The sequence below is a fragment of the Luteibacter anthropi genome (assembly GCF_023699965.1).
Lineage (GTDB): Bacteria > Pseudomonadota > Gammaproteobacteria > Xanthomonadales > Rhodanobacteraceae > Luteibacter > Luteibacter anthropi.
Map to the genome: position 1 here is coordinate 3453437 of NZ_CP077072.1, position 115343 is coordinate 3568779.

At 64.6% G+C, this 115343-nt stretch carries 82 protein-coding genes (1 of these 82 cut by a window edge); 43 read left to right on the forward strand and 39 right to left on the reverse strand.

Translation table 11 applies throughout. The features are described 5' to 3' along the window. The 11 genes from treZ to KR767_RS15005 form a co-directional block, all read left to right on the forward strand. A protein-coding gene (treZ, locus tag KR767_RS14955) for a malto-oligosyltrehalose trehalohydrolase (RefSeq protein ID WP_250876827.1) crosses the window boundary here: on the forward strand, positions 1-1471 show its 3' portion. It extends 281 nt beyond the left edge of the window; the window shows 1471 of its 1752 coding nt (coding positions 282-1752); the start codon falls outside the window, past its left edge; it ends in the stop codon at positions 1469-1471. Between the two features lie 4 nt (positions 1472-1475). After that, a complete protein-coding gene (gene malQ, locus KR767_RS14960; RefSeq protein WP_208392537.1) occupies positions 1476-3554 on the forward strand; it encodes a 4-alpha-glucanotransferase in 2079 nt (692 codons plus the stop codon). After that, positions 3551-6157 carry a malto-oligosyltrehalose synthase gene (gene treY, locus KR767_RS14965; protein ID WP_250876828.1) on the forward strand — a complete coding sequence of 869 codons (2607 nt, stop codon included), beginning with the start codon at positions 3551-3553 and terminating at the stop codon, positions 6155-6157. The genes malQ and treY overlap by 4 nt, the downstream gene beginning before the upstream one ends. A 291-nt stretch (positions 6158-6448) precedes the next feature. After that, a complete protein-coding gene (cmk, locus tag KR767_RS14970) occupies positions 6449-7129 on the forward strand; it encodes a (d)CMP kinase (RefSeq protein ID WP_166948556.1) in 681 nt (226 codons plus the stop codon). Positions 7130-7295: 166 nt separating this feature from the next. Further along, the gene (rpsA, locus tag KR767_RS14975; protein ID WP_166948554.1) at positions 7296-8969 is read left to right on the forward strand and encodes a 30S ribosomal protein S1; all 1674 of its coding nucleotides are present in this window, start codon (positions 7296-7298) and stop codon (positions 8967-8969) included. A gap of 95 nt (positions 8970-9064) precedes the next feature. Beyond that, positions 9065-9367: an integration host factor subunit beta gene (locus tag KR767_RS14980; protein ID WP_166948552.1), complete on the forward strand. Its 303-nt coding sequence runs from the start codon at positions 9065-9067 to the stop codon at positions 9365-9367. A gap of 125 nt (positions 9368-9492) precedes the next feature. Continuing rightward, the gene (locus KR767_RS14985) at positions 9493-9753 is read left to right on the forward strand and encodes a LapA family protein (protein WP_250876829.1); all 261 of its coding nucleotides are present in this window, start codon (positions 9493-9495) and stop codon (positions 9751-9753) included. Further along, entirely contained in the window at positions 9750-10922 is a 1173-nt protein-coding gene (gene lapB, locus KR767_RS14990; RefSeq protein ID WP_166948548.1) for a lipopolysaccharide assembly protein LapB, read from the forward strand. The genes KR767_RS14985 and lapB overlap by 4 nt, the downstream gene beginning before the upstream one ends. Beyond that, positions 10919-11956, forward strand: a complete 1038-nt coding sequence (locus tag KR767_RS14995; RefSeq protein ID WP_243853184.1) for an MraY family glycosyltransferase — start codon at positions 10919-10921, stop codon at positions 11954-11956. Before lapB ends, KR767_RS14995 begins: the two co-directional genes overlap by 4 nt. Next, positions 11943-13841, forward strand: a complete 1899-nt coding sequence (locus KR767_RS15000) for a polysaccharide biosynthesis protein (protein ID WP_166948546.1) — start codon at positions 11943-11945, stop codon at positions 13839-13841. Before KR767_RS14995 ends, KR767_RS15000 begins: the two co-directional genes overlap by 14 nt. Beyond that, entirely contained in the window at positions 13838-14713 is an 876-nt protein-coding gene (locus KR767_RS15005) for a UTP--glucose-1-phosphate uridylyltransferase (RefSeq protein ID WP_250876830.1), read from the forward strand. Before KR767_RS15000 ends, KR767_RS15005 begins: the two co-directional genes overlap by 4 nt. Positions 14714-15169: 456 nt before the next feature. Here the strand turns inward: KR767_RS15005 and KR767_RS15010 are convergent, their stop codons facing one another. Continuing rightward, entirely contained in the window at positions 15170-16741 is a 1572-nt protein-coding gene (locus KR767_RS15010) for an amidase (protein WP_250876831.1), read from the reverse strand. Between the two features lie 120 nt (positions 16742-16861). On the opposite strand from KR767_RS15010, the gene KR767_RS15015 reads away from it, so the two are divergent. Then, positions 16862-17563 (forward strand): c-type cytochrome, encoded by a 702-nt coding sequence (locus KR767_RS15015; RefSeq protein WP_345779877.1) that lies wholly within the window; start codon positions 16862-16864, stop codon positions 17561-17563. 2 nt (positions 17564-17565) lie between these two features. Continuing rightward, complete coding sequence (locus KR767_RS15020) at positions 17566-18783, forward strand: cytochrome c (protein WP_166948538.1); 1218 nt, start codon at positions 17566-17568, stop codon at positions 18781-18783. Here the strand turns inward: KR767_RS15020 and KR767_RS15025 are convergent. Then, positions 18759-19295 carry a mismatch-specific DNA-glycosylase gene (locus tag KR767_RS15025; protein ID WP_166948536.1) on the reverse strand — a complete coding sequence of 179 codons (537 nt, stop codon included), beginning with the start codon at positions 19293-19295 and terminating at the stop codon, positions 18759-18761. The two genes, KR767_RS15020 and KR767_RS15025, sit on opposite strands and share 25 nt — an antisense overlap. After that, positions 19267-20226, reverse strand: a complete 960-nt coding sequence (locus tag KR767_RS15030; protein WP_166948534.1) for a glycosyltransferase family 2 protein — start codon at positions 20224-20226, stop codon at positions 19267-19269. The genes KR767_RS15025 and KR767_RS15030 overlap by 29 nt, the downstream gene beginning before the upstream one ends. A 93-nt stretch (positions 20227-20319) precedes the next feature. Between KR767_RS15030 and KR767_RS15035 the strand changes: the two genes are divergently transcribed. Both KR767_RS15035 and KR767_RS15040 read left to right on the forward strand, forming a co-directional pair. After that, complete coding sequence (locus tag KR767_RS15035; RefSeq protein ID WP_250876832.1) at positions 20320-22554, forward strand: YfhO family protein; 2235 nt, start codon at positions 20320-20322, stop codon at positions 22552-22554. A gap of 53 nt (positions 22555-22607) precedes the next feature. Further along, positions 22608-23714 carry a mechanosensitive ion channel family protein gene (locus KR767_RS15040; RefSeq protein WP_166948530.1) on the forward strand — a complete coding sequence of 369 codons (1107 nt, stop codon included), beginning with the start codon at positions 22608-22610 and terminating at the stop codon, positions 23712-23714. Here KR767_RS15040 and KR767_RS15045 read toward each other — a convergent pair. Next, positions 23699-24334: a response regulator gene (locus KR767_RS15045; RefSeq protein WP_166948528.1), complete on the reverse strand. Its 636-nt coding sequence runs from the start codon at positions 24332-24334 to the stop codon at positions 23699-23701. The two genes, KR767_RS15040 and KR767_RS15045, sit on opposite strands and share 16 nt — an antisense overlap. A gap of 88 nt (positions 24335-24422) precedes the next feature. Between KR767_RS15045 and KR767_RS15050 the strand changes: the two genes are divergently transcribed. Then, positions 24423-27986 (forward strand): ATP-binding protein, encoded by a 3564-nt coding sequence (locus KR767_RS15050; RefSeq protein ID WP_250876833.1) that lies wholly within the window; start codon positions 24423-24425, stop codon positions 27984-27986. Here the strand turns inward: KR767_RS15050 and greB are convergent. From greB to KR767_RS15065, 3 genes are read right to left on the reverse strand one after another with little or no spacing between them, the layout of a single operon-like run. Beyond that, positions 27977-28477, reverse strand: a complete 501-nt coding sequence (gene greB / locus KR767_RS15055; protein ID WP_250876834.1) for a transcription elongation factor GreB — start codon at positions 28475-28477, stop codon at positions 27977-27979. The genes KR767_RS15050 and greB overlap by 10 nt on opposite strands. Further along, the gene (locus KR767_RS15060; protein WP_250876835.1) at positions 28474-29721 is read right to left on the reverse strand and encodes a tetratricopeptide repeat protein; all 1248 of its coding nucleotides are present in this window, start codon (positions 29719-29721) and stop codon (positions 28474-28476) included. Before KR767_RS15060 ends, greB begins: the two co-directional genes overlap by 4 nt. 1 nt (position 29722) lies before the next feature. Further along, positions 29723-31225, reverse strand: a complete 1503-nt coding sequence (locus tag KR767_RS15065; protein WP_250876836.1) for a helicase HerA-like domain-containing protein — start codon at positions 31223-31225, stop codon at positions 29723-29725. Positions 31226-31359: 134 nt separating this feature from the next. Between KR767_RS15065 and KR767_RS15070 the strand changes: the two genes are divergently transcribed. Beyond that, the gene (locus KR767_RS15070; RefSeq protein WP_250876837.1) at positions 31360-32895 is read left to right on the forward strand and encodes a transglycosylase SLT domain-containing protein; all 1536 of its coding nucleotides are present in this window, start codon (positions 31360-31362) and stop codon (positions 32893-32895) included. Between the two features lie 6 nt (positions 32896-32901). On the opposite strand, the gene KR767_RS15075 is transcribed toward KR767_RS15070, so the two are convergent. After that, a complete protein-coding gene (locus KR767_RS15075; protein WP_166948516.1) occupies positions 32902-33345 on the reverse strand; it encodes a hypothetical protein in 444 nt (147 codons plus the stop codon). A 129-nt stretch (positions 33346-33474) separates the two neighbouring features. Next, the gene (gene asd / locus KR767_RS15080) at positions 33475-34323 is read right to left on the reverse strand and encodes an archaetidylserine decarboxylase (RefSeq protein WP_166948514.1); all 849 of its coding nucleotides are present in this window, start codon (positions 34321-34323) and stop codon (positions 33475-33477) included. 211 nt (positions 34324-34534) lie between these two features. On the opposite strand from asd, the gene KR767_RS15085 reads away from it, so the two are divergent. Further along, positions 34535-39940, forward strand: coding sequence for an autotransporter outer membrane beta-barrel domain-containing protein (locus KR767_RS15085; RefSeq protein WP_250876838.1), 5406 nt, complete (start codon positions 34535-34537; stop codon positions 39938-39940). 134 nt (positions 39941-40074) lie between these two features. Beyond that, positions 40075-40971 carry a hypothetical protein gene (locus tag KR767_RS15090; RefSeq protein ID WP_250876839.1) on the forward strand — a complete coding sequence of 299 codons (897 nt, stop codon included), beginning with the start codon at positions 40075-40077 and terminating at the stop codon, positions 40969-40971. Positions 40972-41063: 92 nt separating this feature from the next. Here KR767_RS15090 and KR767_RS15095 read toward each other — a convergent pair whose 3' ends face one another. The 6 genes from KR767_RS15095 to KR767_RS15120 form a co-directional block, all read right to left on the reverse strand. After that, positions 41064-43013 carry a CocE/NonD family hydrolase gene (locus KR767_RS15095; RefSeq protein WP_250876840.1) on the reverse strand — a complete coding sequence of 650 codons (1950 nt, stop codon included), beginning with the start codon at positions 43011-43013 and terminating at the stop codon, positions 41064-41066. A gap of 10 nt (positions 43014-43023) precedes the next feature. Further along, positions 43024-46029, reverse strand: coding sequence for a TonB-dependent receptor (locus KR767_RS15100; RefSeq protein ID WP_250876841.1), 3006 nt, complete (start codon positions 46027-46029; stop codon positions 43024-43026). A 92-nt stretch (positions 46030-46121) separates the two neighbouring features. Further along, on the reverse strand, positions 46122-46877 hold the full coding sequence (locus KR767_RS15105; protein WP_166948504.1) for a DeoR/GlpR family DNA-binding transcription regulator: 756 nt from the start codon (positions 46875-46877) through the stop codon (positions 46122-46124). Beyond that, on the reverse strand, positions 46867-48522 hold the full coding sequence (locus KR767_RS15110; protein WP_250876842.1) for an ABC transporter permease subunit: 1656 nt from the start codon (positions 48520-48522) through the stop codon (positions 46867-46869). The genes KR767_RS15105 and KR767_RS15110 overlap by 11 nt, the downstream gene beginning before the upstream one ends. Beyond that, positions 48519-49520: an ABC transporter ATP-binding protein gene (locus KR767_RS15115; RefSeq protein ID WP_250876843.1), complete on the reverse strand. Its 1002-nt coding sequence runs from the start codon at positions 49518-49520 to the stop codon at positions 48519-48521. Before KR767_RS15115 ends, KR767_RS15110 begins: the two co-directional genes overlap by 4 nt. A gap of 27 nt (positions 49521-49547) precedes the next feature. Next, positions 49548-50552, reverse strand: a complete 1005-nt coding sequence (locus KR767_RS15120) for an ABC transporter substrate-binding protein (RefSeq protein ID WP_250876844.1) — start codon at positions 50550-50552, stop codon at positions 49548-49550. A 180-nt stretch (positions 50553-50732) separates the two neighbouring features. Here KR767_RS15120 and hisN point away from each other — a divergent pair, with 180 nt between their 5' ends. From hisN to KR767_RS15170, 10 genes are all read left to right on the forward strand, one after another. Further along, complete coding sequence (gene hisN, locus KR767_RS15125) at positions 50733-51527, forward strand: histidinol-phosphatase (RefSeq protein WP_250876845.1); 795 nt, start codon at positions 50733-50735, stop codon at positions 51525-51527. Between the two features lie 4 nt (positions 51528-51531). Continuing rightward, complete coding sequence (locus KR767_RS15130) at positions 51532-53652, forward strand: phosphocholine-specific phospholipase C (RefSeq protein WP_250876846.1); 2121 nt, start codon at positions 51532-51534, stop codon at positions 53650-53652. Between the two features lie 72 nt (positions 53653-53724). Continuing rightward, positions 53725-54645, forward strand: a complete 921-nt coding sequence (prmB, locus tag KR767_RS15135; RefSeq protein WP_166948494.1) for a 50S ribosomal protein L3 N(5)-glutamine methyltransferase — start codon at positions 53725-53727, stop codon at positions 54643-54645. Between the two features lie 19 nt (positions 54646-54664). Further along, positions 54665-55777 (forward strand): chorismate synthase, encoded by a 1113-nt coding sequence (gene aroC, locus KR767_RS15140; RefSeq protein WP_250876847.1) that lies wholly within the window; start codon positions 54665-54667, stop codon positions 55775-55777. After that, the gene (locus tag KR767_RS15145; RefSeq protein WP_166948490.1) at positions 55774-56772 is read left to right on the forward strand and encodes a 2-hydroxyacid dehydrogenase; all 999 of its coding nucleotides are present in this window, start codon (positions 55774-55776) and stop codon (positions 56770-56772) included. Before aroC ends, KR767_RS15145 begins: the two co-directional genes overlap by 4 nt. Positions 56773-56800: 28 nt before the next feature. After that, positions 56801-57829, forward strand: coding sequence for an aspartate-semialdehyde dehydrogenase (locus KR767_RS15150; protein WP_166948488.1), 1029 nt, complete (start codon positions 56801-56803; stop codon positions 57827-57829). Then, a complete protein-coding gene (locus KR767_RS15155; protein WP_166948482.1) occupies positions 57829-58137 on the forward strand; it encodes a hypothetical protein in 309 nt (102 codons plus the stop codon). Before KR767_RS15150 ends, KR767_RS15155 begins: the two co-directional genes overlap by 1 nt. Before the next feature lie 193 nt (positions 58138-58330). Beyond that, positions 58331-60910, forward strand: coding sequence for a motility hub landmark protein FimV (locus KR767_RS15160; RefSeq protein WP_250876848.1), 2580 nt, complete (start codon positions 58331-58333; stop codon positions 60908-60910). Between the two features lie 158 nt (positions 60911-61068). After that, a complete protein-coding gene (locus KR767_RS15165) occupies positions 61069-63171 on the forward strand; it encodes a TonB-dependent receptor family protein (protein WP_250876849.1) in 2103 nt (700 codons plus the stop codon). A gap of 547 nt (positions 63172-63718) precedes the next feature. Continuing rightward, complete coding sequence (locus KR767_RS15170) at positions 63719-64906, forward strand: M35 family metallo-endopeptidase (RefSeq protein ID WP_250876850.1); 1188 nt, start codon at positions 63719-63721, stop codon at positions 64904-64906. A gap of 72 nt (positions 64907-64978) precedes the next feature. Here KR767_RS15170 and KR767_RS15175 read toward each other — a convergent pair whose 3' ends face one another. The 6 genes from KR767_RS15175 to KR767_RS15200 form a co-directional block, all read right to left on the reverse strand. After that, positions 64979-65929 carry an ABC-2 transporter permease gene (locus tag KR767_RS15175; protein WP_166948477.1) on the reverse strand — a complete coding sequence of 317 codons (951 nt, stop codon included), beginning with the start codon at positions 65927-65929 and terminating at the stop codon, positions 64979-64981. Continuing rightward, a complete protein-coding gene (locus KR767_RS15180) occupies positions 65926-66783 on the reverse strand; it encodes an ABC transporter ATP-binding protein (RefSeq protein ID WP_166948475.1) in 858 nt (285 codons plus the stop codon). The genes KR767_RS15175 and KR767_RS15180 overlap by 4 nt, the downstream gene beginning before the upstream one ends. Continuing rightward, on the reverse strand, positions 66780-67154 hold the full coding sequence (locus KR767_RS15185) for a GntR family transcriptional regulator (protein ID WP_166948473.1): 375 nt from the start codon (positions 67152-67154) through the stop codon (positions 66780-66782). The genes KR767_RS15180 and KR767_RS15185 overlap by 4 nt, the downstream gene beginning before the upstream one ends. Positions 67155-67159: 5 nt before the next feature. Then, complete coding sequence (locus KR767_RS15190; RefSeq protein ID WP_250876851.1) at positions 67160-67495, reverse strand: hypothetical protein; 336 nt, start codon at positions 67493-67495, stop codon at positions 67160-67162. Positions 67496-67535: 40 nt separating this feature from the next. Next, positions 67536-67727 (reverse strand): hypothetical protein, encoded by a 192-nt coding sequence (locus KR767_RS15195; RefSeq protein ID WP_250876852.1) that lies wholly within the window; start codon positions 67725-67727, stop codon positions 67536-67538. 348 nt (positions 67728-68075) lie between these two features. Continuing rightward, the gene (locus tag KR767_RS15200) at positions 68076-70346 is read right to left on the reverse strand and encodes a TonB-dependent receptor (RefSeq protein WP_250876853.1); all 2271 of its coding nucleotides are present in this window, start codon (positions 70344-70346) and stop codon (positions 68076-68078) included. Between the two features lie 295 nt (positions 70347-70641). On the opposite strand from KR767_RS15200, the gene KR767_RS15205 reads away from it, so the two are divergent. Then, positions 70642-72030 (forward strand): porin, encoded by a 1389-nt coding sequence (locus KR767_RS15205; protein WP_166948465.1) that lies wholly within the window; start codon positions 70642-70644, stop codon positions 72028-72030. 431 nt (positions 72031-72461) lie between these two features. On the opposite strand, the gene KR767_RS15210 is transcribed toward KR767_RS15205, so the two are convergent. Next, positions 72462-74210, reverse strand: a complete 1749-nt coding sequence (locus tag KR767_RS15210; protein WP_250876854.1) for a M28 family metallopeptidase — start codon at positions 74208-74210, stop codon at positions 72462-72464. Positions 74211-74325: 115 nt separating this feature from the next. On the opposite strand from KR767_RS15210, the gene KR767_RS15215 reads away from it, so the two are divergent. The 6 genes from KR767_RS15215 (at position 74326) to KR767_RS15240 (ending at position 88691) form a co-directional block, all read left to right on the forward strand. Continuing rightward, on the forward strand, positions 74326-75708 hold the full coding sequence (locus KR767_RS15215; RefSeq protein WP_166948461.1) for an Hsp70 family protein: 1383 nt from the start codon (positions 74326-74328) through the stop codon (positions 75706-75708). Between the two features lie 293 nt (positions 75709-76001). Next, positions 76002-76988: a helix-turn-helix domain-containing protein gene (locus tag KR767_RS15220; RefSeq protein ID WP_166948459.1), complete on the forward strand. Its 987-nt coding sequence runs from the start codon at positions 76002-76004 to the stop codon at positions 76986-76988. Positions 76989-77121: 133 nt separating this feature from the next. After that, positions 77122-84348 carry a YadA-like family protein gene (locus tag KR767_RS15225; RefSeq protein WP_250876855.1) on the forward strand — a complete coding sequence of 2409 codons (7227 nt, stop codon included), beginning with the start codon at positions 77122-77124 and terminating at the stop codon, positions 84346-84348. A gap of 98 nt (positions 84349-84446) precedes the next feature. Beyond that, on the forward strand, positions 84447-85409 hold the full coding sequence (locus tag KR767_RS15230) for an LD-carboxypeptidase (RefSeq protein WP_250876856.1): 963 nt from the start codon (positions 84447-84449) through the stop codon (positions 85407-85409). A gap of 163 nt (positions 85410-85572) precedes the next feature. Further along, on the forward strand, positions 85573-87183 hold the full coding sequence (locus tag KR767_RS15235; protein ID WP_250876857.1) for a methyl-accepting chemotaxis protein: 1611 nt from the start codon (positions 85573-85575) through the stop codon (positions 87181-87183). A 17-nt stretch (positions 87184-87200) separates the two neighbouring features. Further along, entirely contained in the window at positions 87201-88691 is a 1491-nt protein-coding gene (locus tag KR767_RS15240; protein WP_345779878.1) for a chloride channel protein, read from the forward strand. Positions 88692-88916: 225 nt separating this feature from the next. Here the strand turns inward: KR767_RS15240 and KR767_RS15245 are convergent, their stop codons facing one another. The 4 genes from KR767_RS15245 to sbcB all read right to left on the reverse strand — a co-directional run bounded on the left by KR767_RS15245 (position 88917) and on the right by sbcB (position 91889). Then, positions 88917-89216: a hypothetical protein gene (locus tag KR767_RS15245; protein ID WP_250876858.1), complete on the reverse strand. Its 300-nt coding sequence runs from the start codon at positions 89214-89216 to the stop codon at positions 88917-88919. A 100-nt stretch (positions 89217-89316) separates the two neighbouring features. After that, a complete protein-coding gene (locus KR767_RS15250) occupies positions 89317-89511 on the reverse strand; it encodes a hypothetical protein (protein ID WP_166948449.1) in 195 nt (64 codons plus the stop codon). 252 nt (positions 89512-89763) lie between these two features. Next, positions 89764-90453, reverse strand: coding sequence for a DUF2461 domain-containing protein (locus KR767_RS15255; RefSeq protein WP_166948447.1), 690 nt, complete (start codon positions 90451-90453; stop codon positions 89764-89766). Positions 90454-90464: 11 nt separating this feature from the next. Further along, complete coding sequence (gene sbcB, locus KR767_RS15260) at positions 90465-91889, reverse strand: exodeoxyribonuclease I (protein WP_166948445.1); 1425 nt, start codon at positions 91887-91889, stop codon at positions 90465-90467. Between the two features lie 77 nt (positions 91890-91966). Here sbcB and orn point away from each other — a divergent pair, with 77 nt between their 5' ends. From orn to KR767_RS15280, 4 genes are read left to right on the forward strand one after another with little or no spacing between them, the layout of a single operon-like run. Continuing rightward, positions 91967-92533 (forward strand): oligoribonuclease, encoded by a 567-nt coding sequence (gene orn, locus KR767_RS15265; RefSeq protein WP_250876859.1) that lies wholly within the window; start codon positions 91967-91969, stop codon positions 92531-92533. Positions 92534-92537: 4 nt separating this feature from the next. Further along, positions 92538-93443, forward strand: coding sequence for a dihydropteroate synthase (gene folP / locus KR767_RS15270; protein WP_250876860.1), 906 nt, complete (start codon positions 92538-92540; stop codon positions 93441-93443). 48 nt (positions 93444-93491) lie between these two features. Continuing rightward, a complete protein-coding gene (gene glmM / locus KR767_RS15275; RefSeq protein WP_166948439.1) occupies positions 93492-94898 on the forward strand; it encodes a phosphoglucosamine mutase in 1407 nt (468 codons plus the stop codon). Positions 94899-94915: 17 nt separating this feature from the next. After that, complete coding sequence (locus KR767_RS15280) at positions 94916-95851, forward strand: isopenicillin N synthase family dioxygenase (RefSeq protein ID WP_166948437.1); 936 nt, start codon at positions 94916-94918, stop codon at positions 95849-95851. Positions 95852-96134: 283 nt separating this feature from the next. Here the strand turns inward: KR767_RS15280 and KR767_RS15285 are convergent, their stop codons facing one another. From KR767_RS15285 to KR767_RS15305, 5 genes are all read right to left on the reverse strand, one after another. Next, positions 96135-97031 carry a DMT family transporter gene (locus tag KR767_RS15285; RefSeq protein ID WP_250876861.1) on the reverse strand — a complete coding sequence of 299 codons (897 nt, stop codon included), beginning with the start codon at positions 97029-97031 and terminating at the stop codon, positions 96135-96137. Between the two features lie 201 nt (positions 97032-97232). Continuing rightward, positions 97233-99380, reverse strand: a complete 2148-nt coding sequence (locus KR767_RS15290) for an AsmA family protein (RefSeq protein ID WP_250876862.1) — start codon at positions 99378-99380, stop codon at positions 97233-97235. A gap of 195 nt (positions 99381-99575) precedes the next feature. After that, the gene (locus KR767_RS15295; RefSeq protein WP_250876863.1) at positions 99576-100325 is read right to left on the reverse strand and encodes a siderophore-interacting protein; all 750 of its coding nucleotides are present in this window, start codon (positions 100323-100325) and stop codon (positions 99576-99578) included. Next, entirely contained in the window at positions 100322-100954 is a 633-nt protein-coding gene (locus KR767_RS15300) for a PadR family transcriptional regulator (protein ID WP_250876864.1), read from the reverse strand. Before KR767_RS15300 ends, KR767_RS15295 begins: the two co-directional genes overlap by 4 nt. A 160-nt stretch (positions 100955-101114) precedes the next feature. Further along, positions 101115-102086 carry a thioredoxin family protein gene (locus KR767_RS15305; RefSeq protein WP_250876865.1) on the reverse strand — a complete coding sequence of 324 codons (972 nt, stop codon included), beginning with the start codon at positions 102084-102086 and terminating at the stop codon, positions 101115-101117. Positions 102087-102204: 118 nt separating this feature from the next. On the opposite strand from KR767_RS15305, the gene KR767_RS15310 reads away from it, so the two are divergent. Beyond that, the gene (locus KR767_RS15310; protein ID WP_166948608.1) at positions 102205-103722 is read left to right on the forward strand and encodes a fumarate hydratase; all 1518 of its coding nucleotides are present in this window, start codon (positions 102205-102207) and stop codon (positions 103720-103722) included. Positions 103723-103878: 156 nt separating this feature from the next. Here KR767_RS15310 and KR767_RS15315 read toward each other — a convergent pair whose 3' ends face one another. The 5 genes from KR767_RS15315 to KR767_RS15335 all read right to left on the reverse strand — a co-directional run bounded on the left by KR767_RS15315 (position 103879) and on the right by KR767_RS15335 (position 109796). After that, the gene (locus KR767_RS15315) at positions 103879-104865 is read right to left on the reverse strand and encodes an acetate/propionate family kinase (RefSeq protein ID WP_250876866.1); all 987 of its coding nucleotides are present in this window, start codon (positions 104863-104865) and stop codon (positions 103879-103881) included. Between the two features lie 236 nt (positions 104866-105101). Further along, the gene (locus KR767_RS15320; RefSeq protein ID WP_250876867.1) at positions 105102-107462 is read right to left on the reverse strand and encodes a phosphoketolase family protein; all 2361 of its coding nucleotides are present in this window, start codon (positions 107460-107462) and stop codon (positions 105102-105104) included. A gap of 77 nt (positions 107463-107539) precedes the next feature. Continuing rightward, positions 107540-108406 (reverse strand): restriction endonuclease, encoded by an 867-nt coding sequence (locus tag KR767_RS15325; RefSeq protein WP_250876868.1) that lies wholly within the window; start codon positions 108404-108406, stop codon positions 107540-107542. A gap of 68 nt (positions 108407-108474) precedes the next feature. Continuing rightward, positions 108475-108711 carry a hypothetical protein gene (locus KR767_RS15330; protein WP_166948421.1) on the reverse strand — a complete coding sequence of 79 codons (237 nt, stop codon included), beginning with the start codon at positions 108709-108711 and terminating at the stop codon, positions 108475-108477. A 47-nt stretch (positions 108712-108758) separates the two neighbouring features. After that, the gene (locus KR767_RS15335) at positions 108759-109796 is read right to left on the reverse strand and encodes an HDOD domain-containing protein (RefSeq protein WP_250876869.1); all 1038 of its coding nucleotides are present in this window, start codon (positions 109794-109796) and stop codon (positions 108759-108761) included. A 62-nt stretch (positions 109797-109858) separates the two neighbouring features. Here KR767_RS15335 and KR767_RS15340 point away from each other — a divergent pair, with 62 nt between their 5' ends. Both KR767_RS15340 and KR767_RS15345 read left to right on the forward strand, forming a co-directional pair. Next, complete coding sequence (locus tag KR767_RS15340; protein ID WP_250876870.1) at positions 109859-110743, forward strand: pseudouridine synthase; 885 nt, start codon at positions 109859-109861, stop codon at positions 110741-110743. Between the two features lie 48 nt (positions 110744-110791). Next, a complete protein-coding gene (locus KR767_RS15345) occupies positions 110792-112189 on the forward strand; it encodes an MFS transporter (RefSeq protein ID WP_250876871.1) in 1398 nt (465 codons plus the stop codon). An 88-nt stretch (positions 112190-112277) separates the two neighbouring features. Here the strand turns inward: KR767_RS15345 and aat are convergent, their stop codons facing one another. The 3 genes from aat to trxB are packed head-to-tail and all read right to left on the reverse strand — an operon-like array spanning position 112278 to position 115126. Next, positions 112278-112991 carry a leucyl/phenylalanyl-tRNA--protein transferase gene (gene aat, locus KR767_RS15350; RefSeq protein ID WP_250876872.1) on the reverse strand — a complete coding sequence of 238 codons (714 nt, stop codon included), beginning with the start codon at positions 112989-112991 and terminating at the stop codon, positions 112278-112280. Further along, positions 112988-114121 carry a GNAT family N-acetyltransferase gene (locus KR767_RS15355; protein WP_250876873.1) on the reverse strand — a complete coding sequence of 378 codons (1134 nt, stop codon included), beginning with the start codon at positions 114119-114121 and terminating at the stop codon, positions 112988-112990. The genes aat and KR767_RS15355 overlap by 4 nt, the downstream gene beginning before the upstream one ends. Positions 114122-114160: 39 nt before the next feature. Beyond that, positions 114161-115126 (reverse strand): thioredoxin-disulfide reductase, encoded by a 966-nt coding sequence (gene trxB / locus KR767_RS15360; protein ID WP_166948410.1) that lies wholly within the window; start codon positions 115124-115126, stop codon positions 114161-114163. Positions 115127-115343 lie beyond the last annotated feature (217 nt).

Consider the following 115343-nt stretch of genomic DNA (forward strand, 5'->3'; position numbering starts at 1 on the left):
CGTAGACCCGTCTTCCTATGCATGGAAGCACGATACGTGGCAGGGCCGGCCATGGCATGAGGCGGTGATCTACGAACTGCACGTGGGTCTTCTGGGTGGTTATCGTGGCGTGGAGATGGTGCTTCCGCACCTGGCGTCGCTGGGCATTACCGCTGTGGAACTGATGCCGATTGCCGAATTCCCTGGCGATCGCAACTGGGGCTACGACGGTGTACTGCCCTATGCGCCATCCGCGTCCTACGGCACGCCCGACGACCTGAAGTCCTTGATCGACACGGCGCACGGCCTGGGGCTGATGGTGTTCCTCGACGTCGTCTACAACCACTTCGGGCCGGAAGGTAATTATCTGGGCGCCTATGCCTCGCGTTTCTTCGATGAGGCCACGCATACGCCCTGGGGCGCGGCCATTGGCGTATCCACGCCACAGGTGGGCGATTACTTCGTGCACAACGCGCTCTACTGGCTTGAGGAATACCGGTTCGATGGGCTTCGCTTCGATGCGGTGCATGCCATCGGCAATCCGGGCTGGCTGGGCTCGCTGGCAGCACGCGTCCACGCGGCGATGGGGCCGGAGCGCCATGTACATCTGGTGCTGGAGAACGAAGCAAACCAGGCGAATCTCCTGGGCAGGGGGCGTTTCGATGCACAGTGGAACGACGACTTCCACAATGCGATCCACGTGCTGCTGACCGGCGAGGACGAGGGTTACTACGCCCATTACGAACCGGCAATGGACAAGCTCCTGCGCAGCCTTCGCGAAGGCTTTGCGTATCAGGGCGAGGTGATGGGCGACAGACGGCGCGGCGAGCCCAGCGCGCATCTCGCGGCCTCCCGGTTCGTCAATTTCCTGCAGAACCACGACCAGATCGGCAACCGCGCCTTCGGTGACCGGCTTAGCGCGATGATCCATCCGGAAACGATGGAGGCGGCACTGGTGCTTCTGCTGCTGGCCCCGTTCGTGCCGATGCTGTTCATGGGCGAGGAGTGGGGTAGTCGCACACCCTTCCTGTTCTTTACCGATTTCATCGACGAGCGGATGCGCCGCGCGGTGAGAGAAGGGCGTCGCAAGGAGTTTGCCGCCTTCGCAAGTTTTGCCGGGGAAGAAATCCCCGACCCCAATGACTACGACACGTTCACCGCCTCGATTCCCGAGCGCGATATCGCGCTGGGTGAAGCGCGGCGTACGTTCGTGCGCTCGTTGATCGCCGTCCGGCGCGAGTATATCGGGCCGCATATAGCCGACGCCCATGGGCAGGATGCACAGGCGCTGGGTGCACAGGCTTTTGTGGCGTCCTGGTCGTTGTCGGGGCGCACGTTAACGATCTTCGTCAATCTCGGCGACACCGACGTCACGATCGAACGGACACCATCCTCGTCCGCGGCGTGGCTGCATGGTGACGCCGCCACCGTTGCCGCCGTTTCGCGTGGCCTGCTCCCCGCCCGCCGCGCCGTTGCCCGCCTGGAGTCGTAACGCCGTGAATGCCCCCCTGGACGATCGTCTGGTCCTGCTTGCCGAACAGGCGGGCGTGGACGTGAACTGGCGCGATGCGCTGGACAGGCCCCGAACGACACCCCCTGACACCTTGCGCGCCGTGCTCCGGGCACTGGGCCTGCCGGCCGACACGAAGGACGACATCGATGCGAGCCTGCATCGCATCGAGGGCGAGCGTAGCGGGCGTACGCTGCCCCGGCTGGTCACGGCCGACGTGGCCGGCGAAATCCACCTGCCGCCGCTGCCCCGCGGACGTCGCTGGAAACTTATCGGTGCCGACGATGTTGCCGTGGGAGAAGGGGAGGTGGCTTCGGGCGGCGCATCCATTCCGGCACCTGCGGTGCCGGGCTACTACACCTTGCTGCTGGACGAGCAGGACGTGACGGTTGCCGTTGCGCCGGCGCGGGCGCTGGGTGTCGGCGAAATCCCGCGCATGCGTCGTGCCTGGGGCATGGCTGCCCAGGTTTCGGCACTGCGTCGTCCCGGCGATGGCGGACTTGGCGATTTCACCGCGTTGGAGCTATGCGTACGGGCTGCTGCCGAGAAGGGTGCCGATGCGCTGGCGATCAGTCCTGTGCATGCCTTGTTCGCTGCCGCGCCGGAGCGTTACAGCCCGTATGCACCGTCGAGCCGCCTGTTCCTCAATAGTCTTTATATCGATCCGGTCCGGACCAGTGGCGAGCAGACCGTGCGCGCCGTGATCGATACGCACAACCTGCGGCAGGAACTGGCCGAACTGGAATGGCTGGAGCTGATCGACTGGCCACGCGCGGCGCGCGCCAGGATGACGATCCTGCGATCGGTCTACGAATGGGCGTCGGTGGACTTCAATCATTCCGAACGGTTCGCCGCCTTCCGCCGCGAACAGGGCGAGCCCCTGGAGCGGCATGCCCGCTTCGAGGCCCTGCATGCGGACTTCACCGCGCATGGCCGGCCGGGTGGCTGGCAGGGGTGGCCGGAGGCGTTTCGTGACCCGGCGGGTGCCGAGGTCGCTGCGTTTGCCCGCGAGCATTCGCGCGAGGTGGCCTTCCATGCATGGCTGCAATGGCTGGCCGCGCAGGGGCTGTCCGATGCACAGAAGGCCGCGCGGGATGCGGGGATGGGTATCGGTCTCGTGGCCGATCTTGCGGTCGGTGCCGACGCGGGCGGAAGCCACGCCTGGGCGCATCAGGCAGAGGTCTTCCATGGCCTTTCGGTGGGAGCACCACCGGATGCGTTGAACCGGTTGGGACAGGACTGGGGACTGACAACCTTCTCTCCGCGCGGCCTGCGCGAATCAGGATTCCGCGGATTCATCGGCATGCTGCGTGCGGCCCTGGCTTACGCGGGTGGCGTGCGCATCGATCATGTGCTGGGGCTGAAGCGATTGTGGATGGTGCCGCAAGGGGCAGGGGCGACCGAAGGTGCTTATGTGCGCTACCCGCTGGACGACCTGCTGCGACTGATTGCGCTGGAATCCCACCTGCATCGGGCCATCATCATCGGCGAAGACCTGGGCACCGTACCGTCGGATTTCCGCAAGAGCATTGGCGACAAGAACGTGCTCGGTATCCGCGTGCTGTGGTTCGAGCGCGCAGCCGATGGCGGTTTCATCGCGCCGGAGGAATGGTCGGACAACGCAATGGCTACCACGAGCACGCACGATATCGCGACGGTGGCCGGCTGGTGGAGCGGGCGCGACGTGGAATGGCGCAAGCGCACCGGACTCGATGATCCCGACGTGGACGAGGCCGCACAGCGCGAGACCGAGAGACACCGCCTGTGGAGTGCCTTGTGTGCATCGGGTTCTGCCTGGAACGCCGATGCCCCCCCGGCCCCGGACGATATCTCACCGGTGGTGGTGGCTGCCGCGAAACATGTGGCGCAGACGCCGGCCCCGCTGGCGATCTTTCCGGTGGAGGATGTGCTGGGCCTGCATGAACAGCCCAACCTGCCGGGCCCCACGGATGCCATTCATCCGAACTGGCGTCGACGCATGCCCGATTCGTCGGCGCGGCTGTTCGACGGACCCATCGCCCATGCCGTGTGCGCGACGATCGACCAGACACGGAATCGTACGTGAGCCCGCCCAGGTCCCTTGCGCGTCTGCAACTGCATGCGGGGTTTACCTTCGACGATGCGGCGCAGGTGGTGCCGTATTATGCGCGACTGGGTGTGAGCCATCTTTATGCATCGCCGATCCTGCGGGCAAGGCTGGGTTCCACGCATGGCTATGATGTCGTCGATTGCAACGAAGTCAGTTCTGAAATAGGTTGCGAAGAGGGTTTGCGTCGCCTCGTTGGGGCGCTACGCGAGCATGGCATGGGCCTCGTGGTGGACATCGTGCCCAACCATATGGGCACCGGTCCTGAGAATGCGTGGTGGATGGACGTGCTGCAGCATGGCCGCGACAGCCGTTACGCCGGACACTTCGACATCGACTGGCAGTCGCCCGATCCACTGCTGCGTGGACGACTGCTGCTGCCCGTGCTGGGTGCGGGATACGAGCAGACGCTTCGCGAAAGTCACCTGCATCTGGTGCGCCGGCATGGCGAGTGGATGCTGCGCCTGTATGACGATTACCTTCCGCTGTCGCCCGCCTCGGTGCGCGACCTGACGGACGATGCGCCGGCGCAGCACGATCCCGGTAACGACGAAGGTCGCGCCCGGCTGCATGCACTGATCGAGAAACAGCACTATCGCCTGGCATTCTGGAAGCTTGCCAGCGACATGGTGAACTACCGGCGCTTCTTCGATATCAACGATCTCGTTGGCCTGCGCATCGAGCGCACGGCGGTGTTCGAGGACACGCACCGCACTATTTTCCGGCTGTATGCGGAAGGGTTGATCGACGGCGTTCGCTGCGATCACGTGGATGGCCTGGCTGATCCACGTCGCTATTGCCGGCAGTTGCGGCATCGTTTCGAGCGGTTGCGGTCACAGCGCCCGAAGGACGCGCCGCATGATGCGGCCTATATCGTCGTGGAGAAGATTCTCGCCGAGGAAGAGAGCCTGCGTAGCGACTGGCGCGTGGATGGCACCACGGGTTACGAATTCATGGACCAGGTCTCCGCCGTGCTCCACGACGAGGAAGGCGAGGCGCCACTCAGTGGACTGTGGCGCAGCCTGACCGGTGACGGTGCCGACTTCGCCACGCAGGCGGTCCGCGCGCGGCGACAGATCCTGGTCGACAGCTTCGAGTCGGAGCTGGAGCGTACCGCCCGTGCCTTGTTCGCTTCGGCGAGGGCTTCCGTGGTGACCCGGGATGTATCCCTCGCGGCGATCCGTCGTGTGCTGGTGGAACTGCTGGTGCATTTTCCCGTGTATCGCACCTATGTCGGTGGTGCGGGGCGTGATGCCGTCGACGAGGCGGTCTTCGCCCGGGCGGTGGAGGGCGCCCAGCGCACGGTGCGCGGAGAGGATGCGGACCTGCTGTACCTGGTCGCGACGTGGCTCGGTGGTGAAGCGCCGCGCAGCCTGCCGCCCGGCCCGGTACGCCGGGCGCGGGAGCGGGCCATCGCCGTGTTCCAGCAGGCGACCTCGCCGGTGGCCGCCAAGGCCGTCGAAGACACGGCGGGCTACCGCTATGGGCGCCTGTTGTCGCGCAACGAGGTGGGCGTGGATGCGGCGCATCTCGCGCTAGCGGTCGAGGCCTTTCATCGTTTCGCTATCGAGCGGGTAGAGACCTTCCCCCATACCTTGCTCACCACGGCGACCCACGATCACAAGCGAGGCGAAGATCTCCGGGCCCGGCTGGCCGTGCTTTCGGAAGTGGCTGCACGCTGGGTGCCGACCGTGGAGCGCTGGCGCATGCGCCACGAAGCGTTCCGGCGTCGGGCGGAGGGGCGCATGGCGCCTTCGGCTGCCGATGAGCTGATGCTCTACCAGATGCTGGTGGGAGCGTGGCCGTTCGACCTGGAAGTGAGCGACGAAGACGGGTTGGAGGCGTTTGCCACGCGCATCGCCGCCTGGCAGCGCAAGGCCTTGCGCGAGGCGAAGCGCTGGACGCGCTGGACGTCGCCGAACGAACCCTATGAAGACGCCTGCGAGGACTTCCTCCGGGCGATGCTCTCGGGGGAGGCTGCGGCCGAGTTGCGGGCTTTTGCCAGTTACATCGCGGTGCCGGGTGTGGCGAACGCGCTGGCCCAGGTCGTGCTGCGGCTGACGATGCCTGGCGTGCCTGATCTTTACCAGGGCACCGACTACTGGGACTTCAGTCTCGTGGACCCCGACAACCGGCGGCCGGTGGATTTCGAGGCGCGTTCACGTTCCATGGCGCGGGATGGGGCGCCGCTCGATGCGCTGGCCGGGTGGCATGACGGGGTGGTCAAGCAGGCCGTGATTCATCGGCTGCTCTGCCTGCGCAAGACGCATCCGGCGCTGTTCGCTCAAGGCGGGTATCGCCCGGTGGAGGCGCAGGGTCCTGGGGCGGGGCATGTGCTGGCCTTTCTTCGCGAGCATCGGGGAAGGATGTTGTTCGTGGCGGTGGGGCGGCATCTGGCGCCGTGGCTGGCGGGGGCCGATACGCCGGAGGTTCCGGTTGAATGCTGGGAGGGCACGACCCTCGCGCTGCCTGAGCGGGCATGGCGTGGGGTATTGGTCGAGGGCCAGCTGGAAGGCGGGGTGGTCCCGGCGGCCGCGGTGTTTGGTGGGTTGCCTGTGGCGGTCTGGGAGGCTGGGCGTTAGGGGCGGCCGGATTGGGTGGGGTTTTTCGGCTTCGCCGGTCGCGCGCAGGCGCGCTCCTACACAAGCCGGGCCGCCGAGCGCGCCTGCGCGCAACCGGCCGTGGCGACACCCCCAGAGCCACCGCCCCCCCACCCTGTAGGAGCGCGCCTGCGCGCGACCGGCGAAGCTGGAACATCCACGCACGCCGCAAGCCCCCGTAACAAGGCCGCGCCTGCCCCCAGGGCCGCTACCACGCCCTCCCAACCCTGTCCACGACGATATGATGCGGGTTTCCCGAGCGAGGTATTCCCCATGGCCCACCCGACGGTCGTTCCCGTCCTTACCATCGACGGGCCTTCCGGGTCCGGCAAGGGCACCATCAGTCGCCTGGTGGCCGAGAAGCTCGGCTGGCGCCTGCTCGATTCCGGGGCTCTGTACCGCGCAGTGGGCTACGCCGCAGGCGAGCAGGGTATCGACCTCTCCGACGTGGACGCCGTCACCCGCTGCGCCCAGACCGTGAAGATCCGCTTCCAGGCCAGTCCCGACGGCGGTGAGACGCATGTGCTGGTGAACGGCCACGATGCCACGGACGAACTGCGCACCGAGACCGCCGGGGCGGCCGCTTCGGCCATTGCCGTCATCCCCTCCGTCCGCCAGGCCCTGGTCGACCTCCAGCTGGGTTTTCGCAAGGCCCCCGGCCTGGTCGCCGATGGCCGGGACATGGGCACGGTGATCTTCCCGGACGCCGCCCACAAGGTATTCCTGACCGCCAGCGCGGCCGAACGGGCTAAAAGGCGCTATAAGCAGTTGAAGGATAAGGGTCTGAGCGTTACACTTGCAGGCCTTCAGCGAGAGATCGAGGCGCGCGACGAGCGTGACGCGTCGCGGGCGGTCGCCCCGCTGAAGCCCGCCGAGGGCGCCGTGGTGGTCGATACCACGGGCATGCCCATCGAGGTGGTGGTGGCAAAGGTTTTCGCCGTGGTGCGTCCCTGACGCGTCCGGCACAACGCCCATGCAGTGCGCATGGGTTCTTGGCAACGGTGCCGGGGGGCACACTTGATATCTCCCCTGAGCACCCACAACCGGTGGGTCCCCTGACCGCTAGCGTTCAAGAAGCACGCCTGCGCCGGGTACGACCTTTCATAACCCTGGAATCAACATGACTGAAAGTTTTGCCGAACTGTTTGAACAGAGCCAGCAGGCCATTTCGAAGCTGAAGCCCGGCTCCATCGTCACCGGTATCGTTGTGGAAATCCGCAACGACGTGGTGGTGATCAACGCCGGCCTGAAGAGCGAAGGCATCGTTCCGATCGAGCAGTTCAAGGACGAAAACGGCGCTCTCGAAGTGGAAGTGGGCGACGAAGTCAAGGTCGCGCTCGACGCGCTCGAAGACGGCTTCGGCGAGACCAAGCTCTCCCGTGAGAAGGCCAAGCGTTCGATGGTGTGGGACGACCTCGAGCAGGCGTTCGACAAGGAAGAGACCATCACCGGCAAGATCTCCGGCAAGGTCAAGGGCGGCTTCACGGTCGACATCAAGGATGTCCGCGCATTCCTGCCGGGTTCCCTGGTCGACGTGCGTCCGGTCCGTGACCCGGTCTACCTCGAGGGCAAGGACCTCGAGTTCAAGATCATCAAGCTCGACCGCAAGCGCAACAACGTGGTCGTCAGCCGCCGCGCCGTCGTCGAGACCGAGTTCTCCGAAGAGCGCGAGAAGCTGCTTGAGCGCCTCACCGAAGGTGCGGTCGTCAAGGGCGTGGTCAAGAACCTCACCGATTACGGCGCATTCGTGGACCTCGGCGGCATCGACGGCCTGCTCCACATCACCGATATGGCGTGGAAGCGCGTGCGTCACCCGTCGGAAGTGGTCAACGTCGGCGACGAGCTGGACGTCCGCGTCCTCAAGTACGACCGCGAGCGCAACCGCGTCTCGCTCGGCCTGAAGCAGCTCGGCGACGACCCGTGGGTCGCCATCGCCCGCCGCTACCCGGTCGGCAGCCGTCTGTTCGGCAAGGTCTCCAACGTCACCGATTACGGCTGCTTCGTCGAGATCGAGCCGGGCGTCGAAGGCCTGGTGCACGTCTCCGAGATGGACTGGACCAACAAGAACGTCAACCCGGCCAAGGTCGTCCAGGTCGGTGACGAAACCGAAGTCATGGTCCTCGACGTCGATGAAGAGCGTCGTCGTATCTCCCTGGGCATCAAGCAGACCCGCTCGAACCCGTGGGAAGCCTTCGCCGCCATGCACAAGAAGGGCGACAAGGTCTCCGGCCAGATCAAGTCGATCACCGATTTCGGCATCTTCATCGGTCTCGAAGGCGGCATCGACGGTCTCGTCCACCTGTCCGACATCTCGTGGCAGGCCTCGGGTGAAGACCTCGTCCGCAACTTCAAGAAGGGCGACGAAGTCGAAGCCGTGGTCCTGGCCGTTGATCCGGAGCGCGAGCGCATCTCGCTCGGCATCAAGCAGATGGAGCAGGATCCGTTTGGTCAGTTCATGGCGACCAATCCGCGCGGTACCGTTCTGAACGGCACCGTGAAGGAAGTCGACGCCAAGGGCGCGATCATCGACCTGGGCGAAGGCGTCGAGGGCTACATCCGTGCCAACGACATCGCCAAGGAGCGTGTGGAAGACGCCACGCAGCACCTGAAGGTCGGCGACCAGGTTGAAGCCAAGTTCACCGGCATGGATCGCAAGGGCCGTCAGCTCCAGCTGTCGATCCGCGCGAAGGACGAGGAAGATCTGGCCGACACCATGGCCGACTACCAGTCCGCCGCCGGTGGCACGACCAAGCTCGGCGCGCTCCTCAAGGAGCAGATGAACAAGGCCGACTAACTGGCCTGATCGTCGGAAGAGGGGCGGTTCGCCGCCCCTCTTCATGCAAGATCCAAGTCTCGAGCCTCAGCTTTAAAGAAGAAAACAGGGGACCCATGACAAAGTCGGAACTCATCGAGGCGCTGGCGCGGCGCCAGACCCACCTTGCCTTCAGCGACGTGGAACTTGCCGTCAAGAGCGTGCTTGAGCAGATGAGCCAAGCTCTCTCCACGGGCGAGCGCATCGAGATCCGCGGCTTCGGCAGCTTCGCTCTGCACTTCCGTCCGCCGCGCATGGGGCGCAACCCCAAGACGGGCGATGCCGTGGCTCTGCCCGGCAAGCACGTCCCGCACTTCAAGCCAGGCAAGGAATTGCGCGAACGCGTGAATCTCGCCCTGGAAAACGACGCCGCGTTCTGACGCGGCGTTTTTTTTATGTCCCTGTGGGCCATGGCCCATCCATTGCCGTAAACAGGCCTTGTCAACCTGTACGAAATCGTAATCGCGGCACACCACGCCATTCATGATTCGGGTACAGTCCCCGGATGCGTCTGATCGCCATCATCCTTCTGCTGCTGTTCGTCGCCGCCGGCATCGTTTTCGGCGCGCTCAATGCCGACCTCGTTCCCTTCGATTTCGGTTTCGCACGTGCCTCCCTTCCGAAGGGTGCCGCCATGCTGGTGGCCCTGTTGATCGGCTGGATACTGGGGGGCATCACCGCATGGGTGGGCACTTCCTTCGCCCATCAGCGCAGGCGCCGTCGTGCACTGGGTGACCGCAAGGCAGGCAGCGCGAAGTCCGCATGAATCCTATCTGGCTGCTGGCGCTGATACCCCCGCTGGCCTTCGTTTCCGGCTGGTGGTTTGCCCGTCGCACGCATACGCGGCGTTCCGGTGAGCGGGTCAACGAGCTTTCCTCCGATTACTTTCGTGGCCTGAACTACCTGCTCAACGAGGAGCAGGACAAGGCGCTCGAGGTATTCCTGCGCCTGGCCGAATACAACCGCGATACGGTGGAAACCCATCTCGCGCTGGGCAACCTGTTCCGCAAGCGTGGTGAGGTAGACCGCGCCATCCGCGTTCACCAGCACCTGGTCTCGCGACAGGGGCTGTCCGACGAAATGAAGACCATCGCCCTGCTTGAACTGGGCGAAGACTATATGCGCGCAGGTTTGCTCGATCGCGCAGAGACGCTGTTCTCCGATCTCGTCGCGATGGACGCCCTGGCACCGTCGGCCTTGCGCCATCTGATTGCGATCTACCAGCACGAGCGCGAATGGCACAAGGCCATCGACCATGCGCGCCGCATGGAGGCCATGACCGGCGAAGACGAGTCGGCCATGATCGCCCAGTTCTATTGCGAGCTGGCCGAGCAATCGCGTCTGCACGGTGCGCGTACGGAAGCCCGTGACTACGTGCGCGAGGCTTTTTCCTGCCAGGCGGATTGCGTGCGTGCCCACATGATCGCCGGCCGGCTTTCGGCCGAAGACGACGACATGCCGGCGGCCATTGCCTCCTACGAGGCGGCCATTGCCGCCGACATCGCTTTCGTGCCCGAAATCCTGCCACCACTGCTCATTTGCTATTCGCGCTCACAGCAGATGGATCGCGCGGAGGACTTCCTGCGCGAGATCATGCAACGCTATCACGGCATTTCGCCGGTACTGGCGCTGACGCGACTCTACGAGGGCAGGGACGGTGAGCGCACGGCTATCGACTTCCTCACTGGCCAGCTGCGCAAGCGCCCCTCCGTCCGTGGACTCATGGCGCTCATCGACGCCACCATGGACAAGGTGTCCGGCGAAGCCCGCGAAAATTACCTGATCCTCCGCGACCTGACCCGCAAGCTGCTGGAAGGGCAGGCCATGTACCGGTGCAGCCGCTGCGGTTTCGGTGCAAAGGCCCATCACTGGCAGTGCCCGAGCTGCAAGAACTGGGGCACGGTTCGTCCCATCCACGGTGTGGCCAACGAATGACGCTGCCGGTCATGGATGGGGTACAGACCCTGGCCGGCTGTACGGCCATTGCCTTCATCGTTTCCTTCCTGTGCGTCCGTGCCGCCATTGCCTATGCGCAGCGGCGGGGCATGCTCGATACCCCGGGGCGTCGTCGCTCGCACTCCATCCCCACGCCGCGTGGTGGTGGTATCGGTATCGTCCTGGGTGCGCTGGTGGGCATGCCGGCAGCACTTCTGCTGCTTCCCATGTCGCCGGGTGGCCCGGTGGTAGCCGCATTCACGGTGGCCACGGTGGCTGTCGCCGCCATCGGCTGGCTCGACGACCACGGTTCGCTGCCGATCCGGCCCCGCCTGTTCATCCAGCTGGCCGCCACCCTGCTTCTATGTGTGGCCGTGGCCGCGACGACGACCAGCCTCTGGTGGGCGCTGCCCCTGCTGCTGGCGGGTGTCTGGTGCATCAACCTGCATAACTTCATGGATGGCATCAACGAGCTGGCGGCCCAGCAGGCGATGTTTTTTGGTGCCGCCAGCGCGGCCCTGGCCTGGAGTGCCGGATCCCAGGCGCTTGCGGGGGCCGGCCTGGCCATGACGGCGGCATCCGCAGGATTCTGGTGGTTCAACCGGTCGCCAGCCCGTATTTTCATGGGGGATGTGGGCAGCGGCACCCTGGGCCTCTTTGTTTTCGCGATGTCCGCGATGCTCTGGGCATGTCGTACGAACTTGCTGTGGCCCGCCCTGGTGTTCTCGTCGGCCTTCGTCATCGACGCCACCTTGACGCTGCTCGTGCGAATGCTTCGTGGTGCGCGCTGGTACACTCCGCACCGCGAGCACCTCTATCAGTGGCTCGTGAGACGGGGTTCGTCCCACCGGCGGGTGGCCGCAGGCTACCTGGCATGGAACGTTCTCGTCTGCGTTCCCGTCGCATGGATCGCGTTCCGCCTGCCCGAGGCGGGGCCCTTGTGTTTCGTGGCAACGTATGTGGTAGGGGCAGCGGTCTGGCGTACTGGCAAGCGTTATTGCTTGCGTCGAAGGGAGCGACATGTTTCTGCGTAAGTTCATCGGCATCATCCACCCGCGTACCGCCGTGGTCGCCCACGACCTGGCCATGGCCGCGCTCGCCTGGTGGATCGCCAAATCGTTGCGCTATGCCCTGATGCCGTCGCTGGAGCCGGTCACCTACCTGCCGATGGAATTTCCCATCGTGCTTCTGGTGCAGGGCGCGGTGTTCAACTGGACGGGGCTCTATAAGGGCGTATGGCGGTTTGCGAGCCTGCCCGACCTGTGGAACATCATCCGTGCCACGGTGATCGGCTCGCTGATCATCGGCCTGGCCATGGTCATGTATTCGCGGCTGGACGGTGTGCCGCGCTCGGTGCTGCTGGTGTATCCGGTGGTGCTGGTCGTACTGCTGGGCCTTCCTCGCCTGAGCTACCGCTTCTGGAAGGACAGCCGCATCGACCTGTTCCAGTCCACCCCGACCAAGCGGGTGCTTATCGTGGGCGCGGATCGCGCGGGCGATGCACTGGCGCGCGATCTTCGTCGCGACAGCCGTTACAGCGTGATCGGTTTCGTGGACGACAACACGGCCCTTCGTGGCGCGCAGATCGGTGGTGTTCCGGTACTGGGTACGGTCGACCAGCTCGCCGAACTGTCGCGGGCCGTGGCAGTGCAGATGCTGCTCATCGCTGTACCCGGTGCCAGCACGGCGCAGATGCGCCGGATCGTCTCGTATTGCGAAAGCACGGGCCTGCCGTTCCGCACGGTTCCGCGTCTCGAAGACGTCGTGGCCGGTCGCGCCCAGTTCAACGAGATCAAGGAAGTGGCCATCGAGGATCTGCTGGGTCGCGATGCGGTCGAGCTGGACTGGACGGCTATCCGCGAGAACGTCAGCGGCCGCCGCGTCCTGGTGACCGGCGGTGGTGGTTCGATCGGTTCCGAGCTCTGTCGCCAGGTTGCCCGGCTCGGCGCCCAGTCGCTGACCGTGGTGGAGATGTCCGAGTACAACCTCTACCGGATCGGCCAGGAACTGACCTCGGCCTATCCAGAGCTCATCTTCAACGGCGTGCTGGCGGATGCCCGCGAGGCGGTGGCGATCAACCGCCTGTTCGAGGAAACCCAGCCGCAGATTGTGTTCCATGCGTCGGCCTACAAGCATGTGCCGATGCTCCAGGGGCAGCTGCGTGAGGCCTTCCGCAACAACGTGCTCGGTACCCGCGTGGTGGCCAATGCGGCCGTGCGCTGCGGTGTCGAATCCTTCGTGCTGATTTCCACCGACAAGGCGGTCAACCCGACCTCGGTCATGGGTGCCTGCAAGCGCATGGCGGAGATCTGGTGCCAGAACCTCGCCGCGCATACGTCTACACGTTTCATTACGGTCCGCTTCGGTAACGTACTCGACTCGGCCGGCTCGGTGGTGCCGCTGTTCCGCAGGCAGATCCGCCAGGGCGGTCCGGTGACGATCACCCATCCGGAGATATCGCGCTACTTCATGACGATTCCCGAAGCCTGTCAGCTGATCCTGCAGGCGGCGAGCCTCGGCAAGGGTGGCGAGATCTTCGCGCTCGACATGGGCGATCCGGTGAAGATCCGCGACCTGGCCGAGCAGATGATCCGTCTGGCGGGCAAGCGTCCGGGTTCGGACATCCAGATCGTGTACACCGGTTTGCGCTCGGGTGAGAAGCTCTTCGAGGAACTGTTCCACCCCCTCGAAAACTACACCAGCACGACGCACGCCAAGATTTTCCAGGCCCAGCACCGGCAGGTGTCGTGGGACCTGTTGCAGACCCAGCTGGCCCGTGCCGAAGAGGCGGTGGCGCAGTTCGATGAAGATACCCTGCGCCGCTGCGTGTCGCAGCTGCTGCCGTCCTTCCGCTGGACCGAGCCGCAGAGCGACAACGTTGTGCCGCTACGACGCAATGAGAACGGAGACAACGCATGACCCAACCCCTGCGCACGGTCGTATTTCCAGTAGCCGGCCTCGGGACGCGCTTCCTTCCCGCGACCAAGGTGGTTGCCAAGGAGATGCTCCCGGTGCTCGACCGGCCCCTGATCCAGTACGCCGTGGACGAGGCCGTCGACGCCGGTGCCGACACGCTGGTGTTCGTCACCAATCGCTACAAGCATGCCATTGCGGATTACTTCGACAAGGCCTACGAGCTGGAAGCGAAGCTCGCGGAGAAGCACAAGGAAGAGCTGCTCAAGATCCTTCGTGACATCCTGCCGAGCCATGTCCGCTGCATCTTCGTCACCCAGCCCGAAGCTCTTGGCCTGGGTGATGCGGTACGTCGCGCCTCGTCGGTGGTGCAGGGCGAGCGCTTTGGCGTGATGCTCCCGGACGACCTGATCTGGAACAAGGGCAAGGGTGCGCTGCGCCAGATGGCGGAGGCTGCCGCCGCTCACGGGGCAGGCGTGATCGCCGTCGAGGAGGTGCCGGAGAAGGACACCGACAAGTACGGTATCGTCGACGCCACGCAGAAGCTGGATGAGCGTTCCTCCGTCATCAAGCACATGGTCGAGAAGCCGAAGCCCGCCGATGCGCCGTCGAACCTCGCCGTGGTCGGTCGCTATGTATTGCCGACGGCTATCTTCGACTATCTGGAGAAGACCACCCCGGGTGCCGGCGGTGAAATCCAGCTGACCGATGCCATCGAAAACCTGTTGAAGGACAATGGCAAGGTGCTGGCTTATCGCTTCGAAGGCACGCGCTTCGATTGCGGCAACAAGGCCGGTCTCGTGCGCGCCACCATGGCGATGGCGCTCGAAGACCCGAAGCTTGCGCCGATCGTTCGCGAGTTTGCCAACAAGGCCTGAGCTTCGTCCGGTGGTCATCGCAAAGGGCCCGCCACTGGCGGGCCTTTTTTTGTTGAGGGGCAGGAGGCAGCCCCGTCGTTCCTGCGAAAGCAGGAACCCAGCGCCCCGGTTCACCAGCAAACACCGCCACGTTTCATCGGCTTGTGTGTAGGTAGCCCTCTCGCAAAAACCCACCGCACTGCACTGGGTCCCTGTTTTCACAGGGACGACGTGAGGGTTAGGTGGGGAGCTGCAATCTCGCAACCCGTCGTTCCTGCGAACGCAGGAACCCAGCGCCCCAGTCCACCAGCCAACACCGCCACGTTGCATCGGCTCGTGTGCAGGTAACCCTCTCGCAAAAACCCACCGCACCGCACTGGGTCCCTGTTTTCACAGGGACGACGTGAGGGGTAGGTAGGGAGTCGCAATCTCGCAACCCGTCGTTCCTGCGAACGCAGGGCGAATGATCAGGTTGTTTTACAACGGCAGCGTAGGCAGGAAAGTAGGTTGCCTGAATGCCTGGGCTTTCTGCTCAACACCGTAAGCGATAGCGATCAAGGTCGGTTCGCTCCATTTCGTGCCGAAAAAAACGACACCCACGGGCAAATGGTGCACAACGTCCACGGGCAGGGTGATCGACGGGTAGCCCGCAATGGCCGCGGGTGCGGAAACGCCGCCGATCGTGGGATCGCCACTGACTACGTGGTCACCGAGCAGCAGGTCGGTCGTGAATGCAGGCCCCCACGACGGCGCAAGCAGGGCATCGAGATGATCTTTCTTCAGCGCTGCATCGATGCCTTCCGGGCCGGCAAGACGGCGGTTGGTTTCGCGTTTTTCGATGTAGGAAGGATCATCAATTCCGCCTTTTGCCTGTGCGGCAACGAAAAGCTCCTGGCCGAACCATGGCATTTCCTTCTGCGCCATGCGTTCGTTGAAGGCGATCAGGTCGACCAGCGTTTTCATGGGCTGATCCGGTCGCGTTGCCAGATAGGCAGCGATGTCGTGCTTGAAGTCCGTCAGCATGACGTCCAGTTCGCGATCGCTCAGTTCGCCCAGGTGAGGGATCTCGACGGGATCGACTACCGTGGCGCCCTGGGCCTTAAGTATGGCAATGGTTTTTTCCAGTGCGCGATCGGCATTGGGTTCGATACCTGCCAGGCGGCGTACGACTCCGATACGTTTTCCACGAAGCGCATCCGGGTCGAGATAGCGCGTGTAGTCGGTCGCGTGACGATCCGCTTCCGCCGTGGCCGGGTCGCGTGGATCGCTGCCCGCTATGACGCCAAGCACCGCCGCCGCATCGGCTACGCTGCGCGCCATGGGGCCGGCAGTATCCTGCGTGGAGGAAATAGGGATGATGCCGGCACGACTTACCAGGCCCACCGTAGGCTTGATGCCCACCAGGCCATTCATCGAAGCAGGACACAGGATCGAGCCATCGGTTTCGCTACCAAGCGATACCGTGGCAAACCCGGCCGCAACAGCAGCCGCAGAACCGGCGCTTGATCCGCAGGCGTTCCGATCGAGAATATAAGGGTTGCGGGTGAGGCCGCCGCGTGCAGTCCAGCCACTGGTGGCATGAGGCGAGCGGATGTTTGCCCATTCGCTCAGGTTGGCCTTGCCCAGGATGATGGCACCCGCCTTGCGCAGTTTTTCGGTCACCGTGGCGTCACGTGGCGCAGGCTTTCCCAGCAGTGCGAGCGAGCCTGCAGTGGTCTGCATGCGATCACCCGTATCGATATTGTCCTTCAGCAGCACAGGAATGCCGGCCAGTGGTGTATTCGCAGGCACGTTCGCGGCAAGGGCGAGCGCATCCGGATTGGTTTCAATCACCGAATGAATCGAAGGGCCTGCCTGGTCCAGGCGCGTAATGCGATCCAGGAACAAGCGCGTAAGTCCTTCAGCGGTGAGTTCACCGGATGCATAGGCTTTGTGGATGTCGGCAATGGACGCGAACGCATCATGGTCCACGGGTGTACGTGCACTCGCGTGCCCTGCGAAACAGGCCAGCGCGAAACCGGTGATCGTTGCCTTCAACGTTATGTGCATGGCGCCTCCCCCTGAATGACAAGAACGTGCGACCACGGATGTCGCCCATGGCTATACTGCCTGCATGCCACGTCCGTAGCGAGTGTGCGGACGCCCAAGGTATTGCCCAGGGAGAGCCACATGCGATCGTTCGTTCCATGGCTGGTTTTTGTATGGATCATGTCTTGCTTCGATTCCGTTGTCGCTGCCGATACACCGGTTCCCGACACGCTGGTGCAGCGCATCGCAGCATGCACCAGTTGCCATGGTGAGCGGGGTGAGGGCGGGGACAACGGCTTCAATCCCCGGCTGGCCGGCAAGCCGGCGAGCTATCTGTTTCGCCAGATGGAGGATTTCCAGAAAGGCCTGCGCCACTACCCGCTGATGGAGCATCAGGTGGCCTACCTGAGTCATGACTACATGCGGGAGATCGCGAAGTATTTCGCAGCACAGGATGTCCCGTATGTCACGCATCCGGCGCCGGGCGTCACCCCCGAGGCCATGGTCAGGGGAGAGCGGCTTGCCACGCAGGGCGATCCCACTCGCCGGATACCGGCATGCATGGCCTGCCACGGTACACAGCTCACGGGCGTGCAGCCTGATATCCCTGGCCTGGTCGGCCTGCCTTACGACTACATCAGTGCGCAGCTCGGCTCATGGCGCACCAATACGCGAAATACGACGGAGCCCGACTGCATGGCGACTATCGTCAGGCGATTGAGCGATGCGGATATCAGTGCCATTTCGGCGTGGCTGGCGACACGCCCCGTGCCGGAGAATGCGCATGCCGCCCCCGAGGGCAGCGTGACGCCTCCGCTGCATTGCGGCGTACTGGGGAGCTGACGATGCATGCCAAGCGATGGACACTCCTCTTCCTGGGGCTGCTTTTTTCCTGTGCGTCGCAGGCCGACGACATCGTGGAACGAGGTCGCTACCTCGCCACCATCGGCGACTGTGCGTCATGCCATACGGCACGCAATGGCAAGCCACTGGCCGGTGGTCGCGTCATCGGTACGCCGTTCGGCACCATACCTGCGCCCAACCTCACGCCGGATCCCGATACGGGTATCGGCCGCTGGACTGCCGATGATTTCTACCGCGCGCTTCACGAGGGCAAGGGGCACGATGGAACATCGCTGTATCCGGCGTTTCCGTTTCCCTCCTATACCAAGGTCACGCGTGCGGACAGCGATGCCATGTTCGCGTGGCTGAAAAGCCTGCCACCGGTGCATCAGCCCGCCTTGCAGGACACGCTGCGTTTTCCCTATCGCATGCGCTGGCTCATGGGTTCCTGGCGCACGATGTTTTTCGACAAGGGCGAGTACGAAGCCGATGCATCGCAGACGAAGGCGTGGAACCGCGGAGCCTACCTGGTGCAAGGCCTGGGGCACTGCAACGAGTGCCATGCGCGTCGCAACAGCTTTGGTGCCGCAGTGACCGACCCCTATCTGGCTGGCGGCATTGTTCCAGTACAGAACTGGTATGCCCCCGACCTGTCCACGGGACCGCACGGAGGGCTGGCCGGCTGGACCGAGGCGGACATCGTCTCGCTGCTGAAGACAGGGCGCTCGCCACGTGGCACGGCGCTCGGCCCCATGGCCGAGGTTGTGATGAAAAGCACCCGCCACCTGACCGACGACGATCTGGCTGCCATCGCCACGTATCTGGTCGCATTGCCCCAACGCCCGGCGCGTCCGCTGGGCGAGTCGGCGGCCGGCTGGAAGGACCTGGTAGCCAACGGCAAGACGACCTACGACAAACACTGCGCCAGCTGCCATGCGGGAGATGGTCGCGGAAAGGGCGATGCCTATCCGCCGCTGGATGCAAACCCCACGGTGACCGAGCCTACGGGCATCAACGCCATTCGCGTGGTGTTGTCAGGTGGGTTTGCGCCTGCCACGGAAGGCAACCCCAGGCCCTATTCGATGCCGCCGTTCTCCCAGCGTCTCAGCGATGACGAGGTGGCGGGCGTGGTGTCGTACATCCGCCAGGCGTGGTCGAACAGGGCCATTGCCGTGTCCCCGGAAGACGTCAGGGCCTATCGGTCGGTGCCCGGCGAGTGAATCGAAACGATCCGGGCGAGATCCTGCCAGATGGCGGGGTTCCAGGAGCGGCGCGCCTGACCTGACGGGGAGGGCAGCACGAACAGGCGCGTCGCGCCCCACGAGATTTGCTGGAGGCCATAGCCGGCCTTCGGTCCCAGGGCTGCGCGTCCTGCGTGCTTGCTGGTGAAGGCCAGCATGCGTGGCTGGAAATGGGCCATCTTGGCGCGAAGGGAGCCTGCGTCGAAGGCATCGCCGGGGAGTTCGTCGTCGTTGCCGAAGTGGTGTTTCGACAGGTCGGTGAGTCCGATGCCGAAGCCATGGACGAGTGGAAATTCCGCTGGCGCGAGCAGGCGCGGCGTGAGCCCCACGGCAAACAGGGTTCGCCAGAACATGTTGCCGGGATGGGCGTAATAAGCGCCGTCCCGCGCCGACCGGGTGCCGGCCGCGGTGCCACAGAAGACGACGGCGAGCCCCGTGTCCAGGACGTCGGGCAGGATGGCCTCAGTCACGGGCGGGCGGATCGCCGACATCGCCGCGTTTGTCCTCGATGTAATAAAGCGGCCGCCGTTTCGTCTCGGCATACGTACGGCCCACGTATTCGCCGATGAGACCGATGGCCAGCAACTGGGCACCCCCGAGAAACAGGATCACCACCATCAGCGTGGGATAGCCGCGTACCGGATCACCCCAGAACATGGCTTTCAGGAACACCCAGGCGGCGTAGAGAAAGGCCAGGAACGCAGCGGAGAAGCCCAGCCACGAGGCGACGCGCAGGGGCGCCGTGGAGAACGAGGTGACGCCCTCGATGGCGAGGTTGGCCAGCCGCCAGTAGTTCCACTTCGTCGTGCCGGCGTTGCGCGCATCGCGGTCGTACACCAGGGAGCTCTGCCGGTAGCCGATCCATGCGAACAGGCCCTTCATGAAACGCTGGCGCTCCCGCAGGGCATTCACCGCGGCCACGGCACGTCGGTTCATCAACCGGAAATCGCCGGTATCCCGGGGTACCGGCGTATGCGAGAGCCGTTCCATGGTGCGGTAGAAGGCGGCCGAGGTGAACCGCTTGAACCAGGTTTCGCCGTCGCGGCGGGCGCGGGTGGCGTAGACCACGTCATAGCCCTGGGCGGCCCGCTCGAGCAGGGCGGGGATGAGTTCCGGCGGATCCTGAAGGTCGGCGTCGATGACCACCACGGCATCGGCATCCATGTGATCCAGGCCGGCCGTCATGGCTGTCTCTTTGCCGAAGTTGCGCGACAGGCGCAGGGCCTGCACGCGTTCATCGCTTCGCGACAGGGCGTCGATCAGGTCCCATGTAGCATCCCGGCTGCCGTCGTCCACATAGAGAACACGGCTGCGCAAGGGCAGGGCATCGAGCACGGCAGCCAGGCGCCGGTGGAATTCACCGATAACCTCAGCCTCGTTGTAGGCGGGCACCAGCACGGCCAGGGTGGACGGGGTGGTCAAGCGACACCCTGGAGCAGGCGACGGCCCCCACGGGCTGCGGATAGAATGCCCGCCACGTCGCAGGCCTTGCGGTACTTCATTCAACGGATCCTCATGTCCAGGTTTTCGCTATCGCGCGGGCTCGCGGTGCTGGTGCTGCTGTGGGCCGCGCTGCATCTGCCGTTGCTGCTCGGCTTCCGCGTGCTTCCCGGCGACGCGATGAGCGAGTTCTATCCCGTGGCGTACTTTAATGCGCACAGTCTAAGGGAGGGACTGGCTCCATGGTGGAACCCTTTCATCTTCTCCGGGTATCCACAGATCGCCGACCCCCAGGGCATGCTGTTCTCGCCCCTGCTGACGGGCTGGATGCTGCTGCGCAAGGTGCCTGGCCCGACCTGGTTCATATGGGGTGCCCTGCTGCATCTGTTGCTGGGGGCGGTGAGCATGTTTGCGCTGTTGCGCCGGCTTCGCTCGGCCTGGCTCGGTGCGCTGGTCGGCGCGACGGTCTTCATGGCCGGAGGCGTTGCCGCATCGCGCATCCAGTACACGCCCATCCTTATCGTCTACTGCCTGCTGCCGCTGGTATTGCTTGCGCTGCTGCGCCTGTTCGAGCAGCCCGGCGTGCTGCGTGCGGGCATGCTGGGCCTCGTGATCGGGTGGATCCTGGTCCAGCCTGTGCAGTTGACCTATTTCGTCGGATTGTTGCTCTGCGGGTTCACTGCGGTGTCGCTGGTCCGCCGGTGGCGTCGACAGCCTGGCGAGCCACACTGGAAGCTCATCGCCCTGCTGGTGTTCGCGGGTTTCCTCGGCGTAGTGCTCGCGCTGCCACAGCTGCTTTTCAGTTATGCCTTCGTGCAGGTATCCAACCGACCGGCACTTCCCCTGGCCGATGCGCTGGAGCGTGCCCTGGACTGGCGGAGCCTGCTGACCCTGGTCGATCCCAATGCCTTGCACAGCCTGCGTGGTCACTACGATGGCCCGGCCGATCCCATCGAAACATTCTTCTACGTCGGCGCGCTTCCGTTGTTATGCATAGGGTTCGGCGCCCGGCGCATGTGGGCCGAGCCGTCATGGCGGCGCTACCTCGTGTTCTTCGGTGTGGCGGCGTTGCTGGCCGTCATCTACATGGTGGGCGATCACACGCCGGTATATGCCCTGCTTTACGAGTGGTTTCCCGGCGTGAAACAGTTCCGGCGTCCGTCGGACAGTGCTTATCTCATCAATTTGCTGCTTGCTTTCGCATCGGCATTCGCCATCTCGCGCATGGATCTCGGCTGCCGGCGCCAGCTGTCATGGCTGTTCGGCCTGTCTTTCGCATGGCTGTTGCTGGCCAGCATCCACATGCGCGGCAATGGTGCCTCGTGGCAGGCGCCCAGCATCATGGCAGCGGTGGTCGCTGCTATGGCGTGGGGGCACGTCCGGTACAACCAGCGTATCGGCGTCGTTGCGTTCTGGATGCTGGCGCTGATCGTGGTGGACTACCGCTGCTTCAATCTCAATGGTGCGTTCAACCAGCGCGGTGACCCGGTGAAGCGGTTCCAGCGTGAAGGTGCCACGCATTTCCTTGCCGCGCGTTCGCGGGCTGAAGGCCACAACGGATTCGGGCCGCGTACGGAGACGCAGGAACTCGGCGCGGGATGGCGCAATAACTTCATCCTGGACGACATCCCTGCAACGCACGGTTACGGACCACTGCGCTGGTCGGTGTACGACCGTTGGTACGGCGCATCGGTGTACACCATCGGTGACGGGCCGCGTCCGCTGACGGACTACAACCCCGACCCCGGTGGCGCGCTGAACCGGCTGCTGGGGGTGCGTTACGTCGTCCAGCGTGCGGGCATGGGAAGTACGGACTGGCAGTCACCGTTGCCGGATGACGCACGTGTGTATGCAGATGCCAAAGTGGAGGTGCTGGAAAATTCGGCGGCCTATCCCAGGGTGATGACCCCGGTGCACGTTCGTACGCTTGCGCCGGGGCAGGCGCCTGCACCCGAGGCCTTTGCGGCTACCGATTTCGCCACGACGCTCTGGCTTACGCCGCGCGATGCCGCGGACGCGAGCGGTATCCCATCCCACTGTAACGGCCTGCGCCAACTGGACGGCACGGATGCGACACATATCCAGACCACGGTTCGTAGCTCTGGCGAAGAGGCCGGCTGGATCCTCGTGACAGACCAGGATTTTCCTGGCTGGGTGGCGCGCGTCGACGGCGTCGAAGTACCGTCGCACCGCGCGGATGGCCTGTTGAGGGCGGTCTGCGTACCGGCCGGGCCACACACCCTGACCTTCACGTTCCAGCCCTGGCGCATGGTTGCAGAGGCCTTCCGGCGCCCCGACAGCTGGCGCTGAATTTCCTGCGCCACGACATGTCGTGGACATCCGGGTGGTTAGGCTGGGAAACCATGAGCCTTTCCGATTGGGTGCCCGACATCTCGCATCCGTGGACGCGCTTCGCGCTGACCGTCGTGGTTGCGCTGGTCGCCGCGGGAATCCTCCGCCGGATGGCGCACGCCTTGCTTCGCCGCCTGGCGGTGCGTCACCCCATGAGTGCCGCTATCCTTGCCCGGGCGAGCGCCCCGCTGGATGTGATCGTGCCGCTGACGATGCTGCTGGTGTCGTTTCGCGGCGCCCCCGACCAGCCTGCACGGCTGATCGCCGGTGCCGAGCATCTGGTGGGGCTGGCACTGGTGGCGGCCGTCACATGGTTTCTCGTGCGTTGTGTCGGTGCGCTCGAAGCCACCGTGTCGCGCTTCAACCCGATCGACCTTGAAGACAATCTGCGCGCACGGCGCGTACAGACGCAGGCGCGCGTGCTCAGCCGCACGGCTATGGTGGTTATCGTGGTGCTCGGCACCGGCGTGGCGCTGATGACGTTTCCCGCCGTGCGTCAGTTTGGCGCGAGCCTGCTTGCATCGGCGGGCCTGGCAGGGCTTGCCGTGGGCCTGGCTGCCAAACCCGTGCTGGGCAACCTCATCGCAGGCATACAGATCGCACTGACCCAGCCCATCCGCATCGATGACGTGGTGATCGTGGAAGGCGAGTGGGGGCGCGTGGAAGAAATCACCAGCACTTATGTCGTGGTGAAGATCTGGGATGAACGCCGCATGGTCGTTCCGCTTCAGTATTTCATCGAGCATCCATTCCAGAACTGGACGCGCCGAAGCTCGCAGATCCTGGGCTCCGCCATGCTCTGGTTCGATTACGGGCTGCCGCTTGACCCCCTGCGCGACGAGCTGCAACGCATATGTCGCGAGGCACCCGAATGGGATGGCCGCGTCTGCGTGCTTCAGGTGGTGGATACCAACGACAAGGCCATGCAGCTGCGCGCGTTGATGAGCTCAGCCAACTCCGGCAAGTCGTGGGACTTGCGCTGCAAGGTGAGGGAGGGGCTCATTGCCTTCGTGCGTCGCGAGTATCCCGGGTTTCTTCCTCGCCTGAGGGGCGAGATCGGGAGCGCCGGGGAATCGTCGGCGCTCCCTGAGGCTGCCCGGACTCAGACCAGCCCGTGATCGCGTACGTAGTCACCGAGCAGGCTGTCGTGGTCTACGCCGAGCTTGCGCATGGCGTCACGCTTCTGTCGGCTGATGGTCTTTACCGATTTGCCTTCGCGGTCGGCTATCTGTTGTAGCGACATGCCGTTGACGAAGGATTTGATGACCTCTTTTTCCCTCGGCGAGAGGGGGGCACCCGGCATGGATGCAGAAGACTCGTCGGCTTCGTTGAGGATGTCGAGCAGGGTTTCACTCAGGTAGGTTTCACCTTCGTGGATCGCCTTGGCGGCGGTGGCCAGTTCATCCATGGGGGCCCGCTTGTCGATGACGCCGCGGGCGCCGCGGGTCAGCATCGAATTGAGGGCGGCCGGACGGTTGATCATCGTCAGGACGATGACGGCCAGTTGTGGATATTTCTCGCGCAAACGGTCGAGCAGGACAAAACCATCGTCCTGTTTGTCGGTTGGCATGAGAAAATCCGTAATAACCACATCGCAGGGTGTGGTCTCAAGCAGGGCGAGAAGCTCTTCCGGGCTTTTCGCTTCTCCTACGACGTCGATGTGCGCATTCCTTAGCGCCAGGGCACCTCCGACAAGGACGAGCGGGTGGTCGTCCGCCAGAATGACTTTGAGTGGCATGCCTCGATTTCTCCTTAAACTTGCATTGCGGTACAGCTGATATCAGACCGATTATGCCTACTAAGGTTCCACTTACGAAGACGAGGCAGTGACCCGAGCCCTATTTCTGTTAATCCTGCTCGTGCTGGCACCCCTGGCCCGGGCCGTGCCGGAGGGTGCGCTGTCGGCGCAGGACGCCGACTGGCTGCGCAAGCACCCGGTCTGGACGGTCGGCGCCTATCGCGAAGGCTATCCGCCCTTTGAGGAACTTCGTGACGGCGAGCTGGAGGGCCTGGGCCCGGACTACCTGAAGGAAATCGCACGCCAGCTGGGGGTGACCCTGCAGACGCGTGTCTATCCCAGCTGGCCAGCCCTGCTTGCGGCGCTTGCACGGGGGGAGATCGATGTCGCCACGTCGGTTACTCCGCTGGAGCAGGGCATGCCGGGCATCCGGGTGGGGGCCACGTATTTCGAGTCCCTGCCGGCGCTGGTGGAGCGCCTGGATGCAGCGCCCATCCATCGTCCGGGCGACCTCAGTGGCAAGCGGCTGGCCGTGCATGCGGGCTATTTCGATATCGCCGCACTGCGTCGCGAGTTGCCGGAAACCACCCTTGTGGAGACCGAATCCACGGCTGATGCATTCGCTCGCGTGCAATCGGGCGAGGCCGCGGCCTATATCGACAATCCCTATTCCGCGCGCGAGTTCATCGGGCGCCTGGGCATGGATCACGAGCTGGGGGTTGGCCTGCCGCTGGCGCTGCCGATCAGCTCACTGGCCTTCGCCGTGCCGGAAAAGCGTGCTCCGATCGGGCGGGCGATCGATCATGCGCTGGGCGAGCTGACGGCGGCCGACCATGGGCGCCTGCGTGCCCGTTGGGTGGGCCGGGATATCGCGCCGCGGCCTCGACTGGGCGGTATTCCCCTCAGCGAGAACGAAAAGGCCTGGCTGCACGATCTGCCGCCCCTGCGACTCGGCGTGGACCCGAGCTACGTGCCTTTCAGCCTCATCACGGGGCAGGGTGAGGCCGAGGGCCTGGCACTGGATTACGTGAGGGAAATCGCCGCGGAACTGGGTGTGCGCGTCACACAGGTGCCCAGTGACGACTGGGCCGGCACGGTGGAGAAGGTGCGGCACGGGCAGGTGGACCTGGTCGCGGCGATCAATCCGCAGAGCGCGACATCGCCCGATCTCGAGGCCAGCGTGCCCTACCTCGACTTTCCTATCATGATCGTCACCCGCGAAGGGTCTCCGACGATCGCCGGGCTGGACGACCTCGCGGGCAAGCGGATCATCGGCAACGTGACGCGCGAGCCCATTCGCCGGTTGCTTGCGCAGGTGCCCAACGCGCAGATCATTGCCGCACCGACCGAGGCGGAGGGGCTGCGTCGTCTGGCCGCAGGCGCGGGCGATGCGTTCGTGGGCAACCTGGCGTCCATCGATTACCTCATTCGTGAGAATTTTCTCGGGCAATTGAAGGTCGCGGCACCTACGGGCGAAAACGAAGCCATCGCGATCGGCGTGCGCCACGAACTGGCACGGCAGCTGCTGCCGTTGGTCAACCGTGTCCTGGTCAACCTGCCGACCCATCGCCAGCAGGAAATCCGTAACACCTGGTTCGCCTCGCACTACGTGGTGGGGCCCACCTGGAAAGAAATCGCAGGGCGGGTGCTGCCTTTCGTTGCCGTGCTGTTCGCATCGCTGATCGCGATCAGCTACGCATACCTGAACCTGCGTCGTGAAACACGCCGGCGCGAGCGTACCGAGCGCCGCCTGGCGGAAGTGACGGCGCATGTGCCCGCCGTGGTCTACGAAGCCGTTCGCGGTACGGACGGCTCGTACAGCATGACCTACGTGGGTGGCGACCCGCAGTCCATCCTGGGCATGGAGCCTGGCCAGATGCTCGCCGGCGGAGAGAGCATGCTCGTGCCCGTGGCGGCGGAAGAGCGCGCAGCGATGCGTGAAGCCTTCGAGCGTTCGGCACGCGACCTGCGCCCGCTGCACCTGACCGTGCGCGCCCAGGTCGGTGGTCGTGTCCGTTACCTGAGTTCCGACGCCGTGCCTCTGGCTGCGGCGGATGGCACGGTGCGCTGGAACGGCTACTGGGTGGATGTCACGGCGCAGGAGCTGGCCTCGCGTCACCTTGCCCATGCGCGCGATGAAGCGGAGGCGGCAACGCGCGCAAAGAGTGATTTCCTTGCCACCATCAGCCATGAAATACGCACGCCGATGAACGGCGTGATCGGCCTGCTCGACGTGCTCGAACGCACGCAGCTGGACGGATCGCAACGGCGCATGGTGGCCACGATCGAGCACTCGGCCGAAGCCTTGCTGCACATCCTCGACGACGTGCTGGATTTCTCCAAGATCGAGGCCGGTCATCTCACCCTGGATGCGCGCCCTGCCGATCCGCGGGCCATCGTGGAAGGTGCCGTGGCCATCATGGCAGGGCAGGCGGAGCGCAAGGGATTGAAACTGATCGCGCACCTCGACGAGGCCTTGGCTTCATCGGTGCTTGTCGACGATGGTCGCCTGCGCCAGGTGCTGCTCAACCTGCTGGGCAATGCCATCAAGTTCACTTCCGACGGCGAGGTGTCGATCGAGGTGAGCGTGGCGGAGCAGGTGGGTGCCCGCCAGCGGCTGGTCATCGTGGTGACCGACACGGGTATCGGCATCCATGCGGCCAAGTTGCGTCATGTTTTCGCACCCTTCAGTCAGGCTGAATCGTCTACGACGCGACGTTTCGGCGGCACCGGCCTGGGCCTGAGTATTTCCCGACGCCTGATCGAGCGCATGGGCGGTCATATCGGCATCGAGAGCGAACCGGGGCAGGGCACACGTGTGACGGTGACGCTGGAGCTTCCCGTGATCGAGTTGTCGCGCAAGTCGGAATCCGCCGAAGCAGCTCATGGCGCCGTGCAGGCAATGCATCCCGGAGCCCGCATCCTGCTGGCGGAAGACCATCCCGTGAACCAGGAGCTGGTGCGTGTGCAGCTAGGCATGCATGGTTACGCCTGTGATGTCGTCGACGATGGCGTTGCCGCCATGGAAGCGCTCGATCGTTCGTCGTACGACCTGCTGCTGGTGGACTGCCACATGCCCCGGATGGACGGCTATGCCGTGGCTCGCGAGATCCGCAGGCGCGAAGCCGGCGGCACCACGCGCCTGCCGATCGTGGCCATGACGGCCGATGCGCGTGCGGACCAGCGCGATCTGTGTCTTGCCGCGGGCATGGACGATCTCCTGCGCAAGCCCATTCGCCTGGAAGCCTTCCACGAGGCCGTGGAACGCTGGCTTGGCCGACATGACGCACCGCTGCCGTCCCTCGACATGCCGCGTATGCGCCGGGCTTTTGGTTCCGACGAGAATGTCGCCCAGGTGATCCGTGCGGGTGTGACCACGACACGCGATGCGCTGGGCCGTCTTGCGCCGGTACTCGAGCGGGCGGAGCGGGAGGAAACGGCGGGCTGGATCCATCACATCCTCGGCGGCGTCAACGTCTTCGGCACGTCCGACGTAGGTCAGCAGGGAGAGCGGCTGGAGCTTGCCCTGCGTGGCGGCGCACCGGTAGACGTGGAGGCGGTCAACCGGTTTGCCGAGGCCGTGCGTGAGTTCAATGACGGCCTGGAGCGCTTCGCCGAACGCCTCGTGCCCCTGGCGGGTGCTCAGTCGTAGTCGACGCTGAGCACCGCGAAACGTGTCCTGCCACCCGGCAGTTCGGCGTCGAATTCGTCGTCCACGCGCTTCTTCAATACGGCACGGGCAAGTGGTGAGTCGACGCTGATCCAGCCCAGTCGGGCATCCGTTTCATCGGGGCCCACGATGCGATAACGCACGGTGTCGCCGGTATCCACGTTCTCCAGTTCCATCGTGGCGCCGAAGAATACGGCGTCTCGCTGCGATGGTGCGGTTTCGACGACCTTGAGCACCGGGATGCGCTTGCTGAGATAACGCGCGCGCCGGTCGATCTCGCCGAGTTGCTTCTTGCGATAGATGTACTCGGCATTTTCCGAGCGATCGCCTTCGGCGGCGGCAGCGGCGAGGGCCTTTACCACCTCGGGCCTGACGGTGTGCCAAAGGTGGTCCAGTTCGGACTTGAGGCGCTCGAATCCGTCGCGAGTGATGATCGCGGTGGATGACGGCGAAGGTGGTCGCCAGCGACTCATGAGCGCACGCCTGCGCCAAGGGTATCGAGAAGGGCTTCGAGATCGTGCACGACAGGGTGTTCCGGATAAGCGTGGATAAGGGAGCGCGCCAGGGAGGCAGCGTCGTCGCGCCGGTCGAGGCGGTGAAGCATGCGCACGGCCAGCAGGCCGTAGTGCGGCGCGCCTTCGTCTTGTGGCCATGATTGCAGGTAGCCTTCGGCCAGGTGCAGCGCAAGACGCAGCATGCCACCGTGCGCGGCGACATCGGCCAGCGCGCCACAGTTGGCTGGTGCATCGGGGATAAAGGCGGGATCGATGTCGATGGCATCCTGCACGACACCCAGTGCGCGGCGGGCTTCATGGCCGGTGACGAGTGCCGCAATCCATATCTGCGCATGCACGAGCAGTTCAGGACGCCTTTGCTGCGCGCGAAGCAGCTCCCGGTAACGCAGATGAAGCGGCGCAGGGGCAACGCCTTCGCGAAGGCGCTCGGTTAGGATATCCGTTGCGGCGACCATGTCGGTTCGGGCGATTTCGTTGACGTGCTTCAACAGTGCCGTGTCGTCATCGGGAGTCACGGCCATGGCGAGTGACTCGGCATCGGGGCGATAACCGAGCGCTTCATGGCGATGCAGGATCAGCGCTCCCATGAGGTGAAAGTTGTACACGGTGAGATAATTGGCAATCGCGAAGTAGGCGATCACTCCGAAGAAACCCGGGCCATGATCGCTCATGGCGTACTGTGCCCCGCCCTGCAACAGGCTGGTGACCAGCACGACGCCGAACAAGGCCATGTAGTGGCCACCGAGCCGGCCGATCACCGCTTCCCAGGTCAGCGGGTTCAGTGCCGTGAGCACGCCATCGAACGTGAGCGACATGGTGATCGCGGGCAGGATGAACGCGAATACCAGCGATACCAGAAAGCCCGGAATGCCGAACAGGATCGGAGCCAGCACGGCAAGCGCATTGCCCGTGACCTGGATGATGATCAGGGCGAGGCCGGTGCCGTCCCGGGATTCCAGGGCCACTTCCGGTGGCTCGGCATAGCCATCGGCGGATCGCCTCAGGCATTCGAAGGCATAGGCATAGATGGCGATCCAGCCGAGGCCGGTAATCAGCAGCTGGGTGCCCGGCAGGAATCCCAGTGTCTCGAACAGGGTGACGGCAACGATGACCATCGGGCCGGAGCCGCGCAGGGGATAACGAAAGCCGGTACGTATGCGCTCTCCGAAAGACGTTTCCGGGTCCAATCGTTCCAGGCGCATGTCAGCGCTTGCCACCAAAGATGCTGCCGAGGATGCCGCGCACGATCTGCTGGCCCGCGCGCGTGCCGACGCTGCGCACCACGGACTTCGTCATCGTTTCCAGAATGCCCTGGCGTCGCGAGGTTCCCAGTACGGCATCACGCACCGCGCCACTCCAGCCGCTATCGGTAGCATCCGCCGACTTGCCAGCGCTTTTGACGGCGGGCGCGTCATCCGCGTTCTTCTGGCTGGCTCGTGCAGCGAGCCGTTCCTCGGCGGATTCGCGATTCACCGACGTGTCGTATTTCGCGCCTACGGGAGAGCGCGAACGCACCGTTGCCCGTTCCTCGGCGGTAATCGCCCCGATACGGCATTCAGGCGTGGACACCAGCACTTTCTGCACGGGTGACGGGACGCCGCCTTCGCCAAGGGTGGAGGCGAGCGCTTCACCCGTGCCGAGCGTGCCGATGACCTCGGCCACATCCAGTTTCGGATTGCGTGCGAAGGTTTCAGCAGCCGCCTTGACCGCTTTCTGGTCGCGGGGCGTAAATGCCCGCAAGGCGTGCTGCACGCGATTGCCAAGCTGGCCCAGGATTTCGCCCGGCACGTCGTCGGGATTCTGCGAGCAGAAATAGACGCCCACGCCCTTGCTGCGGATCAGTCGCACCACTTGTTCCACGCGCTGGCGCAGCGCGGCGGGTGCATCGTCGAAGAGCAGGTGCGCCTCGTCGAAGAAGAACACCAGCTTGGGTACATCGAGATCGCCTACTTCAGGCAGTTGCTCGAACAGCTCGGACAGCAGCCAGAGAAGGAAGGTCGAATACAGGCGGGGTTTCAGGATGAGCGTTTCGGCGGCCAGCACATTGATGACGCCGCGCCCGCTCATGTCCTGGCGCATCAGGTCGGCCAGTTCCAGGGCGGGCTCACCGAAGAAGGACTGCGCCCCGTCCTGTTCCAGGCGCAGCAGGGCCCGCTGGATCGCGGCGACGCTGGTGGCGCTGACAAGGCCATAGCGGGCGGAAATGTCTTTCGCATGCTCGGACGCAAACGCCAGCATCGCGCGCAGGTCGCCCAGGTCCAGGAGCAGCAGGCCCTCGTCGTCCGCCACGCGGAAGATGACCTCCAGCACGCCTTCCTGGGTGTCGTTCAGCTCCATCACGCGGGCGAGCAGGGTGGGGCCCATTTCGCTCACGGTCGCTCTTACCGGGTGGCCGAGCTTGCCGTAGATGTCCCAGAACACCACGGGATTGGCCTGGGGCTTCCAGGACGAAAGCCCAAGCCTGGCAAGGCGGGCCTGCAGCTTTTCGGTGGGAGCGCCGGCGGCCTGGGAGAGACCGGCCAGGTCGCCCTTGGCGTCGGCCAGGAAGCAAGGCACGCCCAGGCGGGAGAATCCCTCGGCCAGCAGCATCAGCGACACCGACTTACCGGTGCCGGTGGCGCCGGCGATCATGCCGTGGCGATTGCCGAAACGGGAGTCCAGCTCGACCGTGGTGTCGTCGTTGCGTCCAATGAGGATCCGGGACATGGCTATTCCTTAAGAAAGTCCTGAACAAGTTTACGCAACGGTATGCCGCTGCGGGAAAAATCCGGCCATTCCCCCTTGAGTTGCAGGGTGTCCGGGATTAACGTTGCTGGCATTGTCGTACCCGAGCCATGAGAATGCCTCTTCGTTTCCCTCGTTCTGCCATTGTCCTGTCCCTCGTCGTCCTGGCCGGTTGCGCGTCGGGCGGTGCCCCGCGTCCGGGCAGGGCCGCACCGCAGGTCAATGTGTTGTACGACCGGATGAACCAGGCGAGCAAGGCTTACGAGGCGTCCATCGACCAGGCTCGCCGGGGCGACACCCCTCAGGCCGCGCAGACCCGCAAGCAGGCGCTCGACCAGCTGAAGGATGCCTCGGCACGGTGCAGCCTTACGCCGGGCTGCGACCCGCAGCGTTTTGCCGCCGTGTTCGATCGCCTGTTGCGCCTGAAGGACGGCAGCTTCATCGAGGGCGAGGACACCGACGACACGCCGCAGTCGGCCGAGGTCGGTGCCCAGCCGGGCGACGCCTTGGGCTCGCTGGCAGTAGGTGCACTGCCGCAGGCACAGCGTAGCGTCACCCTGCTCAAGGGCCAGAAGTTCGCCGACATGATGGTGATGAACGGCCCGGTGAAGGCATCGCTGGAAATGTGGCTCACCCAGCTGCGCCCGAACCTCATGGACGCTTACGTCAACTACCAGATGATGCGCTACAAGATGTGGCCGGCCTACAAGAGTGCCGACCTGCCCGAAGCGCTGCTGTTCGGCATCATGGCGAAGGAGTCGGGCGGCAAGGTGCATGCGGTGTCGCGCTCCGGTGCTTCGGGCCCGCTCCAGTTCATGTACGCCACGGGCCTGCGTTTCGGCCTGTCCAACGACAGCGGGTTCGACCAGCGCTTCGATCCGACGATGGCCGCGCAGGCCAATGCGCAGTACATCAACGAGCAGCTGGCCAACTTCAACAACAACCTCGAACTCACGCTGGCGGCCTATAACGGCGGCGAAGGGCGCATGCGTCGCATCGCCGCGGCCAATCCAGGTGCCGGCTTCTACGATCCGCAGATCTACGGCCAGATGTCGGCCGAAACCCGCGATTACGTACCCATGGTGCTCGCCGCCGCGTGGCTGTACCTGCATCCGGACAGCTACCACCTGCGCTGGCCGAAGATCGACGGTGAAGCAGGGCAGATCGTGCTGAAGCGCCCGGCCTCGATTTCCGAACTCACCATCTGCCTGGGCTCGGCCGAGGGCATGCAGGGCGGCTGGTTCCGCACGTTGCGTAACCTCAATCCACGCCTTGATCCGCAGGTGAGCCAGCCGGTGGGTACGCGGCTTGATGTGCCCAAGCAGCTGGAAAAGGCCTATGCGTCTGCCTGTGCGGATGGCCCGTGGCCCATCCTCGCCAGCGACCTGCACAACGCCGTGAAGATCGTCGCACCGCCGCCGCCTGCGGCCACGTCGGCAGCGCTGGCCAATGGCCCGGCATCTTCGTCGTCTTCTTCGTCGAAGCCGTCCTCTACGGCATCGAAGAGCTACACGGTGCGTCGCGGCGATACCCTTGTGAGCATTGCACGCAAGAGCGACTGCGCCGACGTGGAAGCCATTGCGCGCATGAATGGTCTCAAGGGGCACCAGTTACAGGTGGGGCAGTCCCTGCGCGTGCCGGTGTGTCGCTGAGCGGAATCAGCCTGCGGCGCGGGGTGCCATCCAGTCGGACGGTGCTTCGCGGCGCTCAAGGGCCGATAGCTCCTTGACCTGGCGCATCAGGCGGAGGATCTGCCGATGCAGTTCTTCCATGCCCGGGCGGTGCGAATCCAGCGTCTCGTGATAGACGGCGGCGATCCACAGGGCGACGCCACGCGTGGCGATCAACGGGTTTTCCGAGCGGGCCTTGGTGAGGCCGATGTCAGGCCCGTGGCCGTAGGTGCTGTAGCGTTCTTCCGGCGGGGTGCCGTACAGGTGCGGGAAGTCACATGCCGCTGCCTGCTCCATCTCGCGCCGAACCAGCTGCTGGAGATCGGCATGCGCGCGCACGGGCAGGTCGAGGACAACGCGCTCGATGTCGGCCAGCTGGCGACGCAGGCGGATCTCGCGGTTCAAGGCGATGAGATGGCTGACCAGACGCATGAACGACTTCCCCCAGTACGGATGCTTCCCGGCTTCGACGCCTCCCTCTAAAGAGGTATCGAAGGCCCGAAGCATACCGCCGGTCAGGTCTGAATGTAAGTTGTTTCGGTCACAATGTGACGCAATATGTCACGTTTTTGCGCCTGCCCAGTGACCCAGGCGCTGGCCCATCTGCACCACCTGCTGGGGCTCAAGGGCGTCGATCTCGTAGCCCTCGGGCAGCAGCAGGATCACGGTGGAGCCCATGTTGAAGCGGGCCATTTCGGCGAAGCGCTCAAGCGCGACGCCACGCCCGCTGCAGTCCACCCGGCGGATGTCGGCCGCGTAGGGCGGGATGGTCAGGCCGTCCCAGACCGTCGCGACGCTGGATACCAGGATGGCGCCTACCATCACCGACACGAAGGGGCCGTGCTCGCCGTCGAAGCGGCAGACCAGGCGCTCGTTGCGGGCAAACAGGCGAGGGATGGCCTCCACGGCGAACGGGGCCACGCTGAAGATGCGGCCCGGCACGTGCGTGGTCCCCTGGAGCCTGCCGTCCAGCGGCATGTGCACGCGGTGATAGTCGCGCGGCGAGAGGTAGATCGTCACGAAGCTGCCGTTGCGGAACGCCTCGGCGCTGGCCTCGTCGCCCAGCAACTCGGCGGCGGTGTACTCCTGGCCCTTGGCCTGGAAGATGCGGCCGTCGCGGATGCGGCCCGACTGGCTGATGCGACCGTCGGCCGGGCACAGGATCGCCTGCGGATCGGGGTCGGCGCGGCGCGCATCCGGCTTCAGCTTGCGGGTGAAGAAGGCATTGAAGTGCTGGTACGCCAGCGGATCGGGCTGGGCGGCCTGGCTCATGTCCACGTCATAGCGCCGCACGATCTGCCCGATCAGGAAGTTCTTCCAGGGAGCCCATTCCCAGCGGGTGGCGTGGTAGACGATCCGCGACAGAAAGCGGTGCGGAAGAATGTATTGCAGCAGGACATTGGGCTTCATCGGCGGGAGTATAGGGGACTGCGCTGTTTGCACCAGCCCGGCGTCGTACTGCATCTACACATTTCCTTCATGTGGCGGCCTTTATAGCGCTGACCCAGGAGGTCCCGTCTCCGGACGGATGGGGCCCGGAGTCGCGGCGCGCCGGCAGAGGAGATCTGCCGTCGTTGCCGCGCAGGCCGCCATGCGGGCGGCATGACTCGGGGTCTCGACAATGAAGCATCGCATCGGCATGAGCGGCCGCTCCAAGGGGGCGCGCCGAACAGACAGCGCAAGGCAGCAACTGCTCGCCATCGCGCTTGTCGGAAGCCTGCCAGTCGCCGCGCAGCAGGTGACCTTGCAGCCATACAGTCCATCCGTGAACGGTCACGAAGTCGGCGCCCAGATCGTGCCGGCCGGCGGGAACATGACGTTGAGCGGCCCCCAGCTGTTCGCGCCAGGCGACAGCGGGGCGCGGACGACGACCATCGGATCACTGAAAGCCCGCAACCTCATCATCAGCGGTGCCCAGTGGCTCACGGCCGCCCGGCTCAATCCCGGCTCCCAGAATTTCGGTGTCAGCGTGCCCGATCCGATCACGGGCGGCAGTCGGGTGGCTTCCGTATACAACACGGCGAATCTGGTGGACCTGTCGACGTATCCCGATGACACGGTGGTGCCCGACATCGTCAACGTCAACGGACAGCAATACATCGATGCGCGCGTGGGCACCGTCATGTCTGCAGGTGGAAACCTCGACGTGAACATCGGCACGCAGGGAGCAGCATCGACGGCGGCAACCAATGGATGGACGATGGCAGCAAAACAGAGTTCGCTGTTCTATGCCGATGGCAGCGCCGGTGCAGCGAGCACGATCCAGTGGACATCCACCAACCGCATCACGTTTACCGGCGAGGTGGCCGATCCCTCGGTGCCGGACACGTTCAATGTGAACTATGTGTCCCACTACGGTGGCGCTGTAAGCGTCACGACCGTGGATGGCGTGCAGCATGCGTTTACCGTGACCAATGCGGCACAACTGCGCGACTACAACAATTTCCTGATTGCGCAGATGCAGTCCGGTAATCTCGACCCCGCCCAATACAGTGTCTATTTCGCGCTGGCCTACACGTACACGATCGAGCCCGTTGGTTATGGCATTTCGGCGGACAGCCCGCCTGACGAGGTGGCCCAGCCGATCGGCGATCGCATCGTGATGCATCTGACCGGTGCAGGCGCCGTGGGAACGATCAACGCGGGGGCGACGCTGGAGGTGGTCAATGCCAATCATGGTGCGGTACGCGCCGAGAACGGCGCCACCGCGCAGATTGCAGCCGGTGGCACGCTGGGCGTGACCCATACGGCGGGTGACGGTTCCGCGCTGGTACTGGCCTCGGCAAGTCATGGCATCAGCGATGGCGTCATCAATGGCAACTTCTTCCGTGATCCGTCGACCGGCACCATCACTGATGGTGCGTATGGCGCCAACGTGGTCGATGTGCAGAGCGGCAGCGATTTCACCAACAACGGCGTCCTCAACCTGGCGACGGGAACGGCCAATGGCGCGGGGAAATCCACGGGCATCCGCCTGGGGAGCGGAGCGACGGGCACGAACAACGGCATCATCAATGTGGGCATCAGTGGCTCGCGTTCCAATGGCTCGATGGACGGTGTTTACCTCAACGATTCCACGGCATCCTTTACCAATACAGGCACGATCTACATCGGACGTGGCCCTCAGGCAGATCTTGCCGCTCCGGCGGCGGATGTGGCTATCAATCAGGGCACCGTCGTCACCGGCATCAACGTGGCCAACGGCGGTACGGTAAGCAATCGCGGCAACATCACCATCGGCGGCCTCACGCAGAATGCGGCCGGTATTTACGTGACCTCGCCGTCGGCCCAGGTCGACAATGCCGGCACCATCGACATCAACGGACGTGCCGCCGCCGTGCCGCGCGAAAACGATGGCATCCTTGTGCAGAATGGCGGTGCGTCCGGTCGTGTGGCGAACAGCGGCACGATCAACGTCAGTGGCGTCAATGGCACCGGCATCAAGGCGCTGTCGACCGCGGGCGTGGCGTCATCGATCAGCTCCACAGGCACCATCAATGTGGCCGGTGGTGCGGATCCGGCCAGTGGCACGCGAAACTTCGGTGTATGGGCCGAAGGCCAGGGCAGTGCTACTGCTCTCGCCGATGTGCAGGGCGCGGTGAATCTGCTGGGGGATGGCGCCATCGGCATTCATTCGCGTGGCCGCGCCACGGTGGATGTCGGCGCGAGTGCTGCCCCGAGCTTCGCCAGCGGAAGCAAGCAGATCGGCTTCTATGCCTACGGTGCCAACGCCCATATCAATGTCGCTGGCGGTGCCGTGCTGGATGTCTCGACACCCCAGTCCACCCTGTTCCGCCTCGACAGTGGCGCCGACTTCGACGGCACCGGCCTCACCATGCGCGTGTCGGGCCCGCAGGCAACGGGGGTTCTCGGAAGCGGCACGGGATCCATGCTCAACACCAGGGATGCGACGATCACCGTATCCGGCACCGGCGCGCAGGGCGTTGTTGCAGAAGGGGGTGCTTCGGCGACCATCGATGCAGCGACGACCATGAACCTCACGGGAAATGGCGCGATTGCGGGCGTGGTCGACGGGCAGAAGCATAGCCTCACCGGTGCGAATACGGGCAGTATCGTTCGCTCCACGACGCTGACAAGCCTTGCCTCGCTCAGTTCATCGCAGACAGGCGTAACCGGTTTCATCGCGCGCAATGGCGCCTCCCTGTCGAATGCCGGCAACATTGCATTCACGGGCGCGAAGGCGATGGGCTTCCTGGTGCAGACCAATGCTTCCGCCACCAACACCGCCAGCGTGGATCTCACGGGTCCTGCGGCCATCGGCGCCCTGTTGCAGACGGGCGGCAGCTTCGCCAACAACGGAACCATCCATGTTGGCAATGGTACGGGCGTACGGGTGGAAGGTGCGGGAACGCAGCGATTGAATCCGGCCGGGACGATCCGCGTGGATGATGGGGTCGCGGGTGTTCAGCTCATCAATGGCGCAGCTCTCGTGCTGGGCAGCGGCGATTCCGCCATCGTAACGAACGGCAGCGCCCATGGTGTGCTGCTCGATACGGGAGCAAGCTCGCTTGTTGCGACGGGCAACACGATCACGTCACTGGGCACGGGCAACGCCATCGAGAACGCGGCAGAGATATCCACCATCACCCTGACTGGCGTCACGCTTCATTCCGGGGCAGGAGCGGGACTCAGAACCGCCACCGCCATCAATCCAGCATCCACGGCAACCTTCGAGGTCGACGGACCGGGAGTGGGCTACGCATTCCGCCACGCCGATGGCACACCGGCCACGGGTGATCTTTCGATCGGCAGTGGATTCGTCGTGCACGGGAATGCCGCGGGCAGCGTGGGTATCCAGGCCTTGACGACCGGTGCGGTGACATCTGCGGCGACGGTGAGCATCCTTAGTGCATCGGGCGGGGCTGCACTGGTCGCAGGCACAGCTTCCTCGGTGACCCACCAGGGCACGCTTACCTCGACCAGCACGGCAGCCCCGGTCGTCGATCTTTCCAACGGCAGCGGCACCACCTTCACCAACCAGGGCGTCATCAGCGCAGCGTCTCCCATAGCGCAGGCGGTGATGGGCAGTTCGGGCAATGACACCATCAACCTTGCGGGTGGCAGCGTGCAGGGTGACGTCAACAGTGGGGAAGGCAGCGACACCTTCAACTGGAGGGCGGGCTCGCTCAATGGCGGGCTGACCATGGGCAACGGGGCGGGCAACCAGGCGACGCTGGGCGCGGTAGATACCAGCACGACTTACCATCTGCTTGCTGGCAGCGGAGGCAGCAATACCCTGACGTTCGATGGCACGCAGGCGAAAGGCGGCAGTTTCGATGCGGACGACCTGGGCAAGGGGATCCGCGTGATCGGCTGGAATACCTTGCGGCTTATCGACAGGACATCGTTCGAACTCACCGATAACCTGCGCCTGGCGGGAAGCGATGTCGATATCGATGCGACATCCACACTGTACGCCGGCAACAACGTGCAGCCGATGATCAACGCGGATGCTGGCGCTCCCGTCATCGTCAACAATGCCGGCACGATCGACCTGACCAACGGCAGCGGCTCTCCCGGCAACTCGCTGACGGTAGCGGGTGATTACGTGGGCACCTCGGGACGGGTAAAACTGGTCACGACGTTGAACGAAGGCGGTCCGTTGTCGGGGCAGTCAACGGATCGCCTGCTCGTGCAGGGGCAGGCCAGTGGCACGACGATGTTGCAGATCACGCCATCGCTTGTCAGTACGGGTGCGTCCACCGACCTGGACCGGAACGGGTATGTTGGGCCCAACGAAGGCATTTCCGTCGTACAGGTAGCGGGCGCATCAACAAGCAACGCCTTCGTGGTCCCGGGAGGCTATCTGGCCTTCGGTCCCTGGCAGTACGGTCTGTATGCCTTCCAGCCGGGAGCAAGCGACGCAGGGCAGCGGGTGGTGGCAGGTGGCGGCAACGCCTTCTGGGATTACCGGCTGGGCAACGTGATCGTGTGTGATGGCGGGCCTTGCCCGCCCGCGCCCGTGACACCACCGGTGGCCACGCCACCCGGCACGCCAGCGGCTCCTCCTCCGGTAGCGGTCGATGCCCGCCCTGCGCTGGTTCCCCAGGTGCCGGCCTATATTGCGTCACCTTCAGCACTGGCCATGTACGGCTACCGGACTATCGACAACCTGCATCGGCGGCTGGGTGAGGTCAGGCAGATGGACGACATGGACGAGGGACTGGGCGGCGAACCGTTTGCACGCATCCTTGGCGGTGATTACAGCTACGCAACGAATCGGTCGTTCCAGGACTATGGCGTGGCCTACGACACCGACTTCCGCGCCTTTCAGGTAGGGACGGACATCCTTGACCTGAATACCGAGCGCAGCGTGTTGCGTGCGGGCATCGCGTTTACCCACGGCACCACCCGCGTCGATCCCAGGACGGCCGATGGATACAGTCACGCGAAGATCGACTCGAACTCCTTTGCGATGACGCTGACCTGGCAACAGGCGAATGGTTTCTATCTGGACGCGATCGTGTCCGGTGACCGCCATGGTGGCTATGTCGATACGGCGCGGGCGAAGGACGCGGCCCGGGTTCGGGGGTCGGGCTGGTCGGCATCGCTGGAATCGGGTTATCCCATCCTTCTGGACAACGGTTGGCAGATTGAACCCCAGTTGCAGGTCACGCGGCAGCACGTCGGGCTGCGCGACCAGGTGGATATGGATGGCGTCATCACACATTACCAGCCACTCGACCAGACCATCGGGCGAGCCGGCCTGCGCCTGGATCGCACGTGGCTCACGCAGGCGGATGCGAAATGGACGCCGTATGCGCGCCTGAATTACATCCAGGGCTGGGGCGGCGTCCCCCGGATCCTCGTCGGCGAACAGGGGTATGACATCTCGCAGGCGTTCACGGGCGGCCGGTTCGGGAGGCTGTGGGAGCTGGGGCTGGGCGGCACCTGGCAGTGGCGCAACCGCTTATCCGTTTATGGCGAGGGCGATTGGCAGGAGCGGATAGGTCGCGCGGGCAACCAGGGCTGGACGGCAAACCTCGGGCTCCGCTGGAACTTCTGACCCGCGACTCTCCGCAATGTCTGGCGCGAAACCCGCGGCTAGTTGTAGCCCTATCGTCGAAGAGCTCGGAAACCGGGACAATCCGCACGACGGAGCCGGCCTGCGCCGGTTCGATCGCCTGGGGATTCCAGAACATGAAGCATCTGGCGGTGATGTGTGCCGCAACACTGCTGACCGCCTGCGCCATGCAGCCGGCTTCCCGTGAGCCGGTTTCTGTCGATACGGGAGAAAAGGCCCTGGCGGATGTGCGGCAGTGGTACGAAGACACGGCGGCATCCTGTCCCGGACACCCGGCACGTGCGGCGGTGTCATGCAGCGGCGTGCTGCTGAGGGCCACGGAGAACAACCCGGCATTCCTTCCGTGGGATCCCAGTCCTTCATCCATTGCACGCGGCGGCGTGTCGTTTTCATACCTGCGTGCGGATGTGAATTTCACCCAGCTGGTGTTCACCTATCGCAACGGCTACATCATGTATCCGAGGGATCTTCGCCCGGAAGGTACGCTGGATGTAGCTGCCCTGTGTGCCTTTCCGATGGATGCGGATACCGCCAACCGTCCTGCGGAGCAGGGGTGTGGTGAAAACGCCGTGGATCCCCGGCCTGAGGCGACGCGTGCGTGCGATGCCCAGGACATTGGGGGCGTGATCCAATGGAATGTGCTGTTTGCCGCGATGGATAACAAATACTCGGGGCAATGCGGGTGGAATATCCGTGATGGCGAGCAGGACGCGGCGGCCCGGTTCCTGCTGAGCCTGCGTGCGCACGAAGCCATGCCGGAGAAGCAGCGAGCACTGGCGAACGAACTGCGCCTGGCGACCTGGCCAAGGGACAGCGGCACGCGGTTGCCCATACGAGCGTTCTTCTACGTGCCTGCTGCCACGGACGCCCTCGCCAAGGCACAGGACGACCAGCGCAGATATCGCGATCACTACGGTGTTTTCATACCGGTCCTGCAACTTGTCCTGCCGATCACGGTGGGTGAGTCAGCTCGTTTCGATTACAGGCCGTCCGACCAGATCAAATCACGGTAGGAGCGGACCTTGTCCGCGACTCCTCATTATCTTCGAGATGTCATGAGAGGTCGCGGACAAGGTCCGCCCCTGCAGGGGGTAGTGTGCAGGGATCAGTGTTGAGGGGTAACGGGCAGGCTTATGTACGTGCCAGCCTCGCCGTCGCGCAAGACCGTCTGCGTCGCCTTTTTGTAATCCCCCGGCTTGGCGTTGAAGATGTTCGGCACGAAGGTCTGTGGATTGCGGTCGTACAGCGGGAACCAGCTCGACTGGACCTGCACCATGACACGGTGCCCCGGCTCAAATACATGATTCACCGTGGGCAGTGGAAAGTCGTAGGCCAGTGGCTTGCCCGGTACAAGCGCCTTGGGCTTGTCGTAGCCCTCGCGGTATCGCCCACGGAAGATCTCCATGGCGATGGGTAGCTGGTACCCGCCCATCGACGGCTTGTCTTCCACGTCATCCGGATACACGTCGATCAGCTTCACTACCCAGTCGCTGTCCGTGCCCGTGGTGGAAGCCAGCAGGTGCACAAGCGGCTCGCCTGCCACGCCCATCGGTTTATCCAGCACGGGAGATACATACGTCAGTACGTCGGTACGCGTGGCGAACTGACGCTGGTCGTCTACCAGCCATTCGGGCCAGGTATCTTCACGCTCGGCGACGCCATGCGACCACGACTGGATCGGGCGCACGCGGTAGGGCACCGGTTTCGCCGGGTCGGAGATGTACTCGTCACTTCCCTTGTCAGGCACCTGCGCACCGAAGCCGCCATGAGCTTCGACATACCAGCGCTGCATGGTCGGCGTGCAACCCTGTGTGCATGACGAGGGCCATGTATCGAGCCGTCGCCAGGTGTTTTCACCGGTGACGAAGGCATTGATCGGAGCAATATCAGCCCTGGGGGCGCCATCCTTGAGGTATTGCGCGAGGAAAGGCCGCAGCATCTGCTGGCGGAAGGTCTTGCCCGTGTCGCTGCCAAGCTCGATGGCGCCGATGGTACTGGCGTTTTCCCATGTCTTCGCATGACGCCAGGGGCCGAGCACCAGCCAGAGCTTTTCATGGGAGGGGTCGCGCGGGGCGAGTGCACGGTAGACGGCCATGTCTCCGTAGTTGTCTTCCTGGTCCCAAAGGCTGTGGACGAGCATGGTGGGAACCGTCATCGGTTCGTTTGCTGCGATGCGGTCCAGCGCCTGCTCGGACCAGAAGTTGTCGTAGGCAGGATGGGCGAGGATCTTCTGCCAGAAGCCCAGCGCCTCCATGCCATGGGCGCGACCGATGTCGCCTGCCGAGCCGCCGTTGAGGTACAGGTCGTAGTCGTCGCGGTAAGCCGTGGTCCAGGGAATATCGCTGCCGCGCGAGTTCACCATGCCGTAGATGTAGGGAATCATCTGCTGGCGGAAGGCACCCCGATGAAACCAGTCGTCGCCCATCCAGCCGTCGATCATCGGATTGATCGGTACGGCGACCTTGAGCGCCGGATGCGGATGGATGGTGGCGATCATCGCCTCGAAACCGTCGTAGGAAATGCCGATGATGCCGACCTTGCCGTTTGACTCCGGCACCTGCTTCACCAGCCAGTCGATGGTGTCGTAGATGTCGCTGGATTCGTCGATGTCGGTGGGATTGCCATGTCCGACCGGTGGCCGGTTCATCACGAAGTCGCCTTCGGAGCCGTGCTTGCCGCGGATATCCTGGATCACCCGGATATAGCCGTCCTGCACGATGATGTCGGCCGGGTTGTCGTACCCGCGCAGGGTCGTGCCAAGGCGCGGGCTGTCGGTGCGGTTGCCCATGCCATCGGCGCCGTAAGGCGTTCGCGTGAGCAGGATGCCCGCATGCCTTGCTCCCTTGGGCACAAGGATAACGGTATGCAGCTTCACGCCGTCGCGCATCGGTATATCCACCGTGCGCCGTTCGTAGTCGTAACCGGCCTGGCTGGGAACGAAGTGGGCCGGCGTTTCCGTCGGCAGATCCTTGTAGGTGCGTTCGCCGCCGGTCACCGGAGCCGCGAGGGCTCCGGTGACGAGCGCAACGATGGACAGTCGCAGTAACGGATGCATGGTGTCTCCGTCAGAAGTCGTAGGTGATGCCGAAGCGGGCGTAGCGCGGCGGCGTGTAGCTGATCACGCGCTGGTAGGCGTCGTTGACCGAGTGGATGCTGCCGGAAACGGGTTCGGTCTGGTCCGGGCGTTGCTGGTTGAGCAGGTTGAACACCGAGACGTTGAAGGCCAGCTTGCGATCGGCCCACAGCGGACGATACTCCACGTTTACATCCAGCAGTTCCTGCCAGGGCTGGCGACCCATGTCACCCGGGCGCGAGGCCACGCCGAAACAGAAGTGGTAATAGCTGCCGTAGCCTGCCGGGTCGGTCTCGGCGGCACCGTAGCGCCCCAGGCACTCCTTCGGGCGGCCCGACTGCACGGTGAGGTTCGCCGAGACCATCCATTCCGGTGCGATCTGGTACGAGCCGTACATCTTCAGCTGGTGCTTGCGATCGTTGGAGAGATAGCCGTTGGCGTAGTCCATCAGCGTGGCGTAGTCCCAGTCACGCGAGGCGGCAACCGAACCCTGACCAACGTCGGATCGCACCTGGCCTTCGGTGTTGCCGTAGCTGCGCGAGTACAGGTAGTCGATCTTGCCCGACCACTTGCCGTCGAACGGATGCGACAGGTACACATCCAGGCCGTAGTAGTTGCGCTTGAGGTCGGTAAAGCCGAAGTCGTCGTTGGTCACCGTTACATCGGTATAGCCGCCATTGGCGTTGGCCAGCTGGTAGACGTTGGCGCGACCGGGGTTGGACAGATAACAGCTGCCGATCGTCACCGACTTCAGATCCGCGCCCTGTGCGGCGGCGGCGCGCGAAATCGCACCGTTGTCGCAGACGTCGTCGAGCGCGTTGCGCAGCTTGCGCACCGTGGCCTTTGCGCCCCAGATCCAGGCCGGATCGAACTGGTGGTCGAAGCCCAGGATGAATTCGTCCTGGTATTCCGACTTCAGGTTCTTGGAGCTGACGGTCTTCGGGTCGGGCGGCTGGCCATATTCGCCGTTCGGTGACACGGCGCCACCGGTGGCCGACTTGATGAAGGTGACACCGGTGGGCAGGCCGTTGGCATCGATGCCGGTATAGGTAAAGTACTGGTTGGTGGCCAGCGAACCGGCGGACGTGCGCAGGGCCACGGAGGCCGGCATGGAAAGGTAATAGCGACCGGCGTTGCCGTAGATCTTCAGCGTGGAATCGCCCTTCACGTCATAGCTGAAGCCGAGGCGGGGCGCCCACTGCGGCTTGGTCAGGCGAAGGTACGGCTGGCCGGCCGGGTTGTAGTTGGTAAACGCATCGTTGCGCAGGCCCAGCGAGAGCAGCAGCTTGTCGTTGACCTGCCAGTCGTCCATCACGTACTGGGCGCGCTGGCTCACGCGAACCGTGGCTAGCGTGTTGTAGTGGCGGTAGTAGCCGTAATAGCCGGTGGCACCACCAGGATAATTGCCGACCTTGTCGACGAAGGGGTTTTCGCTGATGTTGAGGTTCGGATCGATCTTGCCGTACCAAAGCTCGTAGCCGACGCCACCGATGGTGGTGCCGTCTTCGTAGTCCTTGGTGTCCTGATTGTCGATGCCCGCCGTGATCGAGTGCGAGCCGATCTTGTAGTTGAGGTCCACCCGCAGGTTGCGCGCGTTGGACTCATGCCCGGGGTTGTCCACCGTATCGAGGGTCTGGTGGTTGGTGATGGGCGTGCCACCGGTGTACGCAGGATTCTGCTGGTCGATGGCACCGATGAAGGGGCCGACCACGCCGGTCTGAGCAGGTTCGTTATAGTAAGTCAGCTTCGACTTGCCATAGAGTGCCGTCAGCGTCAGGTCGTCGGTGATATAGCTGGTGAACTTGCCGATATAGATGCGGGCCTGCGTCTTGTCGGTTTCGCCGATGCTGTTGAAGCTGCCGGTGCTGAGCGTGTTGTAGTCGTAGTTGTACTTGCTGCCGCTCGTGCGATGCGTCTCGCCGACGCTCGTGAGCTCAAGGATGTTGTTGTCCGTGATGTTCCAGTCGATCTTGCCGTAGAACTTCGGATCCTTGTACGTGTACTTCGTATCGTAGGAGTGATTCAGGTCGCCGACGTTGTTGCCTTCCGTGCGGGCCGCTTCCACCGCGGCGAATACATACAGCTTGTTCTCGATCAGCGGGCCGCCGGCGTAGGCGCTGATGGTGCTGGTCCAGTCGCGGTTGTCCTTGTTGCGCAGGAAGATGCTGCCCTGGGTCTTTGCGTCACCGTGTACATATCGGATATCACGCGCATCGGACAGCGCAAACTCCGGCTCCCAAAGCACTTGCGCACCGAAGTGCCATTCATTGGTGCCGCGCTTGCCGACCTGGCTGATCACGCCGCCATCGGAGCGGCCGTACATCGCGGAATAACCACCGCTCAGCACTTCCTGCTGGTCGATCGCGCCATAGGGCAGGCTCACGCCGCCGAAGCCGCTGAGCGGATCGGTCGTGTTGAAGCCGTTGATGTAATAAGCGTTCTCGCTGACCGACGAGCCGGCAAAGGAGACCAGCGAGCCGCCGAAGGCGCCCTTGAAGCTGGCGATGCCACGCGTTGCACCCGGGGCAAGCAGTGCAATGCCTTCGGCCGAGCGCTGCAACGGCAGGCGGGCCAGGTCGGCCGAGGTGATCACGGTGCTGGAAGCGACGGTGGCGACGTCGATCTTCGGCACCTGGTTGGCTGAAACGGTCAGGCCTTCGAGTTGCTGGGTGCCACTGGCGGCTTCGAAGGAAACATCGGTGGCGGCGCCGACACGCAGGGTAATGTTGTCCCGCGAGTCGACGACCGCGCCGTTCTTCTTGAGCGAGACCTTGTAGGTGGCCAGCGGCAGGGCTTCCACGGCATAACGGCCACGGCCGTCGATGCCGACTTCACGGGAAAGACCGTTGCTGCCTTCGATGAGCACCGTCTCGCCATCGGCGATGGGTGCCTGGCCAGTGATGCGTCCGGTCGTAGCCTGGCCATGGGCGAGGCCGGAAAGCGACGCGGCGACGGCGGCGCAGATCAAGGTCCGTCGTAGGGAAGGTCGGGGTTGCATGGTAAAGCTCCAGAAGGCTTTCGATTGGGTGGGTATGGCTTCAATCGATCTAAAAATGCAGCGTGGAGCGGCCTTCCTGGCACGTCGTTTTCTTAGGCGTATTCGATGGCGCCGACGATGCCGGCAATGGCAGCGATGGCGCGGGATTTCTCGGCGCGGCGGTCGGTGACCAGTACGTCGATGCGATCGGCGGGGCACCAGGCCACGCGGCTGCGGACACCGACCTTGGCGTGGTCGGCGGCGATCATGATGGAACGCGCATTGGCACACATGGCGCGGGCGATCTCGGCTTCTTCCAGCTCGAAGCTGCTGGCACCGGCGGCGGCGTCGATGCCCACCGGCGAGAGGATGGCCAGGTGCGCCTGGTAACGGGCGATCTCGGCAATGGTGGCGGAGCCGTGCGTGCAGCCGATGCGTGCGTCGAAGCGGCCGCCGAGCAGGCGCACTTCGTTATCGGGACGTGCGGCGAAGCGGGTGGCGACGTCCACGGAGTTGGTGACGATGGTGAGGCCGCTGCGTGCGGAGAGCGCTTCGGCGACGAGGGTCATGGTGCTACCGGCGTCCATGAAAACGGTCTGGCCGCTTTCCACCAGGGACGACACCTTGCGCGCGATGGCGCGCTTCTCGCGAACACGGGTGGCGTGGCGGACATCGATCGGCGGTTCGTCGTCGGCAAGCACGGCACCGCCGTGGACGCGGCGGATCTCGCCGCGATCGGCCAGCTCCACGAGGTCGCGGCGGATGGTTTCGCGCGACACGCCCAGTTCGGTGACGATGCGCTCCACGGACACCTTGCCGCTGGCACGCAGCAGGTCACGGATGCGGGTATGTCGTTCTTCATGCCACATGGCGGCGGTCCTTCAATACGTGCAGGGCAAGGCGCATGGCGCCCAGTGCTAAGGCACCGGCCAGCACCACGCACATGGCGTATGCAGCGGCCTGCGCCAGGAATCCGTTTTCGTCCAGTCGCATCACGCTGACGGAGGCGAGGCCGAGGTCGGGGGTAACGAGAAAGATAACGCCGGACAAGGTCACCATCGAGCGCATGAACAGGTAGAAGAAACCGGCGATCGTAGCCGGTGCGGCGAAGGGCAGGATCGCATCGCGAAGCACATGCCGTGTGTGGCCGCCAAGACTGGAAACCACGTCTTCCAGGGCGCCCGGTACCTGGCGCATGCCTGCCTGCATCGTGAGGAAGGCCTGGGCGTGGTAGTGATAGAGGCTGCACGCCGCGACGATGGCTGCGCTGCCATACAACCACGCCGAGAGCGGCCCATGGTTGAACGCCAGCACGTAGCCCAGGCCAAGCACCATGCCGGGTACGGCAGCGGGCAGCGTGGCGAGGAACTGGATCGGTCGCGCCCAGCGCGGTGGTACGGAGCGCAGGCCGGCGGCCAGCGCGAAGATGAGTGCGATGCCGGCAACGGCGGCAAGCAGCGACACGCCAAGCGAGGTGGCAACCGGGCCATACCCTTCGGGCATGTCGAGGTAGTGCGCGAAGGTGATGGCCGGATCGTAAGGCCACAGGCGGACCAGGCTCACGTAAGCCACGGTGGCGACGACGGCAAGCATGGGCAGCAGTGCGAGCGCACCCCCGAGCCCGAGCAGGACATCGCGCAGCACGCAGCGTGACGCAACCAGGGGCAGGCCGACGACGCCTTCACCGGCGTCCTGGCGACGGCGCGCCATGCGACCCAGCGCCACGGAAAGCAGGGCGGGCAGAAGCAGGATGACGCCGAGCGTGGCGCCCATGCCGAAGTCCATCTGTCCGACCACCTCGCTGTAGATTTCCATCGCCAGCACACGGTAGTTGCCACCCACCACCACGGCGCTGCCGAAGTCGGTGAGCGTTTCGGTGAATACCAGGAAGGCGGCGGCTATCAGGGCAAAGCGCAGGCGCGGCAGGGTGACGTCGAGGAACTGGCGCAGCGGGCCGGCACCCAGCGACGCGGCGGCATCGTAATGCCGTGCCGGCGTGCGCTCCAGCGCGGCGGAAATCACGATCACCGCCTGGGGCAGGCTGTACAGCGTGTTGGCGATCAACAGGCCCCAGAATCCATAGATGTCGGTAGGCAGGCCGGTGAGGCGGTGGACCAGGCCGTTGCGACCCAGCAGGCAGACCAGTCCCAGGCCGATCACCAGCGACGGCGCGAGCATCGGCAGCAGCAGGATGCCGCGGATCAGTTCCTTGCCGGGAAGGCGCGAGCGGTGCAAGGCCATGGCGAGGCATAGTCCGAACAAGACGGTGGCGAGCGTGGTCGCCGCGCCGATCGCCAGGCTGTGCAGGGCCGCACGCGGCAGGCCGGGATCATCGAGCAGATGCGTGTAGTTGGCGAAGGTGATGTGTCCCTGGGCATCGGTGACACTGCGCCAGAGCACGGTGACCAGCGGATGCAGGAAGAACAGGCACAGCACCGCAACCGGAACGCCGACCAGCAGCCACGTACCGATGCGCGGCATCGAAAGCCCCCGTGTCGTCGCTACGGCATTCATGCGCAGACCCATGCACCGCGAGCGGCGTCCACGATCACGGCTTCGCCCGGGGACAGCGTGCAATGGCCCGGCAGCTCCGCGATCAGCCTGCGGCCGCGCCAGTTCAATGCGGCGCGTGCGAGGTTACCGAGGAAGGTGATGTCTTCGATGACAGCCTCCCCGCGGGGATCGGCATCGATGTGCAGGTCTTCCGGACGCACGCAAAGCTCGAACGTGGTGTCCGCACCTGGCGGCCGTCGCTCCAGGAAACCCGGCATGGCCTCGCGCACGAATGTCGTGGGCAGCAGGTTGGCACGGCCGACGAAGTCGGCTACGAAACGCGAGCGTGGACGCTCGTAGAGGTCGCGCGGCGAGCCGGATTGCTCGATGCGGCCGTCACGCATGCAGATGATGGTATCCGCCATCGACAGGGCTTCATCACGGTCGTGCGTGACCATGATCGTGGGAATGCCCAGCGAGCGCTGCAGGGCACGGATATCCGTACGCAGCTGGGCGCGCAGGCCAGGGTCCAGTGCGGACAATGGCTCGTCGAGCAACAGCAGGTCGGGTTCGGTCGCCAGCGCGCGGGCGAGGGCGACGCGTTGCTGCTGTCCGCCGGACAATTCGCCTGGATACTTCCCGCCGGCATGAGCGAGGCCGACCAGAGTCAGCAGTTCGTCGACACGACGACTGACGTCGTTGCCCTTGCGAGCCTTTAGTTTCAGCGGATAGGCGACATTGGCAGCGGCATCCCGGTCGGGAAACAACGAATACGACTGGAACACCAGGCCCATGCGCCGCTCACTCGCGGGCAGCCGGCTGATGTCGCGGCCGTCCAGCCACACCGTGCCGGTGTCGGCGGGCGTCAGCCCGGCGATGATGCGCAGCAGGGTGGTCTTGCCGCAGCCACTGGGGCCAAGCAGGCAGACGAAATCGCTGGCCGCGGCGGCGAATGAAATGCCGTCCAGCACGGCCTGACCGTTCCAGCGCTTGCCCAGCTTGTCGATACGAAGATGCATCCGCGTTGTTTCCCCTGGGCTGGCGCGTCAACGCGTCAGCTTCTTGTACCTGGCGATGAGCGAGGTCCGTTCGCGGGCTGCCGCTGCGAAATCACGGGCGGGCAGGGTGGCGACGATGTCTGCGGGCAATCCGGCACGCTGTTGTTCGTCGGTGGGCACGCTGCCCGGCGCGGCGACGATTTCCTTGTAGCCTCGATAGAGCGCCGCCGCCTGTGGCGATGCCGTCCAGTCGAGAAAGCGCTTCGCATCGTCGGGATGCAAGGCCGCCGTCATCAATGCAGAGCCTTCCAGCTCGTATCCACTGCCATCGGTGGGTAGCACCATATCGATGGGATAACCCTGGCGAATGGATTGCATCGCGGCAAACGCAAAGGAAATGCCGATCGGGAATTCACCGATGCGCGCAAGCTTGCACGGTGCCGAGCCGGATAGGGTGACCTGTCCGATGTTGCGCGACAGTTGCACCATGCGCTGCATGGCGGCGTCATCGCTGCCGTTGGCGGTCAGCGATGAAAGCACCATATAACCGGTGCCCGACGATGCGGGATCTGGCATGGCGATCTGGCCGCGGTACATCGGATCGCCCAGGTCGCTCCAGCGTCGGGGGGCGGGCAGGCCACGCTCCGCCAGCGCCTTGCGATTCACGCACAGCGCCGCGAGATAGCCGGTGGGAGCGAACCAGCGCGCGTCGCTTGCGCGGAATGCCGGGGGCATCGCATCGATGTTCTTGCTGTGCACCGGTGTCAGCAGTGCAGCGATGCGCGGCTCCTGCATGTCGGTGACGGCCATGCCCCAGACGACGTCGTTGCGTGGCTGCGCGGATTCCGCAATCAGGCGCGCGGCGAGATCGCCACTGGAAAGGCGCAGCACATGGATATCGATATCGGGCAGTGCCTTGTGCGCTGCATCGAGATACGTGGCGATCTCGTCGCTTTCCAGCGCGGAATACACCGTGATCGATCCGGCATGCGCCACGCCCTGCATCGCGGCGAAGCCGAGGAGGCTGGCGATGAGTTGAGGGTAAGAGGGCATGGCGGGCCGTTCGTGCTAAGGATCGTTGAAACGTGGTGTGATCGTGCCACATCTTGTGTGGCGATTTGGGTATATTTGCAAACCTGTGGCTTCAACGTCCACCGGAAAATTTTCGTTTTTGTCATCAACCCGCAACGTGCAAACGCTAGTTCCCGCACGTTCTTTCGCGAGGAGTGTCGCTTGAAGGAGCCGTTGTCCGCCGCAAGGCGGAAGGAGTTCGAAGACTTCGCCGCTGCCATCGCCGATGGTGCCAGATCCATGTCACTGCCACGTTTCCGTCGGCCGGTGGATGTGAGCCTGAAGGGCGACGCGAGTCCGGTGACCGAAGTGGACCGTGGCGTCGAGACCATGCTGCGCGAACGCATCGAGGCCGCCTGGCCGATGCATGGCGTGCTGGGCGAGGAATTCGGTGCCGAGCACACCGATGCAGAGTACGTGTGGTCGATCGACCCCATCGACGGCACCCGTAGCTTCATTTCCGGCTGGCCGCTGTGGGGCACGCTGATCGCGCTGCTGCGCGATGGACGCCCCGTGCTGGGCGTGCTCGACATGCCGGCCTTGAACGAGCGCTGGATCGGGCATGTGGGCGTGGCGACCACCATGAATGGCGAGGCCTGTCGCACCCGCGACTGCACGTCGATTGCCGAGGCTACGCTGTATACCACCACGCCCGACATGTTCACACCGGACGAATGGGCGCGTTTCGACCGGACGAGCCGGGCGGCCTATGCGCGCCGCTTCGGTGGCGACTGCTATGGCTACGGCATGCTGGCCTCCGGCTATATCGATGCCGTGGTGGAGTCCAACCTGATGCCTTACGACTACCTGGCCATCGCGCCGGTCGTGCAGGCAGCCGGCGGCGTCATCACCGACTGGGAGGGGCGCCCTCTCGGATTGCACAGCGGCAGCCGCGTGGTCGCCGCTGCCACCCCGCAGTTGCATGCTGCCCTGATCGCATCGCTTGCCTCGGACTGACCCTATGTTTTCGCCCGATCGCCGCCGTTTCCTGCATGCCGCCGGTGCCACCGTCGCCGCCTCGCTCATTGCGCAGGGCTTTCCGGCATCCATCGCCAGGGCCCTGGCCACCAGCCCCGACCGGCGCACGGGCACCATCGCGGACGTGGGGCATGTGGTGATCCTCATGCAGGAGAACCGCTCGTTCGATCATTACTTCGGTTGCCTGCGCGGGGTCCGTGGTTTCAGTGACCCCCGCGTGCTCGAACTGGGCAACGGCGATCCGGTGTGGAAACAGCCGATGGCCGCCACCCACACGAAGCACTGGAAGTCGCGCGGCGTGGGCGACGACGTGGCCTGGGTCTATCCCTTCCACTTGGATACAGGGAAGACCGGCGACCATCATGAAGGCACCGATCACGGCTGGAGCACGGGACACGGCTCCTGGAATCTCGGGCACAACGACCGCTGGATCGAGCAGAAGCAGGACGTGCTCACCATGGCCTACCTGCGCCGCGAGGATGCCGCGTTCCATCATGCGCTCGCCGATGCCTTCACCATCTGCGATGCCTACCATGCCTCCGCGCTGGCCGACACGGCCATCAACCGCATCTACCTGTGGAGCGGCACGTCCGACCCTTCCGGCCGGCTCGGCAAGAAACCGAATGGCCCGGGTACGGAGGAGCGCGCGAATACCAACGGTTATACCTGGACAACCTACCCGGAGCGCCTGGAGAAAGCCGGCGTCAGCTGGCGCGTCTACCAGGGCGGCACGGGTGATCCGGGTTCGCCGACCGACAACTACACCGACAATTCCCTGGAGTTCTTCGCTGCCTATCAGGTGAAGGAGGGGGCCGACCCGCAGGGTGCGCTCGTGCGCAACGGCGTATCCACGCACACGCTGCGCGAGCTTCGTGACGACGTCATCCACGACCGCCTGCCGCAGGTCACCTGGATCGTCGCGCCCTATGAATACTCGGAGCACCCCAAGGCATCGCCGGCGGACGGTGCCTTCTATATCCGCCGCGTGCTCGATGCGCTGACGGCCAATTCGAAGGTCTGGAGTCGCACCGTCCTGTTCCTCAACTACGACGAGAACGACGGCTTCTTCGACCACGTGGTGCCGCCGGCGCCACCCCTTGCCGACGGGCAGGGCGGCAAGGTCTCGGCGGATATCGCGCCGGGCCTGCGCGATGAAATCATGGACCTCGATGCGCATCCGGGTATCTCCGGTCCGCTGGTGCCGGGTAGCGATCCGCTGGGGCGTCAGCCGGTCGGCCTGGGCAATCGCGTGCCGATGATCGTGGTGTCGCCGTGGACACGGGGTGGCTGGGTCTGCTCGGAAACCTTCGACCACACCTCGGTGCTGCGTTTCCTCGAAAAACGCTTCGATGTCGAAGAACCCAACATCAGCACCTGGCGTCGCGCGGTGTGCGGCGACCTCACCAGTTGCTTCGACTTCGCAGGCACGACGGATGCCTCGATGCCGACGCTGGGTGTGCCCCACGGGTCGGATGGCAAGGCGCCCATTACGGTGCCTTCGACGCAGGTCATGCCGGTACAGGAGCCGGGTACGCGACACGCCCGGGCGCTGGCCTATCGCTGGCATGTGGAGCATCGCCTCGACGCGGGTGAGAGCCATATCCGCTTCGTCAATGAGGGCGCGCTGGGCGCGGCCTTTCTCGTCTACGACGGACTGGATCGCGATGCGGCACCACGCCGTTATGCCGTGAGTGCCGGCGATCATCTCCAAGACGCCTGGGCGCTGGCCCCCAGTGGCGACGGATACGACCGGCGCATCCATGGTCCCAACGGCTATGTCTGCGCCCTGCGCGGTGCCTCGGATGACACTCTCGAAGCCACGCTTCGTGGCGTGGCCGGGGAGCGGCAGGTACAGGTCATGCTGGTCAACCACGGAACCTCGCCGCTGGGCTGCCGGGTCGCCAATGCCTATGGCGAGGCCGGGCCATCGCTCATCACGCTGGCACCCGGTGCCACGCAGAGCCTGTCCATCGACCTGGCCGACAGCGCCGGCTGGTATGACATCTCGGTGACCCTGCCGGAGGCGCCGCGCTACCTGCGTCGTTTCGCGGGCCACCACGAGGACGGCCGGCCCGCCACGAGCGACCCCGGTCCACGCCGCTGAGTGGCCCCGTGGCGGGCGCGAGCAGGCCATGGACGGCTATACTCCTGTGTCAGCCACACTAGATATCCCCACGTGACCAGCGAACTGTCCTCCATCATCGATTTCATCCGCTACGGCGCCAGCCGTTTCTCGGCCGCCGGCCTGACCTTCGGGCATAGCCACGACAATCCGATCGACGAAGCCACGCACCTGGTCCTGGCTGCGCTGCACCTGCCGCCCGACCTGCCGCCGGCCTATGGCGCGGGCAAGCTGGTGGCCGACGAGAAGGCGAAGATCCTCGCCCTCATCGAAAAACGCATCGACGAGCGCGTGCCGGTGGCCTATCTGGTGGGCGAAACCTGGTTCGCCGGCCTGAAGTTCAAGAGCGACCGCCGCGCCCTGGTGCCGCGCTCGCCCATCGCCGAACTGATCGAAAGCGGCTTCACCCCGTGGCTTGACGACCGCCACGTCGAGCGCGCGCTCGACCTGTGCACCGGCTCGGGCTGCATCGGCATCGCCATGGCCGAGTACAACCCGCACTGGCAGGTGGACATCGTCGACGTCAGCGACGATGCACTGTCCCTTGCCAACGAAAACATCGTGTACCAGCATGTGGAAGGCCGTGTCCGTGCGGTCAAGTCCGACCTCTTCGCGGGCGTGAAGGGCGAGGTCTACGACCTCATCGTGTCCAACCCGCCCTACGTCACGAATGACGAATATGCCGCCATGCCGGCCGAATACAGCCATGAACCGGTCCTCGGCCTGACATCCGGCGATGATGGACTGGACATCACCCTGCGCATCCTCGACGAAGCGGCCGATCATCTCTCCGAAGACGGCCTGCTCATCGTCGAGGTGGGTGACAGCGAACATGCACTGGTCAACCTGCTGCCCCGCGTGCCGTTTGTCTGGCTGGAGTTCAAGGTAGGCCCCATGGGCATCTTCGCGCTGGAACGGCGCGACCTGGTGGCCCACGCCAACGAGATCGCCGCGGCACGCGCCGCAAGAAACTGAACATTTCACCGGAAGTACCGTGTCCTCCAATACGTTCGGCAAGCTTCTTTCCGTCACCACCTTCGGTGAAAGCCACGGCCCCGCGATCGGCTGTGTGATCGATGGCTGCCCGCCCGGCCTCCCGCTGGAGGCCGGCGAGTTCCGTGCCGATCTCGAGCGTCGTGCCACGGGGCGCTCGCGGCATACGTCGCAGCGCCGCGAGGCCGACGACATCGAGATCCTCTCGGGAGTCTACGAGGGCGTCACCACCGGTACGCCCATCGCGCTGCTCATTCGTAACACCGATGCGCGCTCGAAGGACTACGGCAACATCCTCGATACGTTCCGCCCCGGGCACGCCGACTACACCTACTGGCGTAAGTACGGCATCCGTGATCCCCGGGGCGGCGGTCGATCCTCCGCACGCGAAACCACGATGCGCGTGGCCGCGGGCGTCGTCGCCAAGAAGTGGCTGGCCCAGCGATATGGCGTGATCGTGCAGGGCCACGTCAGCCAGATCGGTGACGTGCAGCCGCGCGGTTTCGATGACGCTGCCATCGAGGGCAATCCGTTCTTCTGGCCCTGGGCCGAACAGGTGCCCGAGCTGGAAACCTATATGGATGCCCTGCGCAAGTCGGGCGATTCGGTGGGTGCGCGGGTGACCGTGGTGGCCGACAACGTGCCGGCCGGCTGGGGCGAGCCCATCTACGGCAAGCTCGACGGCGAGATTGCCGCCGCGATGATGTCGATCAACGCCGTGAAGGGCGTGGAGATCGGCGATGGCTTTGCCGCCGTCGCCCAGCGCGGTACCACGCATCGCGACGAGATCACTGCCGATGGCTTTCTCTCGAACCATGCCGGCGGCATCCTGGGCGGCATCGCCACGGGACAACCCGTGGTGGTGTCCATGGCCTTCAAGCCCACCTCCAGCATCCTGGTGCCGGGTCGCAGCGTCGACCGGGCAGGGCAGCCGACCGAGGTGGTGACCAAGGGCCGCCACGATCCCTGCGTCGGTATCCGTGCCGTGCCCATCGCCGAGGCCATGCTGGCCCTGGTGCTGATGGACCAGGCCCTGCGCCATCGCGCCCAGTGTGGCGACGTGGGCGAAGTGCCTCCGATGATTCCGTCCGCACCGGAAGGGGGCCCGCGATGAGCAAGCCGAAGGTCTGGGTATCGCGGCCGTTCTTCCCTGATATCGTCGACCGCCTGCGCGAGCATTTCGACGTGCGTGCCGAGGCGGAAGATCGCCCCTTCAGCCCAGCCGAACTCACCGAGCGCCTCGCCGATGCCGACGCCGCCATCGTCGGCCTGGTGGACCGCATCGACGCCGACGCCCTGGCGAAAGCGCCAAAGCTGCGCTTCGTCGCCAATCTCGGCGTGGGCTACAACAACCTCGACCTCGATGCCCTCACGGCCCGCGGGGTCGGTGCGTCGAACACCCCTGACGTACTCAACGAGACCGTGGCCGACTATGCCTGGGCGCTGATGCTCGCCGCTGCCCGCCGGGTGGGCGAGGCCGAACGCTGGCTGCGCGATGGCCAGTGGAAGGGCTCGCGCTTCGAGGGCTGGCTGGGGGCCGACGTGCACGGCAAGACCATCGGCATCCTCGGCATGGGCCGCATCGGCCAGGCCATCGCGCGCCGCGCCATGGGCTTCCGCGCTAAGGTGATCTACCACAACCGTTCGCGGCTGGACGCGGCCATCGAGCAGGAATGCGCCGCCACTTATGTGGACAAGGCCACATTGCTGGCCCAGGCCGATCACCTGATCCTCGTGCTGCCGTTCACTCCGGCCAATCGCCATACCATCGGCGAGGCCGAGCTGAGGGCCATGAAGCCCACGGCCACGCTCACCAATATCGCCCGTGGCGGCATCGTCGACGATGCCGCGCTGGCCCGGGCACTGGCCGATGGCGTGATCGCCTCGGCGGCGCTCGACGTGTTCGAGGGCGAGCCCCAGGTTCATCCGGACCTGCTCAAACTCGGAAATATCGTCCTTAGTCCGCACATCGCAAGCGCAAGTCGCGACACACGTCGCGATATGGCTTCGCTGGCTGTGGACAATGTGCTGGCGGCGTTCGGGCATGGTCCTCACGCCGGTCGGCCACCCACGATTCTCAACCCGGGTGTGCTGGCCGACGCCAGCTGACCCTCTACCCACGCCAACAAGAGCGAAGATGAGCAAGAAGACGAGTTACAAGGTGGCCATGGTGGGTGCGACCGGCGCGGTCGGTGAAACCCTCCTTTCGATCCTCGCCGAGCGGGATTTCCCGATCAGCGAACTGATTCCCCTGGCGAGCGAGCGCTCGGCGGGCGGAACGGTCGATTTCGCCGGAAAACCTTGTGTCGTCAAAGACCTGGCCAAATTCGACTTCGCCGACGTGGATATCGCCTTCTTCTCGGCCGGCGGTTCGGTCAGCCGTGAGCATGCTCCGCGCGCGGCGGCTGCCGGTGCCGTGGTGATCGACAACACCTCCGAGTACCGCTACCAGGACGACATCCCGCTGGTGGTCTCCGAGGTGAACCCGCACGCCATCGCCGACTACACGGTGCGCGGCATCATCGCCAACCCCAACTGCTCCACGATGCAGATGCTGGTGGCGCTGGCACCGATCCATCGCGAGGCGGGTATCGAGCGCATCAACGTCGCCACCTATCAGTCGGTGTCGGGCGCCGGTCGCAGCGGCCTGGAAGAACTGGGCAAGCAGACGGCCCAGATGCTCAACTTCCAGGAAGTCGAGTCGGCCAAGTTCCCAAAGCAGATCGCCTTCAACGTGATCCCGCACATCGACGACTTCCAGGCCAACGGCTACACCAAGGAAGAAATGAAGATGGTCTGGGAGACCCGGAAGATCCTGGAGGATGCCTCCATCCAGGTGAACCCCACGGCCGTGCGCGTGCCGGTGTTCTACGGCCACGCCGAGGCGGTGCACATCGAAACCCGCGACAAGATCACGGCCGAGCGCGCCCGCGAACTGCTGGAGCAGGCCGAGGGCGTAGTGGTAATCGACGAGCGCAAGGCCGGCGGCTATCCCACGCCGGTGACGGACGCCGCAGGCAAGGACCCCGTATTCGTGGGCCGCATCCGCGAGGACATCTCCCACGACAAGGGCCTCGATCTGTGGGTTGTCTCGGACAACATCCGCAAGGGTGCTGCGCTGAACGCCGTGCAGATCGCGGAAATCCTCGTGAGGGATTACCTGTAATGAAGTGCGCCGCCCTTGCCGGAATGCTCCTGATCGCGTTCGCCCCCACGGCGGGCGCGCATCAGGCCTCGTTGAAAGCGAAGGCGGCGAAAGCCGAGGCGGCGGCCCAGGCCGCCGCCGCTCGCGAGAAACAGAAACTCGAAGACTCCCGCGGCCAGGCCGCTACCGAGGGAGCAAAAGTTGAAAAGCTGAAGACCAGGGTCGACGCGCTGGAGGCGAACTCGCACGCAACCAGCAAGGCGCTGGACGAGCGCGATCGCAAGATCGCCGATCTCCAGCGACAGCTGGATGCGAAGCAGCATCCATGAAGCACCCCGGGCCGCTCCGGCCGGGTCAGTATCGGGGCGTGTACGGGCCTCGCGAACGACTTAACGTTGTCTCGTAAACCCCCGTGGCCGCTATTGTTAGTTGTTGCTGGGGTGCGTACAGTGGCGCCTTCGCGGTGACCCGCCCGACGAAGGCGCGCCGCCAGCACGGGTATTTGTTCGGGGGAAGCGATTAATGAACCGCACACTCAAACTGTCCATCATGCTGGCGCTTGCCACCGGCAGTGGCCATGTACTGGCACAGAACCTCGGGCCGGCGCAGGTGCGCTCGACCATGGATCAACCGCTGGTCGCCGAGATTCCGCTGACCGGCGTTTCCGGCAACACCGACGACATCCATGTCGCCCTGGCGTCGGAGGAAGCATTCTCCCGTGCCGGACTGAATCGCGAGGGCCTGCCGGTCGCGCTGAGCTTCGCCGTGGCGAAGAATGCCGCCGGTCAACCGGTGGTCCGCGTCACCAGCAGCGCGCCGGTGCGTGACACCTATCTCGACTTCCTCGTCGAAGTAGGCAGCGCCAACAACAAGGTGATCCGCGAGGTCACCATGCTGCTTGATCCCCCGGGCAGCACGCCATCGGCACCCACGGCCAGCGCCGCCCCGGGGCCGCGTCCGTCGCGCACCTCCGATGTACCGGCGCGCGTGCCATCGGCTGCCGAGCCGACGCCCTCCCGTGCGGAGGCTGCTCCCCGTCCTGTCGCGGAGCCTCGTCCCCAGGTCGCCGCTGCGCCGAAACAGCACGCCGCCGCCCCGAAGGCCGCCGCTGCGGCGTCGGGCCAGGTCGGCCCGGTGCAGCGCGGACAGACGCTGTCGTCCATCGCCCGCGAGAACGCAGGCGGTGGCGACCTGAACCAGGTGATGGTGGCCTTGCTGAAGGCCAATCCCGATGCCTTCTATCGCGACAACATCAATGCGCTGAAGACCGGTGCCGTCCTGCGTATTCCGTCGCCCGACGACATCAAGGCCCAGTCGGTGGCCGCCGCGCTCACCGAAGTGCGCCGCCAGAATGCCGATTGGCGCGCGGGTACGGCCCGTGCGCCGGCCGTGGTGGCCGATGGCGCCGCTACGGGTGCCGCACAGGGCGGCAAGAACAAGCCTGCGGCAGCCAATGACCGCCTCGCCCTGGTCCCGTCGAAGGACGGTGGCGAAGCCGCTTCCAGCCGTGCCGGCACAAAGGGTGGCACGGGCGATGCCCAGGTCGCCGGTCTCAAGCAGGACCTCGCCAGCTCGCAGGAGGCCGTGGCCTCGTTGCGCCAGCAGGGTGAGGAACTGAAGTCGCGCGTGACGGATCTCGAAGCGATCCAGAGCAAGAACGAGCGCCTGATCAGCCTGAAGGACGCCGAGATCGCCGAGCTCCAGCGCAAGCTGGGCGAGTCGAACAAGGCGGGGGGGCAGCCGGTGACGGCGGCGGCACCTGCGCAGCCCGCTTCTACTCCGGCAGCTGCTCCCGCCGCCGCATCCACGGCCAAGACAGCCCAGGCCGTTGCGGCCGCGACGCCGGCCACGCCGGCCTCGGCCAAGGCACCCGCCACGCCGTCGCCGGCACCTGTCGCCGCAGCGCCGGGTGCCACGAAACCTGCTGCTACCGTCAAGCCAGCGGCCACGCCGGCGCCGGTGGAAGAAGATCCCTGGTATCTCCAGCCCTGGGCGTGGGGTGGTGGTGGCGTTGCGGTGTTGTTGCTTCTGCTGGCAGCCGTATTCGGCCGTCGCAAGAAGGCGGAACCTGCGCCCGTGGCCAGCGGATTCGCGGGCGATTCGCTTGCCGACCGCTTCCCTGACGAGCCGATGATCAACGGCCTTGACGGCATCGACCCGGACCAGCGCGAGATCCTCGACGCCCTGGCCGAGCACCCGGATGACATCGGCCTGCATCTGGAACTGGTGAGCCTGTACTACGGCCGCCGCGATGCCGAGCATTTCGAAGGCGCGGCAGAAGCCATGTTCGCGCACGTGGCCGACCCCGAGCAGCACGAGTGGCAGGAAGTGCTCGCCATGGGTCGCGAGCTGGCGCCGACCCATCCGCTGTTCGGTGGCGAGCCCACGGACGAGGTCGACGAGTACGGCCACGACACCTATACCGCCTCGTCCACGCACCATCCGGACGATATCGCGGCGCTGGAAGAGTTCGACCTGGGCAACTACGTCACCGGCCCGGAAGACACCGAAGCCGCGCCGCAGCCGCAGAAGCACAGCGAATATCACTTCAATTTCGACCTGTCGCCGGTACAGCGCGAAGAGGCGGAACATCGCCCGAATGCGCCTGACGTGTTCGACGTGGATGCGCCGGCCTCGCCCTATGCCGAGCCGCACCCCCCGGCTGCGACGAGCAGCTTCGGCGACCTGCTCGCGGAAGAAACCCTGCGCGAGCCGGAGCGTCCGTCCTGGTCGTTCGACGACGAACTGCCGCCGGCCCATTCGGACACCACCCATGAAGGCTCCGTTGCACCGCATACGTCGGAGCCGGATTTCGACGAATGGAAGGTGGACGAACTGAAGGCCGACGTATCGAAGGCCGAAGCGCCGTCGTTCGACCTGCCGAAGTTCGACGAGCCCAGCTTCGACGAGCCGAAGTTCCATGAGCCGAACCCGCTGGACAGCTTCAGCGACGATCCGGTGGATACCAAGCTCGACCTGGCCCGCGCCTATCTCGACATGGGCGACGCCGAAGGTGCCCGCCTGATGCTCGACGAAGTGCTGGCCGAAGGCTCGCAGATGCAGCAGGACACCGCGCGCCGGATTCTTGCCGACATCGTCTGATCCCAACGGCGTCTGACCCACGAAACGCCCCGCCTTGCGCGGGGCGTTTCGTTTCTGCCGACAGGTGAAGGGCGGGGCGACTACGACGATGGCACTACTCATTGCGAACGGTTCGCATTATCGTATGCGTCATTCAATCGTTCCCAGGGAATCCACCCATGCACACCCTGCCAGCACGGCGCCGCCTCGGCGTCGCCTTGGCCCTTGCGCTTTGCGCCGGCCACGCCTCTGCCGCCGATGACCAGGACAAGAGCCGCACGCTCGACGCCGTGGTGGTAAAGGGCACCATCCTTGGCGCATCGCGCAGCGAAGACGTGAAGCACTACGCAGGCAGCCGTCAGGTCATCGCCAGAGACACGCTCGACAACGGCGCCAATCGTTCCCTCGACGATGCCCTGCAGCGCGTGCCCGGCGTGAAGATCTTCGACGAGACCGGTACCGGTGCGTTGCCGCAGATTGCGCTGCGTGGCCTTTACGAGAGCCGCAGCGGCCGCGTGCAGGCCCTGCTGGATGGCATTCCACTCTCGCTGGCGCCCTACGGCCAGACCAGCCTGTCGCTGTTCCCCGTCACCCTGAACCAGATCGACCGCGTCGATATCGTCCGCGGTGGTGCAGCCGTGCAGTACGGCCCCAATAACGTGGGCGGCGTCATCAACCTGGTGAGCAAGCCGATTCCCGAACGCTGGACCTCCGTGCTGGGCGAGCGCATCACCGCCTATGGTCGCGGCCAGATGCTGCGCGATACCTCGTTCTCCAGCGGTGGTTACCTCAGCCCCAACTTCGGCATGCAGGTGGATGCCGACTGGCAGAAGGGCGAGTACTTCCGTCAGCACAGTGCCACCAACGTAAAGAATGTGCGCCTTCGCACCGAATGGTGGCTGTCGGAAGACAAGGTGCTGAAGGCCGACATACAGCGCTATGTCGCCAACATGGACCTTGCGGGTGCACTTTCGGTGCCGGACTACCTGCGTGATCCCCGTCAGGCCACGCGTCCGCTCGACCGCTTCAAGGGCACCACGACGCGCGCCTCGGTCACCTACGAGCAAGACCTCGGCAACTGGTGGATCTTCGACAACTCGCAGTTCACCTGGACCAACTTCAGCGCCGACAGCGAGCGCAACTTCATCGTGGGCATGCGCCGCGCACAAACGGAAACCTGGCGCGACGACCTGCCGCCGCAGCTGTTGCAGAGCGCGCCGCGCGGTTTCAAGGTCTACGGCACGCAGCCGCAGTTCAACCTGCACATGGAAAACGGCGGCGTCACCCAGCAGTGGACGGTGGGCGCGCGTGCGGTTCGCGAGGACATCGACTTCATCGTGGGCAACACGGGCCTGGACAACGGCGCCTACACCCTGGTGCGCGACTGGGGCTTCAAGGATCGCGCCTGGGCTGGCTACATCAGCAATGCCATCGGCTTCATGGATGATCGCTTCGTCGTGACGCCGGGCGTGCGCTACGAGCACCTGGATGCCACCTACCGCAACCGCGCCAATGGCACCTCGTTCGAGAACAACGTGCGCAACTGGCTGCCGGGCCTGACCCTGGGCTACAAGGCTTCCGACAAGTGGTACGTCTACGCGGACGCCCAGCGTTCGCTGCGCGCACCACAGGTCACCCAGATCGTCTTCGGCGACAACCTCGATTCCGAGCTGGCGTGGAACTACGAACTGGGCGCGCGCTTCAACCCGACCTCGCGCACGATGATCCAGGCCGATGTCTATCGCATCGACTTCGACAAGCAGATCCAGCTCGACAACACCACGCGCACCTACGGCAACATCGGCAAGACGGTACACCAGGGTGTCGAGGCCAACATCGAGTGGTCGCCGGAGGCACTCGATGGCCTGAAGCTCAGCCTGGGATATGCCTATCTCAACGCCAAGCAGAAGTCCGGGCAGTACGACGGCAAGCTGGTGCCCTACACCTCGCGTAACCAGATCACCCTGGGCGCGTCGTACACGGACGGCCCCACGGTCTACTCACTGTCGAGCTACTACTTCAGCAAGGCCTACACCGACACCGCGAATACCAAGGCCGAAAACGCCATCGCCTCGGTAGGCCAGCTGCCGTCCTATGCGGTGTGGAACGCGCAGGTCACCCACACCTTCGCCACCTGGGGCACGTCGTCGCTGAAGGGCTCACTGGCCCTCAACAACATGTTCGACGAGAAGTACTGGTTCCGCGGCATCGACACCAGTCCCTGGGGGCGCCAGCCCGCGCCAAGCCGCAGCGTGACCCTGGGCGGCGAACTGACGTTCTAAACCCGTGCACGGATGCCATCACTTTGTGCACGGAATCGACACCCCTGTAGGAGCGCGCCTTGCGCGCGACAGCTTTTCGCGAAAACCGGTCGCGCGCAAGGCGCGCTCCTACAAAAGGGCGTTATGCCACCCGAGTATGGCTGCGACACCTCCTGAACGTTGCAACATAAAAACGCCGCTCTCGCAAGCGGCGTTTTTTATGCTTAACACAGTGCCTCAACTATCGCCCCGTCACCGCCTGAGCCAGCCTTTTGCGCATGAGGCGCGCTTCTACGGGCAAAGGGCAATGGAGTGCCTGTTTCACCAGACATGACTGACCTCGGTCCGTCTGACTTCCTTTTAAGTCTTCGGGTGCTCCTTCTCCGATTTGCGCGACTTGTACTCATGATTGTGTCACTCAAGAGTGGAGTCCGCCCCGGAATCACGGTGCTACCGTCAAACGGAATGCATCTTCGGCAATTAAGCGGGATTCAATTGATGGTCAAATCAGCAGATGGTAGGTTGCGGGCGCAGGGAGTTTTTGGGTGGCCCGGGAGATCTGTTGAAGATGCGTTTTCTGTTCTTTTTGGTAACGATTTGCTTTGTTTTGATGTCAATGAGCCCTCCTTTGCTCGCAACGAGCAACATTGAGGTGAGGATCGTTCCTCACTCGCGGCCCGAGGTGACGTCCTCAAGCATCATTACGGTGACGGTAACAAATGTCGGTGAGGGAGATGTTTTTATTCCGAAGCCACTTAGCCCGTTTTATGTCATCGACAACCATATGACGACCAAGTTATTTGATGTTGTTGATTCGACGAAAGCGGAAGTGTCTTTTATTGGTCGCTTCATTCGCATGATTCCAGAAGATCCAGACTGGTACTTTCTGAAGATTAAGGAAGGGCATTCACTGTCGCAGGATGTGGACCTTGCCAAAGACTACGATCTATCTTCCGGCGGTTCGTTTCAGATTAGCTATCGTCAAGGTTTTGCAAGAAGCGTGCATACAGATGCTCGGGGCCAGATCGATAGCGAATTTGAGTACCAGCTGAGTGATGTTGCTACGATCTGGATTGATCCGTCTGCGGCAAATGATTACAAAGGGGGGTCGGTGTTTTTAGGGCGACCTCTCCAGGGTAAGCAGTGTGATAGCGTCCAGTCTTCGACTATTCGTCAGGCTGCTGCGCGTGGATGGTCGGTTGCTACTGATGCTATCAGAGGTATCGAATCGCTTTACTCGATCAAAAAAGATACGGATTCGCAGGGGAGGGTGATTTATAGTGGCGAGATAAAAAATGATAACACTTACAGCTATTGGTTTGGTGCTCCCGACAATACGTCGGAAACGTATTTTGTCGAACCGTTGATCGTCGATTATTGGAAATCAAATATCGACTACGTCATGATGCGATTCATGAACTCGATTGCCCTGCGTTTGGGGACGGGCACGTTCTATTGCGGGTGTGATTCCAGGTACGATGAGCGCAGCGCAGGCTGGACGGATCCATCTACGCGCACTGTAACTCTTTGCAATCGGTTTTTTCGACTAAAGCTCACGGATGGCCCTTACGATAGTCAGGTTTTGACCCTTCTTCATGAGCTCTCGCACTTCGTGGACTCTTGGGGCCCCGGAACAGGCGATTACGCATATGGCATGTATCCGTCACATTCCCTTGCTCAGGGAAATCGACGCAATGCCGTAAAAAATGCGGATAGCATCATGTATTACATGGGTAAGTACGTCAGGGATGATTGATGCTGATATTGGGCTCAAGTATGAAGCGCCGCTCTCACGAGCGGCGCTTTATTTCATGCTTGACCCAGCGACTCAGCTATCGTCCCGCCAGCGCCGGAACCAGATGGCGCCACCGATCATCGCGATGCCTGCCAGTGCGCCGATCCATGCCGAAGGCTGGGCGAGTGCGCTGTAGTGGTAGGCGAGGTTGAACTTGCTGAGCGCACCGGCCGGGTCGTCGGAGTCGAGACCGGCAAGCCGGGAGGTTTCGCTGAGCCAGCCACCGGGGAGCAGGCTGCCGAGCAGGCGGGCGACCACGTAGTGCCAGTAGCTGTTGGTCAGGCCATGGAGGCCGGCCATCATGCTCATCCATGCAACGATCACACCGCTGCCCAGCGGAAGGGCGATGGCCCACAGGAACGGCTTGCTGCGTGCCCAGGCCGAGCAGAGCATCAGCCAACCCACGGTGGGCAGGGCCCAGATCGCATACAGCGGGATCAGCAGGATCAGGGTGCCGACCACCTTGAAGGGGTGGGCTTCCATCAGCAGCGGCCACAGGGAGAAGCCGTGATAGGTGCCGACCAGGGAGAACATCATCGCCAGCATCAGGCCGCTGATGACGCCCACCACCACGGCCACTGCTGGGGCAATCAGGATGGCGCTGACCAGCTTGGAAAGCACGGTGTCGGTGTCGGACAGCGGCAGCGACTTCCAGAACAGGATGCTGCGGTCGCGGCGGTCGTCGTACAACGAACCCAGGCAGTAGAAGAACACCACGATGGCGGTCACGACCAGCACCATCAACGTCACGCCGTAGAGCAGCCCGTCGATGACGGCACCGGCCTGTGCCAGGTCGGCACCTTCGTAGGCGCGGGAGAAGTTGGTGTGGAAGTTGCCGTCGCCAAAGCGCATGCGGGCTTCGCCGATGGCGATGAGCATGGCATTGATGACGAAAGTGACGATGCCGACCACGATGGGCGCGGTGATGAAGCCGCCCTTGTTCTCCCAGAACTCGCGCTTGACCAGCCAGTAGAAGGTTTTCATGCGTAGGTGCCCTTCATGGTGGCGACGAAGAGATCGCCGATCGACGGACGCCGGACTTCACCCAGGCGCTCCAGTTCGTGACGGCTGACGTTGTCGAACAGGAAGATGCTCTTGCCGAACACCTGGCGCTCGTCCATCGGATTCATCTGGCGGGCGCTGGGGGCCAGCTCGGCACTGACCAGCACCTCGATGAAGCGTTCGCCCACGGCGTCCATGTCGGCATCGAGCACGATCTTCCCGTCGCGGATGAACATGAGGTCGGTGAGGATATGCTCGATCTCCTCGACCTGGTGCGTGGTGACCAGGATGGTCTTCTCCTCGTCGAAGTAGTCTTCCAGCAGGGTCTGGTAGAACTGCTTGCGATAGAGGATGTCCAGGCCCAGCGTCGGTTCGTCCAGCACCAGCAATCTGGCGTCGATGGACATCACCAGGGCGAGGTGCAGCTGCACGATCATGCCCTTGGAAAGCTGCTTCACCTTCTGCCGCGGCTGGAGCTTGGTGCGCGCCAGGAAGGCATCGCACTTGGCCCGGTCGAAACGGGGATGGGTGTTGGCGACGAAGTCCACCGCATCGCCCACACGCAACCAGCGGGGCAGGACAGCCACATCGGCGATGAAGCAGACCTGCTCCATCAGCTTGTCGCGCTCCTTGCGCGGGTCCAGGCCCAGGACATTGAGCTGTCCGTCGAAGGTGGTAAGCCCGAGGATGGCCTTGAGGGCCGTGGTCTTGCCGGCGCCATTGGGGCCGATGAGGCCAACGATCCGTCCCGGACCGATCTCGAACGAGGCGCCGTCCAGGGCCAGCCCCGACTTGTAGCGCTTGCTCAGGCCATTGGCGGTGACGACCGCATTCATGACGGGTCCTTCGTGGGGCCATCGGCCTCACGCATCAGGGTTTTCAGGTCGAGGCCCATGCGCAGGAGGCGGGCGTACAGTGCCGGCCATTCCTCGCGCAGGAAGCGCTCCCTCTCACTCTTGAGCAGCGCCTCGCGCGCTCCATCGATCACGAACATGCCAAGACCCCTCCGTTTCTCAACCAGTTGTTCGTCGACCAGCTCCTGGTACGCCTTGGACACGGTGAGGGGGTTGATCTGGAAATCCCCCGCGACCTGGCGGACCGACGGCAGCGGGTCGCCTTCATTCAAGGCGCCGTCCAGGATCATGGCCACTACGCGTTCGCGCAGCTGGCGATAGATCGGGATGCTGTCGTTCCAGGTGATGGACATCTAATTCATTCCTTCGCCGATTGGCGCAGTGCGTTGCCAAACGAATAGTAGGGCATGCTCAGCTGTGCGCCGATAAGCGCTGCGGCACGATCTTCTGCGCTGCGCTTGAGGGCGTCTGCCGCCGAGCCGAGCGAAGCCTCGGTGGCGAGCATGGCCTGGCGGACGTCGGCGTCCGTCGGGCGGACCGTCAACGACGGCAGGTCGGTGACCCGGATGCCGTTGACGTAGTGCGGTGCGGCGGTCATGGCGGCCACGCGGTCATCGAAGGAGCGCAGGGCGAACACGCTGGTCCCGGCGATCAGGATGGACGCGGACAGTGCGATGAGGTTCGGCGCTTTCATGGTTCTACGACTCCGATGACGTTCGGACAGGTGTCCGGATTTAGAGGGCCGCGACGCTGTCGGCGGTGCTGGCGTAGACGACGATGGGGGCCAGGTTCGTAACGCGGGTGCCGTTGATCTCGCTGAGCGGGGCGGCGGTGGTCGAGGTGCTGCTGAAGACCAGCAGGGCGGCCGTGGCGATGACGAAGGAGGCGGCCAGGGCGAGGTAGTTGGGGCGGTTCGTGGCGTTCATGGTGTTTCTCCTCTAGTGAACTGGGTGACCGGTGTTGTAGTGAACTATAACACCAGATTTATAGCCGTCAACGGGAATTTTGTGAATTTCCATATGACTTATGGCCTATGCCCGGCCGGGGTGTGCTGGTGAGGTAGCGATCCGGGCAGGCATGAGATGCACCGTTTTCAAAAAGGGTTTACACGCCCCGCACAGGGTTTTCTCACCCTGTAGGAGCGCGCCTCGCGCGCGACCGGGTATGGCAGGGCGCATCGCCATCTACCGGTCGCGCGCGAGGCGCGCTCCTACAAAAGCAAACGGCCGGCCCCGGTGGGGCCGGCCGTCGCCGGATCGGTCGTGCCGTGCGCCTTAGAGCTCGGCGCGGAACTCCACGCCGATGATGCGCGGGTCGTTCACGAAGGCCGTGCGGTTGTTGAAGTCGATACCGCCGGTGATCACGCGCTTGTTGGTGATGTTGCGACCATACAGTGCGACCTCGCGCTTGCCGAAGTCCCAGTTGTAGCCGACGCGCAGGCCGCCTTCGAGGAAGGGCTTGCTGCGGAACTCTGCCGAGTCGTACAGGAAGAAGTTCACTTCGCTGCGGTAGTTCCAGTCGGTGTACACGAAGAACTCGCCGCTTTCGCCGTAGGGAATGCCATAGCGGGCGGTCCAGGTACCGATCCACTTCGGTGCGTTCGGCAGCGGGTTGCCGTCGATGAGCGCATTGCCCGAGGCGTTCAGCGGATCGAGCACGGTGCAGCCGCCGCCGCACGGAGCCACCGCGAGGTTGCGGTCCTTCAGCTCGGTGTGGTTGTAGCTGCCGCCGGCGGTCATGTAGAACTGCGGCGTCAGGTAGGCTTCGAGATCGAACTCGGCGCCGTAGCCTTCCGTCTTCTTTGCATTGATCAGCTGGGTGACGTTGGTGGCACCACCCACAGCCGTGAGCTGCTGGTTATGCATGTTGTACTTGTAGATGTCGGCGTTGAAACGGATCTTGTTGTCTTCCGTCGTCGACTTGAAGCCCACCTCGTACGAGGTGATGGTCTCCGGCTTCGCCGTGGAGATGCTGTTGGCGAAGTTGATGCGGCCCTGCACGCTGGGTGCGCGGAAACCGTTGGCGATGCGGGCGTAGACGTTCGCGTTGTTCGAGAACTGCCAGGTGGCCGTCAGGTCGCCGCTCCAGCGCGCATCGACGGGATCGGAGGCCAGCGGACCCACCGGGCCGGTGAACCCCAGGAAGCGCTGCGCCTTGAAGTCACGCTTGTCGTGCGACCAGCGTGCACCGGCACGCACGTCGAAGGTGTCGGTGACGTTGTAGTCGGCCGAGCCGAACACGGCCCATGCCTTGGTGCGCTGGCTCTGGTTCACCCAGCCATTGAGCGCGTGGTTGTTGAGCGTGTCGTACGAATAGTTCGCGATGGCGATGTCTTCGTCGAAGTAGTACGTGCCCACCTGCCACTTCAGGCGGTCGGAGCTGTCGTTCGACAGGCGGAATTCCTGCGTGATCTGGCGATCCTTCGGCAGGGCATCGGCCGTCTCCGAATAGAACGGCGTGACGTAGCGGTTGCCGAGGCCGGCCTTGGCCGGGGTGCCGGAAGCGTCGTAGCCGCCGTCCACATCGCCCAGGCTGTAGGTGGTGGCGCGCTCGAGGCCCGTGATGGACGTGAAGTTGAGATCGCCGAAGTGCCAGTTCAGGTGGACGTTGCTGCCCCAGGTGAACAGGTGCTGCTTGTTGCGGCCGTCCTGGGCCACCTTGTCGCGATCGAAGCCGGACACGAACTGGTCGCTGCCCAGGGTGATGGCGTTGGCGCGATTGACCATGGCACTGCCGTCGAGCAGGCGGCCGTGCACGTTGATGAGGGCGTCGAAATCGTCCGAGGCCTTGTAAAGCGCCTGCAAGCGCACGGCGCGGTCGTTGTAGCCGCCGAGGGCGTCATTCTTGCCGGTGTATTCGTTGTCGATCCAGCCATCGCGATGCTGGGCGATGGCGGAGACGCGGCCCGACCAGTTGGAGGTGAGCTTGCCGCCCAGGGCAGCTTCGGCGTTGGCCGTGCCGTACGAGCCGTAGGAGACGCGGGCGTAGCCCTCGGTTTCCTGGGTGGGCTTTCGCGATTCGAACTTGATCACGCCGGCCGGGGAGTTGCGGCCGAACAGCGTGCCCTGCGGGCCGCGCAGCACTTCCACCTGGTCGAGATCGAACAGCGGGAAACCCTTGAGGATCGGGTTTTCCTGGACGATGTCGTCGTAAACCATCGAGACCGGCTGCGAAGCGTTGAGGTCGAAGTCGCTGTTGCCCAGGCCGCGGATATAGAAGCGGGGGAATTCGCGACCGTACGAGGTTTCGGCGTAGACGCTCGGCGCGCGCGAGGCGAGCTGGAGCACGCCGTCGCCGGCCTGTCCGAAGGCCTCGAGCTTCTCGCTCGTCACCACGGTCATCGAGATGGGCACCTTCTGGAGATCTTCGGTGCGCTTTTCGGCCGTCACGGTGACGGTCTGCAGCGTGGCCGTCTTGGCCGGGGCGCTGGAGGGCTGCGCGGGGGACGTGGCGTCCTGGGCGATGGCAGCGCCAGCGGACAGGGCCGTGGCGATGGACAGGGCAATGACGAGACGTCGCGGCGAGCGCGAGCTTGCGAGGGACATGGTTTTGGGTTCCGCCTGGGGGTGGTGCCTGGGTGAGAGTGCCTCGCCAAATCGCGGTCGAGCCGATCCCCTGGCGAGGGCGCGTCTGCCGCACATTATCGCTGTGACAGAGTGATGACGAAAGTGCTGCATTGCGCAAACCTTTGATCGGATTCGTCATAAACCCTGTCATATCACTGCAATCAGGGGTCGATAACTTGCCAGCCGGTTGGCAGGTTCTTGTCATTTATCGAAAGAAGACGACTGGATCGCCGACGTTTGAGTAATTTCTCACCCGAATCGGAGTTTCCGTCGCATGAAGAGATTTCCCCTGGCCGCCGCGTTCTGGACGATGTGCGGCACCGCCGCCGCGGAGGGCGAGCCACAGGCGGCCATCGAGCTGTACGTGGACACCACGACCCGGCAGATCTTTGCCGAGCCCGGTCCGGGCCGGCAGCGCCTGGGCCGTTTCGTGCAGGCGGGGGATGCGCCGGCTCAGGCTGCCGTGCAGGCGGCCCCGGCAGCGACGCAGGTGGCAACGGCTCCGGCCGTGGCGGCTGCGGCAAAGAGCAAGCCCTGGTACGAAAAACTCTCTATCCGCGGCTACGTGCAGATGCGCTACAACCAGGAAATCGGCGCGGGGGCGAAGGACCTGCGCTCACCGGGCGATCGTTTCATCGGACGGGAGCAGGGCTTCGGCATCCGCCGGGCGCGCGTGGTGATCAGTGGCGACGTCAGCGACCGGGTGTCGATCTATCTGCAACCCGACCTGGCCAGCACGCCCTCCGGCTCTACCACCACTCATTTCGCCCAGCTTCGCGATGCCTATGCCGATCTCTGGCTGGATGCCGACAAGGAATGGCGCATCCGCGCCGGCCAGTCGAAGATTCCGTTCGGCTGGGAAGACCTGCAATCGAGCCAGAATCGCATCGCGCTGGACCGCGCCGATGCACTCAACTCGGCCGTGCGCGATGAGCGAGACCTGGGCGTTTTCCTTTATTGGTCCCCGAAAGAGATCAAGGAGCGCTTTGCCTATCTGCAGAAGTCGGGCCTGAAAGGCTCGGGCGACTACGGCATGTTCGGTGTTGGTGTGTATAACGGGCAGGGCGCAAATCGTCCTGATCGCAACGACCAGCTGCACACGGTGGTGCACTTCAGCTACCCGTTCAAGTTTGCCAATGGGCAATACCTGGAGGTGGGCGCGGATGCATACGCAGGTCGCTACAAGGTGTCCACCGCGTCGATGACGATCGACGGGCGTAGCATCACGCCGGTGGTCGATGCGCCCGTGACAGGGTCTACTGATCGCCGCGTGGCGGCACATGTCATCTACTATCCGCAGCCTTTCGGTTTCCAGGCCGAATGGACGGTAGGCAAGGGGCCCCAGCTGGATATCGCGAATCGCAGCATCCGTACGCGCGCGTTGCGCGGTGGCTACGCGCAGGTGATGTACAAGTTCGACAGTGACAACGGCAGCTTCATTCCGTACGCAAAGTGGCAGACGTATCGCGGCGGGGCCAAGTTCGACACCAATGCACCGAAGATGTCGGTGGATGAGCTGGAGGCTGGCGTCGAGTGGCAGCCGTCGAATGCCGTGGAGCTGGCGGTGGCATTCGCCAATATGCGCCGCACGGACGTGGGATCGGCACCGTACCGGAAGATAGAAGGCAAGCTGCTTCGCGTGCAGTTGCAGGTGAATTACTGACGTCGTTCCTGTGAAAACAGGAACCCAGCGCCCCAGTTCACCGGCACCGCGACGACGCTACATCGGCTTTGCGTAGGGGGTGCCCTCGCGACAACCCAGTGCCTCGCGCTGGGTTCCAGCTTTCGCTGGAACGACGGCTTCGGGTGGGGTTGTCGTTATCTTCCCTACTCGTCGTTCCTGTAAAAACAGGAACCCAGCGCCCCGGTTCCCCAGCACCGCGACCACGCTACATCGGCTTTGCGTAGGGGGTGCCCTCGCGACAACCCAGTGCCTCGCGCTGGGTTCCAGCTTTCGCTGGAACGACGAGTAGGGCGGGGTTGTCGTTATCTTCCCTACTCGTCGTTCCTGTGAAAACAGGAACCCAGCGCCCCGGTTCACCAGCATCGCGACCACGCTGCATCGGCTCTCAACCGATGCAGCGCGTTACACGATCACTTCTTCGGCGCCTTGGCAGCATCCGCAAGCGATTTCTCACGCACGGCCTTGAACTCGCTGCCATCCTTCCACACCGGCCACACATCGCTGTTGGCCAGCTTCTCGCCCAGCTTGTAGAAGGCAACCACGTTCTGCGTCACGCCAGTGAAGTCCCAGCGCATGTCGTAGACATCCGTCACTTGGTGATAGTGGTTCTTCACGTAATCCTCGGCCGCCGCTTCACCGGCTGCCTTGCCACCGTTCACCATATCGCTGCCGCCATTGGCGGCCAGTGCTGGCACGCCCGCCTTGGCGAAGTTGAAGTGATCCGAGCGGAAGTAATGGCCTTTCTCCGGCGTCGGATCGGCGCTCACCACGCGGCCATCGGCCTTGAGCACATCGGCGAACATGTCTTCCAGATCGCTCTGTCCGCGACCGACCACTTCCATGTCCTTCGTCGGCCCGGTGACAGGCAGGGCGTCCATGTTGATGTCCGCCACGGTCTTCGCGAGCGGGAAGGGCGGATGGGCGACGTAGTACTTCGAACCCAGCAGACCGGACTCTTCCATCGTTACGGCAGCAAACACGACGGTGCGCTTCGGCTTGTCCTCGGCGAACTTGCCTGCGATTTCCAGCAACGCGGCAATACCCGTGCCGTTGTCGATGGCGCCGTTGTAGATCTGATGGCCCTTCAGTGCCGGGTCGTGACCCAGGTGATCCCAGTGGGCGGTATAGACCACGGCCTCGTCGGGCTTGTCTGTCCCCTTCACCATGCCGATCACGTTGTTGCTCAGCGAATGCGTGATGTTGCTATGCAGCGAGATGTTCGCCTTCGCATCCAGCGGTACGGCCTTGAAGCCGCGCACATCGGCCTGTTTCGCCAGTTCGTCGAAGTTCTTGCCCGCCTTGGCGAACAGTCGCTGGGCAGCCTCATGGGTAAGCCAACCAGCCACGGGCAGGCGGGGTGCCGGGTCTTCGCTTTCGGGCAGGTCAAGGCGCGGCATGGTCCAGCCGCTCTGCACCACGTTCCAGCCGTAGGCGGCCGGGTCGGTCTGATGCACGATGAATACGGCAGCGGCTCCCTTGCGTGCGCCTTCCTCGAACTTGTAGGTCCAGCGGCCGTAGTAGGTCATCTCGCGGCCCTTGAACAGCTTCGGATCGTTGCCGTTCCAGCCCGGGTCGTTGACCAGCACGATCACCGTCTTACCCTTGACGTCGATGCTGTCGAAATCGTTCCACTGGGCTTCCGGCGCATCCACGCCGTACCCGGCGAACACGATGTCGGAATCCTTCAGCTCCACATCCGACTTCGCCTGGAGCGTGCCGGCGACCATATCCTTGCCAAAGGCGAAGGCCTCGGTGCCGCCGCCTTCGCTGACGTCGAGCTTGAGCGTGTCCTGCCCGGTCAGTTCGGTGGCGACGGCCGGAACGGTCTGCACCCACTCGCCCTTGTTGCCGGGCTGCAGGCCCATGCGCTTGAACTGTTCGATGATGTAGTTGGTGGTCAGGCGCTCCCCAAGGGTGCCTGGCTTGCGGCCGTCGTACTCGTCCGATGAGATAACCCTCAGATGAGCTGCGAAGTCACCGGCGGTGATCTCCGGGGTGAAGGTGTGCTGCTCGTTGGCTACCGCGGGAAGCGGCGGCGGGGGCGATGTAGACACTGGTGCGGGGCCCGGCGGGGCGGCCTTGGCCGGGGTGTCGTCGTCATGGGACTGGCAGCCGGCCAGGGTCAGGGCGGCAAGGCAGGCGAGTGCGAGGCGTCGCATCGGCAGGGCATTCCCTTCGTTTGTGGGTGGACACCGAGTGTAGCGATTGGGCGTGTCCTGTCACCCATGCCCCAGACGGGCGATAATGCACGGTTTTTCGCACCGGGAACCCCACATGCGCATCGGCATCGACTTTGGAACCAGCTATTCGGCGGCGGCCGCGGTGGTGGACGGGCAGCTTGAGCTGGTCCGCTTCGGCGAGGCGCGGCAGTTCCGCACGGCCGTGTTCTTCCCCGAGGTGGTGCCCGACGTGGACGACTTCGTGCTCACCCCCGCCCTGGAAGCCCAGGTGGAAGCCTTCATCCGCTCGACCCGAGCCGACGAGCGGCAGAACGGGCGCTCGCCGCGGCCCGATGGCACCCTGCGCCGCGACGCCATCCGCGTCGTACGGCGGCAGTGGATGGAAGAGCGCATCCGCGAGGCCTCGGGCTCGGTGGCCAGCTTCCAGGATGCCTTGTTCGGCGAGGAGGCCGTCGAGGCCTATCTCGAAGAGGGCACGGGCAACCTCATCGAATCCCCCAAGTCCATGTTCGGTTACCGGCTGGACCCCCGTGTGCGCAAGACCATCGTCAGCATCGCGGCCCATATCCTCGAGCACGTTCGCCTTGTGGCCACCCGCCAGTTCGGGACTCCGGTGCGATCGGCCGTGATCGGCCGGCCGGTCGAATTCCGCAGCTCCATGGGACCGGCAGGCGGCGAGCAGGCCCTGTCCATCCTGCGCGAGGCAGCCGGCGTGGCGGGTTTTGACGACGTGTCCTTCCTGGAAGAGCCGGCGGCAGCGGCCATGCACTACCACCTCTCGCTGGCGGAGCGGCAGCGCGCCCTGATCGTGGATATCGGCGGTGGTACCACCGACGTCGCCTACGCCGAGCTGGGCGCAGGCCAGCCCCCGGTCATGCGTCGCAGCTGGGGCCTGCCCCGGGGTGGCACCGATCTGGACGTGGGCATGAGCCTGCACGCCTTCATGCCGCTGTTCGGCAAGGATGCCGGAGCCGTGCCTGTGCACCATTTCGTGGAGGCGGCCAGTGTCCACAACCTCCCCAAGCAGCGTGAATTCCGCAAACAGGACTACCGCATGGTCGAAGAACCTTACGGTGCGCGCCTGCGCGCCCTGCAGGGCAGTGGCCAGACCACCCGCCTCAACCAGGCGGCCGAACGCATGAAGATCGATCTAAGTGGAAAGCCCTCGGCCAGCACCTCCCTCGAATTCATCGAGTCCGGACTGGCTGTTAATGCGGCTTCCGACGATTTTTTCGTGGCTTCGGAGGATTTTCTCGATCGAATTTCCAGGCTGCTGATTCAGGCCGGCGCGGATATTGAAGAGGCGCCCTCGAGTATTTTCCTGACCGGAGGAACATCACGCTCGCCGCAGGTTCGCGACAGGGTGGCCGCAAGCTTCGAAGGCATCCCGGTGGTGCATGGAGACCCCTCGCTCGGCGTAGTATCCGGCCTTGCGCAGGCGGCACTTTTGCCAAATTCGTCAGATAGTTTCATCTGACGTTACGCGAAATCGGCATTTTCACAACGTACTGGCAATTCCTGCATTACATCGTTAGATATAAGCACGGGCGATTCGTGCCGGGAGCTAGCCGATCGCCCTATTTTGGGAGTATTTTCCAATAGCATGCAGGCTGGCGTGCTGGGACGTTTGTGGGGGGTAAATATGGGAGTGAGGTGCGTTCGGTTCAGGAAGGGCAACGAAAGGGGCGTTGCCGGGACAAAGCATCGCCACGTCGATACTGTCCCGCCGATGCGACAGTTGTTGATTAAGTTCCACACGGAGGTCCATGCATGAGCCGTCCATCCGATGTGCAGGGGTTGGAGGACTACGATCTGGTGACGCTGGGCGCTGCGCTCGGGGTCTGTGACGTCGACCTGCTTACCTTGAGTCCGGCACGTCCGCGTGCTGCCATCGCCACGAAGACCCATGACGGGGTCACCTACTTCAGTGCGCATATCGATTTCGACGTGCGCGGATCGCTTACCGTTCCCGACGATTCCTGCATGCTGGTCTACCTGCACGAAGCCGGTGAACGCAGCTGGTGCCAGGGCGTGGGCATCGAATCGGACATGGCCGTGACCCTGCTGAGGGGAACGCCCACCGATTTCATGTTCGAACGGGGCACGCGCTTCACCCTGGTGATTGCGCCTTACGCCAGGTTCCGTACGCGCTTCATGGCATCGGACCACGCTGACGTCGATATGGCGGCGCAGCGGCTACGGTTGTTCTCGGTGCATTCCGAGCACCTGAAGCGGGCCTATCGCCAGATCCGCGACCGCGTGAACGAATCCGACGATACGGCCTTCGGCCCCGTCGAAGACCTGCTCGACGAGCACATCCGCGTGGCATTGGCCTCGTCGTCCGAGGAGAGGCCGGTGGCCTCCCGTGGTCGTCGTGCCCATTACCAGGTGATGCGCCGGGCAGAGCGGTTCATGCGGGCCAACCTGCGTCGCGACATCTACTCGCACGAGCTCTGCCAGGCGGCAGGAGCGAGCGAACGCGGACTGCGCTACGCCTTCGACGACCTGCTGGGCATTCCACCCAATCGCTATCTCGCCATGCTTCGCCTGTGCACGGCTCACCGTAGCCTGATCACCGCGGAAGCCGGGCGTCGTTCGGTGAAGTCGGTGGCGCTCAGCTGCGGCATGTGGGACCTCTCGCGTTTTGCCGAGAAGTACCGCAGCGTGTTCGGCGAGCAGCCGCGCGAAACGCTCACGCGCAGCGTGGCGGCCGAAGATCTCGCCGCGGCAGGTGAGGGAGGATATGACGGCTGGTGACCGTGATCGATTTGGCATTGTGCCGTTTAGGGCTAGCTGATTGCCGCAATTGATCAACGGTATCCGGGCGGGACACCTCTAATCGAACCCTACGCGTCCTGTACGCAGGGAAATCGAAGCGGGGGAGACTGCCGTGAAACGTTCAGTAGCCTTGTTCATGGGGCGCGTCGCGCAAGCGACGCGCCTTTTGTTTGTCGCATTCAGCCGCCTTGCCATGGTTCGTCTTGCGCTCGTGGCAGCCGTGGTTTTCCTCGCTGGCACTGCCGGCGCACAGCAGGCGGCCCCGCAGGCAGGCACTGCATCGAACGGTACCGTGACGCCTTCTGCCAGCAAGGAAAAGGCACCGGTTGCCAGGAAGGCAAAGAATAAAAAGGCGCAGGACGACGAGGACGATACGGCCACGACATCGTCTGCGAAGGATGAAACGCCGGTGACCTCATCGGTGGCCGGTTCAGGCCCACTGAACACCTTCGGTGCAGGACGCCAGGCGCTTACGTCGTCGCCTGCAACGACCAATTTTGTCTCGGCACAGGGCATTTCGCCATCGATCATCGCCCCGGGCGATCCGCGTTATCCGCTGCCTGCGGAGCCTTTCCGTGCGGGCCTGATCCTCGGTTCCGGCGGGCTCATCGCACCATCGAACACGTCGCTGGCGCCCACGATCACCACGTTGCTCAACCCCAGTTCGCAGTACATCAACAGCGGCGCACTGAACCTCAACACGGTGAACATCACCGGTACGTTCCAGAGCCTGGGCATCGGTGCCGCGAACCTGGTGAACCTCACGCCCACATCGACGGCGATCAACGGCACGTTGCTCGGCCAGAACCAGCACCTGACGCTGCTCGGTGGCGTGACCTCCGACAGCTACATCACCAACATCAACCGCGGTACCGACAACTTCACCAACGGCGGTCTCGGCGGCATCCTGTTGCCGGGTGGTTCGCCTGCATGGTCGGCCGACTGCGCCAGCCTGCTCGGCATTCCGCTCGCCCGCTGCTGGGCCGTCAATCCGGCGCAGGATAACCAGGTGATCGTCGGTGACCGGGCCACGGCCAACGGCTCGCAGGAAGTGGTGATCGGTCGCGGTGCGAGCCATACGCTGCCCGCCGAAGACGCCAATAACGTCTTCCCGGGCAATGGCCGTAACGATCCCACCAATCCTTCCGGCGTGCCGACCAACAACTTCGCCACGCGCAAGGGCAATTCCGTGGTGATCGGCGACAGTGCGGCGGGCACGGCAAACGCGCAGACCATCCTTGGCGCCAATGCGACATCCACCCAGGTCAACAGCGTCGTGCTGGGTAATGCCTCGCTGGGCGATCGTGCGGCACAGGCGGGGTATACCGCTTTCGGCCTTACCCCAGTGCAGAATTCCGTCGGTGCCGTCTCCGTGGGCAGCACAGGTAACGAGCGGCAGGTGTCGCATGTTGCGGCAGGCAGTGACAACTACGATGCGGTCAACGTATTGCAGCTCAAAGGTGCGCTCGCGGGCATCGGTGCACTCGATCTGCTGGCGGTGACCTACGATCCCGACGGCAGCGGCAACCCCACCAACTCGATTACGTTGAAGGGGACGGGCACCGGTTCGGTCGGCCTGCACAACCTGGCACCGGGTGTCCTGGGTGCGGCGAGCCTGGATGGCGTCAACGGCGCACAGCTCAACACCACCAATCAGGCGGTGGCTACGTATTTTGGTGGCACCACCACAGCCAACGCGGCCGGCGTGTTCACCGCGCCCACCTTCAATACACCACTGATCAGCACAAGCGGGGGCGTCACACCCGGCGTCGCCAATGACGTCACGACGGCCTTCAACAACGTCGGCGGTTCGCTGACCAGCCTGAATACGCAGATCGCCAACATTGCCGCGGGTTCGCTGCCTTATCTGAAAATCAATTCCACTGGCGCTCCCAGTACGGCCACCGGTACCGATGCGATCGCACTCGGTTCGGGCGCCAATGCAGCCAATAACAACAGCATTGCGCTGGGTGCGGGCTCCACGACCACGGTGGGTGCGCAGACGGGGTATACGGCCATCGGTCTTGCTACGCCGCAGAGCTCGTTGGGCGAAGTGGCTATCGGCACACGCAAGCTCACCGGTCTTGCCGCTGGTAGTGCACCCACGGATGCGGTGAACGTGGCGCAGCTGTCCGGCGTGAACAACGCCGTATCGTCGCTGGGCAAGCTTGCGGTGCTGTACGACGCGGACGGGTCGGGTAATGCGACCAACCACATCAGTCTCGTGGGCGCCGGCGCGGGAACGGTCGGACTGGGCAATCTGAGCGCCGGATCGCTCGCTGCAGGCAGCACCGATGCGGTAAATGGCGGTCAGCTCAATACGACCAACCAGGCGGTGGCCACGTATTTCGGTGGCACCACGGCGGCGAACAATGCAGGCGTATTCACCGCGCCCACATTCAACACGCCGGCGATCAGCACGACCGGGATCGTTACGCCGGGCACCGCGAACAACGTCACTACCGCGTTCAATACCGTAGGTGGTTCGCTCACGGCGTTGAATACCCAGATCGCCAACATCACGGCAGGCTCCCTGCCGTATCTCAAGATCAATTCCACTGGTGCACCCAGCACGGCTACCGGTACCGATGCCATCGCCCTCGGTTCGGGCGCCAATGCAGCCAACAACAACAGCATTGCGCTGGGCGCAGGCTCGACGACTACCGTTGGTGCGCAAACAGGCTATACGGCCATCGGCATAGCCACGCCGCAAAGCTCGCTGGGCGAAGTGGCCATCGGCACGCGCAAGCTCACGGGCCTTGCCGCCGGCAGTGCCCCGACGGATGCGGTAAACGTGGCGCAGCTGACCGGCGTGAACAATGCCGTCTCGTCGCTGGGCAGGCTTGCCGTGCTGTACGACGCGGACGGGCTGGGCAACGCAACCAACCACATCAGCCTCGTGGGCACCGGTGCCGGAACGGTTGGCCTGGGTAACCTGGGGCCCGGCGCGATCAACGCGACGAGCACCGATGCCGTGAACGGCACGCAGCTCAATACCACCAATCAGGCGGTCGCCACCTTCTTCGGTGGCACGACCGCGGCGAACGGTGCGGGCGTATTCACCGCACCGACGTTCGATGTTCCCGTAATCAGTAACGGTGGCGTGGTAACGCCCACCACGGCCGGCGACGTCACGACAGCCTTCAGCCGGGTCGGCGGCTCGCTGACCTCGCTCAATACGCAGATCACGAACATCAACGCAGGCAACCTGCCGTACCTGAAAATCAACTCGACAGGTGCCCCCAGTACGGCAGCGGGCGTGGACGGCATCGCACTGGGGTCCGGTGCATCCGCGGGCAACGCCAACAGCGTGGCGCTGGGCGCAGGTTCCGTCACCACGGTGGGCGCACAGACGGGCTATACCGCGATCGGCATCGCCACGCCGCAGAGTTCGCTGGGCGAGGTGGCCGTCGGTACGCGCAAGATCACCGGGCTCGCGGCAGGCAGTGCGGCGACCGATGCGGTGAACGTGGCCCAGCTCACCGGGGTGAACAACAGCGTCTCCGCCCTGGGCAAGCTGGCCGTGCGCTACGACGCGGACGGCCTGGGTAACGCGACCAACCACGTCAGTCTCTCGGGTACGGGCACGGGAAGCGTGGGTCTTGGCAACCTCGGTGCCGGCACGGTCACGGCAACCAGCCTCGACGCCGTGAACGGTACCCAGCTGTTCGGTACCAATACGACGCTGGCGGGATACCTGGGTGCGGGTGCCGGTTTCAATGGCACGACCGGTACCTTCACGCCGCCGGCATTCTCCATCGGCGCCATCGACCTCGCGGGCAATGTCACGCGCAACACTTACGGCACGGTGGGGCAAGCACTGTCCCAGCTCGACTCGTCGCTGGGCAACGTGAACATCCGCCTCAATGCACTCGACACGGGCGGTGCCCAGTATGTGGCCGTGAACTCCACGGCGGTTTTGCCGACGGCAACGGGCGCGGAAGGGATCGCCATTGGGGGCGCCGCCACGGCCGGTGCCGCCGGGGGTGTTGCCATAGGCAACGGGGCCTCAGCGGCCAACGCCAACAGCGTGGCACTGGGTGCGGGTTCGGTGACCACCGTAGGTGCCCAGACCGGGTACACGGCGTTCGGCCTCACCGCGCCGCAGACCTCGCTCGGCGAGGTGAATGTGGGTACCCGCAAGATCACCGGTGTGGCGGCGGGCAGTGCGGCAAGCGATGCAGTAAACGTCGCTCAGCTCTCTGCCGTGAGTGGCGACGTGGGCTCGCTCGGTCGCCTGGCGGTGCGTTACGACGACGACGGTGCGGGCAACCCCACCAACAACATCACGCTGACGGGCGCAGGCACGGGCACGGTAGGTATCCACAATGTCGGACCGGGCGTGCTGTCGACCACCAGCCATGATGCAGTCAATGGCACCCAGCTCAACGCGACGAACCAGGCCGTGGTGACGTATCTCGGTGGCGGCACGACGGTGGATGCGGGTGGCAATTTCACCGGCCCGACCTACAACGTACCGGTGATTGGCACGGACGGCACCAACACGCCAGGTAACGCAGGCTCGGTCGGCGGTGCGCTGACGACCATCGGCGACTCGCTGGGCAACGTCAACACGCGCATCTCATCGCTCTACACCGGTGGCCTGAAATACGTGCAGGTGAACTCCACGGCCGCCGCCGCATCGGCGACGGGCGCGGAAAGCATCGCCATCGGTGGTGGGGCGACGGCGGCGAACGCGAACAGCATTGCGCTTGGCAATGGTTCGGCGACGACCGTTGGTGCTCAGGTGGGGTACACGGCCTACGGCATCACGGCACCGCAGACGTCGAACGGTGAGCTGAACCTCGGCAACCGCAAGATCACCGGCGTAGCCGCCGGCACGCTGGATAGCGATGCAGCCAATATCCAGCAGTTGCGTGCAGTGAGCACCGATGTCGGTTCGCTCGGTCGCCTGGCGGTGCGTTACGACGACGACGGTGCGGGCAACCCCACCAACAACATCACGCTGACGGGCGCAGGCACGGGCACGGTAGGTATCCACAATGTCGGACCGGGCGTGCTGTCGACCACCAGCCATGATGCAGTCAATGGCACCCAGCTCAACGCGACGAACCAGGCCGTGGTGACGTATCTCGGTGGCGGCACGACGGTGGATGCGGGTGGCAATTTCACCGGCCCGACCTACAACGTACCGGTGATTGGCACGGACGGCACCAATACGCCAGGTAACGCAGGCTCGGTCGGCGGTGCACTGACGACCATCGGCGACTCGCTGGGCAACGTCAACACGCGCATCTCATCGCTCTACACCGGTGGCCTGAAATACGTGCAGGTGAACTCCACGGCCGCCGCCGCAACAGCGACCGGTGCGGAAAGCATCGCCATCGGTGGTGGCGCAACGGCAGCGAATGCGAACAGCATTGCCCTTGGCGGCAACTCCGCCACCACGGTGGGTGCGCGCACCAACTACGCCGCCTATGCGCTCACGACGCCGCAGAGCTCCACGGGTGAAGTGAACGTCGGCGGTCGGCAGCTCACGGGCCTCGCGGCTGGATTGTCGGATAGCGACGCCGTGAATGTCTCCCAGCTGCGTGCCGTCAACGACGGCGTGGCCCAGGCAACGGCGGGGGCAGTCAATTACGACCGCGACAGCGGCGGCAACAAGCTCAACCACGTCACCCTGGCGGGTGGCGTAGCGGGCACGGTGGGCATCGGCAACCTGGCCGATGGTGCGGTGGCGGCGGGCAGCCACGACGCGATCAGCGGCGGCCAGTTGTTCACCAGCAATGCCGCCCTCGTCGGGTTCCTCGGTGCAGGGGCGGCGTTTGATCCGCTTACCTTGACATTCACCGCGCCGACGTTCGCCCTGCGTCCCGTGGATGCGAATGGCAACGTCTCCAATGCGAGCTTCGGCAATGCAGGCGCCGCCTTCAATTCGATCGACGGCTCCGTCAATGCATTGAACGCACGGGTGAACAGCCTGGCGTCTGGCATCAACACGCCCTACGTCGCCGTGAGCTCCACCCAGGCACCCGCCCAGGCCAGCGGTACGGAAAGCGTGGCCATCGGCGGCGGGACCGTCGCATCCGGCGCGAATACGGCGGCCTACGGTTCCCAGGCACAGGCAACGGCTGCGGGGGCGACGGCCCTTGGCGTCGGTTCGCAGGCAACGGTGGCCGGCGGCGTGGCCCTTGGATCAGGCTCTGTAGCCAGCCGCACGGGCAGTGGTACGGAAGCCTTCAGTGGCGTCGCCGTGCCAGCGCAGGGCGTTGTCTCGGTGGGCACGGCGGGTGCCGAACGGCAGATCGCCAACGTGGCCGGTGGCACGGACGACACCGATGCGGTGAACGTGCGTCAGTTGCGGGCGGTAGCCAACCTGGCGGGCAGCATCGGCGCATCGTCCGTGCAGTACGACGACGCCACGCACGGTAGCGTGACGCTGAATCCGGGCGGTGCCGCCGTGCATATCGGCAACGTGGCGGCCGGCAGCATCGCGCAGGCCAGCGCGGACGCCATCACGGGTGGACAGCTGTGGCAATGGACGCAGAACACCGGCAATGCCTTCAGCAACGTTGCCCTCTACAACAGCATCCTCGCCTTGCAGCAGGGCGGTAACGGTGGCGGCACGAATGGCGCACTCAGCGTCAACAACAGCAACAACCTGCCCAACGCGGCGTCTGCCGGTGGCAACAGCGTCGCTGCCGGTGCCGGTTCCAGTTCGTCCGGTGCCAACAGCACGGCCGTGGGCAACGGCGCACAGGCTACGGCACAGAACTCCGTGGCCGTGGGTGCGGGCTCGGTGGCCGATCGCGCCAACAGCGTTTCGGTGGGCAGCAAGGGCGCCGAGCGGCAGGTCACCAACGTGGCGGCGGGCACCGCCGATACCGATGCGGCAAACGTGAGCCAGGTAAATGCCGTGCGTGCCAGTGGCGTCCACTACGATACGCGCGCGGATGGAAGCGTCGATTACGGCAACGTCAGCCTGGGTTCGGCGGGTACGCCGGCCGTGGTCCACAACGTGGGTGCCGGCACGGCCGCCACGGACGCTGCCAACGTCGGGCAGCTGAACCAGGTGGCCGACTGGTCGCGCAGCTACACCGACCAGAAGGTCAACGCCATGAACCGCACCATCCAGAACGCCAACAACCGGGCCAGCGCGGGTGTCGCCTCGGCGATGGCGATGGCCGGATTGCCACAGGCGACCACGCCAGGGCGTAACATGGCGGCCATAGCGGGCGGTACGTTCCGTGGCGAATCGAGCATCGCGGTGGGTGTGTCCACGGTGACCGACGGCGGCGGCTGGGTCTACAAGCTCAGCGGCACGGCCAATTCGCGGGGCGATGCCGGTTTCAGTGTGGGCGCAGGCATGGAGTGGTAACGATGGAGCAAGGGGCGACATTACCCGAACCGGTCAACTTCGGGTTGCCTTCATCGGGGCGTAGCGGTATTGGTATGGCCGGTCACATGTTCCCAGTCATGCCGAAACATCTCGATATACGGCTCATCGCTCCCTCCGGTTACGCGGAAGACCGCGCCGCCTGCCAACGTGGCATCGAACGCCTGCAGGCGGCCGGGCACACCATCCTCGGCGACGGCGTGGTCGATCGCGTCGCGCTGCGTTTCGCCGGCAGCGACGCGGAGCGTCTTGCCGACATCAACGCGCTTGCCGACCCCGATATCGCCCTGCCCGACGTGGCGATGGCGATCTGCGGTGGTTACGGCGGCATTTCCCTGCTCGAAGGCATCAATTACACCGGGCTGGCGGCACGTTTCCGTGAATCGTCCTGCGTGTTCGTCGGTCATGGCGATTTCACCGTGATCCAGTGCGCGCTTTACGCGAAAGCGGGCATCGGCTCGCTGCACGGCCCGATGCTGGTGCAGGATTTCGGTCCGGCCTACCTGCGTGAAAGCACCTGGCGCCACTTCTGGCAGACCCTCCAGGAGCCCCGCACCGAGGTGGGCTGGATCTGCCCGGAGCCACAGTCCGACCTGTTGGTGCAAGGCACACTGTGGGGCGGCAACCTGTCGGCGCTTTGCAGTCTCATCGGCACGCCGTACATGCCGGCCTTCGATGGCGGCATCCTCTACATCGAGGAAACCGGCGAGCTGGTCTACCGCATCGAGCGGATGCTCTACGAGCTGAAGCTCAGCGGTGTACTCGATCGCCAGCGCGCGGTGCTGCTGGGTGGCCTCGGTGGCCAGCGGGTGAGCGAGTACGACAACGGTTACGACCTCGATCACGCCCTGGAACGTTTCCGCCGCATCTGCGACGTACCCATGCTGCGCGGTCTCGTGTTCGGCCACGGTCCGGACAAGTGGACGCTGCCGTTCGGCGCCAGGGGGTTGCTGCGGGTGAATGGCGGCACCGCCACGCTCACCGCCTTCGATTACCTGTATGCAGGGCGGACAGGCAACGAGGCGCCACGCCCCCGATACTGAAGGGCGCAAGTATTCAATTTGCAACAATCGGCGCCAGTTCCTTTTTCATCAAATACTTGCGATTTGCCGTCAGGTTCAAGCCCGGACCTTTTTTGCCGATAACCGGCAAGGTTTCTCTCGGGAGTGAAGGGTGATGACGGTCAGGTGGCGAATCATTTTGACCATGGCAGGGGCTCTGGTGGCGGCAATCGTCATCGGGGCTACCGGCCTGGTGGCACTGGGGCGGACACAGTCCAGCCTCGAGTCGATGTACAGGGACACGCTGATGCCGATCGTCCATGTGACGAACGTGCGCACGGCGCTGACGGACCAGAGGGCGGCGTTCAACCGGGCGCTCGTGGTGGCGACACCCGAGGCAGTGGCCGAGGCGCGCCAGCGGATCGATGCCATCGGCGTGCAGCGTGAGAAGGCCTGGAGCGCCTACTACCCGGCATTGGTGACCAGCGACGAGGAGCGGGGCCTCGCCAAGGTCTTCATCGCTGCCGAGCAGGTGGCCGACCAGCGCCTGAAAGAAGGCCTGGACAAGGCCGCGGGCGACCGGGCGACCGCCGTGGCCTTCCTGATCAAGCAGATGGCACCGGCGCTGGACGCGGCGACCAATGGCATCGGGCAGATCGTGGCGGTGAACGAGCGGCAGGCCGACGAGGCCTTCGTCGCCTCCTCGCAGCGCGAGCACCAGATCGTAATGCTGACGATCGGCGTGCTGGTGGTATCCGGCGTGCTGGTGGCGCTGGCGGGGTTCCTGTTGATCCGCGCCGTGATGGTGCCGCTGCTGCGTGCACGCGATCTTGCCGGGCGCATCAGCCAGGGTGAACTCAACCATCACCTGCATGTCGACGGGAGCGACGAACTGAGCGACATGCTTCGTTCGCTCTCGGCCATGGACGTGAAACTGACCGAGATCGTGGGGCGCGTGCGCGACAATGCACGCCAGGTCACCTATGCGGCGCGCGATATTTCCGCGGGTTCTGACGATCTGTCCAGCCGCACGCAGGAGCAGGCGTCCTCGCTGGAAGAAACCGCGGCATCGATGGAGGAGATGACCGCCACCGTGCGTGAAAACTCCGAAGGCGCCGGGGTGGCGCGCGACCTCACGGTGACACTGTTGCGCGATGCCACGACCGGTCGCAGTGTCGCGGGCGATGCGGTGAGCGCGATGGCGCAGATCACCGAGGCCAGCCGCAGTGTCGGCGAGATCGCCGTGCTGATCGACGAGATCGCGTTCCAGACCAACCTGCTTGCACTGAACGCCGCCGTGGAAGCGGCGCGTGCCGGTGAACAGGGCAGGGGTTTCGCGGTGGTGGCCGGCGAGGTGCGCGTGCTGGCCCAGCGCAGTGCAACGGCGGCACGCGACATCAAGAAACTCATCGGCGATGCCGCCGAGCGTGTCGATACGGGCTCCGTGCTCGTGCGTCGCACGGGGGAGGCGCTGTCGCTGATCGGCACGGGGGCCGACAAGGTATCCGGCATCGTCGGCAATATCGCGGCGGCTTCGTTGCAGCAGTCGGCAGGCATCGAACAGGTCAACAGTGCGGTCACCGCGCTCGATGAAGTCACCCAGCAGAACGCGGCCCTCGTGGAAGAAACCAGCGCCGCCAGCCGGCAGATGCTGGAACTGGCGGAAGAGCTGATGCGTCAGGTGGCGTTCTTCCATATCGATGGCGAGGAAGACCAGGCAACGGCGCCCGCGTCCACCCGGCGCGTATCGATGCCTTCGGTAACCCGTCCGCTGCCGAAGGCGGATCAGGACACCGTGATCTGGCAGGAATTCTGACCAGCCCCGGGGCAGGGATGCCCCGTTCATCTGCCAGCCAGCTACGAAGCGCCGTTCCCGGTAGCCTTTCCGCGACGTACTTCCTCGCGGCCCCCACCATGACCGACCCCCTGCATATACCGCACGATCGTGCGGCGCTTCCGCTCGCCCCTTCGCTGGACCAGGCGCTCGTCGATGCCCACATGCCGACGCGCCTGCCGCTGCTTGACGCACGCATCCTGCGCATCGGATTGCTTGCCGTCGTGCTCGGCATGGGCGTGGCGTGCGTGGCACGCCTGTTGACGATGCTGATCGGGCTGGTGACCAATCTTGCGTTCTTCGGACGCCTCGATACCGCGTTCGTCAGTCCGTCAGGGCACCACCTTGGCGCGTGGGTCATCGTGCTGCCGGCCGCGGGCGGCCTGGTCGTGGGTGCGATGGCGCGCTGGGGATCGCGGGCCATTCGCGGTCACGGCATCCCGGAAGCGATGGAGCAGGTACTCACCAACGAAAGCCGCATTCCTGCGCGTATGACCTGGCTGAAGCCGGTCTCGTCGGCGATTGCCATCGGCACGGGCGGTCCGTTCGGCGCGGAAGGACCGATCATCGCCACGGGTGGCGCACTTGGCTCGCTGCTTGGCCAGCACCTGCCGGTAAGCGCCGACGAGCGAAAAACCCTGCTGGCGGCGGGCGCGGCGGCCGGCATGGCGGCGGTGTTCAGCGCGCCGGTCTCGGCCGTGCTGCTGAGTATCGAACTGCTGTTGTTCGAACGCCGCGCACGCTCGTTGTTGCCGGTGACGCTCGCCGCTGCGGCGGGTACGGGGGTGCGATTCGCGCTGGAAGGCCCGGGGCCGGTGTTTTCGATGCCTGCGCTGTCGGCCGTGGCGCCGATGGCCCTTATTGCCTATGCCTTGCTCGGCGTGGTGATGGGTGTGGCCGGTGTCGCCATCACCCGGCTGACCTATGGCATCGAGGATGCTTTCGAAAAGCTGCCGATCCACTGGATGTGGTGGCCGGCGCTGGGCGGCCTGGTGGTCGGTGCCGTGGGCTACGTGGCCCCGGCGACGCTCGGGGTGGGCTACGAGAACATCGTGGCCGTGGTGTCGGGGCACCTGGGCCTGGCGGCCATGGCATGGCTGGCGCTGGCGAAACTGGTGTCGTGGTCGGTCGCCCTGGGCAGTGGCACGTCGGGTGGCACGCTGGCGCCCTTGTTCACCATTGGCGGCGCGGCAGGTGGCGTGGCGGGCGTGCTGCTGGCGCAGATTCCGTGGTTGCATGTGGACCCCCGCATGGCTGCGCTCATCGGCATGGCTGCGCTGTTCGCCGGAGCGACCCGCGCCCTGATGACCTCGGCCGTGTTCGTGTTCGAGACCACATTGCAGCCGCACGCACTGCTGCCATTGCTGGCCGCCTGCGCGACGGCCTACATCGTCTCGGGCCTGATGATGCGCCACACGATCATGACCGAGAAGATCGCCCGGCGCGGGGTACACGTGCCGACGGATTTCGTGGCCGACCACCGCCCCTGATCCCCCCCCTGTAGGAGCGCGCCTTGCGCGCGACCGGTAAGACCGTTGCGCTGTAATGGTAGCCGCGGCACTGACGAGTACCTGCCTTGCCAGGGGGGCATGTTTTCGTGCGAGGCGTTCGCCCTGGACGGTCGCGCGCGAGGCGCGCTCCTACAGGGTGTGGGTTACTTAATGAAAAACCCGGCGCCTTGCGGCGCCGGGTTTTCGTTTCACAGCCGGGGCGGATTACTTGCCGGCGGTGGAGGCGGCAGCCGGCGCGGTGGCATCGTCTGCCTTCTTGTGACCCTTCTTGTGGGTCGACTTCATCGTGCCGTTCTCGCTGCCGGCGGCGGCGCTGGAGGCGTCCGAGCTGTCGGCAGCCTTCTTGGTATGGGCCTTGTGATGGGCCGGCTTGGCGGCGGTGGAAGCGGCGGCCGGAGCAGCGCTCTGGTCCTGGGCAGCGGCGGAGCTGTCCTGTGCGAACGCGGCGCCGCTGAGGACGGTGCAGCCAGCCAGCATGGCGAGGATCAGTTTCGTGTTACGCATGAAGAGATCTCCTTGGAAGCGATGGGGTGTGCTACGGAACGTGCTGCTTCAAACGATGTACGTATTGCCTGTCACCCCGGCCCGGTGGCCGGGTGAATGCTTACTTCGTGGCGGCCTTGGCCGGCTTGGTGGCCTTCTTGTGGTGCGTCTTCTTGTGACCGGCCTTGGCCTGCTGGTGAGCGGCGGCGTGATGGCCAGTGGCGGCCGGAGCCGGAGCGGCATCCTGCGCGAACGCAGCGCCGCTGAGGACGGTGCAACCCACCAGCATCGCGATGATCAGTTTCGTGTTGCGCATGACGACGATCTCCTTGGAACGAATGGCGCCATGAAAAGAATCACGATGCACGGCGCGTGGGCATCGCTTTACCGGTCAGACCGGATGTGTACGTTCGGTGCAGAAGCTAGCGCGTTTTATCTGAACAATGTCGTGGTCTATGCGACATTTCGTAGATTCCGTTCAGCAAGTAATTAGTCTGCGTTAAGTGACGGTACGGCGTGTGCGGCTTTGCCGGAAACACAGGCTGATGGGGCAATTTCTTGCGATTGCTCAGAATTCCAGCTCCTGGGCCGCGCACAGGTAGTCGACCATCGGCGCGAGGCGCTTGAAGTGGTCCACCACGAAGGGCAGCAGTTCCGCCGAACAGGCCATGGCTTCGTCGAATTCCTGGCCGGCGGCGTAGTTCTTCCGTTTCAGGTCTTCGATGAGTTCATGGTTGGGATCGAAGCCGCGGGGCGGCCGGGTAAGGCTCTCGCCCCAGAAGCTGTAACGCTCGCGGAAGGCCTTGGCCTGCGTCGCACGTTTCCATGAGTCGGGGTTGTCGGCCAGGAATTCGCGCAGCTTCTTCAGCACCGGCGGCTCCGGATGCCACATGCCGGCACCGACGAAGCACTCATCGGGCTGGATATGCAGGTAGAAGCCCGGGGCCGGGATCTCATGCCGGCGCTCGTGGAAGAAGCGCGAGCCCTGCCAGCCCTTGTAGGGCTGCTTGTCACCCGCGAAACGGGTATCGCGGTGGATGCGGTAGAGCGAGCCGCCGACCTTGCGCGGATCAGCGCGGTAGTGCTCGCTGATCTTTGCCAGCGGGGCCTGGATATCGGTGATGAACTGGGTGAACGGCTCGCGCACGTGACGCTCGTAGTCGTCCTTGTGGGCGTGGAACCACTCGCGGTTGTTGTTGCGCACCAGCGACTTGAAGAAGCGGAAGGTGGCAGGGGAGAAATAGCTCTTGTGCGGCATGGATGGCTCGTTCAGCGCAGGTGGATCGCCCAGGCGTCCAGTTCGTCGAGCAGGGCGTGCGGGGCATCGGGCATGGCGCGCATGGCGGCCAGCTCCGCGGTGTATTCGTCGAAGGTGAGTGTTGTGAGCGGGCCACGGCGGGTGAGCCGGTCGAGGCGGAAGGCCTCCCAGCGGGCCTGTTCGTCTGCGTCGAGTGTTTCCGGCCAGTTCCTGGCCCGGTAGCGGAAGAGCAGCTCCGGATAGCGGGGGTCGCGGAACGGGAAACTGCGCGTGCCGAGCTGCCCGGGCGGGGTGGCCCGCACGTCGGCCAGCAGGGCGCGGTCCGCATTCGGCAGGAATGCCCCATAGAGGCCCAGCTCAGGGTCCTCGGCCGGCGGCAGGTCGGCTGCCCGTGCATAGACGCGGCGCAGCTTCTCGGCCAGCCCTTCCGCGGTGCGAAGCGTGACCAGATGGCGCTCCACGGCGTCCATGTCCAGGCCCAGGCGTTCCATGTTGGCACCCTTGAGCACGGACAGGGGGGCCAGTGCCGGGGCATGGTTGGCGCGAACGGTACGCAGGGCGATACGCTCGACCCCTTCGGGCAGGTCGGCCCGGGAGGTGAAGACGCGATCGGCGATGTCGCCGTCGTCCAGGGCCAGCAGGTCGGCCGGGTCGGCCGTGAGGTCGTAGACGATGACCTCGCCCTGTCGCGACGGGTGCGCGGCCAGCGGGGCGATCACCGTGAGGCAGTGCCGGCTGGCGGGATAACGGGAGGAGACATGCACCACCGGTGTCATGGCGGCCACGTCGAGCAGCTCGAAAACGCGCTGCTTGCGGCGCAGGGCGAAATACCACTCCCACAGGCGCGGCTGGCGCTCCTTCAGCAGGCGGGCGAGGGCGATCAGGGCTTCCACGTCGGACAGGGCATCATGCGCGCGGTCCTGCTTCAAGCCGTTGGCGCTGGCCAGGTGCTCCAGCTTGAAGCTGGGTGTACCGTCGTCACGCGAGGGCCATACGATGCCCTCGGGGCGCAGTGCCTGGCACATGCGCACGAGGTCGATGAGGTCCCAGCGCGAGTTGCCGTTTTCCCATTCACGGCCGTACGGGTCGTAGAAGTTGCGATAAAGCAGGTGGCGGGTGACTTCGTCGTCGAACCGCAGCGAGTTGTAGCCCACGGTGCAGGTGCCCGGGCGCGCGATCTCGTCGTGGATCGCCGCCGCGAATGCGGCCTCGCACAGGCCCTCGCGCTCGGCCAGCTGCGGCGCGATGCCGGTGATGAGGCTTGCGACGGGCTGGGGCAGGGAGTCACGCGGCGGCTTGCAGTAGATCATCAGCGGCTCGCCGATGATCTCCAGGTTGGCGTCGGTGCGGATGCCGGCGAACTGGGCCGGTCGGTCGCGGCGCGGGTCGGCGCCGAAGGTTTCGTAGTCGTGCCAGTAGAAGGTCGGTTCGGCCATGACGACGATGATCGCATGTCACGACCTGATTTCGACGGCCCTTGCCGCTAGACTTCACCGCACTCAAAGGAGCCCCCATGTCGCAAGCGCACGAAGACAACCTCATCTGGATCGATCTGGAAATGACCGGTCTGGACACGGACAACGATTCGATCCTCGAGATCGCCACCATCGTGACCGACAAGGATCTGAACGTGCTTGCCGAAGGGCCGGTGTTCGCCATTTCCAACACGGATGCCCGCCTTCAGCAGATGGATGCCTGGAACCGCAACCAGCACATGCGCTCGGGCTTGTGGAAGCAGGTGGTGGAGTCGCATACCCATGCAGACCAGGCCGAGGAGGCCACCATCGCATTCCTGAAGAAGTGGGTGCCCGCCGGCAAGTCGCCTATGTGCGGCAACTCGATCTGCCAGGACCGCCGCTTCCTGCACCGCGAAATGCCGAAGCTTGAGCGCTACTTCCACTACCGCAACCTCGATGTTTCCACGCTGAAAGAGCTGTCACGCCGCTGGTCTCCGGAAATCGCCAAGGGCTTCCAGAAGGACTCCGCCCATACGGCGCTGTCGGATATCCGCGACTCCATCGACGAGCTGCGTTACTACCGTCGTTTCATGGGCGCCATCGGCGGCCAGCAGCCGGGCTGATCCCATGAACTTCGCCCCCTTCGCCGCCACCCTCGACTGCAACGGCCGCGCCCTGGTGCTCGACCGGCCACGGGTCGCAGGCATCGTCAACGTCACCCCGGACTCGTTCTCCGACGGCGGCCGGCACGACACCCTCGAAGCGGCCTATGCGCATGCGATGCGCCTGGCAGAAGAGGGGGCCGACATGCTCGACATCGGCGGCGAGTCCACCCGGCCGGGTGCAGACGAGGTTTCCGCGGAAGAAGAAATCCGCCGCGTGGTGCCACTGATCGAACGCCTTGCGGCCGCCACGACGCTGCCGATCTCGATCGACACATCCAAGCCCGAGGTGATGCGTGCGGCGGTGGGCGCGGGCGCAGGCATGATCAACGACGTGTTCGCGCTGCGCCGCGAAGGCGCGCTGGACGCCGCCGCCGAACTACGGGTGCCCGTGTGCCTCATGCATATGCAGGGCGAACCGCGCGGCATGCAGGATGCCCCCTCCTACGACGACGTGGTGGGCGAGGTACATCGCTTCCTCACCGACCGCCTGTTTGCCTGCGAGCTGGCCGGCATCGACCGCCGCCGCGTGCTGGTGGACCCCGGTTTCGGGTTCGGCAAGGATCTGGACCACAATCTGACCCTGCTGCGGGCGATGGGGCGATTCGCCGAGCTGGGCGCCGGCGCCTATGCAGGGCTGTCGCGAAAGTCGATGATCGGCAGCCTCACCGGTCGCACCGAGCCGGCCGACCGCGCGGCGGGCTCCGTCGCCGCGGCCCTCATTGCCGTGCAGCGGGGCGCCATCATGGTCCGCGTCCACGATGTGGCACCCACGGTAGACGCCCTGGCCGTCTGGGCCGCGGTGAAGGCCGGCGACACGGCACCCAGGATCGACAAGCCCACGATGCCGCGCTGGCCGGACGACGACTGAGTCCACATGACGGCGTATGATCCGTCGTCCCAGCAAGGAGTTAGAGCCATGAGCGAACGTAAATACTTCGGCACGGATGGCATCCGGGGCCGGGTGGGCAGCTATCCGATCAGCGCCGATTTCATCCTCAGGCTTGGCCGCGCCGCTGGCGCCGTCCTGGCGCGCCGCCGCGCCGCGGATCGTCGTCCGGCAGGTGTCGCCGGTCCCGATCGCCGCGACCACAGCCGCAAGGTCCTTGTCGTCATCGGCAAGGACACCCGCGTCTCCGGTTACATGTTCGAATCCGCCCTTGAGGCCGGACTGGTCGCCTCCGGCGCCGACGTCCGTCTGCTCGGTCCCATGCCCACCCCCGGCGTGGCCTACCTCACGCGCTCGTTGCGCGCCGATGCCGGCATCGTCATCAGTGCTTCGCACAACCCGCATCAGGACAACGGCATCAAGTTTTTCTCCGGCCAGGGCGAAAAACTCGATGACGAACTTGAGGCCGAGATCGAGGCGGAACTGGAGGCCGACTTTGCGACGGTGCCTTCGGAAACACTGGGCAAGGCCAGTCGCGTCGACGATGCCGTGACCAAGTACGCCGAGTTCTGCAAGTCCACCGTCAACGACGATTTCTCCCTGCGCGGCATGAAGCTCGTGCTTGATTGCGCGCATGGCGCGACCTACCAGGTTGCCCCCAAGGTTTTCCGTGAACTGGGTGCGGAGGTCTCCACCATTGGTGCCGAGCCCGATGGCCTGAACATCAATCGCGACGTCGGCTCGACAGCGCCGGATGCGCTGGCGCGCGCCGTAGTGGAGCGGGGCGCGGATCTCGGCATTGCCTTCGATGGCGATGGCGACCGCGTGCGCATCGTTGACCAGGATGGCAGTGTCACCGATGGCGACGACATGCTCTACGTCATTGCGCGCCACTGGAAGAAAAAGGCCGCGTTGCCGGGCCCCGTGGTGGGCACGCTGATGAGCAACTACGGCCTGCAGCGCGCGCTCAAGCAGATGGATATCCCGTTCGTCCGCGCCAACGTGGGCGACCGTTACGTGCTCCAGCAGCTTAAGGAGCATGGTGGTGCGCTCGGCGGCGAAACATCCGGCCACGTGCTGTGCCTGGACCGCTTCACCACCGGCGATGGCATCGTGGCCGCACTAGCGCTGCTCGAAGCCCTCGTGGACGACGGTGAAACCTTCGCGCAGGCACGCGCGGGTCTGGTCAAATTGCCGCAGACGATGATCAACGTCCGGGTGGAGGGCGCCAAGGCGGCGCTCGGCACCGACACCGTGAAACAGGCGCTGGCCGAGGTAGAGAACGTGTTGGAAGGCCGCGGCCGCGTGGTACTGCGCGCCTCGGGCACCGAGCCGCTGGTGCGCGTCACGATCGAGGCGGCCGACGCCGCGGAAGTGGAACGGCTGGCGGCGCAGCTCGCCAACGCCGTAAAATCGGCGGCCCAGGCCGCTGCCTGAGCCAACGCAGAGATCCCATGAAGAAGGTACCCACCCTCGACATCCGTCGCTACGACACCGATCGCGACGCCTTCGTCGCCGAACTCGGCGCCGCCTATCGTGAATTCGGCTTCTGCTGCATCAGCGGCCACGGTATCCCGAAGGAAGCCATCGACGGTGCGTACGACGCCTTCAAGCGCTTCTTCGCGCTGCCCGACGAGACCAAGCGCAAGTACCACATCCCCGGCGGCGGCGGTGCGCGCGGCTACACCCCCTTCAAGGTGGAAACCGCGAAGGATTCCAAATTCGCCGATCTCAAGGAGTTCTGGCACATCGGTCGCGAGATTCCGCGCGACTCGAAGTTCGCCGACGTGATGCCGCCCAACGTGTGGCCGGTGGAAGTGCCCGACCTGAAGGACAAGGGCTACGGCATCTACGAGGCGCTGGACCAGCTCGGCGCGCGCGTGCTGCGCGCCCTGGCCCTGCACATCGACCTGCCGGAGAACTTCTTCGACGACAAGGTGAACGTGGGCAACTCCATCCTGCGCCCGATCCACTATCCGCCCATCACGCAGACCGACGTGCCCAACGTGCGTGCCGGTGCGCATGAGGACATCAACTTCATCACGTTGCTGGTCGGTGCCAGCACGGCGGGCCTGGAAGTGCTCACCCGCGAGGGCGACTGGCTGCCGATCACCAGCGAAGGCGATGCCATCGTGGTGAACATCGGCGACATGCTGCAGCGCCTCACCAACCACGTCTACCCGTCCACCACCCACCGGGTCACGAATCCGAAGGGCGATGCCGCTCGCCAGCCGCGCTACTCGGTGCCGTTCTTCCTGCATCCGAACCCGGATGTGGTGCTCGACGTACTGCCTTCCTGCATCACGCCGGACAATCCGAAGCGCTATGAGACGCCGATCACGGCGCACGAGTATCTTCAGGAACGTCTGCGCGAGATCAAGCTGATCTGACCGCGGCTTAGCGGGTTTTTCACCGGGAGGGTCGGAACATCCACCCTCCCGGTTCCGTTTTCCGGAGATACCGATGCCTTCACGCCCGCGCCCCAGCAAGCGCGCCAAGCGCTCTGCACCTCGTTCCAAGGCCCAGCGCGCCCGCCGCCTGCGCACGGTGCGCGCCCGCGGCCGCGCCTGAGGCAAACGCTCCCCTGTAGGAGCGCGCCTGCGCGCGACCGCTGCGGAGCTATGCATTCACGGCTCCGCAGCGGTCGCGCGCAGGCGCGCTCCTACAAAAGATCTAGGGAGCGATCACATCCCCCACATCCGCTCGCTCTGCGCGATGCAGCCACGGATGCACGAACACCGCCCCCAGGATCACCGCCACGCCCAGATAGAACGTCCAGGCCAGCTCCCGCTGCTCACTCAGTAACGGAATGGCGAAGACGATGGCGTAGACCGGCTCAAGATTGGTGATCATCTGCGTGGCAAAGGCCGACATGTGCCGAAGCGCGGCCAGCAGCGTCGCGAACGGCAGCAGGGTGCAGCCAAAGGCCAGTAATAGTAGCAGCCAGGTGTCGTGCAGGTCGGGCAGCACGAAGGCCGGATGCGCGAAGAAGGGCGCAAGCATGGTGAGGAACAGCGTGCCGGTGCCCAGTTCAAGGCAGGTGGCGGTGAAGATGTCGGCACGGTCGGCCAGCCGCTTGTTGATGGCGGCGAAGATGGCCACCAGCAACGCAGACAGCACGCCCACCGCCAGTCCCAGCCGCATGCTGCCCGGCATGCCTCCGGCGACCAGGGCCACCCCGGGAATCACGGCCACGCCGATCAGCAGTTCACGCGGATCGAACCGCCGCCGGGCGATCCAGGGTTCTACCAGGGCGAGAAAGACCGGTGCCGTCGCGAGGCAGGTAGCGGCGACCGAGGCGTTGGCCATTTTCACGGCGCCGTAGAAAGTCAGCCAGTGCAGTGCCACCGTGACACCAGCCCCGGCGTAGGCCAGGCGAAGACGCCCGGACATGGCCCGCAGGCCGCGCCATACGCGAGGCAGACAGAGCAGGGCCACCGACACCAGGCCCATGCGCCACCACACCAGGGGCAGTGCGGGCAGGGTGATGAGCTTGCCGAGGATGGCGGTAAAACCCCAGAGAATCACGCAGAGGTGGACCTGGAGATGGGCTTTGCGGGTCGGGGTCATGAACCATATCGATGCAGGAGCGCGCCCTGCGCGCGGCTCTCCGGGCATCATACGGGTTCGGTGTGTCGGGAAACTGCCTCGATCTTTCGCTCTGGACCGGTCGCGCGCGAGGCGCGCTCCTACAAGGCAACGCGGACACCATCGCGGCGAGCGCTTGTGTAGGAGCGCGCCTTGCGCGCGACCGATCCGAAGGCCGTACCGCTATTTCTTCTTCGCCCCCGGAGGCGGCGCCTTCGGCGGACTGTTCTTGAGGTCATCCAGCAACGGCCGGCACTGCGCCGCATTGGCCTTGCCGCTCTCCGGTACCGCCAGCGGCGCCAGCGCGGCCACGGGCGCGGCGAACACCGCCAGTGCCACCGCACCGCCACCACGCAGGATCAGCGGCCCCGGATGCACGCCCGGCGACGGGTCCTTGAAGGTGCCATGCACATACAGCGGCGAGCGCAGCGAGAACAGCCGGAAACCCTTGGTATGCGGCACGATGTCCAGGTCGAGCTTCTCGGTCCGGAAATCGATGGTGCCGTTGACGTTGATAAGCGCCTTCTCCGTATCAAAGGCAAACAGCCGCGACTCCATCACGCCGTTGGTGGACACCAGATCGGCCGCCATGCAATTGATCTTCACCACGTCGTCGCCAAACATCTTGTTGACCACGTAATTGCCGACGTTGAGGCCGGCGATCTCCAGCAGCGACGAGCTGATGGCACCGTCGTTGATAAGCAGCTTCACTTCGCCGTTCGAGCTGCCCAGCAGCGCTGCCGGCGAGTTGCCGGTAGCCGTCAGCGACGCGTCGCCGTTCATTTCGCCGAACGCCGTCTGCATCGGGGCGAAGGTGGGAAACAGTTCCTTGAGTTTCAGATGCCGCGCGCCAAGGTTGAGCCGGCCCTTCATCGGTTCGGTGGAACCATCGAGGCGGATATTGCTGCCCACGGTGCCGCCCGCCACACCAAACTTGAGCGGATCGAGCGTCAGCACCGCATCCTTCATCACCAGATGGGTATCGAGGTTCTGGATCGGCAGGCGTTCGCCATGGATGATCTTCGCGCCCGTGAAGTGCACATCTGCATCCATGGCATTCCAGCGGTCCGTCTTGAACGGTTCCACGGGAAGTACCTTGTCCGCCGGCTGCTTCACTGCGTCGCCCCGCTCGGCTTTTTCCTTGTCCGAACCCCCGCCGATCAGCGGCGCCAGGTCGCTGAACAGCAACTGATTGGACTTCAGCGTGCCCGTGAGGCTGGGGCGCGGCCCGCTGGTGGCAAAGGTGAGCGTGCCGCCCAGGTCGCTACCGCCGACCTTGCCGGAGAAGTTCTCATACGTGAAGGTGCTGGCGCCCTTCTTCAGGCTGGCCTTCAGGTGGCCTTCCGTCGCGAACGGTGGCGTATCGGGCAGCGTCACACCGGTGAGGTCGTACAGATGCGACATGCTGGTGCCGGAAAACCACAGGCGGATATCCAGCGCACCCAGGTTCATCGGCTCAGTGAGCGTGCCGACGAAGGCAATATGCGTATCGCCGAAGCGCGCATCGGCCTGCACCGGGAACGGGCGGTTGCCATCGCGCAGAGCCAGCACGCCGCCGGTACGTGCCTTGGCCGACACGGTGGATTTCTTGTAGGTGCCTTTCGCATCCCACGCGAAGTAATAGGTCTGCTGCTGTTTCGTGGTGTCCTGGCGGTCCTTTTCGTCCGCATCACCCTTGGCCATGGTCTTCGCGCTGGCACCGGTGGTCTTGCTTGCCTGCGCGCGCGAGTCCTTCTCCTGCTGCGCCATGATCTCGTCGAAGGGAATGCCGCGACCCAGTGGCGTCACGTCCACGCCCATGTCGATCTGGTTCTGCGCATCGGCGTAATCGATATGCCCCTTGTCGAAGGCAATTGCGTCGATCCGCAGGTTCCATTCCGAGGGGCCGCTGCTTTCCGGTAGCTTGAAGGTCCAGGTGTTTTCGCCTGTCTTCTGCCGTTGCAGATAGACGTTGGGTTGCCCCAGGCGAATCTCGGGCACCACGATGTCGTGGCTTATGAGAGGAAAGGGTGCAAGGCGGAACTGGATGGAATCCAGTGTGGCGAACTGCTTGCTTTTCGCCCAGTCGGGGTTTGCGACGGTGATGTCGCGCGCCAGGAAGTGCGGCCAGGGGATCAGCCCCACCAGGCCACCTTCGCCGGGCTCCCGCGACCAGTGCGCGGAGAGGTCACCGTTGATGGCGAACGGACGTCCGATGGCCTGGGATACCTTGTCATTGATAAAGGGCTTCAGCCGGTTCCAGTCGAAAAAGGCGATGAACAGCATGATCGCCACGATCAGCAGGACGATGATTCCCAGTATCCACGCCAGTATTTTCCTGCCACGCCGCATGCCATCCTCCTCACCAGTCTCACGAAGGCATGGATAACGCCCCGGGTGGCAAGGTTATGTGTTTGCGCTCCCCAGCGGTTAAGCGACGTCAAACCCCCGTGTAGGAGCGCGCCTGCGCGCGACCGGTTGTCGCGAAACGCTTCATCGTTTCGATTCCACCGGTCGCGCGCAGGCGCGCTCCTACAGGAGCTGGGGTCAGGCTTGCCAGTAGCCTGTGGTTTTTACCCAGTCCTTGTCGATGTCACGTTGCTCGACGAGCAGTGAACGTAGCTGGCGAGCGCGCTTCGACTCCGTGGCTACCCACCAGAAGGTATCGCCCTGGGGGATAGGGAGTGTCGCGAGCGCTTCATCAAGTGAGGGCGACTCCCCGCGCACAAACCATCGCACTTCACGCGCGAGGTCCTGCTTCTCTTCGGCAGAGGCAATTTCAGCCAGCACGGTGACCTGCGTGCCCTCCGGCATTTCTTCCAGCCACCGGCCGATGGCTGGCAGGGCCGTCTCGTCGCCAACCAGCACATAGTGATCGAAGTCGGCCGGCACGATCATCGACCCGCGTGGCCCGCCCACGCCCACCTTGTCGCCGACCTTTGCCTTCTCCGCCCAGGTCGAGGCGGGGCCGTCACCGTGGATCACAAAGTCGAGATCCAGTTCGAGGGATTCCGCACGGAACTGGCGCGGCGTGTAATCGCGGGCCGGGGAGGGCTCCTTGCCCTGCGGGTAAAGCGGGCCGTCCGGCGTCATCGTCGGCAGGTTGAACTCACCGGCCGAGGTGGGCAGGAAGACTTTTACATGGTCGTCCGGCGAGGCGCTGGGAAAGCCCGCCAGCTCCGGGCCATGGACCGTGATCCGTATCATGTGCGGGGTGATCCGGACGACGCGGGTGACCTCCAGGATACGCATCTTCACGTCATGACGAACGCGCTGGATCAGGTGCTTTTCGCTCATCCCTGGCGCTCCGCAATGGCCTTGGCGGCGCTGGCGACGATCGCGGCCACGCGGCGAATCTCGGCCTCGTCCCACGACTTGTGATGGTTGAGCAGCTGGTGCTTCAGGGTATGCATGGCCTCGCGGACACCCTCGGGCACACCCATGCGGCGCATATGGCGCGACATGACCTGCAGGCGTTCGGTCAGGGCATCGAGGGCGTCGCGGTTCTCTTCGAGGAAGGCACGACCCTCGTCGGTGATGGCATAGAGCTTCTTGCCACCGGTCTCGGCCTCGACACGGGCATAGCCCAGCTCTTCGAGCATGGTCAGGGTGGGGTAGATGGCGCCGGGGCTGGGGCTGTACTGGCCTTCGAACATTTCCTCGATGGTGCGGATCAGCTCGTAGCCGTGGCGCGGCTGCTCCTCGATGAGGGCAAGCAGCAGCAGGCGCAGGTCGCCATTACCGAACATGCGGCCGCCGAACCGGCCACCGCCACGGCCCCCGCGACGACCGTCGCCCTCGTCAAAGCCGAAATGGTGGCCGCCGCCACCGAAGCGACCGCCACGGCCGATGGCCGAGACATGCTCGTGGAAACGGTCGTGGCAGCGCTCCTGGAAGTGGCGCCTGGCGTGATGGAAGAAGTGCATGGGTGCTCTCCGATATATCGTACGTAGTGTTCGTACGATATATCTTAAGAAACACTCTTGCAAGCACCCCCCCCTGTAGGAGCGCGCCTTGCGCGCGACCGGTGGGGCCATGGCGCCCGGCCACACCGGTCGCGCGCAAGGCGCGCTCCTACAAGTAAGTTCAGCCGAAGGTGAAGGTGAAGGCGTGGAAGTTGGCCTTGGGGACCTTGATCGTCAGCACGTGGTCCTTGTAGCCATCCCCATCGAACAGGGTGTAGAGCATCGACTTCTGCACGGTGACCGGCGGCTGCGGTTTGCCATCGACCAGCACTTCCACAGTGACCGGGTCATTGGCGCTGGCCACCATGTGCACCTTCTTCGCCTTGAAATGCAGGCGGATCTCACCGCTGGCGCCGACCAGGCTGGCATTCTCCCGGCCGATCTCCCAGCGCCCCACCAGGGCGAACTTGTTCAGGTCCAGGCGCGAGGGGGCGGTGAAGTCGCGCACGCCCGTGCGGGCACCTTCCGGGCTGGCATTGTTCTCGCTGCGGTCGCTGCCGAAATACATCTCCGGCGAGCCGAGCTGGGTGAAGTCCGGCGCGTCCTTGTCCATTTCGGCCTTGTCGTCGGCCAGCTTCGGCAGACCCAGCAGCGTGCGGATCGCGTTTTCCATCTCGGCGTAGTTGCCCTCGCCATAATGGTGCGCAATGACATTGCCGCGCTGGTCCACCAGGTATTCGGCCGGCCAGTACTTATTGTCCCAGGCGTCCCAGGTGGCCAGGTCGTTGTCCTGCGCCACCGGGTAGTTGATGTGGTAGCGGGCGATGGCGTCGCGGACGTTGGCTTCCTGCTTCTCGAACGGGAATTCCGGCGAATGCACGCCGATCACCACCAGGCCCTTGTCCTTGTACTGGTCGTACCAGCGGGTGACATGGGGCAGGGTGCGCAGGCAGTTGATGCAGGAGTACGTCCAGAAGTCGATCAGCACGACCTTGCCGCGCAGCTGCTTCATGGTGAGCGGCTTCGAGTTCTGCCAGGCCTCGATGCCGGCGAATTCCGGGGCGGTCTGCGCTGCGGCGGCCGGGCGGGCGGCGCCAAGCGCGGTGACGACGAGTGCGACGGCCAGCAGGGCGTTACGGAACGGGTGGCGCATGGGAACTCCGTGGTTCTTGGGGGTGCGTGGAGCAGACCGGGGGATACGCCAGCACCTTACACCCGCCCGGTGCGCTAAAATGGCTGCTTTGCCAGCCGCACGAGCCAGCCGTAGCGCCATGACCTCGATCAAGCAGGACGACCTCATCCAGAGCGTCGCAGACGCCCTCCAGTACATCTCGTACTACCACCCGGTGGACTACATCCGGAACCTCTCCGCCGCCTACGAGCGCGAAGAGTCCCCGGCGGCGAAAGACGCCATCGCCCAGATCCTCATCAACTCGCGCATGTGCGCCGAGGGCCATCGCCCGATCTGCCAGGACACCGGCATCGTCACCGTCTTCCTCAAGGTCGGCATGAACGTGCGTTGGGACGACGCCACGATGGGCGTGGAAGACATGGTCAACGAAGGCGTGCGTCGCGCCTACAACCATCCGGACAACAAGCTGCGCGCCTCCGTGCTGGCTGATCCGGCCGGCAAGCGCATGAACACCCGCGACAACACGCCGGCCGTGGTCAACGTGTCGATCGTGCCGGGCGACAAGGTCGACGTCATCGTCGCCGCCAAGGGCGGTGGCTCGGAAGCCAAGTCGAAGTTCGCCATGCTCAATCCGTCCGACTCCATCGTGGACTGGGTCATCAAGACCGTGCCGACCATGGGCGCCGGCTGGTGCCCGCCGGGCATGCTCGGCATCGGCATCGGCGGCACCGCCGAGAAGGCGATGCTGCTGGCGAAGGAGGCTCTCATGGAGCCGATCGACATCGTCGACCTGATCGCCCGCGGTCCGTCCAACCGTGCCGAAGAGCTGCGCCTTGAGTTGTATGAAAAGGTCAACGCGCTCGGCATCGGTGCGCAGGGCCTGGGTGGCCTCACCACCGTGCTCGACATCAAGGTGAAGGATTACCCCACTCACGCGGCCAACCTGCCGGTGGCGATGATTCCGAACTGCGCCGCCACGCGTCACGCACACTTCGTGCTCGATGGTTCCGGCCCGGTCGCGCTCGATCCGCCGTCGCTGGAAGACTGGCCGAAGCTCACCTACGACTCGTCGAAGGGTCGCCGCGTGAATCTCGACACGATTACCCGCGAGGAAGTGGCCAGCTGGAAGCCGGGCGAGGTGATCCTGCTCAACGGCAAGCTGCTCACGGGCCGCGACGCTGCGCACAAGCGCATGATCGACATGCTCAACCGTGGCGAAACGCTGCCGGTGGACTTCACCAATCGCTTCATCTACTACGTGGGCCCGGTCGATCCGGTGCGCGACGAAGTGGTGGGCCCGGCCGGCCCCACCACGGCCACGCGCATGGACAAGTTCACCCGCCAGATGCTGGAAACCACCGGCCTGCTGGGCATGGTGGGCAAGTCCGAGCGTGGCCCCATCGCCATCGATGCCATCCGTGACAACAAGGCCGTCTACCTGATGGCCGTGGGTGGCGCCGCCTACCTCGTGTCGAAGGCGATCAAGGCCTCGCGCGTGCTGGCCTTCGAAGACCTGGGCATGGAAGCGATCTACGAGTTCGAGGTGAAGGACATGCCGGTGACCGTGGCCGTGGACAGCCAGGGCACCTCGGTACACCAGACCGGCCCGAAGGAATGGCGTACGAAGATCGGCAAGATCCCCGTCGTCGTCGAATAACTCATGTAGGAGCGCGCCTTGCGCGCGACCACTACGAAGCCATGCATTCACGGCCTCGTACCGGTCGCGCGCAAGGCGCGCTCCTACAGGGTATGCAAGAGCCTCCCCGGTAAGCGACCTCGCCACCGAAGGGGTAGGATCCGAGCGCATCGGCGATTACGACGAAGCGAGGCGCCACGTGTGTCTCGCGATCTGCTCGTCCTCTTCCGTGCGTATCACCCGGCATTCGAATGGCCCGATCCAGCGCAATCCATCCAGGATCGCCGCGCGCGTCACCGCGTCGTTTTCTCCGATGCCTCCGGTGAACACCAGCAGGTCGATGCCACCCAGCGAGGCAACCATCGACGCGATCTGCTTGCGTGCCACGTGCACGAAGACATCCTGCGCCAGCCTTGATGCCTCGTTGTCCATCTCGTGGAGCCTGCGCATGTCGCTCGTGCCACCCGACAGGCCCTTCAGGCCCGACTCGCGATCCACCAGCTTTTCCAGCCGCGCGGCGTCGTAGCCGCGTTCGCGCATCAGGTAAAGCAGCACCCCGGGGTCGAGATCGCCAGGCCGCGTCCCCATGACGATGCCGCCCGTGGGCGTGAGTCCCATCGTGGTATCCACCGACTTGCCGTCCAGTACGGCACACAGGCTGGCGCCATTGCCCAGGTGCGCGATCACCGTTCGCGACGGCAGGGCATCGCCCAGTTGTCGCACGATCGATTCGTACGACAATCCATGAAACCCATAGCGCTCGATGCCGCCTTCGCGCAGGTCGGCGGGAAGCGGCAGCGTCTTCGCCACGAGGGGCAGGGTGGCATGGAAGGCCGTATCGAAGCAGGCCACCTGCGGTATGCCGGGAAACGCTTCGCGTGCCCGCGTCACCATCTCCATGGCTGGCGGTACATGCAGCGGTGCGAATGCCTTGGCTTCCTCCAGCCGTTCCATCAGGTCGTCGTCTATGAGCGCATGCTCGCGGATATTGGGGCCACCGTGCACGATGCGATGTCCCACGGCGTCGGGCATGGGCAGGTCACGCTCATGCAGTGCTTTCAGGATATCTGCCACCGGGTCGGCATCACCCCTCGGCGCATCGGCCTGCGCGGTGAAAAGAGCTTCGCAATGATCATCCTTTACCCGGTAGAAACCGTACTTCAACGAAGACGATCCGACGTTCAGGGCCAGCACTCCGTGCGTATCAGCGGCTTCGCCTGTACCTGTCGCGCGCAGGCGCGCTCCTACAGAGGGTGGCGCGACCTTGTCGCCCCCCGCCCCTTGTAGGAGCGCGCCTCGCGCGCGACCCCCACCTGCAAAAGGCTGGGTGACATGGTTGGCGCTTTGCTCCTGTAGGAGTGCGCCTCGCGCGCGACCGCTCTCCACGAGCAACCCCCCAGTCACACCTCCCCCTTCCACTGCCAATCCCTCACCTCCGGCAGATCCTGCCCATGCTCACTCACGTACAGCTTGTGCCGCTGTATATCCGACCAATACCGTTGCTTCGCCTTCTCGCGCTCTCCCGCAAGCCGCGGCACGCGATTGATCACATCCAATGCCAGCTGGAAGCGATCCATATTGTTCAGCACCATCATGTCCAGCGCCGTCGTCGTGGTGCCTTCTTCCTTGTAGCCACGCACATGGAAATTGTCGTGGTTGTGCCGGCGATAGGTCAGCTTGTGCACGATGCCCGGGTACCCATGGAATGCAAAGATCACCGGGCGATCCTTCGTGAACAGGTCATCGAAGACATCATCGTCCATGCCATGCGGATGCTCGTCCGGTGTTTCCAGCGACATCAGGTCCACCACGTTGACCACGCGGATGCGGATGTCCGGCACGTACTCGCGCAGCAACATCACGGCGGCCAGTACTTCCACGGTAGGCGCATCGCCGGCACAGGCCATCACCACGTCCGGGTCGTCGCCACCGCGGCCGGCCCATTCCCAGATGCCGGCGCCCGCCGTGCAGTGGCGCACGGCCGTTTCCATGTCCAGCCACTGCCAGTCCGGCTGCTTGCCGGCCACGATCACGTTGACGTAGTGACGGCTGCGCAGGCAGTGATCCGCCACCGACAGCAGGCAGTTGGCATCCGGTGGCAGGTAGATGCGCACGATCTCGGATTTCTTGTTCGCCACATGGTCGATGAAGCCCGGATCCTGGTGCGAGAAGCCATTATGGTCCTGGTGCCATACGTGCGAACTCAGCAGGTAGTTCAACGACGCGATCGGCGGCCGCCAGGCCATCTGACGGGTGACCTTCAGCCACTTCGCGTGCTGGTTGAACATGGAGTCGATGATATGGATGAAGGCCTCGTAGCAGGAGAAGAATCCGTGCCGCCCGGTGAGCAGGTAGCCTTCGAGCCAGCCCTGGCACTGGTGTTCGCTCAGCATCTCCATCACGCGTCCATCGGGCGAAAGATCCGTGTCCACGTCCTCGTATGAGCCAAGCCAGGTCTTGTCGCTGACCTCGTACACGGCTTCCAGCCGGTTCGATGCCGTCTCGTCAGGGCCGAACAGGCGGAAGGTCTGCATGTTCTGGCGCATCACCTCGCGCAGGAAACGACCAAGCACGCGCGTGGCTTCCGCCTTGTGATCGCCGGGTGTTTTCACATCTTCGGCAAACGGCGCGAAGTGCGGCATGTGCAACGGCTTGAGCAGGCCGCCGCCATTGGCGTGCGGATTCATGCCCATGCGGCGCTGGCCGGTGGGTGCCAGTGAGGCGAATTCCTCGCGAAAACGGCCCTTTTCGTCGAATAGTTCCGTCGGCTCGTAGCTTTTCATCCACGATTCGAGGATGGCGACATGCTCGTCGTTCTCGAATTTCGCGATAGGCACCTGGTGTGCGCGCCATGTGCCTTCCACGGGCTTGCCATCGACCACCTTCGGGCCGGTCCAGCCCTTGGGCGAACGCAGCACGATCATGGGCCAGCGCGGACGCTTTGCCTCCGAGGCATCGCCTTCGCGTGCTTCCTTCTGGATGCGCGCGATGTCGTCAAGGCAGCGATCCAGCGTGGCCGCAAAGGCCTGGTGCATGGGCTCGAATTCATGGCCTTCGACGAAGTGTGGCTCATAGCCGTAACCGCGCATGAGATCGCGTAGTTCCTCCGGCTCGATGCGCGCCAGTACCGTAGGGTTGGCGATCTTGAAGCCGTTCAGATGCAGGATCGGCAGCACCGCGCCGTCGCGCACCGGATTCAGGAACTTGTTCGAATGCCAGCTCGTCGCCAGTGCGCCGGTTTCTGCTTCACCATCGCCGACGATGCAGGTAACGATGAGGTCGGGATTGTCGAACGCGGCACCGAAGGCATGCGACAGGGAATACCCCAGTTCACCGCCTTCATGGATCGATCCGGGCGTTTCCGGCGCGACGTGACTGGGAATGCCGTAGGGCCAGGAAAACTGGCGGAACAGTTCACGCATGCCCGCGACGCTGCGGTCGATATGCGGGTAGATCTCGGTGTAGGAACCTTCGAGATACGTGTGGGCAACGAGCCCGGGCCCGCCGTGTCCTGGCCCGATCACGTAGATCATGTCCAGGTCGCGCTCGACGATGGCGCGGTTGAGATGGGTGTAGATGAAATTGAGGCCCGTGGTGGTGCCCCAGTGGCCGAGCAGGCGATGCTTGATGTGTTCCTTCGACAACGGCTCGTCGAGCAGGGGATTGTCGCGAAGGTAGATCTGTCCGACGGAGAGGTAGTTGGCGGCACGCCAGTACGCATGCATGCGGCGCAGGAGATCGGGTGACAGCGTTTCGCTCATGAGGCACTTCCGGAAGCCACGGAGACTCCGGCCAGCCTATGCCCCAGGAGATTGCAAGGATGTGAAGCGCGCGAGGATTATCTGGATGAGCCGACTTCGCGCGTGTTGTTTTCCATCACGCGGATGGCCTCGTCGGAGGAATGCGTGACAGGTGACGAGGAGGGCGCGCCACCATGGCTGCGTGCCCGCTCGGCCAGTTCGCGGGCCAGGGCCGGACTATCGGCCGCTGACGTCGTTGCAATGCCGGGCTCCGGTTTTGCCGGTGCCACCGCAAGTGGCGGCGTCGCTGCTGATCCGGTGTCCCTGTGTGCAGGTGGGGTCACGGGTGCGGCGGTGGCTTCGACGGGAGCCTCCACGGCGGTCGGCCGTGACGATATCGCTCGCCAGGCAAACAGGCCCAGCAAGAGCAGGATCACCACGCCGAGCAAGAGGGGCACGAGCCTGGACTGTTCGGTACGTGCGGCACGACGCCGCGCAGGTGCCGCCTTGCGAGCGGCAACGCTGGCGTTGGCCATGCCCGGCATCACGGCATCGAGATGATCGGGAAGCTTCAGCATCACCTTGAGAACGTCGCCATCCACCAGCTGCAGGCGGGGCTGGCGGCGCGCGATGTTGCGGGCCTCGGCGCTGAAGCGGCCGCGCGTGACGAGGATGCCGCCCGTGGAGGCCTCGTTGAGCATGGCGCTCAGCAGTTCGTTGACCTCCTGCGGCGGCACTTCCAGCGTATCCCAGTGCTTGCAGCGGACGATAAGTGACTCGTCACCGCGGCGCAGGCGCAGGTCGAGACCGCTGCCCAGGGCTTTCAGTGACGGTGCCGGCGCGGCGTGTTCCACGCGGTAACCCTGCGCGCGGTAATGCTCCGCGAGCAGGTGCTCGAAATCCTGCCAGCCCAGGCGCGCAAGCGCGTCCTTGCTGCTGGCGGGTGGGGTGTTCGCCGCAAACATGCGTGGATCCCTGCCAGGGTCGAATAAGGGTCAATAATAACGCGGCGTCCACAATGGACGGCAGGGGGTCAGAGCGGGTCGGCAAGCATGGCATCCACGGCACGCTCGATCTGGCCGGGCGTGGCGTCGGGATGCACCACCACGCAGCAGCCACCCTGAACACCGGTATGGGTAGCCACGGGGCAGCAGACCTCGCCATCGACCGCGCGCAGGGCAGGCGGGTTCATGCGCGGCTTGTCGAAAGCCCGCACGATACGGTCGCCGTCCTGTGGCCCCCCGGCCATGATGGTCACCCACTGGTACATGGGTGCAGTATCAGGGGGCTCTCCCAGTCGCGGAGGCGCCTTTTCGGCTAGCTCTCCGCCACCACGGCCATCGGCGTGCGCAGCTGGCTGCGGCAGGCGATCAGGCGCGCCTGTCCGATGCCCTGTGACGGCGTCGCCTTCAGCACCGAGCCCGGCTCGGCCAGTCCGTGTTCGATCAGCACGTCGAGCATGGCGATACGGCTGGCCGCCAGCAGTGCCCGGCCCAGCGGGGTGCGCAGGCCGCCGTCTGCGGGGTCTGCGCGTTCGGCAAGGGCCTGGAGCACGCGTGGTGGCAGTCCCCACTGCCTGGCGGCATGCAGGGCGATGCGCTCGGCTTGCAGCCCGGCGGCCGCCACGAACGCCTGGCTGTATCCCACGCCGGAAAGACCTCGCCATTTTTCCAGTTCGACCAGCACCGGCTGGACGCCTGTCTGGCTCACCAGGCCCGCGAGCCAGGCCTCGAAGGGATCACCGTCCGGCTGGGTGAGAAAGGCGCTTGCGCGGGCGCTGCGGCCGGCTTGCTCCCACAGCCGCTCCCCCGCCGCCCGGCTGGCTGGTCCGGTATCCCGGCGCAGTACGGGCCGCATGGCCACCTGCATCACCACGCGTTGCAGGCCGTGGTAGCCGACCCTCCCGAGTACGCCCGAGACATCGCGGACATGGCCGCCCACCACGTGGGGCGAGTGATTCACCGCATGGACGATATCGTCGGCGAGCGTGGGATCGGCTTCGATACGGCGGACGAGGGCGAGGCTGTCGGTCCTGGCGCTGTGCAACGGGCCCATCAGCGCCTGCACGGCGGCAGGCAGGCGGGGCAGCGTGGCGATGTCGATGCGGTCGCCGCCGAACGCATCGCGTACGTGACGCAATACGGCTTGCTCGTCTGCCGAGAGCGACGAGGAGCGTGCTGCGGGAAACCCGTAGACGAGCCGGAAGAAGCGGTCTTCGATATCTTCGGCCGTGAGTGCGCCGGGAGGGGCATCGAAATCGGCATGCGCGACGAGCGGGCGCGGACGCCTCGTGCGGGTGGGCAACACGCTGGGATCACGACGACCGAACAACGTCCTGAGGAACCGGCCGATCACGGTTTGCGCCCCCGCTCATGTGGTTGGGATGCAGTATATGCCGGCCATCTACAATGGAATGTATGCACTTTCAGCCTGTCAGCAAACTTGTCCTGCCTCCCGGTGGATGGCAGACCCTTCTCGACTTCCTCGAAGCGCGATTTCCTTCGATTCCGCGGCCGGTGTGGGCGGACAGGCTGGCGCGCGGCATGGTGGCGGTTGATGGCGCCATCGTGGGCGGGGATGCCCCGTACGTTGCCGGCGCGCTTCTGGCCTATCGCCGGGAGGTGGCGGACGAGCCCAGGATTCCCTTCGAGGAAACCATCGTCTATTGCGACCAGGACATCGTGGTCGCCGACAAGCCGCACTTCCTGCCGGTGATGCCGGCAGGGCGGCACGTCGAAGAAACCTTGTCGGTACGCCTGGCCCGGCGCCTGGGCAATCCCGATCTGGTGGCACTGCATCGCCTCGACCGCGACACGGCGGGTCTTGTGGTGTTTTCGGCAAGGCCTTCCAGTCGCGACGCCTATACGCGCCTGTTCCGCGAACGCCGGATCGCCAAGGTCTACGAGGCGATCGCCGCGCCTTTGCCGGGATGCGTGTTCCCGCTGGAGCGCGCCACGTGCATCGAGCGTGGCGAGCCATTCTTTCGCATGCGCGAAGCAGAAGGCCAGGCAAATGCCTTCACTCGCATCGACGTGCTCGCCCGCGAGGCAGACCGATGGCTTTATCGCCTGGAGCCGGTGACCGGGCGCAAGCATCAGTTGCGCGTGCATATGGCAGGCCTGGGCGCTCCAATCGAAGGTGACCCTTATTACCCTGTGTTGCGCGAGGTAATCGAAGGATTCGATGATCCATTGCGGCTGTTGGCGCGTGAATTACGCTTCACCGATCCGCTGAGCGGCCAAGCGCGGGTATTTCGAAGTGAACGGAACCTGCAACACGGCGCACGTTCTGCCTCGACGTAAGCGGCTGCGAGGCGCAAAATAAGCGCCTCCCTCGCCATGCCTACCGGGATGACCACCGCTCCAGGCTTTCGCACCGTTGCCCTGATCATCGCCAGCGCGATGTTCATGGAGCAACTGGACGGCACCATCCTCGCCACGGCACTGCCGGCGATGGCCCGCTCGTTCGATGTCTCGCCGCTGCATATGAGCGTGGCGCTCACGTCGTACATGCTGAGCCTCGCGGTCTTCATTCCCGCCAGTGGCGTCATTGCCGACCGCTACGGTTCGCGCAATGTGTTCCGCGCGGCCATCGCGCTGTTCACCATCGGCTCCATTCTTTGCGGCATTTCCGGCAATCTGCCGCTGCTTGTCGTGTCGCGCCTGTTGCAGGGCATCGGCGGCGCGATGATGGTGCCGGTCGGGCGCCTGGTGCTGCTGCGCTCGGTGCCGAAGTCCGAGCTGGTCAGTGCGATGTCGTGGCTGCTGGTGCCTGCGCTGATCGGCCCCGTGGTCGGGCCGCCGCTGGGGGGCTTCATCGTCACCTGGATTTCGTGGCGCTGGATCTTCTACATCAACGTACCCATCGGGCTGGCAGGCATCTGGCTGGCAACGAAGTACATCCCGGATATCCGTCTTGCCACCAGGACGCCGTTCGACCGGCTGGGTTTCGTGCTGTCGGGCACGTCGCTGTCGTGCCTCGTGTTCGGTCTGGAAATGGCCAGTCGTGGTGTCAACGGCATCCTGTGGTCGTGGGGGCTCATGGGCCTTGGCCTCGTGGTTGGTGCGCTCTATGTGCTGCATTCGCGGCGTAGTGAGCACCCCATCCTCGATCTTTCACTGATGCGCTTCACGACCTTCCGCCTGTCGGTGTATGCCGGATCGCTCACGCGCATCACGGCAGGCGCGGTGCCCTTCCTGTTGCCGCTGATGATGCAGCTGGGTTTTGGCATGTCGGCGGCGCATAGCGGTGTGGTCACCTTCGTTTCGGCGCTGGGCGCCATGCTCATGAAGGCCACGGCGTCGCCGGTGCTGCGCATGTGGGGTTTTCGCGCCACGCTGGTGTGGAACAGCGTGCTGTCGGTGATCTGCATCGGCTTGTGCGCCGCCTTCCGTCCTGACTGGCCGCTTTGGGCGATCTACACGATCCTGCTGCTCGGCGGCTTCTTCCAGTCGTTGCAGTTCAGTGCATACAACACGGTGGCGTATGCCGACGTGCCGAGCGAGCGCTTCTCCAGTGCAACGAGTTTCTACACCACCTTCCAGCAGCTGATGCTCTCGGTAGGCATCTGCGTGGCTGCCGCCGCGCTGCATGTCTCGGTGGTATGGCATGGCCGCGATCACGCGGAACTGGGCGATTTCAGCGTGGCCTTCATCGTGGTCACTGTGCTCTCGCTGATCGCCGCCCCCATCTGCGCCATGCTGCCACGCAACGCCGGCGCAGAAATGAGCGGCCACCGCGCCCGCTAACCCCCTGTAGGAGCGCGCCTTGCGCGCGACCGGATTTCGCGGTGAGCTCCAATGTATCGGCCCGTCCGGGTCGCGCGCAGGCGCGCTCCTACAGGGGGTGGGGGGGCTGGTATTTCACCCAGGAGCCGACGATGCCGGGCATGGCCGATAGCCTTCTTGCCTGCGATACGAACTCGCGTCGCGGCACTTCGACCGCCCCCATGCTCATCAGGTGAGGGTTGGTCACCTGGGCATCGAGCAAGGGAAATCCCCATCCGTGCAGCAGCTGGCACAGCCCGGCAAGCGCCACCTTCGAGCCGCCCGTGTGCGCGGAAAACATCGACTCGCCGCAGAACAACCTGCCGATGGCAACACCATAAATGCCGCCCACGAGCGTGCCGCGATCCCACACTTCGACACTGTGTGCGTGCCCGAGCCGATGCAGCTCTTCGTACGCGGCAATCATGTCCCGCCCGATCCATGTCCCTGGCTGGCCATTGCGCGGCGCCGCGCAGGCCTGCATGACGCGGCTGAACGAGGTATCCGCCGTGAGTCGCCAGTTCGTCTTCGCCAGCTGCCTGCGCAGGCTGCGGCTCACATGCACGCCATCGGTACGAAAGACGCAACGCGGATCGGGCGACCACCACAGAATCGGCTCGTCTTCGTTGAACCAAGGGAACACACCCTGCGAATAGGCCGCAAGCAAGCGTTCGGCCGAGAGATCACCGCCCCAGGCCAGCAGGCCATTGGGCTCATCAAGGGCACTTTCCGGCGTAGGAAACAGCGCCGGGCGCGACGGGTGCAATTGCGGCAGGCGGATCATCGGTCGGCGTAGGGCGAGTGGGTCATGAGCTCATCGCGATAGGCGTCGCGATGGCCGGCCTCCTGGACCAGCGCCTCTGCCACCGCGCGACGGAAACCATCATGCGCTATGTAGTGGCGCGAGTGGGTGACCGAGGGCAGGAAGCCCCGGGCCAGCTTGTGCTCACCCTGCGCACCCGGCTCGAAGCGCGTTATGCCTTCGCGGATCGCGTAATCGATGCCCCGGTAGTAGCACAGCTCGAAATGCAGCCCGGACACTTCGACGCTGGCGCCCCAGTACCGACCGTAAAGCACGTCACGGCTGCGGATGAACAAGGCCATCGCCACGATATCCTCGCCATCCCGCGCCATGGCGACCTGCACGGCGGGACCGAGCGAGGCGCCAAGGTGATGGAAGAAACGGGCGGTGAGGGCAGGGTGGTTACCCTTCATGTCGAAGGTAAGTTCGTAGAGCGCATGGATCTGCCGCCACTGCGCGTCGGACAGCGTATCGCCGCCGCGCATCTCCAGCGTGAGGCCGGCGGCGTGTGCGTAACCGCGCTCCTGGCGGATGTTCTTGCGCTTCTTCGAGTTCAGCGCCGCGAGAAAATCGTCGAAATCGCCATAGCCCCGGTTATGCCAGTGGAACTGGTAGTCGGCGCGGACCAGCCAGCGCTCGTCGAAGGCGGAGAGATCGTCGTCGGCCAGGAAATTCGCATGTACCGATGACAGCCCCAGCCGGTCGGTTTCTTCCACCAGCGCCTCGACCAGGCGGCGACGCAAGGCGGGCGCATCCTCACCGTCGCGAACCAGCAGGCGCGGGCCCGGCACGGGCGAATAGGGCGATGCAACGAGCAGCTTGGGGTAGTAATCGCCGCCGGCCCGCTCCCAGGCGGCAGCCCAGCTCCAGTCGAAGACGAATTCGCCGTGCGAATTGCCCTTGAGATAGGTGGGTGCGGCGGCCAGCAACCTGCCGTCTTCGAAGAGGGCGATGTGCCGGGGGCGCCAGCCGTAGGCCTCGCGCAGGCAGCCGGTGGTTTCCAGGCCGGCGAGGAAGGCATGGGATACGAAGGGATTGCCGTCCGGGACGAGGGCATCCCAGTCGGCAGGAGCGATGTCGGCAAGGCCGTCGAGGAAACGGATCCCGTTCATGCCGGACGGCCCCGCGCCCGCAGGCGCAGGGCCTTCGCCTTACGGATTGATCGGCATCTGCTGGTCGAGCCAGCGTTCGGCATCCAGCGCCGCCATGCAGCCGAAGCCGGCCGAGGTGATGGCCTGGCGGTAGACGTGGTCGGCCACGTCGCCGGCCGCGAACACACCTTCCACGGAGGTGGCCGTGGCCATGCCGTTCAGGCCCGACTTGATCTGGATGTAGCCGTCCTTCATCTCGAGCTGGCCTTCGAAGATGCCGGTGTTGGGCGTGTGGCCGATGGCCACGAAGAAGCCCTGTACTTCCAGGTCGCGCTTCGCGCCGGTGTTCACGTCCTTCACGCGCACGCCGTTCACGCCGGAATCGTCGCCCAGCACTTCGTCGATCTGGTGGTTCCACACCAGTTCGATCTTGCCGGCAGCGGCCTTCTCCATGAGCTTGTCCTGCATGATCTTCTCGGCGCGCAGCTTGTCACGGCGGTGCACGAGGTAGACCTTGCGGGCGATGTTGGACAGGTACAGCGCTTCTTCCACGGCGGTGTTGCCGCCACCGACCACCACCACATCCTGCTCGCGGAAGAAGAAGCCGTCACAGGTGGCGCAGGCGGACACGCCGCGGCCCTTGAACTTCTCTTCCGAGGCGATGCCCAGGTACTTGGCGGTGGCGCCGGTGGTGACGATGATGGCGTCGGCGGTGTACTCGCCGCTGTCGCCCTTCAGGCGGAAGGGGCGGTTCTTGAGATCCACGCTGTGGATGTGGTCGAACACCATCTCGGTTTCGAAGCGCTCGGCGTGCTCCGCCATGCGGCGCATCAGCTCCGGACCCTGCACACCCTTCTCGTCACCCGGCCAGTTGTCCACCTCGGTGGTGGTCATCAGCTGGCCGCCCTGCTGCAGGCCGGTGACCATCGTCGGCTTGAGGTTGGCGCGTGCCGCGTAGACGGCGGCCGTGTAGCCGGCGGGACCGGAGCCGAGGATCAGCAGACGGCTGTGCTTGGGGGTGCTCATGTATAATCCTTGGGTTTACTGCGGCGTATGGTGCATCGACGTACCGCGGGCCTCCCCGGGGGGAGGTGACTCGTGTTCAGGCCCGGAAGAATGGGGAACACCGAGGTGCGATTCAAGACATGCGCTGCATGATACCGATGCCCGGTCACCCCCGGGGGCGTCGGGCCGTGGCATGATGCCGCGAAACGTCAATCGAGGTTGGTAGTTAAGTGGCGCG

What these genes read in the sequence shown, in the direction of transcription:
- cmk (WP_166948556.1), top strand. Translation starts at nt 6,449, where the DNA reads ATGGCCCACCCGACGGTCGTTCCCGTCCTTACCATCGACGGGCCTTCC.
- rpsA (WP_166948554.1), top strand. Translation starts at nt 7,296, where the DNA reads ATGACTGAAAGTTTTGCCGAACTGTTTGAACAGAGCCAGCAGGCCATT.
- KR767_RS14980 (WP_166948552.1), top strand. Translation starts at nt 9,065, where the DNA reads ATGACAAAGTCGGAACTCATCGAGGCGCTGGCGCGGCGCCAGACCCAC.
- KR767_RS14985 (WP_250876829.1), top strand. Translation starts at nt 9,493, where the DNA reads ATGCGTCTGATCGCCATCATCCTTCTGCTGCTGTTCGTCGCCGCCGGC.
- lapB (WP_166948548.1), top strand. Translation starts at nt 9,750, where the DNA reads ATGAATCCTATCTGGCTGCTGGCGCTGATACCCCCGCTGGCCTTCGTT.
- KR767_RS14995 (WP_243853184.1), top strand. Translation starts at nt 10,919, where the DNA reads ATGACGCTGCCGGTCATGGATGGGGTACAGACCCTGGCCGGCTGTACG.
- KR767_RS15000 (WP_166948546.1), top strand. Translation starts at nt 11,943, where the DNA reads ATGTTTCTGCGTAAGTTCATCGGCATCATCCACCCGCGTACCGCCGTG.
- KR767_RS15005 (WP_250876830.1), top strand. Translation starts at nt 13,838, where the DNA reads ATGACCCAACCCCTGCGCACGGTCGTATTTCCAGTAGCCGGCCTCGGG.
- KR767_RS15010 (WP_250876831.1), bottom strand. Translation starts at nt 16,741, where the DNA reads ATGCACATAACGTTGAAGGCAACGATCACCGGTTTCGCGCTGGCCTGT.
- KR767_RS15015 (WP_345779877.1), top strand. Translation starts at nt 16,862, where the DNA reads ATGCGATCGTTCGTTCCATGGCTGGTTTTTGTATGGATCATGTCTTGC.
- KR767_RS15020 (WP_166948538.1), top strand. Translation starts at nt 17,566, where the DNA reads ATGCATGCCAAGCGATGGACACTCCTCTTCCTGGGGCTGCTTTTTTCC.
- KR767_RS15025 (WP_166948536.1), bottom strand. Translation starts at nt 19,295, where the DNA reads ATGTCGGCGATCCGCCCGCCCGTGACTGAGGCCATCCTGCCCGACGTC.
- KR767_RS15035 (WP_250876832.1), top strand. Translation starts at nt 20,320, where the DNA reads ATGTCCAGGTTTTCGCTATCGCGCGGGCTCGCGGTGCTGGTGCTGCTG.
- KR767_RS15040 (WP_166948530.1), top strand. Translation starts at nt 22,608, where the DNA reads ATGAGCCTTTCCGATTGGGTGCCCGACATCTCGCATCCGTGGACGCGC.
- KR767_RS15045 (WP_166948528.1), bottom strand. Translation starts at nt 24,334, where the DNA reads ATGCCACTCAAAGTCATTCTGGCGGACGACCACCCGCTCGTCCTTGTC.
- greB (WP_250876834.1), bottom strand. Translation starts at nt 28,477, where the DNA reads ATGAGTCGCTGGCGACCACCTTCGCCGTCATCCACCGCGATCATCACT.
- KR767_RS15060 (WP_250876835.1), bottom strand. Translation starts at nt 29,721, where the DNA reads ATGCGCCTGGAACGATTGGACCCGGAAACGTCTTTCGGAGAGCGCATA.
- KR767_RS15065 (WP_250876836.1), bottom strand. Translation starts at nt 31,225, where the DNA reads ATGTCCCGGATCCTCATTGGACGCAACGACGACACCACGGTCGAGCTG.
- KR767_RS15070 (WP_250876837.1), top strand. Translation starts at nt 31,360, where the DNA reads ATGCCTCTTCGTTTCCCTCGTTCTGCCATTGTCCTGTCCCTCGTCGTC.
- KR767_RS15075 (WP_166948516.1), bottom strand. Translation starts at nt 33,345, where the DNA reads ATGCGTCTGGTCAGCCATCTCATCGCCTTGAACCGCGAGATCCGCCTG.
- asd (WP_166948514.1), bottom strand. Translation starts at nt 34,323, where the DNA reads ATGAAGCCCAATGTCCTGCTGCAATACATTCTTCCGCACCGCTTTCTG.
- KR767_RS15085 (WP_250876838.1), top strand. Translation starts at nt 34,535, where the DNA reads ATGAAGCATCGCATCGGCATGAGCGGCCGCTCCAAGGGGGCGCGCCGA.
- KR767_RS15090 (WP_250876839.1), top strand. Translation starts at nt 40,075, where the DNA reads ATGAAGCATCTGGCGGTGATGTGTGCCGCAACACTGCTGACCGCCTGC.
- KR767_RS15095 (WP_250876840.1), bottom strand. Translation starts at nt 43,013, where the DNA reads ATGCATCCGTTACTGCGACTGTCCATCGTTGCGCTCGTCACCGGAGCC.
- KR767_RS15100 (WP_250876841.1), bottom strand. Translation starts at nt 46,029, where the DNA reads ATGCAACCCCGACCTTCCCTACGACGGACCTTGATCTGCGCCGCCGTC.
- KR767_RS15105 (WP_166948504.1), bottom strand. Translation starts at nt 46,877, where the DNA reads ATGTGGCATGAAGAACGACATACCCGCATCCGTGACCTGCTGCGTGCC.
- KR767_RS15110 (WP_250876842.1), bottom strand. Translation starts at nt 48,522, where the DNA reads ATGAATGCCGTAGCGACGACACGGGGGCTTTCGATGCCGCGCATCGGT.
- KR767_RS15115 (WP_250876843.1), bottom strand. Translation starts at nt 49,520, where the DNA reads ATGCATCTTCGTATCGACAAGCTGGGCAAGCGCTGGAACGGTCAGGCC.
- KR767_RS15120 (WP_250876844.1), bottom strand. Translation starts at nt 50,552, where the DNA reads ATGCCCTCTTACCCTCAACTCATCGCCAGCCTCCTCGGCTTCGCCGCG.
- KR767_RS15130 (WP_250876846.1), top strand. Translation starts at nt 51,532, where the DNA reads ATGTTTTCGCCCGATCGCCGCCGTTTCCTGCATGCCGCCGGTGCCACC.
- KR767_RS15145 (WP_166948490.1), top strand. Translation starts at nt 55,774, where the DNA reads ATGAGCAAGCCGAAGGTCTGGGTATCGCGGCCGTTCTTCCCTGATATC.
- KR767_RS15150 (WP_166948488.1), top strand. Translation starts at nt 56,801, where the DNA reads ATGAGCAAGAAGACGAGTTACAAGGTGGCCATGGTGGGTGCGACCGGC.
- KR767_RS15155 (WP_166948482.1), top strand. Translation starts at nt 57,829, where the DNA reads ATGAAGTGCGCCGCCCTTGCCGGAATGCTCCTGATCGCGTTCGCCCCC.
- KR767_RS15160 (WP_250876848.1), top strand. Translation starts at nt 58,331, where the DNA reads ATGAACCGCACACTCAAACTGTCCATCATGCTGGCGCTTGCCACCGGC.
- KR767_RS15165 (WP_250876849.1), top strand. Translation starts at nt 61,069, where the DNA reads ATGCACACCCTGCCAGCACGGCGCCGCCTCGGCGTCGCCTTGGCCCTT.
- KR767_RS15170 (WP_250876850.1), top strand. Translation starts at nt 63,719, where the DNA reads ATGCGTTTTCTGTTCTTTTTGGTAACGATTTGCTTTGTTTTGATGTCA.
- KR767_RS15175 (WP_166948477.1), bottom strand. Translation starts at nt 65,929, where the DNA reads ATGAAAACCTTCTACTGGCTGGTCAAGCGCGAGTTCTGGGAGAACAAG.
- KR767_RS15180 (WP_166948475.1), bottom strand. Translation starts at nt 66,783, where the DNA reads ATGAATGCGGTCGTCACCGCCAATGGCCTGAGCAAGCGCTACAAGTCG.
- KR767_RS15185 (WP_166948473.1), bottom strand. Translation starts at nt 67,154, where the DNA reads ATGTCCATCACCTGGAACGACAGCATCCCGATCTATCGCCAGCTGCGC.
- KR767_RS15190 (WP_250876851.1), bottom strand. Translation starts at nt 67,495, where the DNA reads ATGAAAGCGCCGAACCTCATCGCACTGTCCGCGTCCATCCTGATCGCC.
- KR767_RS15195 (WP_250876852.1), bottom strand. Translation starts at nt 67,727, where the DNA reads ATGAACGCCACGAACCGCCCCAACTACCTCGCCCTGGCCGCCTCCTTC.
- KR767_RS15200 (WP_250876853.1), bottom strand. Translation starts at nt 70,346, where the DNA reads ATGTCCCTCGCAAGCTCGCGCTCGCCGCGACGTCTCGTCATTGCCCTG.
- KR767_RS15205 (WP_166948465.1), top strand. Translation starts at nt 70,642, where the DNA reads ATGAAGAGATTTCCCCTGGCCGCCGCGTTCTGGACGATGTGCGGCACC.
- KR767_RS15210 (WP_250876854.1), bottom strand. Translation starts at nt 74,210, where the DNA reads ATGCGACGCCTCGCACTCGCCTGCCTTGCCGCCCTGACCCTGGCCGGC.
- KR767_RS15215 (WP_166948461.1), top strand. Translation starts at nt 74,326, where the DNA reads ATGCGCATCGGCATCGACTTTGGAACCAGCTATTCGGCGGCGGCCGCG.
- KR767_RS15220 (WP_166948459.1), top strand. Translation starts at nt 76,002, where the DNA reads ATGAGCCGTCCATCCGATGTGCAGGGGTTGGAGGACTACGATCTGGTG.
- KR767_RS15230 (WP_250876856.1), top strand. Translation starts at nt 84,447, where the DNA reads ATGCCGAAACATCTCGATATACGGCTCATCGCTCCCTCCGGTTACGCG.
- KR767_RS15235 (WP_250876857.1), top strand. Translation starts at nt 85,573, where the DNA reads ATGGCAGGGGCTCTGGTGGCGGCAATCGTCATCGGGGCTACCGGCCTG.
- KR767_RS15240 (WP_345779878.1), top strand. Translation starts at nt 87,201, where the DNA reads ATGCCCCGTTCATCTGCCAGCCAGCTACGAAGCGCCGTTCCCGGTAGC.
- KR767_RS15245 (WP_250876858.1), bottom strand. Translation starts at nt 89,216, where the DNA reads ATGCGTAACACGAAACTGATCCTCGCCATGCTGGCTGGCTGCACCGTC.
- KR767_RS15250 (WP_166948449.1), bottom strand. Translation starts at nt 89,511, where the DNA reads ATGCGCAACACGAAACTGATCATCGCGATGCTGGTGGGTTGCACCGTC.
- KR767_RS15255 (WP_166948447.1), bottom strand. Translation starts at nt 90,453, where the DNA reads ATGCCGCACAAGAGCTATTTCTCCCCTGCCACCTTCCGCTTCTTCAAG.
- sbcB (WP_166948445.1), bottom strand. Translation starts at nt 91,889, where the DNA reads ATGGCCGAACCGACCTTCTACTGGCACGACTACGAAACCTTCGGCGCC.
- orn (WP_250876859.1), top strand. Translation starts at nt 91,967, where the DNA reads ATGTCGCAAGCGCACGAAGACAACCTCATCTGGATCGATCTGGAAATG.
- folP (WP_250876860.1), top strand. Translation starts at nt 92,538, where the DNA reads ATGAACTTCGCCCCCTTCGCCGCCACCCTCGACTGCAACGGCCGCGCC.
- glmM (WP_166948439.1), top strand. Translation starts at nt 93,492, where the DNA reads ATGAGCGAACGTAAATACTTCGGCACGGATGGCATCCGGGGCCGGGTG.
- KR767_RS15280 (WP_166948437.1), top strand. Translation starts at nt 94,916, where the DNA reads ATGAAGAAGGTACCCACCCTCGACATCCGTCGCTACGACACCGATCGC.
- KR767_RS15285 (WP_250876861.1), bottom strand. Translation starts at nt 97,031, where the DNA reads ATGACCCCGACCCGCAAAGCCCATCTCCAGGTCCACCTCTGCGTGATT.
- KR767_RS15290 (WP_250876862.1), bottom strand. Translation starts at nt 99,380, where the DNA reads ATGCGGCGTGGCAGGAAAATACTGGCGTGGATACTGGGAATCATCGTC.
- KR767_RS15295 (WP_250876863.1), bottom strand. Translation starts at nt 100,325, where the DNA reads ATGAGCGAAAAGCACCTGATCCAGCGCGTTCGTCATGACGTGAAGATG.
- KR767_RS15300 (WP_250876864.1), bottom strand. Translation starts at nt 100,954, where the DNA reads ATGCACTTCTTCCATCACGCCAGGCGCCACTTCCAGGAGCGCTGCCAC.
- KR767_RS15305 (WP_250876865.1), bottom strand. Translation starts at nt 102,086, where the DNA reads ATGCGCCACCCGTTCCGTAACGCCCTGCTGGCCGTCGCACTCGTCGTC.
- KR767_RS15310 (WP_166948608.1), top strand. Translation starts at nt 102,205, where the DNA reads ATGACCTCGATCAAGCAGGACGACCTCATCCAGAGCGTCGCAGACGCC.
- KR767_RS15320 (WP_250876867.1), bottom strand. Translation starts at nt 107,462, where the DNA reads ATGAGCGAAACGCTGTCACCCGATCTCCTGCGCCGCATGCATGCGTAC.
- KR767_RS15325 (WP_250876868.1), bottom strand. Translation starts at nt 108,406, where the DNA reads ATGTTTGCGGCGAACACCCCACCCGCCAGCAGCAAGGACGCGCTTGCG.
- KR767_RS15330 (WP_166948421.1), bottom strand. Translation starts at nt 108,711, where the DNA reads ATGTACCAGTGGGTGACCATCATGGCCGGGGGGCCACAGGACGGCGAC.
- KR767_RS15340 (WP_250876870.1), top strand. Translation starts at nt 109,859, where the DNA reads ATGCACTTTCAGCCTGTCAGCAAACTTGTCCTGCCTCCCGGTGGATGG.
- KR767_RS15345 (WP_250876871.1), top strand. Translation starts at nt 110,792, where the DNA reads ATGACCACCGCTCCAGGCTTTCGCACCGTTGCCCTGATCATCGCCAGC.
- aat (WP_250876872.1), bottom strand. Translation starts at nt 112,991, where the DNA reads ATGATCCGCCTGCCGCAATTGCACCCGTCGCGCCCGGCGCTGTTTCCT.
- KR767_RS15355 (WP_250876873.1), bottom strand. Translation starts at nt 114,121, where the DNA reads ATGAACGGGATCCGTTTCCTCGACGGCCTTGCCGACATCGCTCCTGCC.
- trxB (WP_166948410.1), bottom strand. Translation starts at nt 115,126, where the DNA reads ATGAGCACCCCCAAGCACAGCCGTCTGCTGATCCTCGGCTCCGGTCCC.